General features: G+C 65.2%; 105 protein-coding genes and 2 pseudogenes (1 of these 107 cut by a window edge). 57 read left to right on the forward strand and 50 right to left on the reverse strand.

Annotated features, from left to right (window positions below):
• Positions 1–15: 15 nt before the first annotated feature.
• Both QCE64_RS29465 and QCE64_RS29470 read right to left on the reverse strand, forming a co-directional pair.
• Positions 16–1,296: an aspartate carbamoyltransferase gene (locus QCE64_RS29465; RefSeq protein ID WP_310007706.1), complete on the reverse strand. Its 1,281-nt coding sequence runs from the start codon at positions 1,294–1,296 to the stop codon at positions 16–18.
• Positions 1,297–1,333: 37 nt separating this feature from the next.
• Positions 1,334–1,753 (reverse strand): secondary thiamine-phosphate synthase enzyme YjbQ, encoded by a 420-nt coding sequence (locus tag QCE64_RS29470; protein WP_309837700.1) that lies wholly within the window; start codon positions 1,751–1,753, stop codon positions 1,334–1,336.
• Positions 1,754–1,919: 166 nt separating this feature from the next.
• On the opposite strand from QCE64_RS29470, the gene QCE64_RS29475 reads away from it, so the two are divergent.
• The 3 genes from QCE64_RS29475 to QCE64_RS29485 all read left to right on the forward strand — a co-directional run bounded on the left by QCE64_RS29475 (position 1,920) and on the right by QCE64_RS29485 (position 4,700).
• Positions 1,920–2,369 (forward strand): BON domain-containing protein, encoded by a 450-nt coding sequence (locus QCE64_RS29475; protein ID WP_310007707.1) that lies wholly within the window; start codon positions 1,920–1,922, stop codon positions 2,367–2,369.
• A gap of 95 nt (positions 2,370–2,464) precedes the next feature.
• Entirely contained in the window at positions 2,465–3,901 is a 1,437-nt protein-coding gene (locus QCE64_RS29480) for an NfeD family protein (protein ID WP_404987559.1), read from the forward strand.
• A gap of 25 nt (positions 3,902–3,926) precedes the next feature.
• The gene (locus tag QCE64_RS29485; protein ID WP_309925901.1) at positions 3,927–4,700 is read left to right on the forward strand and encodes a slipin family protein; all 774 of its coding nucleotides are present in this window, start codon (positions 3,927–3,929) and stop codon (positions 4,698–4,700) included.
• 6 nt (positions 4,701–4,706) lie between these two features.
• Here QCE64_RS29485 and QCE64_RS29490 read toward each other — a convergent pair whose 3' ends face one another.
• Positions 4,707–5,243, reverse strand: a complete 537-nt coding sequence (locus QCE64_RS29490; protein WP_310007710.1) for a carboxymuconolactone decarboxylase family protein — start codon at positions 5,241–5,243, stop codon at positions 4,707–4,709.
• A gap of 187 nt (positions 5,244–5,430) precedes the next feature.
• On the opposite strand from QCE64_RS29490, the gene QCE64_RS29495 reads away from it, so the two are divergent.
• The 5 genes from QCE64_RS29495 to QCE64_RS29515 all read left to right on the forward strand — a co-directional run bounded on the left by QCE64_RS29495 (position 5,431) and on the right by QCE64_RS29515 (position 11,151).
• Positions 5,431–6,354 (forward strand): LysR substrate-binding domain-containing protein, encoded by a 924-nt coding sequence (locus QCE64_RS29495; RefSeq protein ID WP_309925906.1) that lies wholly within the window; start codon positions 5,431–5,433, stop codon positions 6,352–6,354.
• A 175-nt stretch (positions 6,355–6,529) separates the two neighbouring features.
• Entirely contained in the window at positions 6,530–7,621 is a 1,092-nt protein-coding gene (locus QCE64_RS29500; protein ID WP_309934533.1) for an HlyD family secretion protein, read from the forward strand.
• An 11-nt stretch (positions 7,622–7,632) separates the two neighbouring features.
• Complete coding sequence (locus QCE64_RS29505) at positions 7,633–9,219, forward strand: DHA2 family efflux MFS transporter permease subunit (protein ID WP_309934534.1); 1,587 nt, start codon at positions 7,633–7,635, stop codon at positions 9,217–9,219.
• A gap of 25 nt (positions 9,220–9,244) precedes the next feature.
• Positions 9,245–10,699, forward strand: coding sequence for an efflux transporter outer membrane subunit (locus tag QCE64_RS29510; protein ID WP_309934536.1), 1,455 nt, complete (start codon positions 9,245–9,247; stop codon positions 10,697–10,699).
• Positions 10,696–11,151: a PaaI family thioesterase gene (locus tag QCE64_RS29515; RefSeq protein WP_309925913.1), complete on the forward strand. Its 456-nt coding sequence runs from the start codon at positions 10,696–10,698 to the stop codon at positions 11,149–11,151. The genes QCE64_RS29510 and QCE64_RS29515 overlap by 4 nt, the downstream gene beginning before the upstream one ends.
• A 6-nt stretch (positions 11,152–11,157) precedes the next feature.
• Here QCE64_RS29515 and QCE64_RS29520 read toward each other — a convergent pair whose 3' ends face one another.
• On the reverse strand, positions 11,158–11,553 hold the full coding sequence (locus QCE64_RS29520) for a helix-turn-helix domain-containing protein (protein WP_309934538.1): 396 nt from the start codon (positions 11,551–11,553) through the stop codon (positions 11,158–11,160).
• 171 nt (positions 11,554–11,724) lie between these two features.
• Between QCE64_RS29520 and QCE64_RS29525 the strand changes: the two are divergent.
• Positions 11,725–11,826, forward strand: a pseudogene (locus QCE64_RS29525) (SDR family oxidoreductase); the annotation flags it as partial.
• A gap of 209 nt (positions 11,827–12,035) precedes the next feature.
• Positions 12,036–13,283, forward strand: coding sequence for a serine hydroxymethyltransferase (glyA, locus tag QCE64_RS29530; protein WP_309934540.1), 1,248 nt, complete (start codon positions 12,036–12,038; stop codon positions 13,281–13,283).
• A gap of 74 nt (positions 13,284–13,357) precedes the next feature.
• Here glyA and QCE64_RS29535 read toward each other — a convergent pair whose 3' ends face one another.
• Positions 13,358–14,017: a flavin reductase family protein gene (locus tag QCE64_RS29535; protein ID WP_309934542.1), complete on the reverse strand. Its 660-nt coding sequence runs from the start codon at positions 14,015–14,017 to the stop codon at positions 13,358–13,360.
• A gap of 94 nt (positions 14,018–14,111) precedes the next feature.
• Here QCE64_RS29535 and QCE64_RS29540 point away from each other — a divergent pair, with 94 nt between their 5' ends.
• Entirely contained in the window at positions 14,112–14,702 is a 591-nt protein-coding gene (locus tag QCE64_RS29540) for a cytosine permease (protein WP_310007712.1), read from the forward strand.
• Between the two features lie 53 nt (positions 14,703–14,755).
• Here the strand turns inward: QCE64_RS29540 and QCE64_RS29545 are convergent, their stop codons facing one another.
• Positions 14,756–16,084: an aspartate aminotransferase family protein gene (locus QCE64_RS29545; protein WP_310007714.1), complete on the reverse strand. Its 1,329-nt coding sequence runs from the start codon at positions 16,082–16,084 to the stop codon at positions 14,756–14,758.
• A 155-nt stretch (positions 16,085–16,239) separates the two neighbouring features.
• On the opposite strand from QCE64_RS29545, the gene QCE64_RS29550 reads away from it, so the two are divergent.
• Positions 16,240–17,655: a PLP-dependent aminotransferase family protein gene (locus QCE64_RS29550; RefSeq protein WP_310008599.1), complete on the forward strand. Its 1,416-nt coding sequence runs from the start codon at positions 16,240–16,242 to the stop codon at positions 17,653–17,655.
• Positions 17,656–17,664: 9 nt separating this feature from the next.
• Here QCE64_RS29550 and QCE64_RS29555 read toward each other — a convergent pair whose 3' ends face one another.
• From QCE64_RS29555 to QCE64_RS29585, 7 genes are all read right to left on the reverse strand, one after another.
• The gene (locus QCE64_RS29555) at positions 17,665–17,943 is read right to left on the reverse strand and encodes a hypothetical protein (RefSeq protein WP_310007716.1); all 279 of its coding nucleotides are present in this window, start codon (positions 17,941–17,943) and stop codon (positions 17,665–17,667) included.
• A 424-nt stretch (positions 17,944–18,367) separates the two neighbouring features.
• Complete coding sequence (locus QCE64_RS29560; protein WP_310007718.1) at positions 18,368–18,883, reverse strand: H-NS histone family protein; 516 nt, start codon at positions 18,881–18,883, stop codon at positions 18,368–18,370.
• 28 nt (positions 18,884–18,911) lie between these two features.
• The gene (gene hpnR / locus QCE64_RS29565) at positions 18,912–20,450 is read right to left on the reverse strand and encodes a hopanoid C-3 methylase HpnR (RefSeq protein ID WP_310007720.1); all 1,539 of its coding nucleotides are present in this window, start codon (positions 20,448–20,450) and stop codon (positions 18,912–18,914) included.
• A gap of 203 nt (positions 20,451–20,653) precedes the next feature.
• Positions 20,654–21,445: a methyltransferase domain-containing protein gene (locus QCE64_RS29570; RefSeq protein WP_310007722.1), complete on the reverse strand. Its 792-nt coding sequence runs from the start codon at positions 21,443–21,445 to the stop codon at positions 20,654–20,656.
• A 5-nt stretch (positions 21,446–21,450) separates the two neighbouring features.
• The gene (locus tag QCE64_RS29575; RefSeq protein WP_310007724.1) at positions 21,451–22,230 is read right to left on the reverse strand and encodes an ABC transporter substrate-binding protein; all 780 of its coding nucleotides are present in this window, start codon (positions 22,228–22,230) and stop codon (positions 21,451–21,453) included.
• Between the two features lie 131 nt (positions 22,231–22,361).
• Positions 22,362–22,787 (reverse strand): Hsp20/alpha crystallin family protein, encoded by a 426-nt coding sequence (locus tag QCE64_RS29580; RefSeq protein WP_404987790.1) that lies wholly within the window; start codon positions 22,785–22,787, stop codon positions 22,362–22,364.
• 16 nt (positions 22,788–22,803) lie between these two features.
• Positions 22,804–23,238, reverse strand: a complete 435-nt coding sequence (locus tag QCE64_RS29585) for an Hsp20/alpha crystallin family protein (protein WP_309925933.1) — start codon at positions 23,236–23,238, stop codon at positions 22,804–22,806.
• A gap of 293 nt (positions 23,239–23,531) precedes the next feature.
• Between QCE64_RS29585 and QCE64_RS29590 the strand changes: the two genes are divergently transcribed.
• The 3 genes from QCE64_RS29590 to QCE64_RS29600 all read left to right on the forward strand — a co-directional run bounded on the left by QCE64_RS29590 (position 23,532) and on the right by QCE64_RS29600 (position 25,195).
• On the forward strand, positions 23,532–23,720 hold the full coding sequence (locus QCE64_RS29590; RefSeq protein ID WP_309839291.1) for a DUF2970 domain-containing protein: 189 nt from the start codon (positions 23,532–23,534) through the stop codon (positions 23,718–23,720).
• 73 nt (positions 23,721–23,793) lie between these two features.
• Complete coding sequence (locus QCE64_RS29595) at positions 23,794–24,777, forward strand: 2-dehydropantoate 2-reductase (protein WP_310007728.1); 984 nt, start codon at positions 23,794–23,796, stop codon at positions 24,775–24,777.
• A gap of 25 nt (positions 24,778–24,802) precedes the next feature.
• Complete coding sequence (locus QCE64_RS29600) at positions 24,803–25,195, forward strand: nucleotide pyrophosphohydrolase (RefSeq protein WP_309925936.1); 393 nt, start codon at positions 24,803–24,805, stop codon at positions 25,193–25,195.
• 18 nt (positions 25,196–25,213) lie between these two features.
• On the opposite strand, the gene QCE64_RS29605 is transcribed toward QCE64_RS29600, so the two are convergent.
• Positions 25,214–25,465 carry a DUF4148 domain-containing protein gene (locus QCE64_RS29605; protein ID WP_310007730.1) on the reverse strand — a complete coding sequence of 84 codons (252 nt, stop codon included), beginning with the start codon at positions 25,463–25,465 and terminating at the stop codon, positions 25,214–25,216.
• 309 nt (positions 25,466–25,774) lie between these two features.
• On the opposite strand from QCE64_RS29605, the gene QCE64_RS29610 reads away from it, so the two are divergent.
• The 9 genes from QCE64_RS29610 (at position 25,775) to QCE64_RS29650 (ending at position 32,532) form a co-directional block, all read left to right on the forward strand.
• Complete coding sequence (locus QCE64_RS29610; protein WP_310007732.1) at positions 25,775–26,809, forward strand: M14 family zinc carboxypeptidase; 1,035 nt, start codon at positions 25,775–25,777, stop codon at positions 26,807–26,809.
• A complete protein-coding gene (locus QCE64_RS29615; protein WP_310007734.1) occupies positions 26,806–27,588 on the forward strand; it encodes an alpha/beta hydrolase in 783 nt (260 codons plus the stop codon). The genes QCE64_RS29610 and QCE64_RS29615 overlap by 4 nt, the downstream gene beginning before the upstream one ends.
• 363 nt (positions 27,589–27,951) lie before the next feature.
• Entirely contained in the window at positions 27,952–28,191 is a 240-nt protein-coding gene (locus QCE64_RS29620) for a hypothetical protein (protein WP_309819688.1), read from the forward strand.
• Positions 28,192–28,324: 133 nt separating this feature from the next.
• Positions 28,325–29,206: a GNAT family N-acetyltransferase gene (locus tag QCE64_RS29625; RefSeq protein WP_309927494.1), complete on the forward strand. Its 882-nt coding sequence runs from the start codon at positions 28,325–28,327 to the stop codon at positions 29,204–29,206.
• Between the two features lie 77 nt (positions 29,207–29,283).
• Positions 29,284–29,928: a nitrile hydratase subunit alpha gene (nthA, locus tag QCE64_RS29630; RefSeq protein ID WP_310007736.1), complete on the forward strand. Its 645-nt coding sequence runs from the start codon at positions 29,284–29,286 to the stop codon at positions 29,926–29,928.
• On the forward strand, positions 29,925–30,602 hold the full coding sequence (nthB, locus tag QCE64_RS29635; protein ID WP_310007738.1) for a nitrile hydratase subunit beta: 678 nt from the start codon (positions 29,925–29,927) through the stop codon (positions 30,600–30,602). Before nthA ends, nthB begins: the two co-directional genes overlap by 4 nt.
• Positions 30,595–31,413, forward strand: a complete 819-nt coding sequence (locus tag QCE64_RS29640) for a nitrile hydratase accessory protein (protein WP_310007740.1) — start codon at positions 30,595–30,597, stop codon at positions 31,411–31,413. Before nthB ends, QCE64_RS29640 begins: the two co-directional genes overlap by 8 nt.
• A gap of 29 nt (positions 31,414–31,442) precedes the next feature.
• Entirely contained in the window at positions 31,443–31,829 is a 387-nt protein-coding gene (locus QCE64_RS29645) for a tautomerase family protein (protein ID WP_310007742.1), read from the forward strand.
• A 4-nt stretch (positions 31,830–31,833) separates the two neighbouring features.
• Complete coding sequence (locus QCE64_RS29650; protein ID WP_309934562.1) at positions 31,834–32,532, forward strand: 4'-phosphopantetheinyl transferase superfamily protein; 699 nt, start codon at positions 31,834–31,836, stop codon at positions 32,530–32,532.
• Positions 32,533–32,548: 16 nt separating this feature from the next.
• On the opposite strand, the gene QCE64_RS29655 is transcribed toward QCE64_RS29650, so the two are convergent.
• Entirely contained in the window at positions 32,549–33,055 is a 507-nt protein-coding gene (locus QCE64_RS29655; protein WP_309925954.1) for a M48 family metallopeptidase, read from the reverse strand.
• Positions 33,056–33,314: 259 nt separating this feature from the next.
• Here QCE64_RS29655 and QCE64_RS29660 point away from each other — a divergent pair, with 259 nt between their 5' ends.
• A complete protein-coding gene (locus tag QCE64_RS29660) occupies positions 33,315–33,842 on the forward strand; it encodes a metal-dependent hydrolase (RefSeq protein WP_310007744.1) in 528 nt (175 codons plus the stop codon).
• A 23-nt stretch (positions 33,843–33,865) separates the two neighbouring features.
• A complete protein-coding gene (locus tag QCE64_RS29665) occupies positions 33,866–34,360 on the forward strand; it encodes an LEA type 2 family protein (protein ID WP_309925955.1) in 495 nt (164 codons plus the stop codon).
• Here QCE64_RS29665 and QCE64_RS29670 read toward each other — a convergent pair.
• Positions 34,354–34,782 (reverse strand): cupin domain-containing protein, encoded by a 429-nt coding sequence (locus QCE64_RS29670; RefSeq protein WP_309925958.1) that lies wholly within the window; start codon positions 34,780–34,782, stop codon positions 34,354–34,356. The two genes, QCE64_RS29665 and QCE64_RS29670, sit on opposite strands and share 7 nt — an antisense overlap.
• A gap of 223 nt (positions 34,783–35,005) precedes the next feature.
• Between QCE64_RS29670 and QCE64_RS29675 the strand changes: the two genes are divergently transcribed.
• Both QCE64_RS29675 and QCE64_RS29680 read left to right on the forward strand, forming a co-directional pair.
• Positions 35,006–39,859: an NAD-glutamate dehydrogenase gene (locus QCE64_RS29675; protein ID WP_309934565.1), complete on the forward strand. Its 4,854-nt coding sequence runs from the start codon at positions 35,006–35,008 to the stop codon at positions 39,857–39,859.
• A 382-nt stretch (positions 39,860–40,241) separates the two neighbouring features.
• On the forward strand, positions 40,242–41,630 hold the full coding sequence (locus QCE64_RS29680; RefSeq protein WP_310007746.1) for an FAD-binding oxidoreductase: 1,389 nt from the start codon (positions 40,242–40,244) through the stop codon (positions 41,628–41,630).
• 19 nt (positions 41,631–41,649) lie between these two features.
• On the opposite strand, the gene QCE64_RS29685 is transcribed toward QCE64_RS29680, so the two are convergent.
• From QCE64_RS29685 to QCE64_RS29735, 11 genes and pseudogenes are all read right to left on the reverse strand, one after another.
• Positions 41,650–41,985 (reverse strand): host attachment protein, encoded by a 336-nt coding sequence (locus QCE64_RS29685; RefSeq protein ID WP_309925961.1) that lies wholly within the window; start codon positions 41,983–41,985, stop codon positions 41,650–41,652.
• A gap of 122 nt (positions 41,986–42,107) precedes the next feature.
• Positions 42,108–42,791 carry a Fe2+-dependent dioxygenase gene (locus QCE64_RS29690; protein ID WP_309925963.1) on the reverse strand — a complete coding sequence of 228 codons (684 nt, stop codon included), beginning with the start codon at positions 42,789–42,791 and terminating at the stop codon, positions 42,108–42,110.
• A gap of 60 nt (positions 42,792–42,851) precedes the next feature.
• A pseudogene (locus tag QCE64_RS29695) lies at positions 42,852–45,065 on the reverse strand (TonB-dependent receptor); the annotation flags it as partial.
• Between the two features lie 498 nt (positions 45,066–45,563).
• Positions 45,564–50,186, reverse strand: coding sequence for a cellulose synthase subunit BcsC-related outer membrane protein (locus QCE64_RS29700; RefSeq protein WP_404987569.1), 4,623 nt, complete (start codon positions 50,184–50,186; stop codon positions 45,564–45,566).
• Positions 50,180–51,358, reverse strand: a complete 1,179-nt coding sequence (bcsZ, locus tag QCE64_RS29705; protein ID WP_310007749.1) for a cellulose synthase complex periplasmic endoglucanase BcsZ — start codon at positions 51,356–51,358, stop codon at positions 50,180–50,182. Before bcsZ ends, QCE64_RS29700 begins: the two co-directional genes overlap by 7 nt.
• A 1-nt stretch (position 51,359) precedes the next feature.
• Entirely contained in the window at positions 51,360–53,873 is a 2,514-nt protein-coding gene (bcsB, locus tag QCE64_RS29710) for a cellulose biosynthesis cyclic di-GMP-binding regulatory protein BcsB (RefSeq protein ID WP_310007752.1), read from the reverse strand.
• The gene (gene bcsA, locus QCE64_RS29715) at positions 53,873–56,089 is read right to left on the reverse strand and encodes a UDP-forming cellulose synthase catalytic subunit (protein ID WP_309925973.1); all 2,217 of its coding nucleotides are present in this window, start codon (positions 56,087–56,089) and stop codon (positions 53,873–53,875) included. The genes bcsB and bcsA overlap by 1 nt, the downstream gene beginning before the upstream one ends.
• Positions 56,086–56,874: a cellulose biosynthesis protein BcsQ gene (bcsQ, locus tag QCE64_RS29720; protein WP_309925975.1), complete on the reverse strand. Its 789-nt coding sequence runs from the start codon at positions 56,872–56,874 to the stop codon at positions 56,086–56,088. The genes bcsA and bcsQ overlap by 4 nt, the downstream gene beginning before the upstream one ends.
• The gene (bcsP, locus tag QCE64_RS29725; RefSeq protein ID WP_310007753.1) at positions 56,871–57,590 is read right to left on the reverse strand and encodes a cellulose biosynthesis protein BcsP; all 720 of its coding nucleotides are present in this window, start codon (positions 57,588–57,590) and stop codon (positions 56,871–56,873) included. The genes bcsQ and bcsP overlap by 4 nt, the downstream gene beginning before the upstream one ends.
• Positions 57,591–57,710: 120 nt before the next feature.
• Positions 57,711–58,166 carry a cellulose biosynthesis protein BcsD gene (bcsD, locus tag QCE64_RS29730; RefSeq protein ID WP_310007755.1) on the reverse strand — a complete coding sequence of 152 codons (456 nt, stop codon included), beginning with the start codon at positions 58,164–58,166 and terminating at the stop codon, positions 57,711–57,713.
• 537 nt (positions 58,167–58,703) lie between these two features.
• Positions 58,704–58,901, reverse strand: a complete 198-nt coding sequence (locus QCE64_RS29735) for a hypothetical protein (RefSeq protein ID WP_309925982.1) — start codon at positions 58,899–58,901, stop codon at positions 58,704–58,706.
• Positions 58,902–59,343: 442 nt separating this feature from the next.
• Between QCE64_RS29735 and QCE64_RS29740 the strand changes: the two genes are divergently transcribed.
• Complete coding sequence (locus tag QCE64_RS29740; protein ID WP_310008601.1) at positions 59,344–59,958, forward strand: NAD(P)-dependent oxidoreductase; 615 nt, start codon at positions 59,344–59,346, stop codon at positions 59,956–59,958.
• A gap of 32 nt (positions 59,959–59,990) precedes the next feature.
• Here QCE64_RS29740 and QCE64_RS29745 read toward each other — a convergent pair whose 3' ends face one another.
• The 5 genes from QCE64_RS29745 to QCE64_RS29765 all read right to left on the reverse strand — a co-directional run bounded on the left by QCE64_RS29745 (position 59,991) and on the right by QCE64_RS29765 (position 65,117).
• On the reverse strand, positions 59,991–60,458 hold the full coding sequence (locus QCE64_RS29745; RefSeq protein WP_309925983.1) for a DUF3331 domain-containing protein: 468 nt from the start codon (positions 60,456–60,458) through the stop codon (positions 59,991–59,993).
• A gap of 254 nt (positions 60,459–60,712) precedes the next feature.
• Complete coding sequence (locus QCE64_RS29750; protein WP_309925985.1) at positions 60,713–61,549, reverse strand: ABC transporter permease; 837 nt, start codon at positions 61,547–61,549, stop codon at positions 60,713–60,715.
• 13 nt (positions 61,550–61,562) lie between these two features.
• Positions 61,563–62,834 carry an ABC transporter permease gene (locus QCE64_RS29755; protein ID WP_309934578.1) on the reverse strand — a complete coding sequence of 424 codons (1,272 nt, stop codon included), beginning with the start codon at positions 62,832–62,834 and terminating at the stop codon, positions 61,563–61,565.
• 66 nt (positions 62,835–62,900) lie between these two features.
• On the reverse strand, positions 62,901–63,935 hold the full coding sequence (locus QCE64_RS29760; RefSeq protein ID WP_309925987.1) for an ABC transporter substrate-binding protein: 1,035 nt from the start codon (positions 63,933–63,935) through the stop codon (positions 62,901–62,903).
• Positions 63,936–64,007: 72 nt separating this feature from the next.
• Positions 64,008–65,117 (reverse strand): ABC transporter ATP-binding protein, encoded by a 1,110-nt coding sequence (locus QCE64_RS29765; RefSeq protein ID WP_309934579.1) that lies wholly within the window; start codon positions 65,115–65,117, stop codon positions 64,008–64,010.
• 198 nt (positions 65,118–65,315) lie between these two features.
• Between QCE64_RS29765 and QCE64_RS29770 the strand changes: the two genes are divergently transcribed.
• The 12 genes from QCE64_RS29770 (at position 65,316) to QCE64_RS29825 (ending at position 80,374) form a co-directional block, all read left to right on the forward strand.
• Entirely contained in the window at positions 65,316–66,812 is a 1,497-nt protein-coding gene (locus QCE64_RS29770; protein ID WP_309925990.1) for a PLP-dependent aminotransferase family protein, read from the forward strand.
• A gap of 419 nt (positions 66,813–67,231) precedes the next feature.
• Positions 67,232–67,783, forward strand: coding sequence for a fimbrial protein (locus tag QCE64_RS29775; RefSeq protein WP_309925992.1), 552 nt, complete (start codon positions 67,232–67,234; stop codon positions 67,781–67,783).
• A gap of 111 nt (positions 67,784–67,894) precedes the next feature.
• A complete protein-coding gene (locus QCE64_RS29780) occupies positions 67,895–68,635 on the forward strand; it encodes a fimbria/pilus periplasmic chaperone (protein WP_309925994.1) in 741 nt (246 codons plus the stop codon).
• Positions 68,636–68,744: 109 nt separating this feature from the next.
• A complete protein-coding gene (locus QCE64_RS29785) occupies positions 68,745–71,402 on the forward strand; it encodes a fimbria/pilus outer membrane usher protein (protein ID WP_310007757.1) in 2,658 nt (885 codons plus the stop codon).
• A 34-nt stretch (positions 71,403–71,436) separates the two neighbouring features.
• Positions 71,437–72,549 carry a fimbrial protein gene (locus QCE64_RS29790; RefSeq protein WP_309925996.1) on the forward strand — a complete coding sequence of 371 codons (1,113 nt, stop codon included), beginning with the start codon at positions 71,437–71,439 and terminating at the stop codon, positions 72,547–72,549.
• A gap of 76 nt (positions 72,550–72,625) precedes the next feature.
• Positions 72,626–73,138, forward strand: a complete 513-nt coding sequence (locus tag QCE64_RS29795) for a fimbrial protein (protein ID WP_309925998.1) — start codon at positions 72,626–72,628, stop codon at positions 73,136–73,138.
• 185 nt (positions 73,139–73,323) lie between these two features.
• On the forward strand, positions 73,324–73,479 hold the full coding sequence (locus tag QCE64_RS29800; RefSeq protein WP_309925999.1) for a hypothetical protein: 156 nt from the start codon (positions 73,324–73,326) through the stop codon (positions 73,477–73,479).
• A gap of 541 nt (positions 73,480–74,020) precedes the next feature.
• On the forward strand, positions 74,021–74,155 hold the full coding sequence (locus tag QCE64_RS29805; protein WP_309926000.1) for a hypothetical protein: 135 nt from the start codon (positions 74,021–74,023) through the stop codon (positions 74,153–74,155).
• Between the two features lie 547 nt (positions 74,156–74,702).
• Positions 74,703–75,638, forward strand: a complete 936-nt coding sequence (locus tag QCE64_RS29810) for a hypothetical protein (RefSeq protein WP_310007759.1) — start codon at positions 74,703–74,705, stop codon at positions 75,636–75,638.
• Positions 75,639–75,715: 77 nt separating this feature from the next.
• Positions 75,716–76,948 carry an HlyD family efflux transporter periplasmic adaptor subunit gene (locus QCE64_RS29815; protein WP_309926002.1) on the forward strand — a complete coding sequence of 411 codons (1,233 nt, stop codon included), beginning with the start codon at positions 75,716–75,718 and terminating at the stop codon, positions 76,946–76,948.
• Between the two features lie 2 nt (positions 76,949–76,950).
• A complete protein-coding gene (locus QCE64_RS29820; RefSeq protein ID WP_309926003.1) occupies positions 76,951–79,059 on the forward strand; it encodes a peptidase domain-containing ABC transporter in 2,109 nt (702 codons plus the stop codon).
• Positions 79,052–80,374 (forward strand): TolC family protein, encoded by a 1,323-nt coding sequence (locus tag QCE64_RS29825; RefSeq protein WP_310007761.1) that lies wholly within the window; start codon positions 79,052–79,054, stop codon positions 80,372–80,374. Before QCE64_RS29820 ends, QCE64_RS29825 begins: the two co-directional genes overlap by 8 nt.
• Before the next feature lie 7 nt (positions 80,375–80,381).
• Here the strand turns inward: QCE64_RS29825 and QCE64_RS29830 are convergent, their stop codons facing one another.
• Positions 80,382–80,963 carry a TetR/AcrR family transcriptional regulator gene (locus tag QCE64_RS29830; RefSeq protein WP_309934591.1) on the reverse strand — a complete coding sequence of 194 codons (582 nt, stop codon included), beginning with the start codon at positions 80,961–80,963 and terminating at the stop codon, positions 80,382–80,384.
• A gap of 120 nt (positions 80,964–81,083) precedes the next feature.
• On the opposite strand from QCE64_RS29830, the gene QCE64_RS29835 reads away from it, so the two are divergent.
• Positions 81,084–81,551: a nuclear transport factor 2 family protein gene (locus tag QCE64_RS29835; protein WP_309819779.1), complete on the forward strand. Its 468-nt coding sequence runs from the start codon at positions 81,084–81,086 to the stop codon at positions 81,549–81,551.
• Between the two features lie 16 nt (positions 81,552–81,567).
• On the opposite strand, the gene QCE64_RS29840 is transcribed toward QCE64_RS29835, so the two are convergent.
• On the reverse strand, positions 81,568–82,590 hold the full coding sequence (locus QCE64_RS29840) for a transporter (protein WP_309926007.1): 1,023 nt from the start codon (positions 82,588–82,590) through the stop codon (positions 81,568–81,570).
• A 271-nt stretch (positions 82,591–82,861) separates the two neighbouring features.
• Here QCE64_RS29840 and QCE64_RS29845 point away from each other — a divergent pair, with 271 nt between their 5' ends.
• The 3 genes from QCE64_RS29845 (at position 82,862) to QCE64_RS29855 (ending at position 84,334) form a co-directional block, all read left to right on the forward strand.
• Complete coding sequence (locus QCE64_RS29845) at positions 82,862–83,233, forward strand: hypothetical protein (RefSeq protein ID WP_310007763.1); 372 nt, start codon at positions 82,862–82,864, stop codon at positions 83,231–83,233.
• 67 nt (positions 83,234–83,300) lie between these two features.
• A complete protein-coding gene (locus QCE64_RS29850; protein WP_309926010.1) occupies positions 83,301–83,735 on the forward strand; it encodes a response regulator in 435 nt (144 codons plus the stop codon).
• Positions 83,736–84,055: 320 nt separating this feature from the next.
• Positions 84,056–84,334, forward strand: coding sequence for a hypothetical protein (locus QCE64_RS29855; RefSeq protein ID WP_309837826.1), 279 nt, complete (start codon positions 84,056–84,058; stop codon positions 84,332–84,334).
• Between the two features lie 130 nt (positions 84,335–84,464).
• Here QCE64_RS29855 and QCE64_RS29860 read toward each other — a convergent pair whose 3' ends face one another.
• Positions 84,465–85,424 carry a chemotaxis protein gene (locus QCE64_RS29860; protein WP_309819785.1) on the reverse strand — a complete coding sequence of 320 codons (960 nt, stop codon included), beginning with the start codon at positions 85,422–85,424 and terminating at the stop codon, positions 84,465–84,467.
• A gap of 343 nt (positions 85,425–85,767) precedes the next feature.
• Between QCE64_RS29860 and QCE64_RS29865 the strand changes: the two genes are divergently transcribed.
• The 3 genes from QCE64_RS29865 to QCE64_RS29875 all read left to right on the forward strand — a co-directional run bounded on the left by QCE64_RS29865 (position 85,768) and on the right by QCE64_RS29875 (position 88,192).
• Positions 85,768–86,208 carry a CBS domain-containing protein gene (locus tag QCE64_RS29865; protein WP_309926012.1) on the forward strand — a complete coding sequence of 147 codons (441 nt, stop codon included), beginning with the start codon at positions 85,768–85,770 and terminating at the stop codon, positions 86,206–86,208.
• Positions 86,209–86,339: 131 nt separating this feature from the next.
• Positions 86,340–87,341 (forward strand): diacylglycerol kinase family protein, encoded by a 1,002-nt coding sequence (locus tag QCE64_RS29870; protein ID WP_310007765.1) that lies wholly within the window; start codon positions 86,340–86,342, stop codon positions 87,339–87,341.
• Entirely contained in the window at positions 87,338–88,192 is an 855-nt protein-coding gene (locus QCE64_RS29875; RefSeq protein ID WP_310007768.1) for a metallophosphoesterase family protein, read from the forward strand. The genes QCE64_RS29870 and QCE64_RS29875 overlap by 4 nt, the downstream gene beginning before the upstream one ends.
• On the opposite strand, the gene QCE64_RS29880 is transcribed toward QCE64_RS29875, so the two are convergent.
• Positions 88,176–88,571: a DNA-binding protein gene (locus tag QCE64_RS29880; protein WP_310007770.1), complete on the reverse strand. Its 396-nt coding sequence runs from the start codon at positions 88,569–88,571 to the stop codon at positions 88,176–88,178. The two genes, QCE64_RS29875 and QCE64_RS29880, sit on opposite strands and share 17 nt — an antisense overlap.
• A 104-nt stretch (positions 88,572–88,675) precedes the next feature.
• On the opposite strand from QCE64_RS29880, the gene QCE64_RS29885 reads away from it, so the two are divergent.
• Together QCE64_RS29885 and QCE64_RS29890 are read left to right on the forward strand one after the other, a co-directional pair.
• Entirely contained in the window at positions 88,676–89,065 is a 390-nt protein-coding gene (locus QCE64_RS29885; protein ID WP_309837833.1) for an MAPEG family protein, read from the forward strand.
• Between the two features lie 66 nt (positions 89,066–89,131).
• The gene (locus QCE64_RS29890; protein ID WP_310007772.1) at positions 89,132–89,806 is read left to right on the forward strand and encodes an alpha/beta hydrolase; all 675 of its coding nucleotides are present in this window, start codon (positions 89,132–89,134) and stop codon (positions 89,804–89,806) included.
• Here the strand turns inward: QCE64_RS29890 and QCE64_RS29895 are convergent.
• From QCE64_RS29895 to cobA, 10 genes are all read right to left on the reverse strand, one after another.
• Positions 89,771–90,751, reverse strand: coding sequence for a nucleoside hydrolase (locus QCE64_RS29895; protein ID WP_310007774.1), 981 nt, complete (start codon positions 90,749–90,751; stop codon positions 89,771–89,773). The genes QCE64_RS29890 and QCE64_RS29895 overlap by 36 nt on opposite strands.
• On the reverse strand, positions 90,748–92,766 hold the full coding sequence (locus QCE64_RS29900) for a hybrid sensor histidine kinase/response regulator (RefSeq protein WP_310007776.1): 2,019 nt from the start codon (positions 92,764–92,766) through the stop codon (positions 90,748–90,750). The genes QCE64_RS29895 and QCE64_RS29900 overlap by 4 nt, the downstream gene beginning before the upstream one ends.
• Positions 92,767–93,017: 251 nt before the next feature.
• Positions 93,018–93,176 carry a hypothetical protein gene (locus QCE64_RS29905; protein ID WP_309819798.1) on the reverse strand — a complete coding sequence of 53 codons (159 nt, stop codon included), beginning with the start codon at positions 93,174–93,176 and terminating at the stop codon, positions 93,018–93,020.
• A gap of 148 nt (positions 93,177–93,324) precedes the next feature.
• Positions 93,325–96,081 (reverse strand): Hsp70 family protein, encoded by a 2,757-nt coding sequence (locus QCE64_RS29910; protein WP_310007778.1) that lies wholly within the window; start codon positions 96,079–96,081, stop codon positions 93,325–93,327.
• Complete coding sequence (locus tag QCE64_RS29915; RefSeq protein WP_309935412.1) at positions 96,082–97,959, reverse strand: Hsp70 family protein; 1,878 nt, start codon at positions 97,957–97,959, stop codon at positions 96,082–96,084.
• Between the two features lie 5 nt (positions 97,960–97,964).
• Complete coding sequence (locus QCE64_RS29920) at positions 97,965–98,549, reverse strand: DUF2760 domain-containing protein (RefSeq protein ID WP_310007779.1); 585 nt, start codon at positions 98,547–98,549, stop codon at positions 97,965–97,967.
• Between the two features lie 370 nt (positions 98,550–98,919).
• On the reverse strand, positions 98,920–99,405 hold the full coding sequence (locus QCE64_RS29925; protein ID WP_309819806.1) for an adenosine-specific kinase: 486 nt from the start codon (positions 99,403–99,405) through the stop codon (positions 98,920–98,922).
• Positions 99,406–99,457: 52 nt separating this feature from the next.
• Entirely contained in the window at positions 99,458–100,588 is a 1,131-nt protein-coding gene (locus QCE64_RS29930; RefSeq protein WP_309934605.1) for a CmpA/NrtA family ABC transporter substrate-binding protein, read from the reverse strand.
• Positions 100,589–100,612: 24 nt separating this feature from the next.
• Complete coding sequence (locus QCE64_RS29935) at positions 100,613–101,188, reverse strand: ANTAR domain-containing protein (RefSeq protein ID WP_309926028.1); 576 nt, start codon at positions 101,186–101,188, stop codon at positions 100,613–100,615.
• Between the two features lie 96 nt (positions 101,189–101,284).
• Positions 101,285–102,043, reverse strand: coding sequence for a uroporphyrinogen-III C-methyltransferase (gene cobA / locus QCE64_RS29940; RefSeq protein WP_310007782.1), 759 nt, complete (start codon positions 102,041–102,043; stop codon positions 101,285–101,287).
• Between the two features lie 625 nt (positions 102,044–102,668).
• Between cobA and QCE64_RS29945 the strand changes: the two genes are divergently transcribed.
• The 7 genes from QCE64_RS29945 to QCE64_RS29975 all read left to right on the forward strand — a co-directional run bounded on the left by QCE64_RS29945 (position 102,669) and on the right by QCE64_RS29975 (position 110,309).
• Positions 102,669–103,994, forward strand: coding sequence for an MFS transporter (locus tag QCE64_RS29945; RefSeq protein WP_310007784.1), 1,326 nt, complete (start codon positions 102,669–102,671; stop codon positions 103,992–103,994).
• A gap of 20 nt (positions 103,995–104,014) precedes the next feature.
• Positions 104,015–106,555 carry a nitrite reductase large subunit NirB gene (nirB, locus tag QCE64_RS29950; protein ID WP_310007786.1) on the forward strand — a complete coding sequence of 847 codons (2,541 nt, stop codon included), beginning with the start codon at positions 104,015–104,017 and terminating at the stop codon, positions 106,553–106,555.
• A gap of 25 nt (positions 106,556–106,580) precedes the next feature.
• The gene (gene nirD / locus QCE64_RS29955) at positions 106,581–106,925 is read left to right on the forward strand and encodes a nitrite reductase small subunit NirD (RefSeq protein WP_309926032.1); all 345 of its coding nucleotides are present in this window, start codon (positions 106,581–106,583) and stop codon (positions 106,923–106,925) included.
• A 630-nt stretch (positions 106,926–107,555) separates the two neighbouring features.
• Positions 107,556–107,903 carry a hypothetical protein gene (locus QCE64_RS29960; protein WP_309926034.1) on the forward strand — a complete coding sequence of 116 codons (348 nt, stop codon included), beginning with the start codon at positions 107,556–107,558 and terminating at the stop codon, positions 107,901–107,903.
• Positions 107,904–108,020: 117 nt separating this feature from the next.
• Entirely contained in the window at positions 108,021–108,368 is a 348-nt protein-coding gene (locus tag QCE64_RS29965) for a hypothetical protein (protein ID WP_309926035.1), read from the forward strand.
• 159 nt (positions 108,369–108,527) lie between these two features.
• Entirely contained in the window at positions 108,528–109,550 is a 1,023-nt protein-coding gene (locus QCE64_RS29970; RefSeq protein WP_309926036.1) for a hypothetical protein, read from the forward strand.
• A 138-nt stretch (positions 109,551–109,688) separates the two neighbouring features.
• The gene (locus tag QCE64_RS29975) at positions 109,689–110,309 is read left to right on the forward strand and encodes a hypothetical protein (protein WP_310007788.1); all 621 of its coding nucleotides are present in this window, start codon (positions 109,689–109,691) and stop codon (positions 110,307–110,309) included.
• A gap of 14 nt (positions 110,310–110,323) precedes the next feature.
• On the opposite strand, the gene QCE64_RS29980 is transcribed toward QCE64_RS29975, so the two are convergent.
• The 4 genes from QCE64_RS29980 to QCE64_RS29995 form a co-directional block, all read right to left on the reverse strand.
• On the reverse strand, positions 110,324–111,799 hold the full coding sequence (locus QCE64_RS29980; protein WP_309926038.1) for a heavy metal sensor histidine kinase: 1,476 nt from the start codon (positions 111,797–111,799) through the stop codon (positions 110,324–110,326).
• The gene (locus QCE64_RS29985) at positions 111,796–112,509 is read right to left on the reverse strand and encodes a heavy metal response regulator transcription factor (RefSeq protein WP_310007790.1); all 714 of its coding nucleotides are present in this window, start codon (positions 112,507–112,509) and stop codon (positions 111,796–111,798) included. Before QCE64_RS29985 ends, QCE64_RS29980 begins: the two co-directional genes overlap by 4 nt.
• A 96-nt stretch (positions 112,510–112,605) precedes the next feature.
• Positions 112,606–114,069, reverse strand: coding sequence for an efflux transporter outer membrane subunit (locus QCE64_RS29990; RefSeq protein ID WP_310007792.1), 1,464 nt, complete (start codon positions 114,067–114,069; stop codon positions 112,606–112,608).
• A protein-coding gene (locus tag QCE64_RS29995) for an efflux RND transporter periplasmic adaptor subunit (RefSeq protein WP_309926040.1) crosses the window boundary here: on the reverse strand, positions 114,066–114,832 show its 3' portion. Its footprint extends 487 nt past the window's final position; only the last 767 of its 1,254 coding nucleotides appear in the window; its start codon lies off the right edge, out of view; the stop codon is at positions 114,066–114,068. The genes QCE64_RS29990 and QCE64_RS29995 overlap by 4 nt, the downstream gene beginning before the upstream one ends.

Genomic DNA, 114,832 nt, shown 5'->3' on the forward strand with positions numbered 1-114,832 from the left:
GCGGCGCGCGACCCATCAATCAAACCCTTGAAACACGGCATCGTCCGGGCCAATAGAAACAGGCGACTTCCACGCGGCATCGCGCATCGAATGACGCACCTGATGTTCGACGCCCAGCAGCACCGCGAAAATCGCCATGCGCACCGCAATGCCGTTATCGGTCTGCCGGAAGATCGCGAGGCGCGAGTCGTGGTTCAGGTCCGTCGCGAGATCATTCGCGCCCGGCCGGCTGTCGCGCGGCAGCGGATGCATGATGAGCGTGTCGCGGCCGCATACCGCATCGACGAGTGCCTGATTGATCTGGAAGTCGGGCGTATAGCCTTCGATGGACTCATCGGCGAATCGCTCTTTTTGAATGCGCGTCGCATACACCACGTCCGCGCCAGCCAGCCCGGCGCGCAAATCGCTGGTCTGTTCGATCACATGATCGTTGCGTGCAAGACGGTCGATGATATGCGCCGGCATCTCCAGCGATCCCGGCGAGACGAGCGTGAATTTGAGCCCCTTGTAGAGCGAGAGCAGCTTGGCGAGGGAATGCACGGTGCGGCCGTACTTGAGATCGCCGACCATCGCGATATGCGCGCCATCGACTATCTTGCCGAGCCGCGAGAACTCGCGCTGAATCGTATAGAGATCAAGCAGCGCCTGGCTCGGATGTTCTCCCGGTCCGTCGCCGGCATTGATGACGGGAATGTTCGTCGCGCGCGCGAACTCGGCGACCGAGCCCTGTTCCGGATGCCGCACGACAATCGCGTCCGCGTAACCGCTGATCACGCGGCTCGTATCGTAGATCGATTCGCCCTTGGCCATCGACGAAAACGTGAAGCCCGTGGTATCGCAGACCGAGCCGCCCAGCCGCGCGAACGCCGCGCCGAAACTCACGCGCGTACGCGTGCTGGCCTCGAAAAACAGATTGGCCAGCACCGCACCTTCGAGAACCCGCGTGATCTTTTTGCGACGCGCGATGGGCTGCATCATGTCGGCCGTGCGGAACAGCGCCTCGGCCGATTCGCGCGAGAACTGGTCGATGGACAGCAATTGCGGCCGTCCCTCGAACTCGATGTTCGAATGTGCGCTTTGCGTATATTCGCCGTTCTGCGGCATGCTGCTGAGAATCTCGGCGACGTAGCGTGCCGCGATTTCCGGCATCGCGCGGGATTCCGGCGACTCGTCCGGCAGGAGCCAGGTGTCCAGCGCGCGCCGCGTCACGCCAATGCGTCCGGCAAAAGCATCGCGGGTCATGTTCAGACGGCGCATGGCGTCGCGAAGAATGGTCTGCTGCTGAAGATGGGACATGGCGCTGCTCCAAAATATACGCGGTGCGTATAGTAGATCACTCGCCAATCAGATGCAACACCAGTTCGCGCTGATGCTCCGCCGTGCGGTGCTCGAAGACGTAGATGCCTTGCCACGTGCCCAGGACCATGCGTCCGGCCTCGACGGGAATCGAAAGCTGCACGGTCGTCAGCGCCGTGCGCAGATGCGCCGGCATGTCGTCGGGGCCCTCGGCGTCATGCACGTAGCGGCCGGGCGCCTCGGGCGCAACGGTTTCGAAGTAGCGCTCCAGATCCACGCGCACGTCCGGATCGGCGTTTTCCTGGATCAGCAGCGAAGCCGACGTATGCCGGCAGAACAGTGTCAGCAAGCCGGTGCGGATGTCCTGAAGGTCGATCCAGCGGTCGATATCGCGGGTGACTTCGTGCAGGCCACGCGAGCCTGTCGCGACCGTCAGATGGTGCAGTGCCTGTTTCATGTCGGTCTCGGTGCGAAAAGTGCGTCGGGATGTTCAGTGTATCGGCTTGAACGCAAGCGGTTCGTGCCGGGGCAATGAACTATGCTGTTCGAATCCCGGCTCGATGAAGGGCGTCACGATGTGCGCAGCGCTCCCCGGCTCAAGAACGCTCCCGCGCGTACGCACGGTGCTGGCCGTCGCGCTGATCGTGTCCACGTTCGCCCACGCCGACGAAGCCCGTGAAAACCGCGGCCACGATCCTTTCATTCAGGTGTCGAGCGCGCTGCCCGGTTGCACCGCACCGCCTGGACCGTTCGAGACCGAGCAGGAGTGGCTGGACGAGGCGCACTACCGCATCGAGCGCGGCAATAGCTGCTGGCTCGCGGGCCGTTGCCGTCTCTCGAACAGCTACGACTACGACCAGGAGATCGCGGCGAGTGTGACGCGGCGCCTCAACGCGCTGAATGCGTCGTTCCAGTGGCGCGAGAAGACCACGCTGTGGCTGACCATCCAGCGTCGCTTCATTTACGTCGATGGCTGCGTCCCACGCGATTTCGACAAAAGCCGTTTTATCTCGGCACTCGGCGAGACGGCCGATGTCGACAAGGTCATCGACCGGATCACGGTTCGGCAGTGAACGCGCGGCGCATCCGTTTGCTCTAAGCTTGAAGCGAAGACAACACGGCAACATGAGGAGGACCGCAGCGGCGTGCGCGCTGGCGGTGTCAGCCCATGACGAAGAAACTCGTTGACTGCATGCGGACCTGCGTCCGGCTGTGGCTGGTCGCGCTGGTTGCGTTGGTCGTGACGGCGTCCGCACACGCGGCGCCGGCGCCGGTCGTCGTGATTCCGCTGAAGGGGGCCATTGGCCCGGCGAGCGCCGATTTCGTCGTGCGCGCGCTGGCTCGTGCCGCCGCCGGGCATGCACAGCTCGCGGTGCTGCAACTGGACACACCCGGCGGCCTCGACCTGTCGATGCGCTCGATCATCCAGGCCATGCTCGCGTCGCCGGTGCCGGTGGCCGTGTTCATCGCACCGAGCGGCGCACGCGCCGCGAGCGCCGGCACCTACATCGCCTATGCCAGCCATATCGCGGCGATGGCGCCCGGCACGACGCTCGGCGCGGCGTCGCCGGTGCAGCTCGGCATCGGCGGCACGGGAGGCGAGCCGTCGCGCGCGGGCAAGGAAGCATCGGCAGCGGATTCCAAAACAGATTCCCAATCGACGGAAACCCGCAAGCAAATGCAGGACGCCGCTGCCTATATTCGCGGCCTCGCCCAGTTGCGCGGGCGCAATGCGCAATGGGCCGAACGCGCCGTGCGCGAGGCCGTGGCGCTCTCGGCGGACGAGGCGCTCGCCCAGCACGTGGTCGACCTGAACGCCGCCGATATCCCCGATCTGCTCACGAAGCTCGACGGCCGCCACGTTCGAACCGTCGCCGGAGAACATGTGCTCGCCACACGCGGCGCGTCCGTCGAGACGCTGGAACCGGACTGGCGCAGCCGCTTTCTCGCGACCATCACGGACCCGAGCGTCGCGCTCATTCTGATGATGATCGGCCTCTACGGCCTGTTCTTCGAGTTCGCCAATCCGGGCATGGTGCTGCCGGGCGTTGCGGGCGCGATCTGTCTGCTCATCGGACTGTTTGCGCTGCAACTCCTGCCGGTCAGCTATGTCGGACTGGGACTCGTCGTGTTCGGCCTCGGCTGCCTGATCGCCGAGATGTTTCTGCCGACCTTCGGCGCGCTCGGGATCGGCGGCATTGTCGCGTTTGCCATCGGCGCGCTGATGCTGATCGATACCGATGTCCCCGGCTTCGGCATTCCGTTGGGTCTCGTGATCGGCCTTGCGCTCTTTACGGCGTTGTTCGTGTTCGGCGTGGGCGGCGTCGCGTTGAAAGCGCGCAGGCGGCCGGTCGTGAGCGGCGCGGAGGCGATGACCGGCAGCATCGGCGTGATGCTGCCGAGCGACGGCGCAGCGCCCGGCAGCGGCTGGGCGCGCGTACACGGCGAGCGCTGGCGCGTGCGCACCGGCGACGCGCAGGCGCTGCCGGCCGAAGGCGCGCGCGTACGCGTGATCTCACGCCAGGGACTGACGCTGACGGTCGAAGCGCTTGAAGCGCTCGAAGCGATCAAAGCGCACGAAGCGATCAAAACCGGTCATCCATGAACACCTTTACAGCGAGGCTCGCGAAATGGGGCTTACCTTCGGTTTCAGCGGCATTCTGATTGCCCTCGTCGTCTTTATCCTGGCGTCGGCGGTGCGCATCTTCCGCGAGTACGAGCGCGGCGTCGTCTTCATGCTCGGGCGCTTCTGGAAGGTCAAGGGGCCGGGCCTCGTGCTGATCATTCCCGTGGTGCAGCAGGTCGTGCGCATGGACTTGCGCACCGTCGTGTTCGACGTGCCGCCGCAGGACGTCATCACGCGCGACAACGTCTCCGTGAAGGTGAATGCGGTGGTGTACTTCCGGGTCGTCGATCCGGAGAAGGCAGTGATCCAGGTTGCGCGCTTCCTTGACGCAACGAGTCAACTCGCGCAAACCACGTTGCGCGCGATTCTCGGCAAGCACGAACTGGATGAACTGCTGTCCGAGCGCGAGCGCCTCAATGCCGACATCCAGCGCGTGCTCGATTCGCAGACCGACGCGTGGGGCATCAAGGTATCGAACGTGGAGATCAAGGACGTCGACATCAACGAGACGATGATCCGCGCGATCGCCCGACAGGCCGAGGCCGAACGCGAGCGCCGCGCGAAGATCATCCATGCGGAAGGCGAACTGCAGGCCTCCGAGAAGCTGTTGCAGGCGGCGCAGATGCTCGCGCAGGCGCCGCAGGCGATGCAGCTGCGTTATCTTCAGACACTGACGACGATCGCCGGCGACAAGAATTCGACGATCGTCTTTCCGGTGCCGGTCGATCTCGTCAGCGCGATCGTCGACCGCTTCACCGGCAAGAACAACGCGCCCTGAGCCGCTTCAGACCAGCTTCGGGAAGTCGAGCGTCGTGTCGTTCACGCGGTTCACGAGGTTCGTGAAGTTGATGACGCTCATCGCGAACAGCGCGTCGATCACTTGCGCTTCCGAGTAACCCGCCGCGCGCACTTCGTCGAGACGCGCCGCATCCACCGTGCCGCTGCTGCTGACGAGGTGCCGCACGAAGCGCACCAGAGCGTCACGCTTCGCGTTGCCGGTGGCTTCGCCCGCGCGGATCTGCTGGGTTTCCTGCTGCGTAAGACCGACCATCTTGCCGACCACCGTATGCGCGGCGGCACAGTAGTCACAGCCGACGAGTTCGCTGACAGCGAGCTTGATCGCTTCCACATCGGCCTTTTCGAGGCTGCTCTTCGCGAGGATCGCGTCGCCGTTGAGCGTGGCGCCGAGCGCGGCCGGGCTGTGCGTGCCGATGGTTGCATAGGCATTCGGCACACGGCCCATGGCCTTCCTGATGCCGGCGAACAGGTCGGCGGTGACGCCCGTGGCTTCGTTGACGTTGACTTGGGAAAGACGTGACATGGTGAGCTCCTGGGTTCGTTGACAAGCCATCTGGATGGCGTGAGTGAACTTTAGGCGCGCGCCGTCGCTGCGTGAATGTCCGATCGACTCGTAAAACCGCGCGATCGTCTCAAGCGTCGGAAGAGCGTCCCGGCTTGCTTCGTGCCATGATCGGGGCTTCGCCTCCGCCTGCATCGACGAAACCGCAATGGATTATCTGACGAGCCTGAAAGTGTTCTGCTCGGTGGTCGAAGCGAAGAGCTTCGCGCGCGCCGCCGACATCCTGGGCTTGTCGCCGCCCGTGGTCTCGCGCGCCATCGCGGGGCTGGAAGAGCGGCTCGGCAGCCGCCTGTTCAACCGCACCACGCGGCAGATCTCGCTGACCGAGACGGCCGAGCGCTTCTATGCCGATTGCTCGCGCCTGCTCGACGAACTCCAGGCCATGGAAGAACGCGCGTCGCACCGCGCCAGCGAGGCGACAGGCCTGTTGCGGCTGGTCGCGCATACCACGGTGATGACGAGCCGCTATACGCCGCTCGTCGCCAGCTTCAGGCGCGCGCATCCGCACGTGCGCCTCGACGTGACGCTGACCGAGCGGCCCGTCGATCTCGTCGGCGAAGGCTACGATCTGGCCATCGTGCTGCCGTTCATGCTCTCCACGGACACGGCGGTCACGCGCCTGCTCGAAACCATCCCGCTGGTGCTGGTCGCGAGTCCCGCGTATCTCGCGCGGCATCCCGCGCCGCGCCATCCGTCCGAACTGACGGATCACGAATTCGTGCCGATGTCCCCGTCGATCCGCAAGCCCGCGCTGACCTTCCGCATCGGCGGCGAGGAACTGCGGGTGCCGCTCGGTCACGGCGTGACGTCGAACAGCGCGGTGTTCAACCGCGAGATGGTGCTGCAGGGCTTCGGCATCGGCGTGCTGCCGACGGCGCTCGTCGACCGCGACGTGGCCGAAGGCCGCCTCGTCACGCTGCTCGACGCCTATGAACGCGTCGATTCGGCCATCGAGATCCGCATTGCCTACAGCACGCGTGCGCTGTTGCCGGCCAAGGTGCGCGCGTTCGTCGAGCATGCGGTGCGTTTCTGCATCGATTCAGCGATGCTGGCCGACACCGCCCAGTCCTGACTACAGCCCCGCCCAGCCTGGCTCGGGGCGATTGTTTCCATCCGTGTCATTCACTCATGCAACCTGTGACGGTTGACGGGGTGCATATGCACATCTAGTCTTCCGGCCTATGACGGACGGCTTGATCGGTCCATTTTTCACTCTCAATCGTGCATATGCACACAAAGCTGACAAAATGACGACTCCAACGACAAACATTCCCTCGGTCGCCGCGCCCGCCCTGGCGCGGCCCGCGCGGCGCATTCCGTGGATGCTGCTGGCGCTAGGTGTGGTCGGACTGGTGGTGATCGCGGCGGCGGCGTGGTGGGCGCTGGTGCTGCGCTTCCAGGAATCGACCGATGATGCCTACGTGGGCGGCGATGTCACCGTGCTGGCGCCGAAGGTGAACGGCTTCGTGACGGACGTGCTGGTGCAGGACAACCAGCCCGTCAAGGCGGGCCAGGTGCTGATCCGTCTCGATTCCCGTGACTATGACGCGCGGCTCGCGCAGGCGGACGCCGATCTGTCGGGCGCGCGCGCCGCCGTGGTCGAACTGCAGGCGAAGGACGCGCTCCAGGCCGCGGTGATCAACCAGCAGCAGGCGGAAGTCCATGCGTCGGCGGCGGAACTGACGCGCAGCGCGCAGGACCGTTCACGCTATCGCGAGCTGGTGAAGGACGACGCGGTATCGAACCAGATCGTCGAGCGCGCCGATGCGGACTACGCGAAGGCACAGGCGTCGGTGGACCGCAGCGGCGCGGCGCTGGTCGCGGCAAAGCGCCAACTGAGCGTGATCGATGCGCAGATCGCCGACGCCGAGGCGCGCGTCGCCACTGCGGAAGCGGCACGACGGGTTGCGGCGCTGAACGTGGAATACACGACGATCCGCGCGCCGGTCGACGGCTATGTGGGCAACCGGACGGCGCGCGTCGGCGTGCTGGCGAATGTCGGCACGTCGTTGCTGACCGTGGTGCCCGCGACGGGCCTGTGGATCGACGCGAACTTCAAGGAAGACCAGTTGAAGAAGATGCGCGCGGGCGATACGGCCGATATCGAACTTGATGCGTCCAACCTGCCGCTCAGCGGCCACGTCGAGAGCCTGGCGCCCGCGACCGGCGCGACCTTCAGCGTGCTGCCAGCCGAGAACGCGACCGGCAACTTCACGAAGATCGTGCAGCGCGTGCCGGTGCGCATCCGTCTCGACGTGCCGAAGGGCATGGAGAACGTGTTGCGTCCGGGCCTTTCCGCGACGGTGAAGGTGCATCTGCGCCAGCAGGCGAACGGCTGAGGAGCGCGCTCATGACCCGATCACCGACCCCGGCGCCGCTCGCCGACCCGTCGACCCAGCCGCTCAAGCTGCGCGCCTTCGCGTTCGCGCTGATGTGCCTCGGCTTTTTCATGGCGACGCTCGACATCCAGATCGTCGCGTCGTCGCTGAAGGACATCGGCGGCGGCCTGTCTGCGAGCCAGGATGAACTCTCGTGGGTGCAGACCTCATATCTGATCGCCGAAATCCTGGTGATCCCGATGTCCGGCTGGCTCTCGAAAGTGTTCTCCACGCGCTGGCTGTTCGCGGCATCGGCGGTGGGTTTCACGATCACCAGCATGCTGTGCGGCATGGCGTGGGACATCAACTCGATGATCCTGTTCCGCTGTCTTCAAGGCGCGCTCGGCGCCGCGATGATCCCGACCGTCTTCACGACCGCCTTCGTGCTGTTTCCGGGCAAGCAGAGACTGATTGCATCGACAACCATCGGCGCGCTGGCCTCGCTCGCTCCGGCGGTCGGTCCGGTGATCGGCGGCTGGATCACGGATCAATGGTCGTGGCACTGGCTGTTCTACCTGAACGTCGTGCCGGGTCTCGTGGTCGCGCTGCTGGTGCCGAAGTACGTGCATATCGACACGCCGGATCTCTCGCTGCTGAAGAAGGGCGATTATCTGGGCATCGCCCTGATGTCGGGCTTTCTGGGCTGCCTCGAATATGTGCTGGAAGAAGGGCCGCGCAAGAACTGGTTCGGCGACAACGTGATCATCGCGTGCACGTGGATCTCGGCGATCTGCGGCTTCCTGTTCCTCGTGCATGCCTTCACCGCCAAAGACCCCATCGTCGATCTGCGTGCGCTCGCGGTGCGCAACTTCGCGATCGGCAGCGTGCTGTCGTTCGTGACCGGCATCGGCATCTTCGTCTCGGTGTTCCTGACGCCGGTGTTCCTCGCGCGCGTGCGCGGCTTCGATTCGCTGCACACGGGTCTCGCGCTGTTGTCGGTCGGCTGTTTCCAGTTGCTGTCGATCGGCGTGTACGGCTTTGCGTCGCGCTTCATCGACATGCGTGTGTTGCTGGCCTTCGGGCTCGTCTGCTTCGGCGCGGGCTGTTACTTCTACACGCCGCTCACGCACGACTGGGGCTGGCAGCAATTCCTGCTGCCGCAGGCGCTGCGCGGCATCGGCCAGCAGTTCGCGGTGCCCCCCATCGTCACGATGGCGCTCGGTTCGCTGCCGCCGTCGCGGCTCAAGTCGGCGAGCGGCCTGTTCAACCTGATGCGCAACCTGGGCGGCGCGATCGGCATTGCGGTGAGTTCCACGATGCTCAACGACCGTCTCAATCTGCACTATCTGCGCCTCAACGAAAACGTGACGACCGGCCGCTCCGCCGTGGAAGACATGCTGTCGCGCAGTTCGTCGCATCTCGCCTCGGTGGCGGGCGACGCGCTGAACGCCTCGCAGGCGGGGCTGGCGTCGCTGCACGCGCTGGTGCTGCGCGAGGCGCTCGTGCTGACCTTCGCCGACTGCTTCTACGTGCTCGCGCTGTGTTTTCTGTTCGGCCTCGCGACCGTGCTGTTCGCCAAGCCGATAGGCGTTGCGCCGGCCTCGCCGGACGCTCATTGAATCCGGTTTCCATCCGACTCCGACCATGAAGAAACTCGTCCTCTCAACCATCGCGCTTCTGACGCTTGCTGCCTGCGCGGTGCAGCCCGCAACGCACGCCGACCTGCCCGCGACCGTCCAGGCCAGCGCGCCCGTCGACTGGAGCGTCGAGACGCCAAAAGCCGCCGCCGATCCGCTCGCCTGGTGGCAGCAGTTCGACGATCCGCTGATGCACGAACTGGTGGCGTCGGTGCTCGATGAGAACCTCGATCTGCAAGCCGCGCTCGAACGCGTGAAGCAGGCGCAGGCCATCACGACGCAGCGCCGCTCGGTGCTGCTGCCGCAACTCGACGTCAACGCCGGCGCATCCGATTCGCGTCAGAACACGCCGCCGCCGCTCGGATACGTGAGGCAGGCGGGCATCGGGCTCGCGCTGAGCTGGACGCCTGACGTGTTCGGCGGCGAGCGGCTGGAACTGCTGGCCTCGCAGGCGCAACTGGTCGGACGGCAACATGCGGCGGATCAGGTGCGGCTCGCGCTGGCGGCGAACACGGCTGCCGCATATATCGACCTGCGCTGGGCCCAGGCCGAACTCAAGATCCTGCAGGACAATCAGGCGATCCGCGAGCGCGCGCTCAGACTCACGCAGCGCCGCCTGCAATACGGCCTTTCCACCCAGCTCGATGTCGCGCGCGCGCAGAATCAACTGAGCGATCTGCTGTCGCGCATTCCACGCACGCAGGCCACGATCCAACATCAGTTGAGCCTGATCGCGGTGTATTCGGGACGGACGCCGGAAGCGCTCGACCGCCTGATGCTCGCCGATGCCGGCACGGCGCCGCGCATTCCGGTGCCGGCGGGCGGCGCGCCGCAGCTGTTGCCGTCGGAGGCGTTGTTGCGCCGTCCCGACGTGCTGGCGGCCTACGCCACGGTTCAGCAACGCGCGGCCGAGGTGGGCGTGGCGCGGGCGGAGCGCTATCCGAAGTTCTCGCTGCGCCTGACCGATGGCCTGCTGGCGTCGTCGTATCTCGGGCTGCCGACGCTTACCGACAACCTCTTCTCAGCCGCGCTCAATGCCACCAGTCCGATCTTCAACGCGGGGCGCATCACGGCGGAGATCGGCCAGAACGAGAGCCGCATGCGCGAATCGGAACTCGATCTGCGGCAGACGATGCTTCAAGCGCTGAAGGACGTCGAGGATACGCGCAGCGATCTCGTCAGCACGACTGAATCGAGCGCGCGCCTGAACGATGCGCTCACGGCGTCCGGTCAGTCGCTGACGCTGTCGACGCAGCTGTACAAGGGCGGCGCGGCGAGCTTCCTCGACGTGCTCGACGCCCAGCAGACCTATCTGCGCGACGCCGATGCGCTCAACCAGTCGCAACGCGACCATGCGCTCGCCGCCGTGGCGTTGTACCGCGCGCTGGGCGGCGGCTGGAGCGTCACCGGCGACGACAGCACGATCCAGACAGCAAGCAGCACGACGGAGAAGGCGAAATGAGTCTGATCGAAGAAACGGCTGCGGGCCTCGATGGCCTCGCGCAAATGCGCAAGCTCATCGCGAGCGGGCGCAGGCCCGGCATCCTGGTGTCGCTGGAATTCGACTTCATCGAAGTGGAAGCGGGCCGGGCGGTATTCGCGGGCGTGCCCGGCGATCATGCGTACAACCCCATCGGCACCGTGCATGGCGGTTATGCAGCCACGCTGCTCGATTCCGCCTGCGGTTGCGCGGTGCATTCGTGCCTGACCGCGACGCAGGCCTACACGACGCTCGAACTCAAGGTGGCGTACCACAAGGCCATCACGCGCGACACCGGCGTGGTGCGCGCGGAAGGGCGCGTGCTCAGCATCGGACGGCGTGCGGCGTTCGCCGAGGCATCGCTGATGGACATGAGCGGGCGGCTGTTCGCATCGGCGACGTCGACGCTGCTGGTGATGGAACGCCAGGCTTAAAAAGCGTCACGCGTGGCGGCGCGCGTAGCGTTTCGCGGCTGCCGAAGGCAGTTCGCCGAACATGACGCGATAGTCGTTCGCGAAGCTGCTGAGATGCCAGAAGCCCCACTTGGTCGCGGCCGAAGTCACGGACGCGCCGAGCCGCAGATCGCGGCGCACGTGATTGAGGCGCACGGCCCGCAGCCAGGCGATCGGATTGAGGTTCAGCGCTTCCTGGAAGGCATATTGCAGCGTGCGTCGGCTGAGCTGCAACTGCACGCACAGCTCGGCGATGGACAGCGGACACGTGCTCGCATCCTGCAGCCGCTCCTGCACTTCGTTGACCAGCGACCAGTAACGCGTGGGACGCGTATCGGCGACAGCGGGAGACGCCGACAGCACATCGGAGACGGCATACAGCACCGTGCGTTCGAGCAGTTCGATGCGCTCGTCGGTGTCCGCCTGTTCGCCCGGCGACGATTGCGCCGCAGCCGCCAGCGTCTGCTTGAGCGGACCGCGCAGGTTGTCGGCGACACCATGGGCGTCGATGTCACCGAGGAAGCCATCGCCGCGCAGCAGGGGCGTCTGTGCGAACCGGCCGAGGTGGCGGCCGCAGCCCTGTTTCTCGCGTCCGATGAATCCAGCTTCGTCAACGGCACGCATCTGTTCGTGGACAACTGCTTCTCGGCTATCTGATTCTTCCGCTGCCGAAGGTTCAACGCACGATCATGCGAATCGAAGGTCATGCAGCAATGCGGCCTTCGATTTTTTTTGTGCTGTTGTGGCGTCCCGTCCCATCGGAATGTCGGAATTCTTCTATCAGGCCGCGCGCGACTTCGGTGAAATGCAGCGTGTGGATCAGGCACCCGAAGCAGTTCGACTTCAACTTTCATCGATACTTCACCATGTTCAATCGCGCTAGCAGCACCGTCGAAAACGTCGACCCCGAACTCTGGACGGCCATCAGCCATGAAAATCGCCGTCAGGAAGAGCACATCGAACTGATTGCGTCGGAGAATTACACGAGCCCCGCCGTCATGGAAGCGCAAGGCTCGCAGCTCACCAACAAGTATGCGGAAGGCTATCCGGGCAAGCGCTACTACGGCGGTTGCGAGTATGTGGACGTGGTGGAACAGCTGGCCATCGACCGCGTGAAGCAACTGTTCGGCGCGGAAGCCGCCAACGTGCAGCCGAACTCGGGTTCGCAAGCCAATCAGGGCGTGTTCTTCGCGATGCTCAAGCCGGGCGACACGATCATGGGCCTGAGCCTCGCACACGGCGGCCACCTGACGCACGGCTCGCCGGTGAACATGTCGGGCAAGTGGTTCAACGTCGTGAGCTATGGCCTCAACGAAGCTGAAGACATCGACTACGACGCGGCCGAGCAGCAGGCGCGCGAGCACAAGCCGAAGCTGATCGTGGCGGGCGCTTCGGCGTTTGCGCTGAAGATCGACTTCGAGCGGCTGGCGAAGATCGCGAAGAGCGTCGATGCTTATCTGATGGTGGACATGGCGCACTATGCCGGGCTGATCGCGGCGGGCGTGTATCCGAATCCGGTGCCGCATGCGGACTTCGTCACCACGACCACGCACAAGAGCCTGCGCGGCCCGCGCGGCGGCGTGATCCTGATGAAGGCCGAGTATGAGAAGCAGATCAACTCGGCGATTTTCCCGGGCATCCAGGGCGGTCCGCTGATGCACGTGATTGCCGCCAAGGCCGTTGCGTTCAAGGAAGCGCTCTCGCCGGAGTTCAAGGAGTATCAGCAGAAGGTGGTCGACAACGCCCGCGTGCTGGCGGAAACGCTGGTGAAGCGTGGCCTGCGCATCGTGTCGGGCCGTACGGAAAGCCATGTGATGCTGGTCGATCTGCGCGCCAAGAAGATCACCGGCAAGGCTGCCGAAGCGGCGCTCGGCGCGGCGCACATCACGGTCAACAAGAACGCGATCCCGAACGATCCGGAGAAGCCCTTCGTCACGAGCGGCATCCGGCTCGGTTCGCCCGCGATGACCACGCGGGGCTTCGGCGTGAAGGAGGCGGAGATCGTCGGCAACCTGATCGCCGATGTGCTCGAAAGTCCGGAGGACGCGGCCAGCCTCGAACGCGTGCGCGCTCAGGTCGCGGAGTTGACGAAGCGGTTCCCGGTTTACGGTTGAGGCCGGTTGCATCTTCCGTTGGACTGCACGACGCCGCGCTCACGCGCGGCGTCGTGCGTTCGGACGTGCTGGCTTCACACCTGCGCAAGCGCCTCGTATGCATTCTCCGGAATCTCGGCGAGTCTGGAGGGATGGACTTGTCCGCTGAGCCCATAGAACTTCTGGAAGCTCATGATGAGCGGCGACCACTTGTCCGGATCGATGCGATTGGCGTGACCTTCCATGAGCAGATCGGGATGAACGTGAACGCGCTGGATCCGCACTTCGAAGAGACTCAACGCGCCGCGCAATTCGTCACTGTCCTCGCCGATGCCATGAGCCGCCGCCAGCACGGCTTCGAGCTGGATCGGGCATTCGAGCGCGCGTGCAGCGGCGACGGTATCGGACTTCACTCGCGTCATGCCCGCGCGGCCGAACTTGTCGGGTTCATACACATAGCCCAACGCCTGCCGGAACGGTGAAACGGGATTCATGCCCGTGGTTCGCGCGATCCGGTCGACGGCGCTCACTTCTCCGCTCGACGGCAGGTTCAGCACGCATTGGCCGGTGCGCAGCAGATTTTGCGCGGTCTGCGAACTCGTCGCGATGCCGAGCGCGCCGCGCCAGCCCAGCCAGAAGGCCGACGATATCGGTGCGAGGTTATGCGTGCCGTCTTCGTTGACGGTGCTGACGAGCACGACGGGCGTGCCGAGATACAGGATGTGCGGTTCGGCGACGACGTGAGGCGCATTCATGGTTTCTTCCTCGTTGAGTGAATGTGTCCATGATGCGGATGCCGCGCGCTTCCTTCACCCCGGTTCTTGCGCCGTCATCAGTGAAGACCCGTCTTTGCCGAACACCGGCATTGCGTCGATATTCGGCCATTGGCCGCGTCCGGCGCTCGTCATCATCGTGCTCGGCGTGCTCGAATTCAACGTGCTCAGCCTGTACAGCGCGTATATGTCGACGGTCACGATCTTCAGCGGCTTTCGCAAGATGACGCGCGTCGGCAAGCTCGTGAAGTTTTCGGTGCTCGCGGTGACGGCGGCCGTGGCGACCGTGATTGCCATCGGCACGCAGTATCACTTCAACGACTACTTCGCCGACATCCTCAACGCCCAGATCTACGTGCTGGTGCCGTGGAGTTCGATCAATCAGGTGGATTACTACCTCGTGCGCCGCGGCGACTATTCGGTCACGGAGATGTACGACAGCCGGGGACGCTACGGGAAGTTCAATCTCTCGACGCTGGCGATCTACTGCCTGGGCATTGCCAGCACGCTGCCGTTCATGGACCTGTCGTTCTATCACAGCTACTTCGCGAAGATCATCGGCGCGGATGTGAGCTGGATTCCGAGCCTGCTCGTGCCCGGCATTCTCTACTACGTGGTGAATCGGGGACTGCTGATCGAGTCCCGCGCGGTGGCGAATCAGCCGTGATGCCTTGCGGACTTGCCTCATGCATGTGGCAAGTCCGCTTCAGCTGAAGACGCTTACTTGACGCTTTCCAGCACCTTCTTCACCGTGCCGAAGATCTGCTCGATCTGCGCATCCTCGATGATGAGCGGCGGCGAGAACGCGAGAATGTCGCCCGTGTAGCGGACCAGCACGCCGGCCTCGAAGCACTTGACGAACACTTCATACGCACGCGCGCCCGGCGCGCCTTCGCGCGATTCGAGTTCGATGCCCGCCACCAGACCCAGATTGCGGATGTCCTTGACGAACGGCGCGTCGCGCAGCGCGTGGACGGCGCTCTCGAACTTCTCCGCCTTCGACGCGGCGCGCTCGAAGAGCTTGTCGCGCTGATAGAGATCGATCGTGGCGATCGCCGCCGCCGTCGCGACCGGGTGCGCCGAGTACGTATAGCCGTGGAACAGTTCGATGGCGTTGGCGGCGCCGGCATCGACGATCGCATCGTGAACCTTGCGATGCGCGGCCACTGCGCCCATCGGGATGGCCGCGTTGTTGATCGCCTTGGCCATCGTGATGAGGTCCGGCGTCACGCCGAAATATTCGGCGGCGGTGGCCTTGCCGAGACGGCCGAATCCGGTGATGACCTCGTCGAAGATCAGCAGGATGCCGTGCTTCGTGCAGATGTCGCGCAGCTTTTGCAGATAGCCCTTCGGCGGCACCAGCACGCCGGTCGAGCCCGCGAGCGGTTCGACGATCACCGCGGCGATCGTCGAGGCGTCGTGCAGCGCGACGATGCGCTCCAGTTCTTCCGCGAGATGCTCGCCCCACGCCGGCTGGCCTTTGGTGAACGCGTTGTGGGCGAGATCGTGGGTATGCGGCAGATGATCGACGGACGGCAGCAGGCCGCCCGAAAAGGTCTTGCGATTCGGCGCGATGCCGCCCACCGAAATGCCGCCGAAGCCGACGCCGTGATACCCGCGCTCCCGGCCGATCAGACGGGTGCGCTGGCCTTCGCCACGCGCGCGATGATAGGCGAGGGCCATCTTGAGCGCGGTATCGACTGACTCGGAGCCCGAGTTCGTGAAGAAGATCCGGTCGAGCCCTTCGGGCATCAGGCCGGCGACGCGGCTGGCGGCTTCGAACGCCAGCGGATGGCCCATCTGGAAGGTCGGCGCGAAGTCGAGCGTGGAGACGGCCTTCTGCACCGCCTCGACGATCTCGTCCCGGCAATGTCCCGCGTTCACGCACCACAGGCCGGCGGTGCCGTCGAGCACGTCGCGGCCGTCGGTCGAACGGTAGTACATGCCTTTCGCGCTTTCCAGCAGGCGCGGCGCGGCCTTGAACTGGCGATTGGCGGTGAAGGGCATCCAGAACGACGAAAGGTCTTCGATGACGGGGCGGGCATTCATGGCAGGTCTTCTCCGGGAAAAGGGCGGTTACGGCACTGTATTCCGCAGCCATTTTGCGCGGCATAGACAGTTGTCTCACTGCGTTGCTAACTGTGCTGGCAAAATGCTGCAAACTGTATTGGTCAGCGCGCATGGCTCGCGCTATTCTCGCCGTCATGATCGAACTCAAGCTGGAGCGTGGCTCGCGTCAGACGCCGACGCTCGTCGAACAACTGGTGCGCGCGTTCTCGCAGGCCATCGAGGAGCAGACGCTGCGCGCGGGCGCGCTGCTGCCGTCGGTGCGGCGGCTGGCGGAAGCCGAACAGCTCAGCACCTTCACGGTGACGGAGGCGTATGGCCGGCTCGTGTCGATGGGCCTCGTCACCGCGCGGCGCGGTTCGGGTTATCGGGTGGCCGTGCGTGGCCGCAGCGAGCCTGTGCGCGAACGGGCTTGGCAGCCGCCGAGCCTCACGGCGACCTGGCTGCTGTCGGATGTTTTCGCGGATCATTCGGTGCCGATCAAATCCGGCTGCGGCTGGCTGCCCAATGAATGGGTCAACGAAAGCGGCCTGCAGCACGCGCTGCGCGCGGTGAGCCGCGTGCCGGCGGCGCGCATCGCCGACTACGGGCATCCGTACGGGTTCGCGCCGCTGCGCGAGCGCATCGCGGAGCAGCTCGATCGCCACGGCCTGCCGGTCGATGCCGCCACGAACGTCCTCCTGACCGCCGGCGCCACGCAGGCCCTCGACCTGATCGTGCGCACGCTGCTGCGCCCGGGCGATGCCGTGGTCGTCGAGGATCCCGGTTACTGCAACCTGCTGCAGATCCTGCAACTCGCGGGCTTGCAGGTGCATGGCGTGCCGCGCACGGTCGCGGGCATCGATACCGATGTGTTCGAGCGCGTCGTCATCGAACACCGGCCGAAAGCGGTGTTCCTCAACACCACGCTGCAGAATCCCACGGGCGCGACTTTCAGCATGGCGTCGGCCTTCCGCTTGATGCAGATTGCGGAGCGCCATGGCGTGTGGGTCGTCGAAGACGATGTGAACCGCGAACTCGCGCCGCCCGGCGCGCCGCTGCTCGCATCGATGGAAGGGCTCAACCGCGTGCTGTACGTCGGCGGGTTCGCGAAGACGATCACGCCGTCGCTGCGCTGCGGCTACGTCGTCGCGGAGCGCGAGGTGCTGCGCGAACTGGCGCGCACGAAGATGGCGGTGGGGCTGACGACCTCGGAGGCGACCGAACGGATCGTGGAAAAGGTGCTGACGGAAGGACGCTACACGCGGCACGTCGAGTTCGTCGTCGAAAAGCTGAAGGATGCGCACGTGCTGATCGAAGAGCGCATGGACGCGCTCGGCGTGGAACTGTTCCGCCGGCCGCGTGCGGGACTGTTCGTGTGGGGCGCGCTGCCGATCGATCCCGCGCGCGGCAACGCCGTCGCGACGCAGGCCTTGCAGCATGGCATCTGGCTGGCGCCGGGTTCCTACTTCCGTCCCGGCGACGCGGCAAGTCCTTGCTTCCGCTTCAACGTGCCTTATTCCGCCGATGACGCGCTGTGGACGTTCCTGGAGAAAGCGATCAGGGGCGGCTGACGAGCGGTCTCAAGCAGCCGCGTGTCGTTGCTGCATGCGGTGCGGACGGTTCTGCTTGATGCGCGCAGCCCCGAGATGCGTCCGCAGATGCTCACAGACATCCTTGCGGCGCACCGGATTGAGCGGATCGCACAGACGAATGGTGAGCGTGGCCGGGCCTGTTGGAACGGGCGTGAGTTCGGGCGCTTCCCACAGGACCACGGTGAAGGTGCCATCGGAAACCTGCACCACCTGAAACCGCGAGAGATCGATGTGGGTCAGCTCATGAGGTTCGATCGAATGATGCATGAGGTCCTCGGCGTTATCGACAGGGTCAGGCTGCGTCATGCAAACAGTGTGCCGATTTTTCGAAGGCGCATGCGTCCGTGGTTCGTGGCGCTGGGATGTGTGTAAAAGCTTCTGCAAGAGCACTGAATTGTTGACATTGGTGCTCCGGCGCAGTCAGTGACTTGCTCACGAGTTTAGTCTCGCGGCGGGCGACGCTCGCATGAAATTCGGAGGACTTGCCGGACGCGAAACGCGAATTATTGGGATCGCATTGACGTTGTGATCGGCATAAATACTCCGGTTGTGTGGGCTGTATCCGGCCACTATCGGCCGTTCCTCACCTCTTTCAGTCCGCCATTCAGACTTTCCCTCGCTTGCCTGTGCAGAATCGCTGAATCCGTGCGTATGAACCCATCTCGATGCGTTTCCTCACACGCAAGCATCCTCACTTCGCCGATGCTGCCGTCTTCCTGCCGGACTTCTTCGCGGCGGGCTTCGGCGTCTGCTTCTTCGCGGGCGGCTTCGGCGTGGGCTTCGGCTTAGGCTTCGATTTCGCTGCGGGCTTCGCCTTCGCCTTCGACTTCACTGCGATCTCCACCCCCTCCGCATCAATCAAAAACCGGCTGCGGTCCTTCACATTGGCGATCCACGCAGGCGGCCGCGCCCAGCCGCTCCAGGTCTCGCCGGTCTCCGGATTGCGATACTTCGCCGGCAGCTTGCCCTTTTTCGCGGCCCGGTTCACCGCTTCGTGCCGCTTCGAGGGCGCGGGAATCGCGACATTCGGCTTGGCCGCGCGCTTCGCCTTCCTGCGATGCCGTTCGATGTCGCCCGTCGTCAGTCCATGGCGCTCCATCATCGCGCGGATGTCGTCGAGCACGGCCTGCGCGCGGTCCGCAATCAGGCTTTCCGCGCGTTCCTGCAATTTCCTGAGCCGCGCCTGAATCTGCTTGAGCGTTGCCATCGACCTCTCCTTGTTATTGAAGAAAGCGCTAGTCCGCGCCGCTTCGCGTTTCGTCGACGAACTTCTCGGTCGCGTCATCGATGCGCCGCGACTTGCGCCCCATCGGTCCGTGCACGTAGACGGCCTTGACGTTCGCGGCCGCGTCGGACGGGGGCGGCGGCGTCATTGGGTAACGCACCGTGCGCGCGTGATCGCCCAGTTGAAGGCGCGGATCGAACACCGAGTTGAAGCGCCACAGCATGCGGATGAAATTCGTCTGACCCTGCATCAGCAAGTGCACGGCCTGGCCCGCCGCGCCGCGCAAGGCCGCCCAGCCCATGTGCTTGCGATTGAGCACCTGCTGCGTGCGCACGAGTTCCGCGTAGAACTCGGGCAAGGGCAGGCGCGTGGGCAGCACGGCGTGCTGGATGTCGTAGAGGCGATAGTCGAGACTCGTCAGCCGGCGCTGTTCGCGCAGCCAGATCTCCGTGCCGGGATAAGGCGTATTGACGCTGATGTTCACGATCTCCGGAATCTCCAGGCACCATTGACGCACGGCCTCGAAGCGTTCGCGCGTCCAGTCGGGATCGGCGATGAGATTGATCGCGACCGTGATCCCGAGCGACCGCGCGAACTCCAGCGCCTCGAAATTCTTGTCGAGCGTGATGCGCTTGCGAAACGCTTTCAGCCCTTCGGCGTCGATCGCCTCCATGCCGATGAACATGTACTGCAAGCCGAGCGTGCGCCAGAAACTAAAGACTTCCTGGTTGCGCAAAAGCACGTCGCCACGGGTTTCGAGGTAATACTGCTTGCGGATGCCGCGTTGCTGGATCGCGCGGCCGATCTCCATGCCGTGCTCGGCGTGCACGAAGGCGACGTCGTCGACGATGAACACGCCCGGCTCGCGGATCGACGCCAGTTCATCGGCGATCACCTGCGGACTGCGCGCGCGATAGCTGCGCCCATAGAAGGTCCACGCGCTGCAAAACGTGCAGTCCCACGGGCAGCCGCGCGCGAATTCGATCGACGCACACGGATCCAGCGTGCCGATGAAATACTTGCGCCGATGCCGCAGCAGGTCGCGCGCGGGCAGCAGATCATCGAGACTGTCGACGAAGCGCGGCGGCGGCCCCGCGCCTTCGCTCGTCACCGCGCCGGGCACGTCGAGCAGGGAAGCGCCGCTCGCGAACGCGTGCAGCAAGGCATTCACCGAGGCCTCGCCTTCGCCTTTCAGCACGCAGTCGATCGCGCCTTGCGCGTGGCGCAGCAGATCCGCCGCCGTGAACGATGCACTATGGCCGCCGACGAACACGAAGCACCCCGGCAAAACGTCGCGGACGGCGCGGGCGAGATCGATGATTTCCGGAATATTGGCGAGATAGTTGCCCGAGAAACACAGCGCATCAGGACGCCAGTCGCGGATCAGACGGTCGAGGTCGCGATGCGTTTCGACCTGCAGGTCGATCAGGCGCACATCGTGTCCGGCGCGGCGCACGGCGGCCGCGACGGTTTCGAGCCCGAGCGGTTCGAGGCGGAGGAATACGCGGGTGTACATCAGCCCGCTGGGATGAACGGCAAGCACCTTCATGGACTCTCCTTGCGAGAGTGAGCGGCGCTGGCCCGCCGGCCGCTCCGGTCATGTCAGATCATGCGGATCGGATCTCCATTCGTGCGAGGCCTCGTTCAGTGCGGCATTTCAGTGCGCTATTTCAGTGCCGATGCGAGGTCGTGTTCATTCTACTGGCGGCGTACGCGGGATGCCGGCAGGGTGCGCGGCGGATGCGTCGAAGGCTACTGACGCACGGCGAGGAAGGCGGCGGTTTCGTAAGGCACGGTGACTTCGCTTTTACCGCGCAAGTCCGGTTCATCGTCGATCAACTGCCGCACCGCGCGCTCGATATCCTCGCGCTCCGCCTCAGGCAGCGCCGCGATGAAACTCGTGGAGCGCACGCGATTCAGGATCACGTCTTCCGGCGCGCCCGTGTGGCCGATGCCGAAGTGCGTTTCGACGAGCGGCCCGAAACCCGCATGCGGAAATGCGCTGCGCCAGGCGCCGGTGTAGTAGCGCGGGGTGTCGCCTTCGTAGCGGTTGACGATGGCGTCCAGCTTCGCGACCCACGGCACGCGGGCATCGCGCATGTTCCAGACGAGGCCGAGCCTGCCACCCGGCTTGAGCACGCGACGGATTTCGTCGAGCGCCGCGCGGCCGGCGAACCAGTGGAACGACTGGGCGCACACGACGGCATCCACCGAGGCGTCGGCAAGCGGAATGGACTGCGCGGTGCCCGCCAGCGCCTTCACCTCGGGCAACGCGGCGGACAGCTTCGCGCGCATCGAATCGACCGGCTCGACCGCGAAAACCTGCGCGCCGGTTTGCACGAGCCGCAGCGTGAACTTGCCGGTGCCCGCGCCCAGATCGACGACGCTCGCGCCCGGCCCGAGCCCAAGCTGTTCAGTAAGCCAGCCCGCGAGCGCGGGCGGATAGTCGGGCCGTCCGCGCACATAGCTGTCCGCGTGGGCCGTATAGCCGACCGCCGCCGCGCGGTGGACGTTCGAGGAAGCGGATGCGGGCGGCTGCGTCATGATGATTACTCGCCGTAGATGTCGAAGTCGAAATACTTCTGCTCGATGCGCCTGTACGTGCCGTCCTTGATCATCGCGGCGATGGCGCCGTCGAGTTTTTCCTTCAGATCGGTGTCTTCCTTGCGCAGGCCGATGGCCGTGCCGGGCCCGAAGATCGCGCTGTCTTCCAGCGCGCCGCCCGCGAAGCCATAGGGCTTGCCGCGCGGCGTATCGAGGAAGCCGCGCTCGGCCTGCACGGCGTTCTGCAGCGAGGCGTCGATACGGCCGGCCAGCAGATCCTGGTAGACCTGGTCCTGATCGGCATACGACACCACCTTCACGCCCTGCGCGCCCCAGTGGACCTTCGCATAGGTTTCCTGCATCGAACCCTGCTCGACGCCGACGGTCTTGCCCGCGAGCGCTTCGGCGGTCGGCTGAATGGACGAGGCGCGCTTCGCCACGAGGCGCGTGGGCACGTGGAAGAGCTTGCTCGAGAAGGCGATCTGCTTGACGCGCGCGGGCGTCATCGACATGGTGGACAGGACGCCGTCGAACTTGCGGGCCTTGAGGCCGGGGATCATGCCGTCGAAGGCGTTTTCCACCCACACGCACTTCGCGTTGAGGCGGCGGCACAGTTCATTGCCGACATCGATATCGAAGCCGACCAGCGAGCCGTCCGGCGCTTTCGATTCGAAAGGCGGATAGCTTGCGTCGACGCCAAAGCGGATCGTCGACCATTCCTTCGCATGCGCGCCGATCGATACCGTCAGCATCGAACCCAACAACACCGTCAACAGCCTCTTCACGATAGTCCCTTGTTTTCTTGAGTGATTGAACTTGGGCGGCGGGCGCCCCCAGGGACGATTATAGAGAGTCGCTTCCAGACGCGAAAACGGCCGCGAAGATTGCGGCCGTTCTTGCCCGGCTTGCCGGTGTTTCAGCTTGCGCGCACTTCGATGCGACGCGGACGCGCCTGTTCACGGCGCGGAATGGTGAGCTTCAGCACGCCATGGCTGAGATTGGCGTCGATCTTCGTGGTGTCGAAGTCGTCGCTCACCGTGAACGCGCGGACGAAACGCGGCGCGCGCAGTTCGGTGTGATGCGCACGGACCGCGCCTTGCACCGGCAAGTCCGCTTCGGCTTCGATGGTGAGGCGCGCGTCATGAACCTTCACATCGAGCTTGTCGCGCGGCACGCCGGGCAGGTCGGCATAGACGGTGATGCCCTGGCTGTCCTCGATGATGTCGACGGCGGGCGTCACGGTGGCGCGGCGCACGGCGTCCACGGTCTGCGGTGCGACGCGGGCGGCGGTTTGCGGCGTGGCTTGCGGCGTTGCTTGCGTTGCGCTTTGCGGGGTATCGATCATGATGGGCTCCCTCTTACTGAATGGTGATGGCGCGCGGCTTCGAGGCCTCGCGCTTGCCGATGGTGATGAACAGCGTGCCGTTCTCATAGCGCGCTTCGACCTTGTCGCTGTCCGCGTTCTGCGGCAGTTCGATCACGCGGCGGAAGCTGCCCTTGAAGCGCTCTTTCGCATAAGTGCGCGAGCCTTCCGTGGCTGCCGGCGCGCGCCGTTCGCCGCTGATGGTGAGCGTGCCCTTGTCGACGGTGACATCGAGCGATGCAGGCTCGACGCCCGGCGCGAACGCGACGATCTGGATGGCCTCGTCGGTGCTGCCGATGTTCAGTTGCGGAAAGCTGTCGGCGCGGCTCGAACGAATGCTCGAAGGCACGTTGCCGAACAGCGAGGACACCTGCCGTTGCACGCGATCCAGTTCCGAGAACAGGTCGCCGCCAAAATAAAAGTCACTCATGGTCCAGTCTCCAGGGTTGCGGCCATGCGGCCGGCAGCAGGAAGTTGAAACGGCAGCGTGTCGGTTCGCCGCCTCTGGATCCAAGGTAGGTGCGCAGGCTATCGTTTCAATACCCTCCAACAGGGCTTCAAGCAGACTATATTTTTGCCGCGCGTCTCTTGAAACAGCGGCGCGAGCCCCTAGAGCGCAGCCTTCTGCTACCGCTCGAAACGCCGCAACTGCTGCTGTTTTTTGCGGGCGGCAACGCTCATCATCGGGACATGAACAACGCATGTCCCCTGAAGGAGCCGCTCGTGAACCTCTTGAAGATGATCCGCATCGTGCTGTGGAGCTTTTTCGGCGTGCGCAGGCGCGCGTCGCACAACGCCGATTTCGCGCAGGTCAAGGTGTCGCTGCTGCCGTTCATCGCCGTCGCGCTGGCGGGCGCGTTCGGCGCGACGCTGCTGATCGTGGCCCGGCTCGCGACGGGCATCGCGCATTGAATGTGCAGCGGCGCCGGATTCCGCTCTTACAATGGCGAACGATCGATAGCCAGCGAAGAGAGGAATCAGGACCATGAAAACAGGCATCTACGGCGCGGGCGCCATCGGCGGCTGGCTCGGCGTCAAGCTCGCGCAGGCGGGCTGCGACGTCAGCGTGGTCGCGCGCGGCGCGACGCTCGAGGCGCTGCGGCAGGACGGGCTGCGGCTCGTCGAACAGGACGCGACCCATACCGTGAAGGTCGCGGCGAGCGCCGACCCGGCGGACCTCGGCGTGCAGGACCTGGTCATCGTGGCCGTCAAGGCCCCGGCGATGGAATCGGTCGCCGCGCACATCGCGCCGCTCATCGGACCCGACACGATCGTCCTGACCGCGATGAACGGCGTGCCCTGGTGGTTCTGCGACGGCCTGCCCGCGCCCTTCACCGGCAAGCAACTGTCGTCGGTGGATCCGCACGGCAGCATCGGCGCCGCGATCCCGGCTGCGCAAACGGTCGGCTGCGTGGTCCATGCGAGCTGTTACGTCGAGACGCCGGGCGTCATCCGCCATCATCACGGGCGTGGACTGATCATCGGCGAAGTGGCGGGCGGACCGGCCGCGCGCACCGAGGCGCTCGTCTCGCTGTTCGCCAAGGCGGGCTTCGACGCCACGCTCTCGCCGCTGATCCAGCGCGATGTCTGGTTCAAGCTGTGGGGCAACATGACGATGAATCCCATCAGCGCGATCACCGGCGCCACCACGGACCGCATCCTCGCCGACGATCTGGTGCGCGGCTTCGTCACCGGAGTCATGCTGGAGGCGAAGGAGATCGGCGCGCGCTTCGGCATTCCGATCGAGCAGGCGCCCGAAGACCGTCACGCCGTCACGCGCAGGCTCGGTGCGATGCGCACCTCGATGCTGCAGGACGTGCAGGCGGGCAAGGCAGTGGAACTCGACGCGCTGGTGGCCTCCGTGCATGAACTCGGCGCCATGACGGGCGTGCCGACGCCCTTCACCGATGCGCTGCTCGGACTGGCGCGGCTGCATGCGCGCACGCTGGGGCTGTATCCGGATGCGTGAGATCGGAACAGCGTCGGAGGGCGGCATGGAGCCCGGTAACCGGCAGGACGAAAAGCGCGGCGAACTCGCGGAGATGCGCGACCTGCTGCGCGAGTTCGTCCGCGAGCGCGACTGGAGCCGCTTTCATTCGCCGAAGAATCTGGCGGCGGCGCTCTCGGTGGAGGCGAGCGAACTCCTCGAACCGTTCACATGGTTGGCGAGCGGCGACAGGAGCGAACTCGACGAAGCGAAGCTGCGCGCGATCCGCCACGAGATGGCCGACGTGCTCGCCTATCTCGTGATGCTTGCCGATGCGCTCGATGTCGATCTGTATCGCGCGCTGGTCGAGAAGATGGCGCTCAACCGCGAGAAGTATCCGGCGGAGCGCGTCAAAGGCGACGCGCGCAAATACACCGATTACTCCGACCAGGAAGACTGAGCGCCTGCTTCGCTTCGTTCAATGTTGCGTGGTGTTCCCCCTCGCCTGCTGCTGCGCAACGATGCGGCTTGCCGCGATGGCGTTGTCGGGATAGTTGAGCCAGTCGTCCGGGTCATAGCCGGCGGCGCGCCACATCAGGAACTCCTGGCGGACCTGCGCGCGGGTCTTGGGCGCGTTGGGATCGCCGGGCTGCGCGGCGGTCTGGGCGAATACGGATGTCGCGCAGCACAGCGCGAGCGCGGACAGGATCAGGCGGGATGGATGTGTCATGACGATGACCTCGCGCGCCGGGACGGCGGACATAAGGCAGTGATTCGATTCTAGGTGACGCAGCGCCTTCGTGCAGTGACGGTCCTGATGTCACGCACCAGAAGCAAGTCGTCGCACAGACATATTGTCTGCCGGTCATCCGCCTATACTCGGGGCTTCCGGGTGGAGCGCAGTGGCCTTGCCAGTGCAACGTCAGCGCACGGTCAATGCATGGTCAGCATCGTGCCAGCGCAAGGTACCGAAGCACGGAACCACAGTCTGATTCAAAAAACGCAACACAGAACAGATACAGGACCGCGGGCCGTCGTCATGAACGCAAGCAGTGTCGTCACGAGCAGTTTTCCCGAGATGGACGAACTCGAGGCGCTTCGCGTCGCAGGCGGCGCGCACTTCGAATGGCGCACGCGCTGCGAAGTGCACTCGCGCGGACGGGTGTTTCCGCTGTTGACCGCATCCATCGGTTCCAGCAATCCAGAAGCGCCCGCCATCGGCTTCTTCGGCGGCGTGCATGGGCTCGAATGCATCGGCACGCAGCTCGTGCTCGAATACATGCGCGCCTTGCTGACGCGCCTCGAATGGGACGACACGCTGCAACAGCAATTGCGCGCGATCCGTCTGATCTTCATGCCGATCGTCAATCCCGGCGGCATGTTCGCGCGCACGCGGGCGAACCCGAACGGCGTCGATCTGATGCGCAACGCACCGCAAAGCGCCGAGGGACGGGTGCCGTTTCTCGCGGGCGGGCAGCGCATCGGGCCGTGGCTGCCGTGGTATCGCGGTCCCGTCGACGGTCACATGGAGGCCGAAAGCGCCGCGCTGCTCGGCGTGGTAGAGGAAGAGCTGATGTCGCGGCCGCTGAGCTTCGCGCTCGACTGCCATTCGGGCTTCGGCTGGGACGACAGCATCTGGTTTCCGTATGCGCGCACCGAGCGGCAGATGGCGCATCTGCCCGAAATGTTCCTGCTCAAGCGGATGTTCGAGGAGTCGTACCCGCATCACGGCTATGCGTTCGAACCGCAGAGCCATCAGTACCTGCTGCATGGCGACCTGTGGGACTTCGCCTACGATCGCTCCCGCCCGCCCAACATTTTCCTGCCGATGACGCTCGAACTCGGCTCCTGGCGCTGGATCCGCAAGAATCCGATGCAGCTGTTCTCGCGGCTCGGCATTTTCAATCCGATCAAGGCGCATCGCACGCGGCGGGTGCTGCGGCGTCATCCGAACTTCTTCGATTTCCTGACGCGCGCCGCGTATTCGTCGCAACGCTGGCTGCCGGGCGGCGCGCCGCGCGACGAACTGCTGCGGCGCGCGCAGGAGCACTGGCAACGCTCGGGCCTCCGATGAGCCAATGGATCCTGCTGCGCGGCCTCACGCGTGAAACGCGCCACTGGGGCGGCTTCGAGGCGGCGCTGGTGGCGCACGGGCTGGCGGAGGGCGTTCAAGACATCGTTTGTATCGATTTGCCGGGCAATGGCGTGGAGCAGGGACGCCCGGCGCCGCTCTCGGTCGAGGCGATGATGGAATTCGTCCGCGCCCGTGCCACGGCGCTCGGCGTGCGCATGCCGTGCCGGGTGATCGGGATGTCGCTCGGCGCGATGGTGGCGACCGCATGGGCGCAACGGCATCCGGGCGATATCGAACGGCTGGTGCTGATCAATACGAGCATGCGGCCGTTCGCCCAAATGCACGAACGGCTCCGGCCGTCGGCATGGCCGGTGCTGCTGCGCATCGCGGCGAACTGGCGGCGGCCTGCACGCTGCGAAGGGTCGATTCATCGGCTGACTTGTCAACGGCAGGCCGGCGCGGACGCGGATATCGCGCACTGGGCGGCGTTGCGGCGCACGCACGGCGCCAGCGCGGGCAATGCGTTGCGGCAGCTGCTCGCGGCGGCACGGTTTCGCGCGGAGAAACAGATGCCGGCGGGGAAGGTGTTGATGTTGTCGTCGGCGCGGGACCGGCTGGTCAATCCCGTCTGTTCAGTACGCGCTGCCATGCACTGGGGCGCGGCGCATGCCGTGCATCCGTGGGCAGGCCACGACCTGCCGCACGATGACGCCAATTGGACCTGTCGGGCCATCGTGGCGTGGCTCGCCGCGCCGGAAGCCCGGGCGAAGGGCGGCTAGGCGCGTCAGAAGCGGGTCGTAACGACCTCATCAGCCCATCACGCCGGGCGATTTCAAAAAAGCGCCATCGGACCGTCAATGCGGAGACACAGGCAATGCGCTACCGTGCAATCGCCAGCAGGCTCTCCGTCAGGCGGCGTCTGCGCGACGTCCACCCGACCTAGGGAAACTTCGTGTTGCGCCGCAGCATCGCATTGCGTATGCTGTTTAACAAGGCGGCAGGGGCCGTCCGTACGGCCGTCTGTAAGGCTGTGTTCACTTTCGGCAGCGGATTGAACGTTGACAAGCCGGCCGCCGGCAAGCAAGGGCGAGCGTCGAAGGCAGCAGGCGGGCCTTGCGGACATCGCGGGGAAGGAGCCGCACATGGAACTGACCACAACGTCGAACCCGACGCTGCACGTCTTCCATCAGGAAGGCGGGTGGCACTGGGGCATTACCATCGAACGCACGGCGGGCGGTGGCATGAAGGTCGTCGCTTACAGCGACGAAGGCTTCGATTCGGAAGAGCAGGCGCGCGAGGACGGCGAACATGTCCTTCGTTCCGAAGACTGGCGTTCGCGCCAGAGTTTTAGCCGCAGCGAGCGGCGACACGGGTATTCCTGAACGGGACGGCGCGCCATCGTCCCGTTCTTTCGACACATCCTCCGCAGTCCGCCGTCTTTCCCGCATCTTTTCTCCACATCAGAATCGCGCGACACTGAAGTTCCTTCAGCTCTATGAGGTTCGCATGTCCTTCATGGAAGCTCCGTCGCACGCCAGTCCCGAAGACGCACGCTTCACCGTGCGCCGCATGACGCCGCCCGAGGTGCAGATCGCGCTCGACTGGGCCGCCGCGGAAGGCTGGAACCCCGGTCTCGACGATGCCCGCGCCTTCCTTGCCGCCGACCCGCACGGGTTTTTCATCGGCACATGGGATGGCGGACCGATCGGCTGCATCGCGGCTGTCGCGTATGACGAGAGGTTCGGCTTCATCGGGCTGTACATCGTCCGTCCCGGATGGCGCGGCAGGGGCTTCGGATTGCGCCTGTGGAACGAGGGCATGGCGTATCTCGGCGCGCGCAATATCGGGCTCGACGGCGTGCTCGCACAGCAAGCGAACTATCGCGCATCGGGTTTCGTGCTTGCCGGGCGTAACGTGCGCTATGAAGGCGTGGCGCGGGCCAGCGTCGAGCCGGTTCCTGCGACGCTCACTCTCGTCGACGCGGCAGCCGTTCCCTTCTCCACCTTGCTCGACTACGACGCCACCCTGTTCGCCTGCCGGCGCGCAGCGTTTCTGCGTGACTGGCTGACGCTGCCGCATGCATCCGCACGCGTGGCGCTGACCGGCGATACGATGCGCGGTTTCGGCGTGATCCGCCGCTGCATGCGCGGCTACAAGATCGGTCCGCTCTTCGCCGACGATTCACCCACCGCGCAGGCGCTGTATCGCGCGCTCGTCGCGGAAGTCGCGGGTGAAACCGTGTTCCTCGACGTCCCTGAGAGCAATCCCGCGGCGGTTGCGCTTGCCGTCGGACATGGTATGACGAGCGTGTTCGAAACGGCGCGCATGTACACGCGCGGCGTGCCGGATGTGCCTCTTGCGCGAGTATTCGGCGTGACCACCTTCGAACTGGGCTGATACGCGCGTGCCCGATGTTTGCACGCCTTCGCGCACTCCGGTAACGTGATGCGTCTGTGTCACTCGCGAGACCGCTCATGAGCCACGATCACCCTCATCACGACCACGACCACACCGGCAGTCCGCTGCCCGAAATGGACCTGCGCGTGAAGGCGCTCGAATCGCTGCTGGTCGAGAAAGGCTATATCGATCCGCAAGCCCTCGACATTTTCATCCAGACCTACGAGCACAAGGTCGGACCACGCAATGGCGCGCGCGTCGTGGCCCGGGCATGGAGCGATCCGCAGTTTCGCGCGTGGCTGCTCGATGACGCCACCGCGGCCATCGCTTCGCTCGGCTTCACCGGACGCCAGGGCGAACACATGGTTGCACTCGAAAACACCGCGCAGGTTCACAACATGGTCGTCTGCACGTTGTGTTCGTGCTATCCGTGGTCGGTGCTCGGCTTGCCGCCGGTGTGGTACAAGTCGGCGCCGTATCGGTCGCGGGCTGTCATCGATCCGCGCGGCGTGTTGCAGGACTTCGGTGTCCGCTTGCCGGATGAAGTCGAAGTGCGCGTATGGGATTCGACGGCCGAGGTCCGCTATCTCGTCCTGCCGATGCGCCCGCCCGGCACCGATCATCTCGACGAAGACGCGCTCGCCGCACTCGTCACACGCGATTCGATGATCGGCACGGGTCTCGCGTTGAGCCCATCGGCAGCGAGCGAGGTGGCGGCATGAACGCGGCGCATGACATGGGCGGCATGCAGGGCTTCGGGCCCGTCGAGATCGATCCTTGCGATGCACCGGGCGCGTCGCCCTTCCATGCGGAATGGGAGCGGCGCGTACTGGCCGTGACGCTTGCGATGGGCGCGACGGGCCAGTGGAACATCGACACCTCGCGGGCCGCGCGCGAAAGCCTGCCGCCCGCGCAATACCTCGGCAGCAGCTACTACGAAATCTGGTTCGAGGGCTTGAAGAAGCTGCTGCTCGCGAAGGGCCTCGCGAGTGCCGCGGAAATCGAGGCCGGCTATTCGCAGGCCGCGCCCGCGTCCAACGTGCGCATGCTGCGGGCTGCCGACGTCAGCGCAGCCTTGCTGCGAGGTGCGCCCGTGGATCGGCCGGCGGTCGGACCGGCGCGCTTCGCCGTCGGCGATACCGTGCGCACGAAGCTGATGAATCCACCCACGCACACGCGTCTGCCGCGCTATTGCCGCGGCAAGTCCGGACAGGTCGTCGCAGTGCGTGGCACGCACGTCTTTCCCGATGAAAACGCGCTCGGCCACGGCGAGCATCCGCAATGGCTCTACACGGTGCGTTTCGACGCCGCCGAGCTGTGGGGCGCGGACACGAGCGCGTCGTCGGTGTGCGTGGATTGCTGGGAGTCTTATCTACTCGATGCCGCGCATGAATGACCCGCAACAGTTCCACGAACTCCGCACCGCTTTACCCGCGTTGCCCTGCAACGACGACTGCCCGGTATTCCGCGCGCCCTGGGAAGCGCAGGCTTTTGCGATGACGCTCGCGTTGCACGAGCGCGGGGTGTTCACGTGGCAGGAATGGGCGCACGCATTGAGCGAGGCGATCCGCGCGGCGCAGGCTGCCGGCGATCCCGATCACGGCGACACCTACTATGCGCACTGGCTGAGCGCGCTGGAAGGCTTGAGCACCGCGAAGGGCTGCGTCAGCCAGGAGACGCTCGCGCAGCGCTGCCACGAGTGGGACGAAGCCGCGCGCGCCACGCCGCATGGACAGCCCATCGTGCTGGACGTCGCGAATGCGTCGAAGCAGCATGTGCTGCGCGCGCTGCCCGCCGCCACGCTCGATGCCTATCGCGCGGCAATCTACCGGATCGACGGAACGCCGGCGATCGAGATGAAGATCGGCGTGAGCAATCCAGCGCTGATCGCGTTGCTCGAAGCACATGAAGCCGACACCGCGGTGTTCGTGACGGCATGCAATCCATTCGGCCATAAGCTGCCGCCGGAAGCCAACGCGACGCGGCAACGCGCGCTGGCTGCACGGATCGCGCAATGGGGACTGCGTGCATTGTCTGGCGCGGGTATCGACCCGTTGCAGGTCTGGATCGCCGAAGACAGTCTGCTGGTGCTCGGCGCGACCCAATCCACCGCCGATGCCTTGCTGACCGAATTCGAGCAGCACGCCGTCGTCATGGTGGATCGCGGGAACCCGCCGCACTTGCTGTTGCATCCGGGGCATCGCTGAGCCCCCATCATCCAACCGGAGAATTCGACATGCCGCTCGTCCGCATCGATTTGCTGAAGGGAAAAGACAGCGCCTACCGCACGGCCATCGGCGACGTGGTGTATGACGCGATGCGCGCCACCCTCGACGTGCCCGAGAACGATCGCTTCCAGATCATCGCAGAGCGCGACGCGCCGGACTTCATCGTGGATCGCACTTATCTGGGTATTACCCGCAGCGACGATTGCGTGGTGATCCAGGTCACGCTGAACGAAGGCCGCGATGCGCCGAAGAAGCGCGCGTTCTACAAGGCCGTCGCCGATGGCTTGCATGAGCGCCTGAAGCTGCGTCGCGAGGATGTGTTCATCAGTCTCGTCGAGGTGAAAAAGGAGAACTGGTCTTTCGGCAACGGCGAGGCGCAATACGCGCCCACGTGACCGCGTGACCATCACCACCGCATCTTTCGATCTGGAACCGCTCGCGTTGCCGGCCGACGTGCCTGCCGACATCCGCGTCTGGCGCGTTCCGATCCCGTTGACCATCGCGCCCGACGATCCCGCATGCGCCGCGCTGGATGCAAGCGAACGCGCGCGCGCGGCGCGCTATCTGCGTCCCGAGGATGCGGCGCGCTTCAGCGTCATGCGTGCGGCGCTGCGTCAGGTGCTGGCGACGCTGACCGGCGGCGATCCGGCGCGTCTGAAACTCGACGCCGGCGAGAACGGCCGCCCGCTGCTCGACGAACCGGATGCGCCGGACTTCAACGTCTCGCATTCGGGATCGTACGGGCTGATTGGCGTGTCGCGGGCAAGACGCGTCGGGGTGGATATCGAGGCGGCGCGCGCCGGCTTCGGCTGGCGTGAACTGGCGCCTGCCGTGCTGGCGGAGCGCGACCGGCAGGCCATCGAGGCGCTGCCCGAAGCCGCGCGCCAGAGCGCGTTCTTCGACTGCTGGACCGCGAAGGAAGCCGTGCTGAAGGCGCACGGTGTCGGTATCGGCGGCGGTTGGATCGGGCTGAAAGGCTTCTCGGTCTTGCCGCGCGAGGGCTTGCGCCATGCGGTGTCGCCGGAAGCGGAGGGGTTCGCGGCCATCGCGCTGGACGCGCCTTCCGGCTATGCCGCCGCCCTCGCGTGGCAGGTTTGATGCGGCGCAGCGAGGCTCACGCGACTTTCGCGCGCAGCAGGTCTCTGTGCGTGAGATACAGGCGCAGGTCGAATTCGATCTGATGGTAGCCCGGCTGCATCAGCTCACACAGCCGATAGAACGCCTTGTTGTGATCGCTTTCCTTCAGATGTGCGAGCTCATGCACGACGATCATGCGCAGGAACTCAGGCGCCGTGTCGCGGAACAGCGAGGCGATGCGAATCTCCTTCTTCGCCTTGAGCCGCGCGCCCTGTACACGGGAAATGGCCGTGTGCAGTCCAAGCGCGTGACGCAGGACGTCGAGCTTGCTGTCGTAGATGACCTTGTCGATGGCGGGCGCCACGCGCAGGAATTCCTGCTTCAGGTCCGAGCAATACGCATACAGCGCGCGATCGGACTGCACGGCGTGCCGGTTCGGATAGCGTGCGTCGAGATAGGTGCCCAGTTGCTGCTGGGCGATCAGTCGGCGCACCTTGTCCTGAAGCGTGTTCGGATAAGCGCTCAGGTATTTCAGGTGTTGCATGACGGCGGTGTTCTGAAGAATCTCTCAAAGCCTGCTTGCGCAGGCGGGCGTGGGACGCGCCAGGGGCGTCCGCAGCGGGAAGGGCGCAGCATTCTGACAACCATTCTAGTCAACGCCGCGCGGACTCGCCCATTGCAGCGGCGGCGCGGCGTGTTTCCGCGTACGCATTTGCGTAAGTTTATGTTTCAGCCCGGCGCCGGGTGCAATGCGCATGCGAACATGCGCGCTCCCCAGGCAAGCGATCAAGGCAGGTTTTTCCATGGCGTCGAACAAGGCTCATCATGCAACCGGATGGGCTGCGGGCATCATCGCGGCGGCGCTCGTGTCGGCTGCGCACGGACCTGCCTCCGAGGGCGCGGGCATGATTCCCGCGGTGCTCGCGCTGCTCGCCGGGGTGGCCGGCGCTACCGCGCCGGACTGGCTCGAAGTCGCGTGGTGGACACGCGCCCGCAGGCTCTGGATCACGCATCGCACGCTGACGCATTGGGGCCTGGGCTGGGCGGCGCTGCTCGCGCTGTCCTGGCACGAACTCGGGCGGCATCCGGCGGCGCCCGTGGCGTTCGGCTTCGCCTGCGGCGGCCTCATGCATCTGCTGGCGGACTGGCCCAATCCGCTCGGCGTGCCGTGGGTCGGCCCGCGCCACTCGCTCAATCTGTGGACGAGCGGGCACTGCGATCTGATCGTCGTGGGCGCGGCGTGGGTTGCCGCGCTGTTCGTCGTCGACGATGTCTGGTTTCATCATGCCTGTAGCCGCATGCTGCTGAACGTGCTGCGGCCCGCAGCATGACCCAAGCGAGGAGCCCCGATCCCATGCAAGCGAATCACCCGCGCAGCCGCTTCCTTCTCTTCCTCGCCGGCCTGGCCGCGCTGTTCGCGCTGCATGGCTGCGCGGGCTTCTTCAATCGCGACGCCATGCGCGTGACGGTGGCGGGCATCGAGCCGCTCGAAGGACAGGGCCTCGAGATGCGCTTTACCGTGAAACTGCGCGTGCAGAATCCGAACAACGAGCCGCTCGACTTCGACGGCGTCGCGCTCGATCTCGACCTCAACGGCCGTCCGTTCGCCACGGGCGTCAGCGACCAGCGCGGCGTGGTGCCGCGTTTTGGCGAGACGGTGGTGGCCGTGCCGGTGACGGTGTCGGCGTTCTCGGTGGCGCGGCAGGCGCTCGGCTTCGCCACCGGCGACGTCCCGAACAAGGTCTCGTATGCGGTACGCGGCAAGCTCGCGGGCGGCCTGCTCGGCGGCGCGCGCTTTGCGGATACCGGTTACGTCGACCTGCCGATGAACGGCGCGTCCGGCTACTGAGACGCTCGAGCTTCGTCGGGATCGTAAGGCACGACGCGATCCGCTTCATTCGCGTCGTTGCGGGCGATCACCGCGCGCGCAGGCTCGGTGTCGCTCAGATTGACCGGCTGATGCGGCACGCCGGGCGGAATGAAGACGAAGTCGCCCGGCTCGTTGATCATCGATTGCGCCAGCCCCGCTCCGTAGCGTGTCTCGATGCGTCCTTCCAGGATATAGATGCCGGTTTCGTAGCCGATGTGAACGTGCGGCTCGCCGCGCCCGCCCGGCGGCACGACGACGAGATGCATCGCGAGTCCGCGCGTGCCGGCCGTCGCCGCCGAGAGGCCGATGAAATACGGCAGGTGTTGCACTGTCGCGAGCTTTTCCTGAGGCCGCACGGTGACGACCGTCTGCTGCGCGGCAACTTCCGTGGTGTCCTGCATGGCGATTCCTCCGTGTCCGGACTGCGCTGCGAATCTTCTCATCGACGATAGGTCGAAAGCGCGTGTCGCGCAAAGGTCATGCGCGGCGTCTACCGTAGAAGGGCACGGACTTTGTGCAGGCGCACATGCCCGGCGGCAGGCAAACACGCGGCGCGGCGCATAATCTCGATGACGTGAGAGCAGACCATAGCGGCATCGCAACCGACACCCTCGGGAGGACACCATGCTGGTCAGGAACGAAGCGCGGGTCGAACAACTCATCAACGATCTCCTCGAATTCGCACGAGGACGGTTGCCGGAGCAGACCTGGCGGATCATCGAGCCGTTGCTTCGCCACTACTACGAGCAGGTCGATGTCGAGGACATCGCGAGCCGCGATGTCGCCGATCTCTACGGCGCCGCCATGGCGCACGTCCAGACGGCGCAGAAGTTCGTCCACGGGCGCGAAGTGCTGCGGGTCTATAACCCGAACCTGGAGCAGCACGGCTGGCACTCGGATCATACGGTGGTCGAGATCGTCAACGACGACATGCCGTTCCTCGTCGATTCCGTGAGCATGGAACTCAACCGGCTGGGGCTTGCGCTGCATTCCGTGATCCACCCGGTGTTCCGCGTCTGGCGCGGCGCGAAGGGCGAGATCGAGCGCGTTGCGCAGGGCCACAGCGAGGCCGGCGACGGCCAGTCCGAGCTCGAATCGTTCATTCATTTCGAAGTGGACCGCTGCGGCGATGGCGCCCGCCTCGACGAAGTGCGCGACAACATCGCGCGCGTGCTGGGCGACGTGCGCGCGTCGGTGGAAGACTGGCCGAAGCTGCTCGACACCGCCCGCGCCGCGATTACCGAACTCAAGACCCGCGACACGAGTCCGGACGGCATCGAGTCCCGTGCGTTCCTCGAATGGATGGCGGGCGATCACTTCACGTTCCTCGGCTGCCGTGACTATGATCTGGTGGAGCACGAAGGCGGCTTCGCGTTGCGCGGCGTGTCCGGCTCCGGGCTGGGCCTCTTGCGCGAAACCTTGCGCGCGCCGGCGGCAGGCGACCTGACGCCGCTGCCGCCGGGCGCAGCCGCGATCATCGAAGGCGCGGCGCCCATCTTTCTGACCAAGGCCAATTCGCGCGCGACGGTGCATCGGCCGGGCTATCTGGACTATGTCGGCGTGAAGCGCGTATCGCCGGAGGGCAAGGTGATCGGCGAGCGGCGCTTTCTCGGCCTGTACACGTCCACTGCGTATCTGGTGCCCACCTACGAGATTCCGATCGTGCGGCGCAAGTGCGCGAACATCGTGCGGCGCGCGGGCTTCCTCGAGAAAGGGCATCTGGCGAAGTCGCTCATCACGGTCCTGGAACAGTACCCGCGCGACGAACTGTTCCAGGCCGACGAAGACGTGCTCTTCGACATCGCGCTCGGCGTGCTGCGCTTGCAGGAACATCAGCGCACGCGGCTGTTCGTGCGGCGCGACCGCTTCGACCGCTTCGTGTCGTGCCTCGTGTTCGTGCCGCGCGACAAATTCAATACCGACCTGCGCCGCCGCATCAGCCGCGTGCTGATGGAGGCCTTCAACGGCCGCAGCATCGAGTTCACGCCGCTGTTGTCGGAGTCGCCGCTGGCGCGCATTCATATCGTGGTGCGGGCGGATCGCGGCACCATGCCCGAAGTCGATACGCGCGAACTCGAAACGCGTGTGGTGCAGGTGGCGCGGCGCTGGCAGGACGATCTCGCCGATGCGCTCATCGACAGTCATGGCGAGGAAGCCGGCAACCGCCTGTTGCAGCGTTACGCGGATTCATTCCCGGCGGGTTATCGCGAGGACTATCCGGCGCGTACGGCGGTGCGCGACATCGAAATGATCGAGGCGACGCATACGAGCGCCGGCGGTCTCTCCATGAGCCTGTACCGGCCGATCGAGGCCGGCAAGCGCGCGTTCCGCTTCAAGGTGTATCGCGTGGGCGAGCCGATTGCGCTGTCGCACAGCCTGCCGATGCTCGAACATCTCGGCGTGCGCGTGGATGAAGAGCGCCCGTACCTGATCGAGCCGACCGGCGCGCCGAACGCATGGATTCACGACTTCGGCCTGGAGTTGCAGGACGACGTGGAATTCGACATCGATCGCGTGAAGCCGCTGTTCGAGAACGCGTTCGCGAGCGTGTGGTCGGGCGAGATCGAGAACGACGATTACAACCGCCTCGTGCTGCGCGCGGAGTTCGGCTCGCGCGACGTGACCATCATGCGCGCCTATGCGAAGTATCTGCGCCAGGTGGGCTCGACGTTCAGCGATGCCTATATCGAGCGCGCGCTGATCGGCAATCCGCTGATCGCGAAGAAGCTGCTGCAACTGTTCATGGTGCGTTTCGATCCGGCGCATGGCGGCGGCGGCGAGGCGCGCGACGCCGCCGCCGAGCGCGTGCTCGCCGACATCGAAGCGGCGCTCGACAAGGTGCCCAATCTCGATGAAGACCGCATCCTGCGGCAGTTCCTCGGCGTGATCTGCGCGACGGTGCGCACCAATCACTTTCATCGCGATGCACACGGCCAGCCGCGGCCTTATGTGTCGTTCAAGCTGGATCCGTCGAAAGTGCCGGGGTTGCCCGAACCGAAACCGATGTTTGAAATCTGGGTCTACGCGCCGCGTGTCGAGGGCGTGCATCTGCGCGGCGGACGCGTGGCGCGCGGCGGCCTGCGCTGGTCGGACCGGCGCGAGGATTTTCGCACCGAAGTGCTCGGCCTCATGAAGGCGCAGATGGTGAAGAACACGGTGATCGTGCCGGTGGGATCGAAGGGCGGCTTCGTCGTGAAGAATCCGCCGCCGGTGACGGATCGCGAGGCGTATCTCAGCGAAGGCGTCGCGTGCTATCAGATGTTCCTGCGCGGCCTGCTCGACGTCACCGACAACCGCACGCCGGACGGCATCGTGCCGCCGCCGGACGTGGTGCGCCACGATCCGGACGATCCCTATCTCGTGGTCGCGGCCGACAAGGGCACGGCCACCTTCTCCGATTACGCGAACGCGATCGCACACGAATACGGTTTCTGGCTCGACGATGCGTTTGCCTCCGGCGGCTCGGTCGGCTATGACCACAAGAAGATGGGCATCACGGCGCGCGGCGCGTGGGAATCCGTGAAGCGCCATTTCCGCGAGATGAACTTCGATACCCAGACCACGGATTTCACGGTGGTCGGCATTGGCGACATGTCCGGCGACGTGTTCGGCAACGGCATGCTGCTGTCGCGTCACATCCGGCTGATCGCGGCGTTCGATCATCGCCACATCTTTCTCGATCCGACGCCCGACACCGCAAAGAGCTTCGAAGAACGCGCGCGTCTCTTTGCATTGCCGCGTTCCAGCTGGGCCGACTACGACGCCTCGCTGATCTCGACGGGCGGCGGCGTGTATCCGCGCACGGCGAAGTCGATACCGGTGTCGCCGCAGGTGCAGGCGGCGCTCGGTATCAGCGCGTCGGTGCTCGCGCCGAACGAGCTGATCCGCGCGATCCTGCTGGCCGAAGCCGATCTGCTCTACAACGGAGGTGTGGGCACCTATGTGAAGGCGACGGCGGAAACGCATCTGCAAGTCGGCGACCGCACCAATGACGCCGTGCGCGTGAACGGCGCGGAGCTGCGCGTGAAGGTGGTCGCGGAGGGCGGCAATCTCGGTCTCACGCAACTGGGGCGCATCGAGTTCGCGCAGCGCGGCGGCCGCATCAATACGGATGCCATCGACAATTCCGCGGGCGTCGATTGCTCGGATCACGAGGTCAACATCAAGATCCTGCTGGGCCTCGTGGTCGCGGATGGCGAGATGACCGAGAAGCAGCGCAACGCGCTGCTCGCCGAGATGACCGACGAAGTCGGCCTGCTCGTGCTGAAGGACAACTACGCGCAGACGCAGGCGCTGTCGATCGCGAAGCGCTATGAAGCCGAGACGCTCGATGCCGAGGCGCGCATGATGCGCTTCCTGGAGCGCGCCGGGCGCCTGAAGCGCCGCATCGAGTTCCTGCCCTCCGACGACGAGATCGCCGAGCGCGCGGCGGCGAAGTCCGGGCTGACGTCGCCCGAGCGTGCGGTGCTGCTTGCATACGGCAAGATGTGGCTGTACGACGAACTGCTCGAATCGGACGTACCGGAGGATGCGCTCGTCGCGGACATGGTGCCGGAGTATTTCCCGAAGCCGCTGCAGCAGCGCTACAGCGACACGATGCAGCGCCACCCGCTCAAGCGCGAGATTCTTGCGACGCACCTGACCAATGCGCTCGTCAATCGCGTGGGCTGCACCTTTGTGCATCGCCTGATGGAAGAGACCGATGCGCAGCCGAGCGACATCGTGCGGGCGGCGCTCATGTCGCGCGATGTCTTCGATCTCGACGACCTGTGGCGCAGCATCGACGGGCTGGACAACATCGTCGCCGATGAAGTGCAGGCGCGCATGTTCGTCGAGGTCGTGCGGCTGCTCGACGATACGTCGCTGTGGTTCCTGCGTCATCTGAAGCACAGCGGTGCGGATGCGCATGAAGCGCGCGGCGTGCTGGCGCGCTGCCGTGAAGCGGCGCAGCGGCTGGCGCCGCAACTGCCGGCGCTGCTGCCTGCGACGCAGCTCGACGCGTGGTATGCGCGCCGGCGCGACCTGGAGGATGCGGGCGTCGAGAGCACGCTGGCGGCGCGGGTCGCGAGCGGCGAGATTGCCACGGCCGTGCTCGACAGCGCCGAAGTGGCGGCCTGCACGCAGCGCAGTCTCGAACTGGTGGCGAGCGTGTATTTCGGCATCGGCACGCTGCTCGATTATCGCGGCATCGCGGAGCGTGCGATGGCCTTGCCCGTCGCGACGCACTGGGACTTGCTCGCGCGTGCAGCCGCGCTGGAGGAACTGGCGCGCCTGAAGCGCGCGCTGACGGTGAGCGCGCTCGAACAGTCGCGCGGTATCGATGCGGCGGATGTGATCGTCGAGACCTGGCGAGCGAAGCGCGAGCAGGCGCTCGACCGCTACACGCGCCTGCTGACCGAACTGCGCGCGAGCGGCGGCGCGAGTCTTTCGATGCTGCTGGTCGTGGTGCGCGAGATGGCGGTGCTCGAACGCGCGTAGACCTTCTTCGCCGTGTGATGAAAAAGCGGGCGCCTCGCAAGCGCCCGTTTTTTTCATGTGTACTTCATGACATCAGTGATCCGAAGCAATTCATGAAGCATTGAATTCGATTCATGCCTGATGCGTCCACTTTGTCGGATCCATGCTAGGTCGCATGCGCGAATACACTCGCCGCACGCTTTACATTCGGTAAGTCACGGCATTTAATCAATGAGCGGACGAAGCCGTCCGGCATGTCTTTCTCTATCCGTCCTCGCGGTCATCCCGGTGTGAATTCAATCGTTACGCCACACGCGAACCGATCGCAGGATCATTGCGCTTTCGCCGTTCCAGCGGGCAGGGTCGGGCACGTCGCAGCGCGTCATTTGCAGCGAGGTCTTACATGATCAAGTTATCGGGCGAAGTGATCGACGCTCTCAAGGCATCGGTGCGCGGCAGGGTGATCGCACCCGCCGATGCCGATTACGACGAAGCACGCAAGGTCTGGAATGCCACCATCGACAGGCGGCCCGCGCTCATCGTGCGCTGCGCGGGCGTGGCCGACGTGAAGGCGGCGCTGGCGTTCGCGCGCGGCAACGGCATGCTCGTGTCGATCCGCGGCGGCTCGCACAACATCGCGGGCAGCGCCGTCAGCGACGATGCCGTGATGATCGATCTCTCCGCGCTCAGGTCGGTGCGCATCGATCCGCAGGCGCGGCGCGCGTACGTGGAGCCCGGCGCGTTGCTCTCCGATTTCGATCACGAAGCGCAGGCGTTCGGACTGGCGACGCCGCTCGGCATCAACTCGACCACCGGCATCGCCGGTCTCACGCTCGGCGGCGGCTTTGGCTGGATCAGCCGCAAGTTCGGCGTCACGGTGGACAATCTGGTGGCGGCGGAGATCGTCACGGCGGACGGCGAATGGCGTCGCGTGGACGAGCATGCCGATCCCGAACTCTTCTGGGCCTTGCGCGGCGGCGGCGGCAATTTCGGCGTGGTCACGCTGTTCGAATTTCGGCTGCATGAAGTCGGGCCGGAGATCTATGGCGGGCTGGTGGTGTATCCGCTCGAACAAGCCGCCGACGTCCTGCCGAAGTATCGCGAGTTCGTCGCGCAAAGTCCCGACGAACTGAGCGTCTGGGCCGTCATGCGTCTCGCGCCGCCGCTGCCGTTCCTGCCCGCGGAAGCGCACGGCAAGCCGGTGATCGTATTGGCGAGTTGCTATGTCGGCCCGGTTGAAAACGGCGAGCGTGTGCTGGCGCCCGCGCGCGGCTTCGCCACGCCCTATGGCGAGCATCTCGGACCGATGCCCTTTGCAGCATGGCAGAAAGCCTTCGATCCGCTGCTGACGCCGGGCTCGCGCAACTACTGGAAGTCGCATAACTTTGCCGGTCTGACGGACGCGACCTTCGACATCCTCACCAACGCGGTGAAATCGCTGCCTTCGACGCAATGCGAGATCTTCGTCGGCGCGATGGGCGGCGAGACGAACCGCGTGCCCGTCGATGCCACTGCGTACGCGAATCGCGATTCGATCTATACGATCAACATTCACGGCCGCTGGGAAGACGCCGCCGATGATGCCAGATGCACGGCTTGGGCGCGCGACATGTTCGCCGCGCTGACGCCGCACGCGTTGGGCAGCGTGTATGTCAACTTTCTGACGGGCGATGAAGGCGATCGGGTGAAGGCGGCGTATGGACCGAACTACGAGAAGCTCGCGCGAGTGAAGCAGCGTTACGATCCGGAGAACGTGTTCCGCAGCAATCAGAACATCGTGCCGGCGGCGTGAGGAGGTGACGGGCCGGCATTCAACGCCGGCCCAGGCCGTGGCGCAGGTCGTGTGAGGCGTCGTCAGTGGTGTCTTCGTAGACGAGTGTGCGTGTGTCGGCGCTCAGGTGCGCGCGCAGCACGTTCAGAAATCGCGGTTCCACGGCAAGTCGCAGCCGGTCGAACCGGTGCTGCCGGCGGCTGTCTTCAAGAAAGGCGGCGACCTTGCGCGCGAACGCTGCGCCGTCGTCGTCCGTCACGCTTGCCGACGGATTCCTGAGGTCCTCGACCTGCCTCAGATCCAGCGTCAATCCGTGCGTCTCGAAGACTCTCGCACGCTTGCCGTCGGCCGCGAGAACCCACGTGATGGCGGTCATGGCGCTCCTCCTGTTCGCCCGTCCACGCGGGCTCTCGCCATTGTGCGCCCGATCTTTCCGCGATGGCTTCCTTCGTGCGGAGATTCGCTTTTGCGGCGCAGCACGCGGCATGCATCTTGTGCCTAGGTGTCGCTCCACATGCGCAGCAGGTTGTGATAGCAGCCGACCAGCGTGCGCTTCGCGGCTTCGTCGCCGTCGGTGGCGTTGAGGCGCTGGATGGCGTTGTCGAGATCGAACAGCAATGCGCGTTGTCCGTCGTCTCGCACGAGGCTCTGCGCCCAGAAGAAACTCGACACGCGCGCGCCGCGCGTCACCGGACGCACCTGATGCAGGCTCGTCGCCGGATAGACGAGCGCGTGGCCGGCGGGCAGCTTCACTTCCTGCACGCCAAAGGTATCTTCGATGATCAGTTCGCCGCCGTCATATTCGTCGGGCGGCGTGAGGAACAGCGTGACCGAGACATCCGTGCGCACGCGCGCGCCGTGGCCCGGCACGATGCGGATCGCGCCATCGACGTGACTGCCGAAGTGCATGCCGCCTTCATAACGGTTGAACAGCGGCGGATACACGCGGTTCGGCAGCACGGCGCTGATGAAGAGCGGATGCCGCTCCAGCGCGCCGACGATCGCATCGCCGAGTTCCAGTGCGATCGGCGAACCTTCGGCGATCTGCATGTTGCGCTTGACCGGCGCGCCCTGATAACCCGCGGTGGCGCGGCCGTCGACCCAGGCGTCGCTGGCTTCGAGGCGGGCGCGCATGGCGGCGGCATCGGCGGGACTGAGGACGTTCGGTATCGAGAGGATCATGGTTCCATGGGACGTGGCGCGCGCCGCGGGCGTGCGGCGCGCGCCGGCACGGCCACAGCCGAAACGGGAGTTCAAGGGGGCGAGGAACCGGCGGCCCCCGCCCCGCCCCGCGCGACCGCCATCGGACGGAATCAGGGCGTCGTAGTACTTCTTGTCCGTCAGGTTCAGCACGTTGAACTGGATATCGTAGCGTTTCTGATGATACGCGGCCATCACGTCCCAGCGCACGTAGCCGCCCACTTCGACGAGATTGTTGTTCGCCGCGTAACGCGACGACACATACGAAGGCCCGCCGCCGATCTGCCACACCGGCGTGAAGTCATAGGTCGTCCACAGCGTGAACATGTGATGCGGCGTGTTGGCCGGCGTCTTGCCCTGCGTGCCGTCGAAGGCCTTCAGGATCGTGCCGTCCATATAGGTATAGCCGCCGAACATCTGCCATTGCTTCGTGATGTGGCCCGCCACGCCCAGCTGATAGCCGCGTACGCGGATGTCGCCGTCGAGCGAATAGGTGCCGTCCGAGGCCAGCGTGCGCGCGTTGGTCTTCTCGATGTTGAACAGCGACTGCGTGACCGACAGGCCACCGTTCAGCAGATCCCACTTCGAACCGACTTCATACGACTTGTTGTGCTCGGGCGGCAGGTTCTGCTGGCCGTTGGTGAGCGTGAGCGCTTCGAGCGACGGATCGAACGAGGTGCCGTACGACACGTAGTACGACTGCGTCTCCGTCGGCTGGAACACGAGGCCCGTGCGCACGCTCGTGAAGTAATTGGTCTGGGTGGCGTAGGAGGGCGCGTTGATCGAGTTGTGGATCGCCGCTTCATAGCGGTCCCAGCGCACGCCGCCAATCCACTTCCAGTGCTCGCCGAGCGAGATGGTGTCGTTCAGGTACAGGCCGAGACCGTTCGCGCTCGACTCCGCCAGGTTGGTCGCCACCTCGCGATAGTTGGCGGGACGCGGCACATACGCCGGATCGACCAGCGGCACGATGGCGAGCGTGTTCGAGGGCAGGCCCGGCGTCGTTGCGGTGAAGCTCTGGTTGCTATAGGTCTCGTGGCTCAGATCGACGCCCACCAGCATGTCGTGCTTCAGGAAGCCCGTGGCGAACTTGCCTTCGAGGTCGGTCGTGTTGTAGACCGAGTGATCGTTGATGTTGCGGTCCTTGCCTTGCAGGCGCACGAACAGCGAACTCAGCGGCAGGGAGGTGTAGTTGCCGTTGGTGAGCGCTGTAGAGTTGCCGAGCGGTCCGGTCAGCACGGCCGCCGCATTGGTCGCGCGCGCTTCGGTGCTGTAGTGGCTGAACTGCGTCTGGTTGCGCAGCGTGAACATGTCGTCGAAGCGATGCTGGACGCGCGCGCTGACCGTCTGGACGTCCTGGATCGTGCGGTCGTCGGTGAAGCCGTAGAAGGTCTTCGTATCGACCGGCGCGGGATGGCCGTTGAGCGGCGGAATGCCGTAGTCGGGCTGGTCGCGGTTGTGCTGGATCAGCGCGCTCAGCGTCACCTGCGTCGGCGTGCCGATGCCGAACTTCACTTCCGGCGCGATGCCGTAGTCCTTGTTGATCATCTCGTCGCGGCTCGAACCCAGCGACTGGCCGAACGCGTTGACACGGAACGCCGAGGTGTCCGTCAGCGGCTGGTTGATGTCGACCGTCGAGCGGAAGCGGTCGTGCGTGCCCGCCTGCAGCGAGACATCGGCGCGCGGCTTCAGGTCCGGCTGCTTGCTGACCTGGTTGATGACGCCGCCGGTGGAGCCGCGTCCGAAGTACAGCGACGACGGCCCGTACAGCACGTCGATCGACTCGAGGTTGAAGGTGTCGCGATAGTACTGGCCACGGTCGCGGAAGCCGTCGAGGTAAATGTCGGTGCGCGCGGAGAAGCCGCGCAGGTTGATGTTGTTGCCGATCTGGCCGCCTTCCGCCGCGCCGAGCGTGACGCCGGGCACGTTGCGGAGGGCATCGGAGAACGAGCTGATGGCCTGCGATTGCAGCACGGCCTTCGGCACCACGACGACGGCCTGCGGAATGTCGCGCAGCGCGGTGGGCACCTTGGCGCCGACGCTGGACACGTCGGCCTGGAAGTCGGGCGCGTCGGCCTGGCTGGTCACGCGAACGGCGGGCAGCGAAGCGGATTCGGGCGCGTCCGGCGCGGCTTGTGCGACGTTCGGTGCTGCAATGAGCGTGGTTTGCGATGCAGTCTGGGCGTACAGCGGTGCCGCCACGGGCACGGCGGCAATCGTTACCCATGCCGCTGCCAGCGGCGTTTTCCTCAACATGTCGTGGTCCAGGTCGTTGTTGTTCAGGTCCGATGGCGGCGGATCGGGCGTCCTGCCGCCACGGCTTTTCGAGGTGTGCGATGTCGTCGATCGAAAGCTGTGGCGCCGTGCTGTTCAGTACGACTCATTGCACCGGGCTATCGTGTCGATGGGTAAATGCGAATCGCTATCATTACATGGTCGGAAATATTTCGAAAATATCCGTAATGACTGGCGGGATTTATTGCCGGGAAATGTGACGTTCACGCAACAAAAAGCGCTTGTGCGATGTGGCTTCAGCAACCTCAGTGAAGGCGCTCACGCCCGCTGGGCATGGCTTGGAGGCCGGCGCAGCGTCTGGCGCCGCGCGGTATCAGGCGAATATGAGGGAATTGCGGACAAAAAGTGGCGGATGAGATTTTCCGCCAGGCGGTAGCTCAATAATGCGGTGAAAAATTTGTAAGAAATCGTGCCGGCCGCAGAAGGCGTCTTTCGAGCTCTCTGCAAGCCGGACCGGTGTCAATTCGACAACGACAGATACGGCGAGCTGAACGCCTGCGGCGGGAACACGGGCTGTACGCCGCCGCGATTCGAGAAGGTATAGCGCACGTACACGGCCGCGAGCCACTCGCGATACTGATACGCGTTGCCGAACGAGGCCGTCGCGCCAACCGCCAGTTGCGGCGCGAGCTGATATTCACCGGTCGCGCTGAGCGAATAGGACACGCCCGTCTTGCTCTGGCCGGGATAGACGGCGTTCGCATCGGGTGTGGCGCCGGAGCCGGCGGCGCGTGCCTGGAACGTGCCGTTCGTCGGGAAATAATCCGACTCGTCCTGCCGGTAATGCTGCACGCCGATCGAGCCCTTCAGGTCGTAGGTGAAGAGCCCCGAACGCCCGGCATACTCGACCGGGAAGTTGAGAATCACGTACTGCTGCGGGCTGAAATAGCCGCCCTGACCATAGGTGAAGTACGACAGGTTCTTGTCGTAGTGCATCAGCGTGGTATTCGCGCCGATGGTCAGCGTCTGGTCCGCATCCTTGATGAGGCGCGTGTAGATGCCGCCGCCGCCCTTCACCGCGGTGTTGGTCGCGACCTGCTTGCCGTCGAGGAACTGGTACGCCGCGTTGGCATAGACGCCGTTGGTGCCGTCGTCCCAGCCGAAATCGGCGCGGCCGCCGGTCGAGGTTACGCCGCCCCATTCGAGTCCCGCGCCCTGGTCGCGGGCCCCGGCGTAGGACAGCAGGCTGTCCGTGACCGCACGGCGCGCGACGGCCAGCGAGTAGGAGACCTTGTCGGTGATGGCGTTCTGATACTGCACGCCGCCCACCACGTTGGTTTCGCGGAAGCCGAGCGGCGTGGTGCCGACATCGCCCTTCCAGTTGCGGTTCTCATAACCGATCGACAAGCCGACGCCCGTCGCCGTCTGCGAGCCGTAGTTGTTGGTCGGCGGCGTGGCGACCGCGCCCAGTCCGGACCCGAAGCGCGCGAGCGTGTTCGCCTGGCTGCTTGCGGTGCCGGCGTCGAGCGTGACGGGCGTCGCGCGCACGATGACGTGGCCGTTGCCCGCCTTGATGCGGCCTTCGATGGGCGCTTCGATGTCGGTCAGGTTGGACAGTCCGTCCTCGCCATCGCGATTGCGGAAGATGATCCCGCCCGACACCGTGCTGGCCTGCTCGCGGTTGATCTGCGCGAGTTCATCGGCGACGCCCGTCGTCTGCGAATTGGCGACGGGCCCGGGCATGCCGCCGGTGGACATCGTCGCGGCCGCGGCGGCGCGCTGCTGCTGCGTCTGGGCCGGATAGTACGGCTGTGCATAGCCCGCCGGCGGCTGCGGAATGTACGGCTGCTGCGCGTATTGCTGCGGCGGATAGTAGGGCTGCGGGGCGTACGGCTGCTGCTGCTGGGGATAGGGCTGCTGCGGCGGCGCGCCGTAGGCGTACGGATCCGCGGGACGCGCCGCCGCGGTTTTGCGGGTGGAGGTCGTCGCCGGGCGTTTCGTGCGCGTCGTGCTCGCGTGGCTGCTCGCGACAGGCGGCGGCGCGTAGGCATTCGACTGCGCTTCGCGCGCGCCGGGCGACATCGGCCACGGCGATGCATACGGATCCTGTTGCTGCGGATACGGCTGCTGCTGCGCGTACGGTTGCTGTTGCGGATACGCCTGCTGTTGCGGGTAAGGCTGATACGCCGGCTGCTGCTGATACGGCTGCGCCTGATAAGCCGGCTGCGCATAACCGCCCGACGCGCCCCCGTCCTGCCCCGGATAAGGCTGAAGCGGACCGCCCGACTGCCCGGAACCGGACGTGTCGGGACCATAGCCGCCGCTCGTCACCTGACGCGGCGCGCCTTGCTGCATCGGCGCGGGCGCGGCGGAGGGCGCCAGATACGGCGTGGAATACGTGGCGGGCTGGGGAGGCGGCAGATAGGTCGGCACGGGCTGCGAGTAACTCTGAGGGATGACCTGGCGATACGACGCGCCGGACGCCAGCGCCGGACTCGACGCCGTATCGACCGCGGTCTTGCCTTCGAACGGATTGGTGCCGGGCAGCGGATTCGAGCCGATGCGGCTCAGCGCGCTTTCCCAGCCCGGCGGAACATTGCTGCGCGCCTGCGTAGGCGCGGCGGCCTGCATCGGCGGCGTGTTGGCCGCGACGAGCGAGCGTTGCAGGAACTGCGCGGCCAGATCGAGCTTGCCCTGCGCGCGATACATCCGGCCGATCGACGCCAGCACGCCCGGGTCGTTCGGCGCGGCCTGATAGGCCTGGTTCGCGTAGGTCTCGGCCAGCCGGAAGTCGCGCACGTTGCTCGCGGCGGCCATCGCGGCGGTCTGCAGCGCGAGGTCGTCGGGACGGCGCGTCAGTGCCTTCTGAAAGCATGCCAGCGCACTGCGGTCGTCGCCCGCCGACGTGTACATGCGGCCCAGCGCGGCCTGCAGATCGGCGTTGTCGGGCATCGCGGCGAGCCACGGCGAAATGACGTCGTAGGCGCTCGCGAGATTGCCCTGCCGACGCACTTCGTCCGCACGCGCGACGACGATGCCCACATTCAGATTGTTGAAGTCGGTGCGTTGCTGCGTCGTGAGCGACATCGACTGGAGGCGGCGCATCACGGAACCCAGTTCGGCGGTCTGTTGCGTCGCCGAGAGAATGCCCGCGTATTGCAGGAGCAGTCCGGTGTCGTTCGGCGCCTGCGCGATCGCGCCGCGCACCAGCGCCAGCGCGCGAGCCGGATCGCCCGCCTTCACATAGGCCGTGGCGATCGCGCCCGTCAGCTCGGCGTTGCCGCTCGCGACCGGCGCGGCACGGCTCAGGATCGCGAAGGCCTGCTGACGCTGTCCTGCGGCGGCCGCCTGCGTCGCGAGTTCCGCCTGCTGCTGCACCCACAGACGATGCTGGAGCGCGGTCATCGCGGGCGTGCGCTGGGCCGCCGGAATGCGTTCGAGTTGTCCGAGGCCAGTTGCCCAGTCCTGGGTTTCGGCGGACAGCAGCGCGCTCGCATAGAGCGCGTCGGTCATGTCCGGATGGGTCGCGAGCAGCCCGTCCATCATGCTGCGCGCGTTGCCCACCGCGCCCTGACGCACGTAGATGCGCGCCAGGTCGAGGCGCAGCCACGGATCGTCGGGATTGTTGAGCAGCGCGTCTTCAAAAAGGCTGCGCGCCGCGCCGAGATCGCCGCGCGCTTCGGCCGCGCGCGCCTGCGCCGCTTGCGCCTCGCCGCGCAGCTTGTTGATGCCGCCGGCCTTGGCTTGCTGTTCGGTGTTGAGACGATTGGCGAATTCGAGCGCCTCGTCGCCGCGTCCCTGCGCGGCCAGCGCGCCGACGAGTCCGCGGATCGCATCGGGATTGTCGGCCTGACGGCGCAGCGCCATCCGATACGCCTGCTCCGCGCCGCGCGGATCGCTGTTCGCAAGCAGCATCTCGCCGAGCAGGACCTGGGCGGTGACATCGGACGGATTGACGGCGATCGCGCGTTCGAACAACGCCTTCGCCTGCGCGATCTGCCCGTTGCTGCGCGCGCCGATGGCGTCGCTCGTGTAGGACCAGTACGTGGCGCTGGTGAGCGCGTCCTTCCAGCGCGCCGGATTGCCGGCCCGCGACGCGCGTTCGAGATCGTTGCGCGCTTCGGTGAAGTGTTCCTGCTTGAGCGCCGCGATGCCCATGCCGCCGAGCGCGTCGGCGTCGTTCGGGTTGCTCGCGAGCACTGACGCGAAGCGTGCGCGCGCCGTCGCGAGATCGCCGCGATCCAGCGCCGCGAAACCTTCGCCGACCGTGCGTCCGCGCGTATCGACGGCCACGCCCGCCTGCGCGCGATCCTGCGCCGCGCGGTCCTGCTGCACCATCGAATCGAAGCGCGCCTTCACGGCGGCGTCGTCGGGCGAGGATTGGAGATAGGCCTGGTACAGCGGCGCATCCGATGCGCGCGCGCCGAGCCACAACAACGCCTGGCGCCAGCTCTTCTTCGCGTCCGCACCGACGGCGCTGTCGCTGGCAAGCTTCGCGAGCCGCGCGATGCCGTCGCGCCGCGTCGAGTCGCGATAGGTCAGATGCTGCGCGTAGGCGAGCTGGTAACGCGGCTCGTCGGGATTGTCGCGCGCGAGCTGTTCGAGTCCGCGGCGCGCCTCGTCCCAGCCTTGCGGCGTGGCGGCGAGCGCCTGGTAGTACTCGAGCTGCAACTGCGGCGTGGCGGGCTTGCCGTCGATCGCGCGGCGGTATTCCTGCACCGCCGACGCGCTTTGTCCGCTCTGTGCGAGACGGCGCGCGTCGTTGACGGTCTGGTCGCGCGAACTGGTCTCGCCGAGCCGGCGGCCGAGTTCGTCGATGTTCGGATAGTTCGGCGCGACCTGACGCAGTTGCGCGAGATACTGCTGCGCGCCGCTGCCGTCCTTGCGATCGGCGAGCACCATGCCCATGCCGAACAGCGCATCGGGCTGCTTCGGGTTGATGCGCAGCACCTTCTGCCACGCCTGCTCGGCGAGATCGCCGCGCCTGTGCGCCTGCCAGTACTTGCCCTGGTCGACCAGCACGGTCAGCGGATCGGCGCTGGCCTGGGCGAGGGCGAACATCGGCGCGCCGGCCGCGATGGCCGCCGCGATGTGCATTGCGAGAGTCCGCTTCATTGCGTGTTTCCTGACCCGGATCAGCATGCGCTTCTCCAGTTCGGCACCAGACGGCCGGTTTCATCGAAGCGATAGCGCCCGTCGACGAAACCGCCGCCGAACAGGCCCAGCACGCGGTCGTAGTACGCAGGTTCGCGTCCTGCGACAGCCGGCGCCGTCAGCGCTTCGAGATGGGCGCGGGCGAGGCCCAGGCCGTGCTCGTCGTTCAGTGCCTTGAAGTAGGGCGCCAGCGCGCCCCAGTAAGAGAGCGGGCCTTCGCCGCTCGCCGCGCCGTTCAGGGTGGAGACCTTCTCCGGCGGAAAGCCGTTTTGCGCGACGCTCTGGCGCATGCCGCCGAGCGCATCGAGCCACGGGCGCGCGAGCGGATCGCGGCTCGCCGTCATGCCGGCCCACAGATAGACGCGTATGGCGTCATAGCTGCCGACATCGCCGTTCTTCGGATCGACGGCGAACTGGCCGTTCTGATACGCCGCCCAGTCCGGCGCATAGCCGCGCGGCGCGGTCACGCGGATCATCGTCGCGGCGTTCTGCGCGAGCTTGCTCCACGGGCCGTCGGGCATCTCGTGCGCCAGCGCGCGCAGCAGCGGCAGCGGCAGATAACTCGGGTTCAGACGCGTCACGTCGCCGTTCCGGAAACCGTGCGGGCCGGGCAGGAGCATCGGTCCGAGGCCCGGCAGATCGGCGATTTCCTGCTTCGCGATCTGCGTCGCCAGGGCGTAGCCGAGTTTCGTATAGGCCGGCTCCTTCCACAGCCGGCCGGCCTGGAACAGGTCGTAGGCGATCCACAGGTCCGAATCGGAGGCCGAGTTCGGGTCCAGCACGCCAAATGAGCCGTCCGGCTTCCTGCCCCATTGCCACGCGGGCAGGCGCAGGTTGGCGGTATCGAACTGATTGCCCGAGAGGTTCGTGCGGGTCCAGCCGAGCAGGCGCTCGAAGGTGGCGCGGTCGTTGGCCACGAGCGCGAAGAACATGCCGTACGACTGGCCTTCGGAGGTGGTCTGCTGCACCTCGGTCGAACGGTCGATCACGCGGCCGTCGGCCTGCACCGCGCGCTCGACGAATTGCCGGTACGCCGGCCAGTCGCATTGCTGGGCGGCTTGCGGGGCTTGCGCGGGCTGCGCGCGGGCGGCGCCGGCCGACCCCGCGCTGGCGGCGGCGACGAATGCGCCGGCCACGACGCTTGCGGTGAATGGCCGCATGTCAGTCCCTCAGGCGCCGCGCGGCGAGCGAACGCAGCGCGCGATAGAACAGGGCGGCGATGATCAGCGCGGCGAGCACGCCGCCGAGCACCAGCAACACCGGATGCGACGAGAGCGCCCAGCGCATGTAATGCATCGGCGACAGATGACCGACGTAATACGCCTCGCCATTCGAGGTCACGGTCACGGTGCGTCCGTGGATGACGGCCATCGCGCCCTGGATGGACGGCAGCAGGTCGTTGTCGAGCAGGGCGGCGGAGAGGTCGGCATCCGACTGTCCCGCCGCGCTGATCAGCGCCACCGCGCTGCGTCCGCTCTTCAGCGGTGATTCGAAACCGGTGAGCAGGGCGTCGCCGTTCGAGCTGACGAGCGAGAGATCCGCGCGCGCCGGTGAGCGTTCCGGACCATGCTCGCCATGCCACCAGTCGACCAGCTTGAACGCGACATCGGTGAGCTGGAACGTGTGCGAGTCGCCGTCGCTGGAGAACGGCATCTGCTTGGCCCAGCGCTGCAACAGCGGCTGGCGGCCCGGCGAGCCGAGGATCAGCAGATCCTTGTCGGCGAAGCGGTCGACGTCGTTCGCGCTGGTCACGGTGACGCCGGTCACCGGATAGCCCGTCGACGTGCCCATGCGGCCCATTTCGAGCAGATACAGGCTGTAGTCGGCCGAGTTCGGGTCGTTCGGCAGCACCACCGCCGTCTGCGACAGGTCGGCCATGCGCGTGAACGGGAAGCCGCCGTTGGCGAACGCGGCCAGGTCGGGCAGCGCCATGTAGTGCGGGAAGCCCGACAGGTCGATGGTCGAGTTCGGGTCCACCGCGCCGACCACGTTGTCCAGCACGCGGCCCTGGCATTCGCCGGTCTTCGGGATGTCGTAGTAGAAGTGCAGGCGCAACTGCGCGCGCGGCGTGAGCAGCAGCGGCGGAATGTAGACCTCGCGGCGCGCGGACACGGTCTTGTCCGGCAGCACGCGGCTGAAGTAATGCCCGAGGTCGAAGGTCGAGGCGGAGACGGCCGGGATGCGCAGCGACTGCACGAAGCCGTCGTTCACGCTGATGTTCAGCGAGGAACGGTCCGGCGCGGGCCGCACGGTGTAGCGGTAGGCCAGATCGATCGGCACGCCCTTGGTCTGCCACATGAAGAGATCGGGCGGCACGCGCAGGTTGACGCGCACGGCGTCGGCGTCGTAGCCGCGGGCGGTCAGGTCGCGCGCTTCCGCGAGCTCGCCGAAGCGCACCGGGCGATCCGTCGACAGCCAGTTCGGCGCGTCATAGGGACGGCGCGGTTGCAGGTCGCTGAATTGCGTGATTGTCGCGCTCGTGCCGGACAGCGTGTTCTGACCGATGCCCAGCGCCTTCGCGGCGGTCTTCAGCTCGTTCTCGTCGCGGCCCTGGATCAGCAGGATGCGGCCGCGCGCGTTGGCATCGCGTTCGACGACGGAAATCGTCGGGCCCGACACCGCCGGAATGTCGACGCCCGCCACCTTGGCGTCGCCGACGGCGAACACCACGGCATTGCCCGAGAGCGGCACGTTGTCGGTCTGGGCCGGGAACATCGCGCCGCGATAGCCCGCGAGCGAACCGAAATACGACGCCACCATGCCGGCCGCTTCGAGCGTCGGCAGGCTCGGCTTGCCGGCGAACACGAACGGCAGTTCGAGACGGCGCACGTCGCGACGATCGAAGAACGGATTCGGCAGCGCGGCGAGGTCGGGCTTGTTCGCGATCGACGCGTAGGTGAGGTCCAGCGAGCTCGAATTGCTGACGGTGGCCCACAGCGTCGAGTTCGACGGGTCCTCGCACTGCTGCGTGTAATGGCCGATCAGCTGGACGTTCAGATGGTTGAACTCGGTGATGAAGCGCGGATCGATGGCCACGTCGCGCGCCACCAGCACGCCCGCCTGGTCGCGCGGCACGGGCAGCGTTGCGGCTACTTCGCCGTTGATCAGCACCTTCAGTTGCGAGATGGACGGCAGCAGCGACGGCGAATAGCTGTAGATCAGATGCAGGATCGCGCCCGTCACGACTTCGTCGCCGCGCACCGAGAAGGCAATGCCGTTCTGGCCATCGGTGCCGCGTAATTGCAGTGGATCGAGCGCGCCGTAGTCGGCGAAGGTCAGCGTCTGGCGGCGGCCGCCGGGCACCAGCGTGCCGGGATTGGCGGTGGTCGGAAGGCGCGAAGTCAGCGGCTTCTCGGGCTTGCCGGAGAACGCGGGCACGGGCATCGCGAGCGCGGGCTGCTGGATCGACGCCGGGTTGTAGACGGCCGCCGGGCTCGGCGCGGGCACGGCGCCGGCGCCAGTGGCCTGCGGTGCGGCGGTTGCCGGCGCGACGGCAGCCGAGGCCGGCGCAGCAACAGCGGTCGCGGCCGCCGCGATGGACGCGAGCGGCCCGGCGAACGCAGTCTGCAAGGCAGCGAAGACGGCCAGCGCACGCACCAGAGGTCTTTCGCAAAAACGCGGCGTGCGCCCGCCCGTTCCGAATTCAACGTGCAACTTCGACATACCCATGCCCATTATTGGTCTTTGGTTTTCAGCTTCTTCACGTCGACCGGGCGCTTGTTCATCCAGGTACGAAGGTCGCTGTACAAGTGCTCGAACAGTCCGGCGATGCCGCGCGTGCCCACCAGCAACACATGCGACAGGCCGCGCAGCGGCGTATCCGGGCGGCGGCCCTCGGACCAGCCGGTCCAGGCGTCCGCGCGCGCGAAAGTGGTCTTCACGAAGTCGTATTCCTGCTCGCGCGTGAGCTGCCCGAAACGCAGGCCGACGCGCCCCGGCTCGGTATAGCCGACGCTCGCCGGGAACGCGTATTCCTCGTCGCCGCGGAACAGCGAGACGGTCACGCGCTCGTGCATCGGCACTTCGATCTTGCTCGGCAGCGCGACGCCGACGCCGCCTTCCGAATAGTCGATCGTCTCGCAGGCGAGCGTGCGGCCGGTGGAGAACTTGAGCATCACGGGCATCTTCATGGTCACGCGATGGGTCGCGCGCACTTGCCGCCGCTCGCTCGCCGCCGCCACCGATGCGCCCAGGATCAGCATGTTGTAGACGGTCCAGCAGAGGTTGAGGATGGTCGTGTTGACCTCGCTGCGGATCTGCCAGTACATGACGATATGCACGATGCCCGCGATGAAGCCGAGCAGGTTCAGCAACAGCAAAAACAGATAGGGCCGCGAGATGGACCAGTCGAAGTAATCCTTGGCGATCTGGCCGCCCTTGGCCGTCACGTTGAACTTGCCGAGCTTCGGGTTGATGACGGCGAGCAACGTGGGAGCGGTGATGTACGACGCCAGCACCGACTCGTACACTTCGGCCCAGAACGAATGGCGGAAGCTGCGCTGCATGCGCGAATTGGTGATGCTCGCGTGCATCATGTGCGGCAGCGCGAAGATCGCGATGGTGCTCGCCGCGGCTTCGATCACGTGCGCGCCGAAGAACAGGTACGACAGCGGCGCGGTGAGGAACACGAGACGCGGCACGCCGTAGAAAAAGTGCAGCATGCCGTTCAGATAGCAGAGCCGCTGGCCGAGTTTCAGACCCTTGCCGGTCAGCGGATTGTCGATCCGGAAGATTTGTGTCATGCCGCGCGCCCAGCGGATGCGCTGCCCGATATGGCCGGAGAGGCTTTCCGTCGCGAGACCCGCGGCCTGCGGAATCGCGAGATAGGCGGTGGTGTAGCCGAGACGGTGCAGCTTCAGCGCCGTGTGCGCGTCCTCGGTGACGGTCTCGACCGCGATGCCGCCGATTTCCTCGACCATCGAGCGGCGCAGCACCGCGCACGAGCCGCAGAAGAACGTGGCGTTCCACAGGTCGTTGCCGTCCTGCACGAGGCCGTAGAACAGTTCGCCTTCGTTCGGCACCTTGCGGAACGTGCCGAGATTGCGTTCGAACGGATCGGGCGAGAAGAAGTGGTGCGGCGTCTGCAGCATCGACAGCAGCTTGTCGCGCAGGAACCAGCCCAGGCAGATCTGCAGGAAGGAGCGCGTGGGGATGTGGTCGCAGTCGAAGATCGCGAGGAACTCGCCCTTCGTGATCTTCAGCGCCTCGTTGATGTTGCCCGCCTTCGCATGCCGGTTGTGCGTGCGGATCGTCCAGTTGACGCCCACTTCCTCGCAGAAGGCCTTGAACTCGGGACGGCGGCCGTCGTCGAGCACGTGGATCGCGAGCTTGTCGCCCGGATAGTCGAGCGCGAGCGCCGCGTAGATGGTCGGCTTGACCACCGAGAGCGGCTCGTTGTACGTGGGGATGAAGACGTCGACCGTCGGCCAGTCGGCGCGGTCGGCGGGCAGCGGCAAGGGCTTGCGCTTGAGCGGCCATGCCGTCTGGAAGTAGCCGAGCAGGAGCACCAGCGTCGCGTAGACTTCGGCGGCCACCAGCAGCAGGCCCCAGGCTGCGTCGAGCGGGCGCTCCCAGTAGGTGGTCTCAGTCAGGCGCCAGAACATGTAGCGGCCCGACGCGATGATCGACAGCATGATCATCACGAGCGTCGCGTACTGGCCTTGCAGACGGCGGAAGCCGAGCGCGAAAACGAAACAGACGCTCGCAAAGGCGAGTTGCTGACCGAACACGAGCGGCACCGTGACCACGAAGTACAGCGCGCACAACGCAAACGCCGTCAGCAGGACCACGAGGATGCGGCTGCCCCAGATGCGCGCATCGACGAAGCGTTCGAGCCGCGACGTCGCCACGCTCACTTCCGTTTCCGGCGACGGGATCTTGGCGGAGCTCATGCGAGTTTCCTCGACGAAGCGGGCAGCGCATCGATTGCGGCGAGCAGCCATTCGCCGCACGCGCGGAGATCGGCGGCGGCCTGCGACAGCGGATCGTAGTGGATCAGCGTCGTGTCGCACGCGAGCGACTCGGAGACGCCTTCGTCCAGATGGATGACGCCCGGGAACAGCTTCGTGCCGAGCATGTTGCGCAGCACCTTCAGCACGTCCTTGCTCAACTGGCGCGACTGATCGACCTGGTTCACGACGTAGCCCTGGCCCGCGAAGTTCTGGCGTGGCGCGGCATAGGCATCGACCATGCGCTCCATGCCGGGAATCGCGGCGTAGGAGGCGGCATCGGCCAGCACGACGTTCAGCGCGAAATGCGCCGCGGTCAGCGCCGTGCGCGTGTAGACGGACGAGCCCGGCGGGGTATCGACGATCACGATGTCGTTGGCATCGAGCGCCAGCGCCTCGAGCGCGTGCGCGAGCCAGGCGGGATCGGCGTCGACGAGCGCCTCGAAGCGCCGGCGGTCGTCCTCGAGCAGCGCGCCGTAGGGCAGCACCGTGACGCCGTCGATGCCGTCGAACATCACGGTCTGCCAGGGTTCGCCGGCGAGTGTCGCGCGCGAGATGCCGTCGATGCTGTCGAGCGGAATGCCGAAGTGCAGGCGCAGTGCGTTTTGCGGATCGAGATCGAGCACGATCACGCGGCGGTTGCGCGCAGCGAGTACCGAAGCGAGATTGGCGGCGAGCGTCGTCTTGCCGACTCCGCCTTTCGCGGAAACTACCGTGATGACTTTCATGACCGTGAGAGGCGGCTCGTGCGATGGGCGGCGGGTTCAGTGTTCGCGGATTCGCCGGTGTGGCGCAGGCGTTCGAACATCGACTGAAGCGAGTTGGCGGGCGCGCTCGGAGCGGGCGGCGTCTGCGGCTTGAACAGCTTGCCGAGAATGGAGTGCGGTTCGGCTTCGTGGGCCGGCTGGACGCGCGGGGGTTCTGCTGGCGTCGCTGCCGGAGCGGGGGCGGCGGCAGGGGCGCGGCGCGCGAGGACGCTCGAACCGAACGTGGCTGCGGCGGGGCGCGGTTCTGCCGGCGTCGGTGCCGGTGTCGGCGCTGCAGCCGACGCCATGTCCGGGGCGGTTTCGGTTTCGATCGCAGCGGGATCGGCGAGCGCCGAGAAACGCAGCGCACTCAGCGATTGAGCGGCGGGCGCATCGACCGGCGGAATCGTGCGGCGATGCGGCCGCGTGAACAACTGCGGCCGGCCGCGATGGATCGGCGTCGGGCGGGCGGCGGATTCCGCGGCCGGTTCGCTGCCGGGCGCGCCGGACGTGCTGGCTTGAGTGTCGCGGCGCGGCGCGATTTCAGGAATGGCCGGCTGCGCGAAGTCCAGCGTCGCGAGCAGCGGCCAGCGGGTACGGGCCGACTTGGCCTCGTTCTCCCGACCGATCTCCTGATAGTCGCCTGCATTGCCGCCGAAATGATCGAACAGCTTCTCGATGTCGCGCGATGTATTCATGGTGCCGCTTCCTCGTCCGTGCCTGCCCTGCCTGGCCGTTTCAACTTGTTTGTGCCACCTGATCGACAGGGGGCTTGAGCCGTCGCTTCGAAGCGGCGGTCGGTGATTCCGGGGTTCTCGTCAAAGCACGGTGCGTGCGAGCCTGAACTCGATGGCGGTGTCGTCGCCGAATTCGCCTGCCTGCCGTACGGCAAGGCCCTGCGCGCCAAGCGCGGCGAGCCACTGCTGATACGCGCCTTCCAGGAACGCCGGCGTCCACGCGAGCGCGCTTTCACCGAAAGCCGGCAGCGGCGCGCAGTAATGGACGATGCTCAGGTGATCGCGCTCGTCGGTGAGTTCGACGAAGCCCCAGTCGGCATCGCGCCACTGCGCGTTGAGCGCTTCTGCCAGTTCGGCTGTGGAATTGCAGGACGGCAGCGGCCGTGCGTCCGCGAAGCGGCTGCCGACGCGATGCATCAGCTGGCGCAGTTCGGTGCGCCCGATTTGCGCTTCGAATTCATCGGCGAGCGCGGACAGAAGCCCGCGCCATTGGCGAGAGGTGTGGCTGTCCAGCAGGTGTTCAAAGATAGCGGCCATGTGTAGTCGGCTGGGCGCACGCGCGCCACGTGATTAGTCATTGTTTACGTCCTTGGCGGACAACTCTTGACCGAGAGCATTGATCCGGACGGTTGTCCAGGCGCGAGTACACGTCTGAACTTATCTCACTGCTGATTTTTTCGCCAGTAGAAACACTAGCAGGAGATTTTTTTGGCGAATTGACCAATTAAGACGCAACAGGCCGTCCAGTTTGGACATTTGACCCGCGCTGACCTGAACGAAAATTCGACAACCATCACGCACTTTTTGACGTGCACCCGCAAAGGCGGCGGCAGTGTACCACTCCGTTAATTCAGCGCTGAAGGGCTTCACGGTGATTCGCACGGATTGACTTTTGGCTGTACCGCATGGCGCGGAGCCCGACTGGCTAGCGACGGAAATTTCGCCCGACTTTTCCCGTGCCGATCTGCAACAGAATGATTTGTATGAGAAAAATGGAAGGCGCTCGGAATTAGCGCTTGAAGGGGCAAAAAAAAAGCGCCCCGACCGGGACGCTTCAGATGGGTTTCGTGACGCTTACAGGTTTGCGCGGACGGCGTCCCTGACAGCGTCCATCACAATGCCGTAATTGAGCGGGATGTCCAGGGAATCGGAGTAGCCGGAATCTGCGGCGGACTCCTTGGGGACGGCGCGGGCCGGGATCGGCTCGTAGCCGGATTCGCCTGCCGGATTTTCGCGTCCTTCGATGGCACCCTGCAATTGCGGATTCTTCACGATTAACTCCTTCCGGTAATGGAGCGGCGAGGAACTGCAATATAAACCAACGCGATGACAATTTGGCGACTGCCGTATTGGAAACTCGATCTGAAATCGCTCCGTGAAGCGCGCCGGTATCGCCACGAGGCCCATTTCAGATGGAGCACGGGGCTTTCCAGTTTAACGGCGTAGCGGGCGGGGGACGGCGCTCGAGCCTTATGAAGAGCGCGCGGCACTATCTCTTGAACAGGTGAAATTCGGCCCGGAATTTGCGTTAAAACTGCTCGCCATGTAAATGCTGAAAACGTGGTATGAATGCGTTGATTCTGCTATTTCAGCAGCAGGCACAACAAACGCTCACCCGAATGGTTTGAGCGTCTCAGTTTATGTCGTCTTATCACAAAGCGAACACTTGTACGTGTTTCGGGGCGAATGCCCTCGAAAAAAGGAGTCGATGGCAATGAGCACAATCGCGATTATCGGAGCAACGGGGAAGGTGGGCAGCCGTCTGCTTGACGAAACGTTGCGGCGTGGGCACACGGTCACCGCGCTCGCCCGCGATACCTCGGGCGTCGAGACACGCTCCGGCGTCACCGCCCGTAACGTCGACGCGCTCGATGCCGATGCACTTTCCAGCGTAATCTCCGGGCACGACGCGGTATTCAGCGCGATGCCGTTCAGCGGGGTTCCGGCGGAGGCGATCGTGGAACCGGTGAAGCGCGCGGACGTGCGCCGCCTGCTCGTGGTGGGCGGCGCGGGAAGCCTCTATGCCGCGCCCGGTCAACGCGTGCTCGACGCGCCGGATTTTCCCGCTGACTGGAAGCCGGAAGCGACAGCCGGCGCCATGTTCCTCGACGCCCTGCGCGGCCAGCGCGACATCGACTGGACCTTTATCTCGCCGTCGGCGAAATTCGTTCCGGGCGCGCGCACGCAACGCTACCGGCTCGGCGTCGACGAGCTGCTGGTCGACAGCAACGGCCGCAGCTGGATCACGTTCGACGACTACGCCATCGCCTTTCTCGACGAGTTCGAATCGCACGCGCACATCAAGCAGCGCATCACAGTCGGATACTGACGCGCGCGTTCGGTCACGACGGCAGGCTGCGCCTAGCCGTGCATGTCGACTTCGACTTCCTCGCTGTTCTTCGGCATCGCTGCCGCGAGAATCATCGCGGCGGCGTTCTGCGGCTTCGGATCGCGTTGCGACGGCCGATACACCTGATCCCCGCGATGAATCGGCATTCCCGACAGCGAGCACACGCCTTCACTCGTCGCGGTCGTCGCGCGCCAGCCCTGATAGCCGTAATGGCAGGTGCCGGGATCAGACCAGTAGACGAGCGCCGTCGCGCTGCTCGGACGTTCGATCACCCGAACGATGGCTTGCGGATACGGCAGACCGCGATCCACCTGCTGCGGATGCGTACGGTTCCAGTCGCGCGTGAGGCGCTCGAGAAACGAACTCTCGATGCGTGCGGATTTCTGAGATGGCGCGGTGCGGGCGACGTCTTGGGGCGCCGCCTCGAGCAGGTGAACCGTCTGTGACCACGGGTCCGCTCTCTTCGAAAAAGCTGTCATGGCAATGTTCCAGGCTTTGACTCGACCTAGAACGTACGTCATTAAGCATATTCCGATAAAGGCTGCATCAGTGAATACACTATCCCGTCGATGCGAATAATCGAACGGTAGTGTGAAAAAGCCTTGCGCGACAGGACTTTACGCGATTTCCAGGCGTCTGTCCTCCGCATCAACGATGCCAGGAAAAAGCCTTCTGTAAGCTTAAAAGTTCGAATGTCGGACGAGACAGCCTGCCGACAGCGAGTCTCGCTGTGTCAGGCAACGGCCCGCGCCGCAGCGCGGCCGCGCAACCATTCCAGCGCCAGCAGCAGGCTCGTCGAAAAGACGATCAGGATCGTGGCAAGCGCCGCGATGGTCGGGCTGATGTTCTCGCGGATGCCGGTGAACATCTGCCGCGGCAAGGTGGTCTGGTCAGCGCCGGCGAGAAAGAGCGTGACGACGACTTCATCGAACGAGGTCGCGAAGGCGAACAGCGCGCCGGAGATCACGCCCGGCGCAATCACCGGCAGCGTCACCTTGAAGAACGTGCGCAGCGGGCCGGCGCCCAGCGACTGACTCGCGCGCACGAGGTTATGGTTGAAGTTCTGCAGCGTCGCGCCGACCGTCGTCACGACGAACGGCACGCCCAGGGCCGCATGCGCGAGGATCAGCCCGAAGTACGTGTTCGCGATGCCGAGCGGCGCGAAGAACAGATACATGCCGACGCCCACGACGATCACCGGCACGATCATCGGCGAAATCAGGACGGCCATCAGCAGGCTCTTGCCGATGAAGTTCGCCTTGGTCAGCCCGACCGCGGCGAGCGTGCCGAGAATGGTCGCCACCAGCGTCGCCGAAGGCGCCACGATGAAGCTGTTCTTCGCCGCCATGCGCCACTCGTCGGACATGACGAGGTTGTGATACCAGCGCATCGACCAGCCGGGAATCGGATAGACGAGGAAGGTGCTCGACGAGAACGACAGCGGCACGATGGCGAGCACCGGCAGGATCAGATACAGCAGCGTCAGCACACAGAGGATCCGCAATGCGAAGTACCAGACGCGTTCGATGGCGGACGTGTGCGGCGCGAACATCGGTTTGGCGAGTTTCATGTGGCGTTCCCAGTCAGCCCAGGCTCACGTTCGAGCGCGTGAAGCGGCCGTAGACGACATAGAGGAGCAGCGTCGCGGCGAGCAGCAGTGCGCCGAGCGCGCACGCCATGCCCCAGTTGATCGTCACGTTGGTGAAGTAGGCGATGTAGTAGCTGACCATCTGGTCGTTCGGTCCGCCGAGCAGGGCCGGCGTGATGTAGTAGCCGATCGCCAGAATGAACGTGAGCAGCACGCCCGCGCCGATGCCCGGATACGTCTGCGGCACGTATACGCGCCAGAAGGCCGCAAACGGATGACTGCCCAGCGACACCGCCGCGCGCTGGTAGCTCGGCGGCACCGACTTCATCACGCTGTAGAGCGGCAGGATCATGAACGGCAGCAGGATGTGCGTCATCGAGATATAAACGCCGACACGGTTGAACAGCAGCGCGAGCGGCGAGCCGATCAGCCCGCTGCCGATCAGCGCCTTGTTCACCAGTCCCTCGCTCTGCAACAGCACGATCCACGCGGCTACGCGCACCAGCACGGAAGTCCAGAACGGGATCAGCACGAGCACCATGACGAGGTTCGCGCGGCGCGCGGGCAGTGTCGAGATCCAGTAGGCGAGCGGATAGCCGAGCAGCAGCGCGAACAGTGTCACGCCCACGCCGATCACGAAGGTCCGCGCGAAGACGTTCAGATAGATGGACTGGTCGGGATCGGCATGGACGAGGTTGCCGAAGCCGTCCTGCTTGTGATCGAGCGACGCGAGCACGTAGAACGGCGAATAGCGCCCGGCGTTCTTCGCGATGGCCTGCCAGTACGCGGGATCGTTCCAGCGCTCGTCGAGCTCGACGATCTTCGCCTTGATCTGCGGCGCGGCGAGCGGCCTGCCGTCGTCGCCGGGGAGCGGCATCGCCCGCGCGGTCTTGGCGACCAGCGAGCGATAGCCGGGAATCTCTGTGTTGAGGCGGCGCGCGAGCGCGCCCATCGAATCGCCTTCCTGGATGGCCGTCAGATCCTGCGCGAGCGCGGCATAGGCTTCGTCCGGCGGCGCCGTCTTGCGGTCCCACTTCTTGAGCACGGCGCCCGTGTGCGGCAGCGCATTCGCGACTTCCGGATTCTCGATCGCGCGCGTGAGCAGCGCGGCGATCGGCACCACGAAAATCAGGAACAGGAAGAGTGCGAGCGGCGCGATGAGCGCAAGGGCCATCGCGCGCTTCTTCGCGTCGGCGATCTTCAGTTCGCGTTTCAGACGCGCGCTCGATTCAAGCGCGTCTTCCGCGGGGATCGTCATGGTATGCACGGGGATGTCTCCTTCCCGGCCGCGCTTCGTCCTGCCAGCGCGGCCGTCGGTTTCACGGTTGCGCGCTTACTTCGTCGCCCACGCGGTGAACCGCTGCTCGAGTTCGTCGCCATGGTCGGTCCAGAACGCCATGTCCTGCAGCACCGCGTTCTTCGCGTTCTCCGGCGAGTTCGGCATGTCCGCCTTGGTCTTCGCGTCGAGCGCGGAGATCGCCGCCTTGTTCACCGGACCGTAGGCAATGTTCTTCGCATACGTTTCCTGCGGCTTCTGCGAGACCGAATACGCGATGAACTGCGTCGCCACGTCCTTGTTCGGCGAGCCCTTCGGAATGGCCCAGTAGTCGAGGTCGTAGATGCTGCCGTTCCACACGACCTTGAGGTTCTTGCCTTCCTTGCGCGCGGCGTCGATGCGGCCGTTATAGGCGGTGGACATCACCACGTCCCCGGCGACCAGGAATTGCGGCGGCTGCGCGCCGGCCTCCCACCACTGGATGCTCGGCTTCAATTCGTCGAGCTTCTTGAACGCGCGATCCGCGCCGGCCTTCGTGCCGAGCACCTTGTACACGTCCTTCGGCGCGACGCCGTCGGCCATCAGCGCGAACTCGAGGTTGTAGCGCGCGCCCTTGCGCATGGCCCGCTTGCCGGGGAATTTCTTCGTGTCCCAGAAATCGGCCCAGCCGGTCGGCGCGGTCTTGAGCTTGTCGGCGTTATAGGCGAGCGCCGTCGACCACACGAAGAAGCCGACGCCGCAAGTCGCCGGCGACTCGGGCACGAGATCCGATTTCTTCGCGATCTTCGACCAGTCGAGCTTTTCATACAGGCCTTCGTCGCAGCCGCGTCCGAGGTCGCCCGATTCGACTTCGACCACGTCCCAGTTCACGTGCTTGGCTTCGACCATCGCCTTGACCTTGGCCTGTTCGCCGTTGTACTCGACCGCCGTGACCTTGTTCTTGCTCGACTGCTCGAAGGGCTGGTTGAATGCGACCTTCTGGGCGTCGCCATTGGCGCCGCCGAAGTTGACGACGGTGATTTCCGCCGCGCCCGACGCTGCCGACGCGCACGCGAGCGCGGCCGTGATGGAACACAGTGCGAACTTCTTCATGATGGTTTCCTCTGTCTGCCTGGTTTTATCGATGGACTTGCGGTTGGACGGCACAACGTGTGGCTGGAAAGTTCAGGCGAACACGCGCAGATGCTCGGGCGCGAATTCGAGCGCGACGGGCGCGCCGGGCGTGAATGCGTCGAGCGCGGCGGTGCCGAGCGGCACCTTGACGAAGCATTCGTCCTGCTCGCGCACGCCGCAGCGCATGCGCACGTGGTCGCCGAAATAGATCAGGCTGCGCGCCTCGCCGGACAGCGCGTTGCTGTAGCCGTTCGCGTGGCTATTGCCATTGCCTTTGCCGTGCGTGAGGGTCATGCGCTCGGGCCGGATGCACGCGACGGCTGGCGCGCCCGGCTTGGCGTTCGCGATGTTCAGGCCGGAGAGGCGGGTGCCGTCGGCGAGGCGGATGGCGCAGTAGTCGCCTTGAGCCTGTTCGATGGTGCCGCGCAGCCGGTTGCTGTCGCCGATGAAGTTGGCGACGAACTCGTTGCACGGCGCTTCATAAAGATGATCGACGGTGTCGAGCTGCTGGACGATGCCCTTGTCGAACACCGCGACGCGGTCCGACATCGTGAGCGCCTCGCCCTGGTCGTGCGTGACATAGACGAAGGTGACGCCGAGTTTCTCGTGCAGCGCCTTCAGTTCGATCTGCATGTGCTCGCGCAATTGCTTGTCGAGCGCGCCGAGCGGCTCGTCCATCAATACGAGCTTGGGTTCGAACACGAGCGCGCGCGCCAGTGCGATGCGCTGCTGCTGACCGCCGGAGAGCTGCGCCGGATAGCGCTTCGCGAAACTCTCCATGCGCACCATCCTGAGTGCGTTGTCGACGCGATGCGCGCGTTCTTCGGCGGACATCCTGCGCACCGACAGCGGATAGTCGACGTTCTGCTGGACCGAGAGATGAGGAAACAGCGCGTAGTTCTGAAACACCATGCCGATGTCGCGCTTGTGCGGCGGCACTTTGTTGAGCAGCTTGCCGTCGAGCCAGATCTCGCCGCCGGTCGGAAACTCGAAGCCCGCGAGCATCATCAGACAGGTGGTCTTGCCGGAGCCGGACGGACCGAGCAGCGTGAGGAATTCGCCCTGGTAGATGTCGAGATCGAGCGACTTGACGACGAGCGTCTCGCCGTCGTAAGTCTTCCTCACCCCGCGAAAGCTGACGATCACCTGATCGGATTTCATCGTCGTGTCTCCCTTCGGAAATTCTGGTGGCTTCCTTATCCGCCGGGCATACGGAGATACCCGGAAATTTTTTCTCTTGCTTCGGATAACTATAGCCCGGCACGGTTCTACAATGGGGAGCCATTTCAATATTCAGAATGGAACCACTTGAGGCGGCTTGCGCGTCGGCGGTGAGGCAAAAAAAGAGGAGAGAGGCGCATGGACACCATCATCCTGGCCGACTGGCTGAGCGCGCGGCTCGACCGCTCGGCTGCCGAGCCGATGTATCGCCAGATGCTCGAGCTGATGCAGCAGGCCATCCTGACGAGCCAGCTCGCGCCCGGCACCAAGCTGCCGAGTTCGCGCACGCTGGCGATCGATCTCGGCATCGCGCGCAATACCGTGCTGCACGTCTACGACCAGCTGACGGCCGAAGGCTACGTGAGCTCGGCGACCGGCAGCGGCACCTATGTCGCCGACACCGCGCCGCGCGACGGCGCGGCCAGCCCGCCGCGTCCGGACGAGGCCAAGCCGCCCAGCGCCATCTCGCGCCGTGGCGAGCGGCTGATCGCACAGGCAGGCGTGTCGCCGAAGCAGTGGGGCGCGTTCATGCCGGGCGTGCCGGACGTCGCGGAGTTTCCGGCGCGCACCTGGAGCCGCCTGCAGGCAAAGCTCTGGAAGCGTCCAAGTCCCGATCTGCTCACCTATGCGCCTGGCGGCGGCTACCGGCCGCTGCGCCGCGCGTTGTCGGACTACCTGCGGGTCGCGCGCTCGGTGAAGTGCCAGCCCGACCAGATCATCATCACGACGGGGATTCATCAGTCGATCGACCTCGCCGTGCGCCTGCTCACCGATTTCGGCGATCGCGCATGGGTCGAGGAACCGTGCTACTGGGGCGTGCGCAGCGTGCTGCAGTCATCGGGGCTGACGCTCGCACCGGTCCCTGTCGACGCGGAAGGGCTCAATCCTGGCGCGCGCGACATGGCCGATCCGCCGAGGGTCGCGCTGGTGACGCCTTCGCATCAATATCCGCTCGGCATGGTGATGACGCTGGCGCGGCGTCGCGCGCTGCTGGAGTTCGCGCGTCAGCACAAGGTGTGGATCATCGAGGACGACTACGACAGCGAGTTCCGCTACGGCAGCCGGCCGTTGTCCTCGCTGCAGGGACTCGACGAGTCCGGCCAGGTCATCTACGTCGGCAGCCTGGGGAAGATGCTGTATCCCGGCTTGCGGATGGGCTATATGGTCGTGCCGGACGATCTCGTCGATTCCTTCCGCACCGGCGTGGCCGAGTTGTATCGCGAAGGGCAGCTGATGCAGCAGGCGGTGCTGACCGAATTCATCCTGGACGGCCATCTCACTTCACACGTGCGGCGCATGCGCGGGCTATACGGCGAACGGCGCGAGTTGCTGATCAATGCGATTCGCGCCCGCTTCGGCGATGCACTGCCGGTGCGCGGCGACGAAGCCGGACTGCACTTCGTGCTCGAGCTACCGCGCCATGCCGATGACCGGGTCATCGCCGCCGAGGCGCTCGCCGCGGGCGTGGTGACGCGTCCGCTCGTCAACTACTACCTGAAGCAGGACGAGGCGCTGCGCGGCCTGATGCTGGGCTATGCCTGCGTGCCCAACGCAGAGATCGCGCCCAACTTTGCGCGTCTCGCGGATGTGATCGAGCGCGCACTGGCGCCGGCGGCGATGGCTTTCGGTCGCTGAGTGAGTCGGAACAAACGCATGCTTTCTCGCATGCAATAAGAATAGACCGATGCAGCCTATCAAGCGATACAGACGAATCGGCAGCGGGTTAAGAGAGTTATCGGACAACTGGCTGTTGATTTTCACTCGTCTTGCATAAGACTTATCCTGTAATGGCGATCTCTCTTGCTGCGGAATCAAATAGTAGGAAAGATCGGGTAACAAAAATCGATCGGATATTGCATCATTCGTTCCGCGTTTCATGCTTTTGTACTCGTTACTTGGTCATCCGAATCAACTTAGGAGAAATCTGGGACGAGTGGCATTGAAATCGCGACCCCGGGGTTAAGGTGTGGGTAATGATAGATCACCACCTGGTCTATTAGAAAACGACGACACTGGAAACACCAGATGTTAATAATCGATTGGAGTAATAGGAAATGAAGAAGATTGCTGTCTCTGCGCTTGTCGCTGGTATTTTGGGTACGGCCGCCGCGGGCGCATTTGCCGATGCAGGCACGATCCAGTTCAACGGTGAACTGATTGCCGGAACGTGCGACACCGATGTCAACGGCGGCGGTTCGGCCGACGGCACGGTTGCGCTGCCGAAGGTTCAGACGCGCGACCTGACGGGCGCTTCCGGCAAGATCACCGCTGGCGACACCAGCTACAAGATCGCGCTGAAGAACTGCACGCCGGTGTCGGGTCACTCGAAGGCGGCGGTGTTCTATCAGGCAGGCGCAACGGTTGATCCGGTCGACGGTCGCCTGATCGTGCAGCCGGGTGGTGCAGAGAACGTCAAGCTCGAACTGTTGAACCAGGACGGCACGCAGATCAAGGTGGGTTACGCAAGCGACCTGCAGAACTCGAAGCCGGTGGACATTTCCTCGGGCCAGGCCACGCTGTATTACATCGCACGCTACTACGCCACCGGCCAGACCACGGCAGGCGCGGCCAACTCGTCCGTCGTGTACAGCATCGACTACCAGTAAATCGGTTTTCCTGAAGACGGACCGGCTTATCTGACGGTTCGCCGAAAGGCGGGCGGGCTTGGTTGCCCGCCTGTTTGTAATCAGCTTGAGGTTAGGTGTTGCATCGTCACCATGAAACTGGCAAAGAAACTGGCAAGAATCGCGACTTCATTTGTTGTGGTGTGGGGATTTTCTGTCTGCGCGCATGCTTCGGTGGTCATCGCGGGTACGCGGGTCGTTTATAACCAGAGCGAACCCGAAGTCACGGTCAAGCTCACGAATAATGGCAAGGTTCCGGGCCTCGTGAAGGTCTGGCTCGACAAGGGCGACCCGGATGCCCAGCCGGATACCATCGAGGTGCCGTTCACCATTACGCCTCCGCTGATGCGGATCGACCCCACCAAGTCGCAGACCCTGCGCATCATGTTTGCCGGTGAGCCATTGCCTGCAAACAAAGAGTCAATCTTTTATTTGAATGTTCTGGAAGTTCCGCCCAAAGCCACGGGCGAGGCAGCCTCCGCGAATCAATTGCAGCTGGCTTTCCGCACGCGCATCAAGTTCTTCTATCGCCCTTCCGCACTCCAGAAGCAGCCTGTCGATGCTGCGGGACAGGTCGTGTGGCATCTGAAGCAGGACCACGGGAAGACGATGATCGAGGCGTCGAATCCCACGGAGTATCACGTTTCGTTCGACAGCGTCTCGTACTCGGACGGCACGCGTACTGCGTCTTTCATTGATGGCGGCATGGTTGCGCCCGGCGAGACAAAGGACTTTCCGCTTAAAGGTGATGTGCCGAGTTCCGGCAAGGTCGCCTGGACTGTCATCAATGATTACGGCGGACCGCAGCATGGCGAATCGCGGCTGGCGCCCTGAGCGTTTTATTCAACGAATTTCTCCAATGACTTCCCGGCAAGAGGTTGGGCGCCGGGGTGGTCCTTCACGTCTGAATCCGTAGCAAAGCGTAGCGTGCTGGAACGAAGGCATGCGCGGATTTCCGTCCAGCCTTTTGTTCGAAGTACCTATCCCTATGCAATTCGGAAGAACTCAAATGTTCGGTCTGTCGAAAAGACCGATCAGCGTGGTGACGCTACAGGCAATTGCCGCGATGGGTGTCAGTGCCCAGGCGCTGGCGGATGAATCGATGAAACTCTCGCAGGTCGAATTCAATGACCAGTTTCTCGATTCGGGCAGCGGCGAGAAAGTCGATATTTCCCGATTCAACAAGGGCCAGCAAGTCCTTCCCGGTACCTACCGGGCCGAGACGTTCGTCAACGACATGTGGCGCGGAAAGTTCGACGTCGATATCCGCGAAATCGGACCGGCTTCGGGCGAAGTCCGGCCGTGCTTCAACAGCGATTTGCTGGAGCGGATCGGCGTGGATCTCAGGAAGCTCTCGCCCGAGTCGGCTGCAAAGCTCGCCGCGGCGGAGGGCGGCGCCGAGGGTGCCGCCGGAAAGGGCGCGTGTTTCGCGCTGTCGGACCTGATTCCGAGCGCGTTCGCGTCGTTCGACGGCGGCGAGCAGCGGCTGGATGTCAGCATTCCGCAAATCGTGATGTTCAGCCGTGCACGCGGTTACGTGGACCCGAAGTATTGGGACAACGGCATTCCCGCTGCCACGCTCCAGTACAACGCGAACGCCTACCACAGCACGGCCGGCGGCTTCACGAACGATTCACAGTATCTCGGCGTGACGGGAGGCCTGAACGCAGGGGCGTGGCGGTTCCGCTACCAGGGCAACCTGAACAGCTCCAGCTCGGCGGGCACGCATTATCAGACGGTGCAGACCTACGCGCAGCGCGGGTTCAGCGACATCAAGAGCCAGCTCACGCTCGGCGACACCTTCACGGATGGCGCCCTGTTCGACAGCTATGGCGTGCGCGGTGTCACGCTGGGAACCGACGACCGCATGTACCCCGAGTCGCAGCGCGGCTATGCGCCGATCGTGCGCGGCATCGCGAACAGCAATGCGCGCGTGCAGGTGCGGCAGGGCGGCAACATCATTTACGAAACCACGGTCGCGCCTGGCGCATTCGAACTGACCGATCTGTATCCCACGGGCTACGGCGGCAATCTCGATGTGATCGTGACCGAGGCCGACGGGACGCAGCACACGTCTACCGTGCCCTATGCAGCGGCGGTCAACGCACTGCGGCCGGGGATCACGCGTTATAGCGCCACCATCGGCCAGTATCGCGATGCATCGCTCGACATTCATCCGTTCGTTTCGCAAATGACGGTGCAGCATGGCATCAGCAACCTGCTGACGCTTTATGGCGGCTTCACGGGCGCCGATCAATACTTTGCCGGCATGATGGGCGCCGCGATCAATACGCGGATCGGCGCCTTCGGTTTCGACGCGACTCACGCGACCGCGAGTTTCAAGCGGGTCGGCACGCACAACGGCATGAGCTTCCGGCTGAGCTACAGCCAGCTGCTTCAGCCGACCAATACGAATATTGCGATCGCGGCTTATCGCTATTCGACGAACGGCTTCTATAGCCTGTCGGACGCGATGGTCATGCGGCAGCTATACGAGACCGGCAATCCCGACCAGATGACGGCGCGGCAGAAGTCGCGCATGCAGTTCACGGTCAATCAGGCGCTGGGATCCAATGGCCGGTATGGCTCGGCCTATGCCATCGGCTCCATTGCCAACTACTGGAATCGTTCGGGGCAGGATACGCAGCTTCAGATCGGCTATTCGAACAGCTGGAAGCGGATCACGTATGGCGCGTCGTTCGTGCGGCAATTCGTCGTCAACACGAACAAGTGGGATAACCGCGTGATGTTCAACGTGATGATTCCGCTGGGCCTGGGCGCACGCGCGCCGGTCTCGTCGACCAACTTCCAGTATGACTCGGCGAATCGCGCCTACAGCATGCAGGAGTCGGTCAACGGAACCCTGGGCACCGACGGCGCTTTGTCATACGGCGTCAATGCCAATTACAGCGATGGCGGCAATGCCGGCTCGAGCGCCACCACCGTCGGCGGCAACCTGGGCTACGTGGCGCCGTTCGCGCAAATGACCTTGAACGGCAGCACGGGGCGCAACTATTCGCAAGTCGGCGCGGGGGTGTCGGGTGGCGTGGTGGCCTGGAAGGGCGGCGTCGCGTTCACGCCGAACATGGCGGAAACCATCGGCATTGTCGAAGCGAAGGACGCAGCCGGCGCGCGTGTCGCGAGCGGCGCGGGGCTGCGCGTCGATCCGTGGGGGCATGCGGTCGTCTCGGGCATGCAGCCGTACTCGAACAACGATGTCGAAATCGACCCGAAGGGCCTGCCGATCAACGTCATGCTGAAATCGACGGTGCAGCGTTCGGCGCCCACTGCGGGCGCGGTGGTGGCATTGAAGTTCGACACGGAAGATACCGGCCGCGCGGCAGTGATGCACGTCACCCAGCCGGATGGCAAGCCGCTTCCGTTCGGCTCGCAAGTGTTCGACGACAAGGGCGACAACGTTGGTGTGGTGGCGCAGGGAAGTCGAATTATTGCGACTGGTCTGAAGATAGACGAGGGCAGGATGCATGTCAAATGGGGTGACTCGCCGAATCAGACGTGCGCGGTGCGTTATCAATTGCCGCCGATGCAAAAGAACAAGCAGCCAGCTTCACTGGCCATTTCCGATGGCGTCTGCGGATAAGTCTGGCGCGCTCCAATTCAACGAAGGACAGAACATGAGAGTGATGGGAAGAGCGGTGCGGGCGTGGATCCGTTGTGTGTTGTATTGCGTTGGCGTGTTGGCTATTTCGCCCGGGCATGTGTGGGCAACCGCGTCGTGCCATTCGAATCCGCCTTGGCTCTATACGCTGAATTTTCCGGCCAGAGTGGCGGTGGCGCGGGATCTGCCGAACGGATCACCGTTGACGGGGTGGGTGTCCACTCCATTAACTACGAATTACTGGACGTGCAATCAGTCGGAAAGCTGGTTCACGGGAACCGACTTCGAAGCGGCGGGAATTATCCCCACTACGCCGACGTCGTACACCCGCTCTTATAACGGCGTCTCTTTTCCCGTCTATGCGACAAATGTACCAGGCGTGGGGATGGCCTTGGGCGGCGTGATCTATACCAACGGCCGAACACGTGGGCCGTTTGGCTTTCCGCAACTGGGTTATCAATGGAATCAGAACGGCACCGCCGTAAACAATGGTGGGCAATTGATCGGGTCGCTGGTCAAGATCGGAAGTGTCACGCCCGGAACAGTGAGCGGCCAACTCGCGCAGGCATTCTCGTGGGAGTCCGCACTGAAGACGCAACCCCCTGGAAACCTGGATTTTTCCGCGGGGGTCATCAATTTCGACATGACGCCGGTCATCATCACCGTTCTGACCTGCCAGACGCCTGATGTCAATGTGGATATGGGTACGCAAACACCGGCCGACTTCCCGGGACTTGGCGCTCCATCAAGCAAGTCGAGATCATTCAACCTGGCCTTCAACAATTGTCCCGCGGGCGTGGCGGACAGCACCGATCCAGCCAGCCTTTCCGGATTGATCCATAGCGTTCAATACAGGATTGATCCCATCTCGCCCGACCGCCTGGTGTCCGGGTACAGCAATGTCGTGGCGCTGGACAGCGGAACGTCGCAGGCAGGCGGTGTAGGCATTCAGTTGTACGACAGCACGGGCGCGGTTCTTCCACTGGCGACCTACATGCCGCTGAATGGTTTCGACGGAACCAAGGCGAACAGTTATAGCCTTTCAATGAAGGCTAGTTATTTCCGTATTGGCGCAATCAGTCCGGGTACGGCAAACGCGACACTGTTGATGACCGTGCAGTATCAGTAACCTGGTCACGCAGTGAACATGGGATGTTCGTCGCGAGGGCGGCGGGCGAGGCTTTTATCGAGGAGGTTTTATCAAGATGCACAAGACAAGATCCATCATCGCAGGTGCGATGATGCTATGTTCGGCATCCACATGGGCGGCCGACGCTACACTTAACTTCACCGGGAAGATCATTCTTCCCACCTGTACGGTGAATGCGGCGTACGTCAATCAGACGATCGATCTGGGAACAGTGAAGATCACTGACTTTACTGGCACCACTCAGAATCCCACGGCGTTTCAGATCAATCTTGAGAGTTGTGTAGCAGGCACCAACGTCGCCATGACGGTCAACGGAACGTCGGATACGGTTACCAGCGTTCTCAAGAACACGGGCGACGCCGGAAAGGTGGGCGTGCAGCTGCTCAAGGCGAGTACGGTTGGGGACACCACGGGAACCGCTATCACACTGGGCAGTGCAATGACGCTCGGCCTTGTGGACGCAACCAATAAGATGACCATCCCGATGGTTGCACAATTCTACAAACTGGGGGCACTGACAGCCGGAACCGTGGCTGCAACTGCAACGGTGAACTTCACTTACAACTGATCGTTCAGCAGATTTAAGAAAACGGAGGATTGATCAGCCTCCTGAGATGTCGTTAGACTCAATTGTCGGTGAGAAACAAGTACTGACTTTGAGTCATTGATCGGGATCGAGCACGACGCGGCCATCCTTGATGCATGGACCGAGCGCTCGAACAACTACGGGTTTTTTTAAAAAAGAGTTCAAAAATGGAAAAGATTAACCGTGAAGATCTGGCTAATGTGAATTTTGCCGGAGGTGCAAGCAGTTCGAGCATCAGTTCATCATTGACTAATATTACGATCAACGCGAGTATCTCGAAGGGAAATGGTAAAACTGGCGCATTCTCTATTTCGGTAACCTGAGAGATAGTGAGTGCGCGCGTCGGGGCCGTTAATCAGGGGGTAGAAAACCCACCTCGATAGTACCCTGGACAAGTAACCAGGTAATTGTTTTTTCAAGGCTGATTTCATGTCTGCATGAAATCAGCCTTTTTAATTTGGCGCCATGATACCGCGCTCCACAATCATGACGCGGCGTCTTCAAGCTTTGGCGGAACGACCCGGAATCTGGAGGGCGCCAGCCATGAACGACTATGGCCGCAAGCGTCAAACAGCTAAAGGCCGCGTAGAGGGATAGAAAAGCTAGTCAAAGCATCATGAGGGGCCGTAAATAAGAGCCGGATTAATCAATAAATCCGTGCGATGGATTATAGGAGTTGGATTAATATTTGCGTCCTGATTTAATTTTAAGGCGACATTTTTGTAACTTTATATCGATGCATAACCGTTATCCGGTTGGAAACCTATAATTCAATCACCGGCGATAAGGTTGGTTTGAAGCAGTCGTACCGACAAACGCATGCCTTTATCTCCGGTGCTTACTTTTTTTATTAGAGGTTTTTAAATGCAGAAGATTGACCGCAACGCACTCATCAAGTCGCAAATCGCAGGTGGTACGGCGAAGGGCGGCGGCGGGGGCTCGAGCTCCAGCTCGGCATCGTATTCGACCACGAACGTGAATATCACGCTGTCGATGTAAGTCAGCAAGGCGCGTCGCAATCCGTTCACCGGACCAAGGCGCGTTCAATTTCAGTCTGTCCATGTCATTCGAAGGAGAAACAAAATGCAAAAAATCGCACGCAAAGAGCTCGACCTGTCGAACGTCGCCGGCGGCTGCAAGGCTAGCCAGTCACGCGCTGCCGCAACCAACGTCACGTACGTCACCGTTCGCGTGGGTTAAGTCACGCCCGACACCGCTCGCCGGTGTCAGCTGACGCTGTATCAAGCGCGCACTGCGGGGTTTGCCGGCGAGCAGGGCGCGCTCTACGAGAAATCGCATCACTGTTCAATAGAGGAAACCAAAATGCAAAAAATCGCACGCAACGAGCTGAACCTGTCGGACGTGGCTGGCGGCTGCAAGGCCAGCCGGTCGCAAGCCGCGGCAACCAACGTCACGTATGTCACGGTCTATCTGAAGAAGTGAGCCGCTAACCGGCCTACGCCGGTCGGTACAGGAAGAAGCTCGATAAGAAAGCGGACCTTCCGGGGTCCGTTTTCTTGTGAATCGTGTTACGGGGCAAATTCACATGGCTACGGTTAACTTTTTGGTTCGACACTCTCTGGCGCGCGCAAGGCATTCGTTGCGTCGTGCGGTGGTCGGTCGGATTCCCGCGGCCTGGCTTGAACCTGTGGCCAAAACGGCCTGGACGCTGCACAGCCTGTTCAATTCCGAGGTCCACGCCAGCGGCAGGATTCGCGCGGAGATCGGAAGGGACGTACTCGGCTTGCCTGAGTCCCAGGCGCAGCGCGCAGTCTCTGGCGCCAAGCTGGAAAACTTCGTCGATCAACGTCTTCATTTCGGTCGCCAGCTCAAACGGCAGGAAGTCTGGCCAGATCTGGACGCCATCGCTTGCGAACTGGCGCAACGCGTCGAAACCTTGCGACGCGAAGCGCCCGAGAAGCCCGTGTTCCTCTCGCCTTTCCACTATGTCTCCCAATACGCCAACATCGCGGTGGTCGAGCGCGTGGGGCAACTGCTCGGGCTCGAGTCCATGGCGGTGGTATCGGGCGTCATCCAAAATCAATACGGCGACGATCACGCCCTCATCCCGGGCATCAAGGTGCTGTACACCTACGGAGACGCGCATCGCAACAACCTCGGCGTGCGCGTGGCGCGCTCACTGAAGCGCGATGGCGTCGCGGTCCTGTTCGCCGACGTGCCGCCTTTCACCATGCATCGTTATCCCATGCAGACCGCGCGCGTCACGATGTTCGGCAAGGATGCGCGGGTTCATAACGGCATCTTCCGGCTGGGGGAAACTTTCGGCGCGCGCATGGTGCCCTTCTACCTGCGTTTCGCGCGCGGACGTTTCAGTCTCCGTGCATTCGAGCCGCTGGACCTCACCGTGTCCACCGCGCCTCAGACGCTCGCGGACTACATCGAAACCGCATTACTCGAAAACTACGAGCAGTGGCTGCCGGCGGGCTATCCGGCCATGTACGCGTTCGCGCCTGCCCACTGACGCAGCCGGCCACTCCAACAATACGTGCGCAGGCCAACGCCGCGCACTCAACACGCGCACCGCAGGCTCAATCCTCCATGCAACCAACTGATCTTCCTCACTTCAGGGACGTGCCCTGGCGCTGGATTGCGTATGCCACTTCGGCTTTCACGATCGTCGCGGTGACCTTTTCGTTCCTGCATCAGATTGAACTCAAGCAGGACGTATCGGGCGAAATCATGTCGCCTTCCGAAGTCAAGATTCAAGGCTTGTCGGGGCTCGTCTCTTCCATCTATGTGCGTCCGTCGCAAGAGGTGGTGCCGGGCACGCCGCTGTTCCGCCTGCAACGCGACTTCTCGCTGAGCACCGACGGCCTGCGCCGCCAGGTCTTCGATCAGCAGATGCGCGAGGCGCAGATCGCCGCCATCGACGCCCAGTACAGCGAACGCCGCGCGCAACTGAATGCGCAGCGCGCGGCATCGCGGACCACGGAAGCGAGCCGCCGTGCAGAACTGGCCGCGCTCGATGCCCAGATCTCTCAGACCAGCCAGCTGGTCGGCGAGTATCAGCAGCGTCTGACGCGGCTCAATTCGGTGGCGGAGTACGTGACCGCCGACAAGGTCGAGCAAGCCCGCGCCGACGTGCATCAGGGCAAGGCGAGCGTGTCGCAGATCGTGGCGCGGCGTCAGCAGCTCAATGGCGAGATCGGCGCCGCGCGCAGCGCGCAGGCCGATCTCGCCGCGCAACTGGGCGAGCTCGACGCGCGCCGCGCACGCGACATCCAGGACGTACAGGCCCGCTACGAGCAGCAGCGCCAGGACGCGACGGTGTCCGCGCCGAAGGGCGGCGTGGTGACGTTCTCGGGACTGGTGGCGGGACGCATGTTGTCGACGAGCGATGTCGCGCTGGTCATCGCGACCAAGGAGGGCGGGCCGCTGCGTGTCGCGCTGAGCATTCCGTCGCGGCGTCGCGGCTTCGTGCGCGAAGGTCAGCTCGTGCGGCTCAAGTTCGACGCCTTTCCCTACGCCAAGTTCGGCACCTACGAGGCGCGCATCGATTCCATTTCGGGAACCACCGTGCTGCCCGCGAGCCCGCCCAGCAACCAGGGCACGCCGGGCACGCCCGACCCGGAGCAGACCGCCGGCTCGAAAGGCTCGGACAGCGAAGGCGACTATCTCGCGTGGGCCACGCTGCGCGGCAATACCTTCGACTTCGAAGGTCAGCATTTCGCGATTCTTCCCGGCATGCGCGCGACCGCGAGCATCGTCGTGGAGCGCAGAAGCATTGCCGAATGGGTGTTGGCGCCACTGTTTCGAATGTTGAGGGGATGAACGTGCGAGTGATCTATCAGAATGAAGTAGCCGAATGCGGCTACGCGTGCCTGGCGATGGTGCTGTCGCATCTCGGCCGCGCGACGGAAGTGCGCGAGCTGTCCGCCTACAAGCCCATCTCCGCGAACGGCCTGAGCTTGATGGACCTGTACGACGTGGCCGTGGACTTTGGCCTGGCGGTGCAGGCGTATCGCTTCGACCCGTCGCATCTTTCCGAAGTCAAGAAAGGCTCGATCCTGCACTTCGGCGGCGCGCACTTCGTCGTGTTCGAGAAGGTGAGCCGCGGCTATATCAGCATCCTCGATCCGGCCACCGGCCGCCGGCGCGTGTCGATGGATACCTTCCGCTCAGCCATTTCCGGCTTCCTGCTCGAGTTCTCGCCCACACCCGAGATGCCGCGCATCCGCGCGAAGTCGCGCGTGCCGGCAGCGTTGAAGCGCGTGCGCGCCTTCAGTCCGCAACTGAAGCGGCAGACGGCCAAGGTGCTGTTCGTCGCGCTCGGCAGCCAGTTCGCCATTCTCTCGATGCCGTACTTCGGCAATCTCACGCTGGACCATGTCGTTGCGGCGGACAATCGCAACCTGCTGAACGTGCTCATCATGAGCTTCGCCAGCATCTTCCTGCTGGGCGCGCTGAGCGAGTACGTGCAGAAGTATCTGACCGAACTGCTCTATACCCTCACGCAGATCAACTCGACGGAAGGTGTCGTGCGTCATCTGCTGCGCAATCCGATGTCGTGGTTCGAGAAGCGTCACGTCGGCGATGTCTTCGCCCGCGTGAAGGCGCAGGATGAAATCAGCGCGTATGCCACGCGTTCGGCCATTACGCTGCACATCGATCTGGCGGTCGGCGTGCTGGCGCTCGTACTGATGCTGATCCAGAGCGCGCAGCTCACGTTCATTGCGCTGGCGGTGTTCGCGCTGTATGTGCTCATCGCGCTGAGCATGTACCCGGCAATGCGCGACACTCACGCGCTCGTGCTCGAAACCTCCGCGCGTTGCGACGATTCGCTGATCGAGACCATCCGCGCCGCGTCGCTGCTCAAGCTGGCTCAGGGGGAGACGCGCCGCACGGCCATTCACATGACGCTGTTCAAGGCCTATGCCTCGGCCCTGTTGCAGAGCAGCCGCCTGGCCTGCCGGCGCGACGGCTTTCTCAAGCTGGTCAATTATGCGGACACGCTCGTCATCACCTGGATGGCGGCGCGCCTCATGCTGGGCGGCAAGATTTCGGTCGGCGTGTTCTATTCGTTCCTGATCTACAAGTCGCTGATGTCGGAGCGGCTCGCGAGCGCCATCGGCGCAATGTTCCAGTACTTCATGCTGAGTGTGCCGACGGCGCGTGTCGACGACATCGTCGAATGCGAGAACGAGCGCTATACGCCGCTGCCCGATACGCAACGCGCAACGGAAGTGCGTCAGTTCGACTGCATCGACGTGCGCAACGTGACCTTCAAGTACGGCATTTCGGATCAGCCGGTATTGCGCGATGCGAGTTTCCGGATCAGCAAGGGCGACAAGATCGTCATCACCGGACCGTCCGGCAGCGGCAAGTCGACGCTGTTCAAGCTGTTGTCGGCGGCCGAGCCGCTGCAGGACGGGCAGATCGTGTTGAACGGCATCGCGTGGCCGAATCTCGCCGTCGATGAAATCCGCCGGCATCAGGCGCACATGCGGCAGGGCGACATCATCCTGCATGGTTCCATTGCCGACAACATCACACTGTTCGCAGGCCAGACGGACGAGGATCGCGTCCACGCGATACTCGACGACGTCGGTCTGCTGCCGGACGTCATGCGGCTGCCGATGCGCACACGCACGGTCATCAGCGACACCATCGCGAACATCTCGGCGGGGCAGCGTCAGCGTCTGCTGCTGGCGCGGGCGCTGTATCAGCAGCGCGAGGTGCTGCTGCTTGACGAACCCACCTCGAATCTCGATCCGGTGTCCGTACAGCATATCGCCACACTGCTGCGCAATCTCAATCGCACGGTGGTGGTGATCACGCATGACATGTCGCTCGCATCGTGGTTCGACATCCGCTATCGCTTCGAAGACGGCGCGCTGGTGCGCGAAGACGCCGGCGCTGAGCAGGAGGCCGCCTATGCTTAAGCGAGGCTTGGGCGCAACGGCGCTGCTCGTGCTGCTCGGAACCACCCATCTGGCGCAAGCCGACGATCTTTCCACGGTCGTGCAGCAAGCACTCGATTACGACGCGGAGCTGGGCCAGGCCCGCGCTGCCTACGAGGCCGCGAAGCTGTCGGTACCGATCGCACGCGCGGGCTTGTTGCCACAAATCACCGGCGGCTGGGGCCGCGCGTACAACCGTATCGACATGGATCCCTATCCGCGGCAGACCTACTGGCAGAGCGGCTGGATGGTCAACATCACGCAGCCGCTGTTCGACTGGAGCAAGTGGACGGCCTATCGGCAGGCGGATTACATCGTTGCGCAAGGGGCCGTCGATCTGGCCGCGGCGCAGCAGAAGTCCATCCTGCGCGCAGTGCGTGCCTACTTCGACGAACTCGCCGCGGAAGACGAAGTGAAGCGCTCGGGCGAGTATCTGAAGGCCATCGAGGCGCAGCGCGATCAGGTGCGCCGCAAGCGCGCGGCGGGCGAGGCGACGCTGATCGACGAACGCGAAATCGACGCCGCGCGTGAACAGGCGCAATTGCAGGCAATGGACGCGCAAGAGGAACTGGGCGTCAAGCGTCGCGCGGTGCAGCAGGCGACGGGACAGCCGTTCGTGGCGCTGACGCCGTTGCCCGCCGGCATGACTCCGCCGGGTCTCACGGAGGGGCAGGAAGCCTGGGCCGAGCAGGCGAAGACGAGCGCGTATGAAGTGCAGTCGAAAGAATTGGGCTGGAAGATCGCGCAATTCGATTCCGCGAAGGCGCGCGCGGCCGGCTATCCGGTGGTCAGCGTGACGGGCAGCTATACGCCGGCGGGCGCGGCGGGCGGCTATTCGCGTCCGACCACGACCACCGTCGGCATGTTGCAGGTGCAGGTTCCGCTGTTCTCGGGAGGCGAGATCCAGGCGCGGGTGAAGCAGTCGCTCGCGCAGCAGGACAAGGCGGAGCAGACCTTCAACGCGGCCTCGGTGCAGGCCGAAGCCGCCGCGCGCGATGACCACGCGCGCTATGTGCGTGAACGCATTCGCAGTGAATCGCTGACGCATCTCGTCTCGACGGCAGACGAGTCGCTGCAGGCGACGACGGTCGGCTTCAAGGTGGGCAGCCGCGCGAGCACGGACGTCCTGCGCGCCATCGACACGCTCTATACCGCGAAGCGCGACCTGTTGCGTTCACGTTATGAGGCGCTGGTTGCGTTCCTGCGGCTCAAGGCGGACGTGGCGACGCTGAGCATGGAAGACATCGATTCGATGAACGCGCTGTTGGGCGGCTCGCCCGAAGTGTCTTCCCGCTAAGACTGCTTCATTCCGCGCTGGTGCCGCGCTTCACCGCGCGCACCAGGCGCGCGAGCGCCTTCAACGCATCCGCGGGCGAGTCGGCGAACTGCGCGGCGACAATGGCGCCGTCCACTGCGAGGGCGAGCGCCTGCGCGTCGGCTTTGGCGGTGCGCGCGGCCGGCATGAGTGCGCGAATGGCGGACGTCATGTCGCGCTTGTGCCGTCGCGCGATCTCTACCGCCTGCGGCAACGTGCCGCCGATTTCCACCACCGAGTTGATGAACGCGCAGCCGCGATAGCTTTCAGCGCCGAACCATTCCGCCAGCGCCGGCACCAGAGCCGCCAGCGTGCCGCCGTGCCGTTGCAGCGCGTCCTTGAACCAGTTCATCCAGTTGTCGTGCCTGAACTCGAGGAACGCGACAATCAGATCGTCCTTGCTCGGAAAATAACGATAGAACGTCTTCTTCGCGACGCCTGATTCGGCGATCACGCGGTCGATGCCCGTGGCGCGAATGCCGTCGCGATAAAACAGATCATGCGCGGTCTGGAGAATGCGCGCATCGGGCGTGAGTTCCGGAAACTCGATCAGGGAGGCTGCCGTATTCATGCCGGCGATTGTAGACAGGTTCGTCTACCTGCGCTAGAGTGCGTCGGAGTAGACAGACTTGTCTACCAGGCGCGAATCTGTCAATTGTCTGCCGCTGTTCTGTTTACAGGAGGAATCGTCATGGAAAGCAAGCCGCCGTTCCCGCCGTTCGATGAAGAATCGGCCCGTCTGAAAGTGCGTCTCGCGGAAGATGCATGGAACACGCGTGAACCGGAGCGTGTGTCGCTCGCCTACAGCACGGATACACGCTGGCGCAATCGCGCCGAATTCGCGAACGGACGTGAGGAAGTGGTGGCGTTCCTGCGCCGCAAATGGGCGCGCGAGCTGGACTATCGCCTGATCAAGGAACTGTGGGCCTTCACGGGCAACCGCATCGCGGTGCGCTTTGCGTATGAATGGCACGACGATGCCAACAACTGGTATCGCAGCTACGGCAACGAGAACTGGGAATTCAACGAGCAGGGGCTGATGACGCATCGTCATGCGTCGATCAACGACCTGCCCATCAAGGAAGCGGACCGGAAATATCACTGGCCGCTGGGCCGTCGTCCCGACGAGCATCCGGGCCTGAGCGACCTGGGCTTCTGACGCGCCCTTGAGACGCTCAGCCGTTGCGGCGGCGCCGGAAGGCCCACCATCCCGCCAACGCGGTGAAACTCGCGACGATCACCACGAGCAGCCAGAAGCCGTGGTGATTCTCGGCGAGCGGAATGCCGCCGACATTCATGCCGAAGAAGCCCGCGACGATATTGATCGGCAGCGCCAGCACGGTCACGAGCGTCAGCGTGAACAGTGTGCGGTTGCTCTGTTCGTCCATGCGCGTGCCCACTTCCTCCTGCAGCAGCTTGATGCGCTCGACCAGACCCGCGAGATCGTTGAGCACGAGCGAAAACTCTTCGGTGGCGTCACGCAGGTCCTGAATGTCCTGGGCATGCAGCCAGCGCGGCGGCCGGGCAAGCAGCCGGAACACGGAGCCGGGTTCCGGCGCGAGCAGGCGTTGCAGCCGGACCAGCACGCGGCGCAGTCCACCGAGGTCGGTGCGCATCTCGGTGCCGCGCATCGACAGAAAGCGGTCTTCCAGTCCATCGACCTCGACGCTCGTGCGCCGCACGATCTGCACCAGCAGGTCGGCCTGATCGCGCAGCAGATGCGCCAGCAATTCGGCCGGCGAGCGGAAGACCTCGCCGCGCCTGACCGATTCGCGCAACGAGTCGACCGATCGCAACGGCTTGAGACGCGCGGTCACGATCAGCTTCTGGTGCGTATAAACCCACAATGTGGCGATCTCGGAAGGCGTCAGTTCGAAGTTGAACATCACGTCGTTGATGAGCGCGAACAGCGCGCCCTCGTGATGCTCGAGGCGCGTCGAGTGCGAGCCTTCGTGCAGCGTGTCGAAGAACGCGTCCGGCAAGTCGAGCCGGCCGCGCATCCAGCGTTCGCACGCACTGTTCGCCAGATCGAAATGCAGCCAGACGAACTCCTTGGTCGTGTCGTCGCGGGCGAGCCATGCGCTCGCGGCCTCTGCATCGATCGGTTCGCCGGGCTGATCGACGTGGAATCGAAAGCCGCAGACGAGGCCGGAGAAATCGGAGCCGTAAGGCGGTCTTTGCAGGGTAGCGGGATTCATGCGGGATTCGGTTGCGGTTCTGGGGCGATCTGCGTGTCTGCGACAGGCGCCGCGGCGGACGCCACGCAGTAGTGTGCCATCGGTCGCGCCCCGAATCGGGATCGTAACGCGTGACGACCGTGAAACGATCATGGTGAGTGCATCGGTACATGCAAATAATGACTGTCATATTGGCGGCGTATCATCGCCGGACCGGAGACGGGCGCTCATGCGGCGTCCGCATCGGGCCGGCCGCGCACCGGGCGCCGCGCGCCAACTTGGGGAGAAGGTTTTGGAAGACCACGACGATCTGGACGGCGCGACTCAGACCACCGCCGGAGGACTCATCCGGCTGGCATCGGTCATTGGGACGCTGGCGCGCGAGAGCGCCATCGATACGCGCTTCGGCGCGAAACTCCTGAAGCGTCTCGACAAGGAGGCGCGGCGCGTGACACAGAGCGGTGCGCTGCTGGACGATGCCGAGCAGGCGGCGCTGCTGGGCGCGCTCGGCGAGCTGGATCTCGTGTTGCGCCAGCGCGACGCCGCATCGCTGGTCGAGGCCAACGCTCGCCTGCGCGACACCGAAGCGGCAGCGTCCAGCAAGAAACGCAAGGGCAAGAAGGACGACAAGGCCGCACCGTCCGCCAACGACGACACCGCCTGAATGCTTTCCGCCTGGGCCGGGCTCGATTCGTGCTGCACTGCGGGCATACGAATCCGTCGACTGGCTCATGTCCGTTTCCCTGCATTCCCCCCATTGCGCGCTGTGGTCGCGCCGTAATGTCGACGTGGATCGCGACCAGTGGCGCATCCTGGTCGTCGACGACAACGCCTTCAGCGCCGAAGCGCTTTCTGCCGCGCTGATCTCGGACGGTTTCGACACGCGCTTCGCGCTCTCCGGCGTGGACGCGCTGCACGCCGTCGATCACTGGGTGCCGCATGTCGTCATTCTCGACATCACCATGCCCGAACACGATGGCTACGCAACCGCGCGCGTGCTTCGGCGTATCGCTCATACGCGGGATGCGGTGATCATTGCGTTCACGGCGCTCGGCGAGGAAAGCGTGCGGCCGCAAGGGCTGCCCGCAGGTTTCGACGGCTATTGCCAGAAGGGCAACCCGCCCGGCGCGCTGGTGCATCTGATCGAGCGGCTGGTCGTTCACTGATAACGCCGGAAATCACGTGCGCCAACGTTTTTAACGCACGCTCGTGCGCTAAATATTGTTCCGTCCCCGCCGAATGAAGCGTGCGGTGATAGAACATCTATTCCGGCTTCAATCCCTTACGCTGCGAGCCGCTGCGCGGTTTCAGCACGATTGTGCGGCCAGCGATTGTTGGCATTCCACGAAAACTGTATTGAAACCAATGGGGATAAAAAAGCGATAGTAGGGGTATACACTGCATTTCATCGACGTAGCAGACAGTTTCTCGCAAGACCGCTGCGGCGCTTTCTGATTGAACGTCAACCGTCTTTGGAGCACACACCATGAAACGCAATCTTCTCGCTACCCTGCTTATCGCTGTTTCCGCCGCTGTCGCCGCCCCCGCGTTTGCAAGCGGCTACGGTCCGGCTCCGTTCTACCGTCCGGCTGTCGGCGCGCCCGCTTCGCAGCAAGGCCCGAGCGCACAAGCCATTGCCGCTCAGGAAAACGCCAACGGCGTGAACACGACCGCTTTCGGCGGCTCGCGTGAATCGCTGGCTCAATCGGGCAATCGCGCCCAATCGAGCAACAACAACGCGCAATCGGTTTTCTTCGGTCACTGATCGAACCGGTCAAGCCTGGCGTACCGGCCAGGCTGACGGTCTGAATGAATTTCGGCGCCCGGCGGCGCAGACTCACGAGGTCTGCACCACCGGGCGCCGATCGTTTTGGGAAACGCTTTTCAGGCCGGCGTCACGCGGCCCGGGCGAGGGCGCCGCGCATCACGCTGGCCAGCTCGGACGCCTCGAATTTCGACACATAGGCATTCGCGCCGACCTTGCGCACATGCTGTTCGTTCGCTGAACCGGACAGCGACGAATGGATCACCACCGGAATGTGCATCAGGCCGCTCTCGGCCTTGATGCGGCGCGTGAGCGTGAAGCCGTCCATCTCCGGCATTTCGAGATCGGTGAGTACAAGCGCGATCTGATCGGCGACTTCGGTGCCTTCCTTCTGCGCTTTCTTCAGCGCGGCTTCCAGCACGTTCCACGCTTCCTGGCCGGTCTTCGTCATGACGAACGGCACGCCCATCGCGGTCAGGCTTTGCTCGATCAGCGCGCGCGCCACGCCGGAATCGTCGGCGGCGAGCACGCGTGCGCCCGGCCTCAGTTGCAGGCGGCCGGTGCTGGCCTCGGTGATGTCGGAGGTCTGTCCCGGCAGCACGTCGCGCACGATGCGCTCGACATCGAGCACCTGCGCGAGGCGCGAGCCGTCGACGTTGCCGTCCAGCCGCGCGAAACTCGTCACGGCGGTGCCCCCTGAGTGCGATTCCGCCGACAGCACCTGATTCCATTCGAGCCGCACGATATCGTCGACTTCCTCGACGGCGAAGCCTTGCGTCGTGCGCGCGAATTCGGTGACCAGCAGGATTTTCGGACCGTTTTTCGGACGGCAACCGGTGATGCGCGCAAGATCGATGACCGGAATGATCTGGCCGCGGATATCTGCGACGCCGAGAATCTCTTCGCTCGATCCGGCGACGGCCGTGATCGACGGCATCGCGAGAATCTCGCGGACCTTGAAGACGTTGATGCCGTACAGTTCGCGCTGCTCCGAGCCCGGCGCCTCGCCAAGCCTGAAAAGGAGCAATTCGAACATGTTGCTGCCTGCGAGCCGCACGCGCTGCTCGATATCCTGTTGTGAAGTGCTCACCTGTTCTCCCTGAGTGGCGCGTCGCGCCGCGTTGCCGTCCTGTATGCCGCATCCGGCGATGATTTCCGCCGGGTGTCTGAATAGCGGCACGCGTCGCGGAAACTGAAGGAAGACGGTGCGCGGCCTTTGCACGATGCAGGCGGCGCGTCACATCGTTGATCTATACTTTTTTCCGAATGGTCGGGTTAATGCCGATGAGGGCGTCGCGCGCGAGGCTTTAGGCTCTTGAAAGGCGCACAACAAGACCGTCGCCCAGAGACAGCATCGTTTTCCGCGTACAACAATGCGCACCACGCCGGCACGATGCGCCGGCAGACCGCGCGAAGCCAGTCGGAGGCGCTCGATGGCAACAGTCGCACAGGTACTGAGTTCGAAACCCGACCAGACGGTCTTTACGGTGGCCGCCACGGCATCGGTCTTCGATGCCATCAAGATGATGGCCGACCGGCATATCGGCGCGGTGATCGTCACCGAGGGCGACGAGATCGTCGGCATCATGACCGAGCGCGACTATGCGCGCAAAGTCGTCCTGATGGACCGCGTGTCGAAGCAGACGCCGGTGCGCGACATCATGACGTCGCAGGTGCGCTACGTGCGCCCCGACCAGACCACCGACGACTGCATGGCGCTCATGACCGAAAAGCGCATGCGCCATCTGCCGGTGATCGACGGCGGCAAGCTGGTCGGCATGATTTCGATCGGCGATCTGGTGAAAAACATCATGGCCGAGCAGCAGTACACCATCCAGCAGCTCGAGTACTACATTCGCGGCGAACACACCTAAGCTGCCGCATCCGGACTGTAAGCCATTCGTTATAATCGGCAAGCCGCCGCGCACCTGCGCATCAGGCGCGCGGCGGTTCTCCGTGTCCATCGCGCACGGGAATCGCAACGAAACCGCGAGGAGCGCTGCCGATGACCCCTACCGTTGCATCCCCATCCGTCACGTCGGCCGAAACGGCCATCACCCTCGCTCCTGACGCGCCGTTCTTCATCGTGATGAACGCGGGTTCCGGCCGCAAGCTCGTCGACGAAACGCGCGCCGTACTGGAACGCGAACTCGGCGCGGCGGGGCGCCGCTTCGAACTGCGCGTCGTCGAGGATCCGCGCCGGCTGCAAGCCGTCGCGCGTGAAATGGCAGACACGGCGCGCGCGCAGGACGGCGTGCTCGTCGGCGCGGGCGGCGACGGCACGCTCTGCACCGTCGCGCACGCGGCGCTGGACGCCGGCTGCCCGTTCGCGGTGCTGCCGCGCGGCACCTTCAACTATTTCAGCCGCGATCACGGCATTCCCGCCGACCTCGAATCCTCCACGAAACTGCTGCTCGCCGCGCGCGCGTATCCGACGCAGACCGGCTTCGCCAACGGACGGATGTTTCTCGTCAACGCGAGCCTCGGGCTCTATCCGCGCCTGCTCGAAGACCGCGAAACCTACAAGCAGCAGTTCGGCCGCAGCCGGCTGGTGGCGCTGTGGTCGGCGCTGTATACGATGCTCAAGCCGCACCGCCATCTGCGCCTGCATCTCGAACACGAAGGCCGCACGACCGAGTTGCGCTCATCGACGCTCTTCGTCGCCAACAACCGGCTGCAAATGGAGCAGATCGGCATGCCCGATGCCGCGCGCGCACTGGAACAGGGTTTGCTCGCAGCGCTTGCGCCGCGGCCGGTCGGACGGCTGATGCATCTGTGGCTGTCGCTGCATGGCGCGGCGGGGCGTCTCGCCGATTCGGATCACGTGACGAGCCTGACCTTCGAGCGGATCGTGGTGACGCATCCGTCAAAGAAGCGCAAGCTCGTCAAGATCGCCACCGATGGCGAGATCACGCGGCTGCAACTGCCGCTGGAATTCCGCGTGTCCGACCGGCCGCTGCTCCTGCTCAAACCCGAGCCCGAGGTGGCGGAAGCGAATCGTTCATGACCTTGCTGTTGCAGATATCGGATCCTCATTTCGGCACCGAACGGCCTGCGGTGGTCGCCGCGCTGCTGCATCTGATCGAAACGTTGCCGCCCGATCTTGTGGTCCTGTCGGGCGACATCACGCAGCGCGCGCGCCGCAGCCAGTTCGCGGCCGCGCGGGCGTTCGTCGACAGGCTCGGGGCCACGCCCACGCTCGTCGTGCCGGGCAATCACGACATTCCGCTGTTCAATCTGCTCGCGCGTCTCTGCACTCCCTACGCCAACCATCAGCGCGCGTTCGGCGCGGACCTCGAGCCGAGCTTCGAATCGGCGGCGCTGCTGGTGCTCGGCGTCAACACGACGCGCCCCTGGCGGCACAAGGACGGCGAAGTGTCGATGGCGCAGATCCGGCGCGTCTCGGCACGGCTGGAAGCGGCGCAGGCCGAACAGCCGGCGCAGTTGCGCGTGGTGGTCACCCATCAGCCGGTGGCCGTGACGCGCGCGCAGGACGAGACGAACCTGCTGCACGGACGCGAGCGCGCTGTGACGCGCTGGGCGCGCGCGGGCGCGGACCTGATTCTCGGCGGGCATATCCATCTGCCTTATGTCCTGCCGCTGCACGATACCTTCGCCGGTTTGCCCCGGCGCATGTGGGCGGTGCAGGCGGGCACGGCGCTGTCGAGCCGCACGCGCGGCACCATCGACAATTCGGTGAACCTGATCCGTCATGACGCCGCCGCAAGCGGTGAGCGCCGGACCACGGTGGAACGCTGGGACTATTCTGAGACGCATGGCGCGTTCGAGATGATCGCGCGGCACGATCTGGCGCTCGACGGCGTGCTGCCGCCGGCCGTGGTCACCCAGCCTGGATGACCAGTTCCGCGAAGCCGGTGATGGCATCGGGTTCGCGGGTGTAGCGCTCTTCGGGCAGATGCGCGACGACGAGCTCGACCGTCGTCCGCACGATGCAGCCCGGCGCGACGTGCCCGCCGATGACCCGGCCGTCGGCATCGGAGATGCTCATGTGCAGGTGCGGACCTTGCGCGGAAAGCGAACCGGCCAGCGTCAGGATTTCCAGATCGCCCTGCAACGCGGCGATGTCGTCGCGGCCCGCATAACGGATCCGCGCGACACTCAGGCTGCCGATGCCCTGCAGCACGAACGCAGCCGAAAGCCCGCGCGACTGGAAGGCGTCATCGAGCGCGGCGCGCAGGTCGCAGCCGGGCGAGAGGCGGAGGGTCAATGCATGCATGACGACGGGACGAGTAGAGCCGGACCGTATTCAAGGTAACACGCTCGCGGATCGCGATGGCATGATGGCGCGACCCGTTTTGGGCATTCATCGATGGAGGCGCCGTGAGTTTCGAACTGACGATGCTGGCATGGACACTCGTGCTCGCGCTGGTGCAAGTCTTGCTGCCAGCCTTCGTACGCAGCCGCGAAGTGGGGCTGCGCTACAACGCCGGCCCGCGCGACGCTCCCGCACGGCCGCCCGGCAGGCTCTCCGGGCGGCTGCTGCGGGCCCAGACGAACCTTTTCGAAACCCTGCCGATCTTCGCCATCGCGGTGCTGATCGTGCACGTGACCGGGCGCGAGAACGTCCTGACGCATTACGGCGCGCTGGCCTACTTCGTCGCGCGCCTGGTGTACGTGCCGCTATACGTGGCGGGTGTGCCGTTCGTGCGCTCGCTCGTGTGGCTGGTGTCCATCGTGGGGATCGTGCAGATTCTCGTGCCGATCGTCTAGCCGCTGTCCCGCTGCCCAGCAGCGCATCCAGGCAGCCCGCGTATTCAAGCCATGGAGTGCCGATCAATGACCGACCAACCCGCCACTATCGAAATCGAAACCGCGCCGGATCCGCGCTTTGCCGTGATCCTGATGCACGGCCTCGGCGCCGATGCCAACGACTTCATCCCGCTCGTGCCTGAGCTGCGCCTCGCCGATGCCCCCGCCATCCGCTTCTTGTTTCCGAACGCGCCGGAGATCGCCGTCACCGCGAACAACGGCTATGTGATGCGCGCGTGGTACGACATCCTGTCCTTCGAAGGCGTGAACCGGCGTGTGGACGAGTCGGGGATCGAGGCATCGGTGGCGCGGGTGCGCGAGCTGATCGCCGAACAGAACGCGCGCGGCATTCCCACTGAACGCATCTTCCTGGCGGGCTTCTCGCAGGGCGGCGCGATGACGTATCACGCCGGCCTCACGCATCCGGAGCGGCTCGCGGGGCTGATCGTGCTGTCGGGCTACATTCCGTCGGAAGGGCTGATCGGCGAAGCCTTGAGCGAGGCGAACCGCACCATACCGATCTTTGCCGCGCACGGCACCTTCGATGACGTCCTGAAGCCGAGCCTCGGCGAACAGGCCTGCGAGTTCGCGCGCGAGCAGGGCTGCGACGTCGAATGGCATGCCTACCCGATGCCGCACTCGGTCTGCATGGAGGAAGTCGAGGCGCTACGCCAGTGGCTCGGCGCGCGCCTGGTTGCTTAAGGTCGCGGCGAAGAGTTCCAGCACGGCGTCCGCGTCCACGCCGATGCATGCGTCGCAGGCCGGACGCGTGTCCCACTCGGGCGCGGGCGCGTGCATCGAAGCGGGCTTCTGCACGGTGAGGCCGGCGGCGATGCCTTCCGTCAGCACACGCACCGGGCCGCGCCGCGTCACGTAGCATTCGCGCGCCACGACGAAGGCCGCCGCCGAATAATCGTGCGCGTAGATGCCGCCCGTGACGCCTTCCTCCGCATGAAAGCGCTCGTAGAAGCGGGACACGTCCCACACGAACCGGCCCGCGTCGCCGGCGTTGTCGCGCAGCGCGGCCAGGAAAGCGGTGGTCATCACGGTTTCGTGCGTCACATCGAGTCCGGCAATCGACACCTTCCAGGGCGCGCCGAACACGATGTCGGCGGCATCGGGATCGCCGTGCATGTTTGCCTCGGCGGCCGGCGTGACGTTGCCGAGCGCGCCATGGATGCCGAACGCGCCGCCCATCACGACGACCTCGCGCACCAGCGTCGCGATGCCGGGATCCAGTAGCAGCGCGAGCGCGAGATTGGTCAGCGGCCCGACCGCGAGCAGCGTGATCTCGCCAGGATGCGCCCGCACTGTCTCGACCATGAAGCGATGCGCTTCCCGCCCGTCTTCTTTCCCGGAACCGCCATCCCGCTCGATCTCCCCAAGCCCGTCCTTGCCATGAATATGCGGAATCGGCAGGGGCGCGGGCCGCCGCAGCGGCGCCGCCGCGCCGCGCACGACCGGCACGCCCGGCGCGAAGCGCTGCGCGAGATAGAGCGCGTTGGCGGTGGTCGTGTCGATATCCGCGTTGCCGAACACGCTCGTGATGCCCACCAGTTCGATATCCGGATGCAGCGCCTGGAACACGAGCGCGATGGCGTCGTCGATGCCGGGATCGGTGTCGTAGATGATCTTGTGCAGCGTCATGCGGCGTCCGCCGTCTCGTGAAGCGGCAGCAGCGCGAGCATGCCGCGCCGCAGTTCGGCCGGGCTGACCGGCTTGCTCAGCACGTCCTGGTCACAGGCGAGCGGCACGATGCAGGCCGCCGGCTCGCCGGTCACCACGAGCACGGGACACGGCCGGCCGAGCTTCGCGGCGCCGAGCATCGCCACCTGGCGGGCAGTGCGGGTGTCGCGCAGACGGAAATCGGTAATGATGAGATCGGGAAAACGCTCGATGTCGCTCAGGATGTCCTCGTATTCCTCGAAGGTCGCCGCCGAATCGAACAGCACGCCCCACTGGGACAACAGCGCTTCCGTGGAGGCGCGCACGAGCCCGTCGTCTTCCACGAGCAGCACGTAACGCCCCTTCAGCTGCGCGGCTTCGGCCGCTTCCGAGCGCGCCGGCGCGCGCGCCGACGGCTTGTCCTGCGACGGCCCGCACAGCGGCATTTCCAGCGAGAAGCGCGAGCCGCGTCCCTCGGTGGACTTGAGTTCGATCCGATGCTGGTCGAGCATCGACATGACCGCGTTGACGATCGACAGTCCGAGGCCCAGCCCCTTGTCGCGATCCTGCTCGGGATTGTCGACCTGGAAGAACGGCTGGAAGATGGCGTCGAAATAATCGGCGGGAATGCCGATGCCGTTGTCCAGCACGTCGATGCGCGCGCGCGTGGCCGAGCGCACCACGCCGACGATCACGGTCGGCCGGGTCGACTTGCTGGCGTCCGCGTACTTGATGCCGTTCGAGACCAGATTGGCGACCGCGCGCCCGAGCCAGTGCGCATCGCTGCGCACGCAGACCACTTCTTCCTTCGGCAGCCGCAGGCGCAGCTCGACGCCCCGGCTCGTCGCGAACGGCCGCAACTGCTCGGCGGCTTCCTCGACGATCTGCCGCACGTCGAACACGTGATAGCGCGGCACGACCCGTCCCGATTCCAGCCGCGACAGATCCAGCACCGCGTTCAGCAGCCGCGCGAGGATCACGGAGGAACGGCCGCAATCGTTGATGAGCCGCTCGGCCTGGTCGAACTCGCCGTTGCGAATGGCTTCGGCGGCGGCCTGCAGGAACAGGTTGAGGGCATGCATCGGCTGCCGCAGGTCGTGGGTCGCGGCGGCGAGGAAGTTGGACTTGTCGCGGCTCGCGGTCTGCGCCGCGATCATCTGCTGTTCGCGCAGCGCGAGCAGCGCGTTGGTCTTGTTTTCCTGATCCTTCTTGGAAATTTCCAGCTCGCGGTTCTTGCGCCCGAGCGAGCCGTTGGCGGCACGCAGTTCGTCGTTCAGCGAGGCCAGCGCGCGCTCGGAGCTGTAGCGTTCGCGCGAGACGCGCTCGGCGTGCGTGCAGACGCCGTGTCCGACGATCAGCACGTTGAACATATAGAACAGGCCGGCGAAGAAGTCCTCGGTGTTGAGCAGGTGGATCGTGATCTGGCACAGCACGACCGAGGCCATCGTGATGGCGCCGGCCGTCAGCGCGACGCGCGAGCGCAGGTAGAAGAAGCTGAACTGGAAGAACAGCGCCAGATAGAGGCCGATGAAATACTGCGTGTAGTTATAGGGCGCGGGGGTGATCGCGACCATCGTCAGGATCAGGCACAGCAGGCCGTAGATGCCGGTGAGGATGACGCGCTGCGCGTTCGCATGCGAGCGGAACGACGGCCGGAGCACCAGCGCGCCGACGAAAATCAGCAGCGCGACGCCCGCGAAACGCAGCGCGAGGATGTCGGCGAGGCGCACGTTGAGCGCCTTGTTGCCGCGCACGAAGCTGAAGTCCCACCAGAGGAAGCACGTCCAGATGACGAGCGCGAGCAGCGCGGACGCGCGCCGGAACGCGCAGAAGCGCTGACTGTGATCCTCGAGGAACTGGGCCTCGAGAGCGGGATCGGAGAACGGCGCCGGGATCGCGAGATTGCGCACCAGGCTCGCGACGGCTTCGCGGGCGGCCGCGGACAGCACTCCTGGGGTACGCACGCCGGCGGCGCGTTGCGGTACGGCCATCTTCATGCTCGCTCTGGGATGGGGGACTCTACTTTAGGACAATGCAGTCATACCAATACGCCTTTTTTTAGCCAACAACCGTTATATCCGGCAAATATTGCGGTTTTATGGGTCTTTTCAGGCGGGGTATCGGGGGATCAGGCAGGAACCGGCGGGGTCGAACAGCGAGCGCCGCGAAGGCCGCGCCCGCCGTGTCGAAGGATAGCCACAGGAAATGCCCCCCGCGCGATGAAGAGGGCGGATCGTGCGATGACCGCTCAGGACTTCGGTTTTGCCTTGGTGGTGCGCTTGGTGACCTGCATCTCTTTTGCGCCTGCGGCCTTGGCGGGCGATGCCTTGGTGCCGGCCGTTTTCTTGCGGCTCGACATTTCAGTTTCGGCGGGTTGCTGAGCTGAAGCCTTGCGTGGGGATGGCATGATGACCTCCTTCAGGACGTGTCCGGATCGACACACTGATAACCATAGGCGGCGCTCCGCCGCTATTCAAGACCTGGCGCGGCTGAAAACGCTTCTGATGACGAAGCATTTCGGTCTTGCTCCCACCGAAGCGGTTCAACGAAGCAGTTCAACGAAGCAGCTTGAGCCCTGCCGGCAGCGTCTCGCCGAACACACGGCCTTCGTCCGCGCGATCCAGTTCCACCGTCTCGCGGACCATCGCGATCCACGACTGCGCCGCGTTCATCGCTTCGAGGCGCTGGATGACGGCGGCGCGCGTCTCGTCGGGGAGATCGCGCGAGCGGTCGCCAGTCATGCGGGCGATCTGCACGGCGGCGAACGCGGCGGGATCGACCTTCTTCCAGTCGAGCGCGAGCAGGGCGTCCAGCCAGTGTGCAGCGACATCGGGCGGCACCACGCCGTGCGCGCTGCCGTAGAACGGCTGGCGCGCGCCGATCCGCCCCAGCGCCCACCAGCTCTGGATGTTCTCGGAAGGCTTCTTCAGCCGCGTGAGCAGCCATTCGCCGACCTCGATCTTGCGTTCCACCGGCACGCGTTCCAGCGACGCCGCGAGCCGCACCATGTCCTCGTAGCCCGCGCGCGCCGCGCCGGCCGCACGGCGGTAACGGCTCGTGCCGGGCGGCTGGAGCACGAAGGCCATGTCGTCCAGCAACCGCAGCTGGGCCGCTTCGGACAGCCCGCCGGCCGCGCGCCGCCACAGCGTCCACCACTCCGACCAGATCTGGCTTTCGTTGCTGTACTGGATGCCCTGGTCGAACAGCGTCCATAGCTGCTCGACGCGCCAGTCGTCGAGCGGATGGCCGAAGCCCGGCCGCATGCAGAAGCCCGTCAGGTTGAGCCACAGGCGTTCGTGATCGGCGCTGCGCCGGCGCTTCTTCGCGCGCTCGAACAACGCGCCGAAGAGCTCGCGCAGCAGGGCGATGTCCCAGGTATCGCGCGTGCCGAGCGCGTGTTCGAGCTGCGCGCGCAGGCGCCTCACTTCCTTCGGGCCGACGTCCTGCGAACGCGCGCCAAAGGTGCGGTCGATCAGTTCGACAGCCTTCGGCAGCGCCGGATGCGTGACCGCGCCCGCCGGCTCGGCCGGCGACGTCTCATGGCGCAGCTGGAATTCGAGCAGCCAGCGTTTCGACGGGTCATCGACGGCGATGCAGTGCATCTCCAGCGTGCCCACTTCGGTCAGCGAGGTCGTCAGCTGCACGGCGGTGTCGCGGGGGCGGGCCGGGTCGCCGGCGTGCGCATCGATGACGGTGGCGATCGGCGGCAGCCGCACGAAGTCGGCCGATGCGCCGAGGTCCGCAAGTTCGCCCGCCTGCCAGGCCGTCTCCGCCACCGACGACGCCAGGTGGAACCGCACCGGCGCGCCGAGCGTCAGCGCGAAGGTGCGATCGGCGAGATGCACCGGCTGGTCTTCCTCGGTGCCGCGCGGCAGCACGCAGACGCCGCGCGTGCTGTCGGGCGCGTTGTCGAGCAACAGGAAGAAGCTGCGCGCCGAGCCGCCGCCGATCTTCGGCGCATGCCCCGAGCGCGCCAGCGCATAGGCGACGGCGCCGCGCGCAACGGCCACATCGGGATCGGCGTTTTCAAGCACGTTGACCGACGCGCCGCGCCAGTCCGACAGCGTCCGGGCGATGCGCCGCGACAGCGGCCCGGCGCGGAACACGCCGCCGTTCAGCAGCAGCGTGTCGGGAATGGCGAGGGCGTCGGCGGGCAGGTCGAGCGCCTTGCGCGCCTCGCCCGCATGCTGGCCGAGAAAGGCCGCGACGTGCCGCGTGATGGCCGGATCGCTTGCATAGGGCAAGCCGAATTCCACCAGACCGCCGCGTGCACGCCCCGGCCGGTCGCTCGCGGTGACTTGTGGGAAGAAGCCATCGACGATGATCTGCCCGATCTCGTCGCGTGTGATCTCGACGGAACGCGCCCCGCCGATCAGCTTCGAGCCCGCGCCCAGCAGCGTCACCGCGACGGACGCGGGCGCGTCCTTGCCGAGCAGTTGTTCCTTGGCGGCCCGGCAGCGTTCGACCAGTTCCGCCATGCGCGCCGCCGAAAGCCGCGCGGTATCGCCCGTCAGCCGCCTTTCGACGAGATGGGCGAGCGCCAGGTCCATGTTGTCGCCGCCGAGCATCAGATGGTTGCCCACGCCGACGCGCGTCAACACCGGCTCGCCGTCCTGCATCGCGACCTGGATCAGCGTGAGGTCGGTCGTGCCGCCGCCCACGTCGACGATCAGCACGAGGCGTGTCTGTGCAAGTTCATCACCAAGCGTCGCGCGATGATGGAACAGCCAGTCATAGAACGCGGCCTGCGGTTCCTCCAGCAGGCGCAGCGAGGTCAGCCCCGCCATGCGCGCCGCTTCGAGCGTGAGGGCACGCGCGCCTTCGTCGAACGAGGCGGGCACGGTCAGCACCACGTCCTGGGCGTCGAGCGGCGCGTCCGGAAAGCGCTCGTTCCACGCGGCGTGCACGTGCGCCAGATAGCTCGCGCTGGCGATCACCGGCGAGATCTTCTCGACATCGTCGCCCGCGCCCCACGGCAGAATGGGCGCGAGGCGATCCACGGCGCCGTGCGACAACCAGCTCTTCGCGCTCGACACGAGCCGTCCCGGCGCCTGCGCGCCGAGCTTGCGGGCAAACTGGCCGATGACCGCGGCCGCTTCCATCTCGCCCCACGGCAGGTGCAGGTCTTCGCTGCGAAGCTCGCCCGGCGCGTAGTGATAGCGCAGCGACGGCAGCAGCGGCAGCGCCGCGACCTCGCCCGGAGCGACGAGCTGGTCGATGCCGAACACGCGCACCTCGTCCGAGCCGGCCGCCGCATACGCGACGACCGTATTGCTCGTGCCGAGATCGATGCCGACGCTGAAACGGGACACTTACAGGCCCATGCCCTGATCGACGCTGGCGTTCGGACCGCCGCGCACGTCGAACTCCACCTTCCAGCGTTCCGACGAACCGCGCGGAATCGCTTCGAGTTCGAGCGTGCCCGCCTCGGTCACGCGGGCGTGCAGCTTGACCGGCACGACTTCGCCGGGCGTGCGGCCTTCCGACGGCAGCGAGGCCTCGATCTCTTCGAGTTCCTGGAGCTCGTCGGGCTGCCAGAAATCGAGCAGCGTGCCGACCTGGTCCTGGCGCCGCACCGATGAGCCGAAGAAGCGGAAATGCACCGGCTCGCCGACGACGAGACCGAATTCCTGCGCGGGCAACGCGGCGTCGGTGCCTTCCTCCATGCCGAACGGCGCGACGCACAGCGCCTGCACCGGCGGTTCGAGGCCGGGCACGGCGGGCATCGCCGATTCGATCGCCACGTAGTACGCGCGCGCCGTGCCGCCGCGAATCCGCACGCCGCGGCCATGCCGGACGTAGCCGTAATAGGCCGCGCCGCGCGCGACCGCGAGGTCGAGGTCCGCGCCTTCGAGCAGGCGTGCGGCGGGCGCGTTTTCGGCGGCGAGCCACTGATTGAGCGTGGCCATCACGCGGTCCACCAGCAGCGGCGACTTGAACACGCCGCCATTGAACAGGACGACGGTCGGATGGAGCATCGTCGCGCCCTGCGGCGCCTCGCGCCGGAGCCCTTCGACTTCGGCAAGCGCATTCACCTGACGGCCGAGGAAAGCCGCCAGATGACGCGTGACGGCGGCGTCCTGCGCATAGGGCAGGCCGAGTTGCGTCAGGCCGACACGTGCGCGCGACACGGGACGCGCCGCGGCGTCGACTTGCGGGAAGAAGCCTTCGAGCAGGATCTGGGTCAGCTCGGCGCGCGTGAGTTCGGTGCGCAGCGAACCGCCGATCAGCTTCGAGCCGCGGCTCGGCACGACGAGCGGCACGGCGTCGGCGGCGGGATCGGAGAGCAGGGTTTCCTTGGCCGAACGGCAGGCGTAGGTGAGCGCGCGCAACTGCCACGGATCGGGCTGCGTGCCCTGCGCCGCCAGCTTCCGGGCGACGGTATGCGCGAGCGCGAGGTCCATGTTGTCGCCGCCGAGCAGGATGTGCTCGCCGACCGCGACGCGATGCAGTTCAAGATTGCCTTCACGCTCGACCACGGCGATCAGCGAGAGATCGGTCGTGCCGCCGCCGACATCGACCACGAGGATCACGTCGCCGACCTTCACCTGCTTGCGCCAGCCGCCCGCCGACTTCTGGATCCAGCTGTAGAGCGCGGCCTGCGGCTCTTCGAGCAGCGTCATGCGCGTATAGCCGGCGGCCGCCGCGGCTTCGGCGGTGAGTTCGCGCGCGGCGGGATCGAAGGACGCGGGGATCGTCACGGTGACGTCCTGCTGGCCGAACGGCGCGTCCGGATGCTGATGGTTCCACGCTTCCCGCAGGTGCGTCAGATAGCGCACCGAGCTTTCCAGCGGCGACACGCGCTCGACTTCCTCGGGGGCATCGGCGGGCAGGATGGCCGCGCGGCGATCGACGCCCGGATGGCACAGCCAGCTTTTTGCGCTGGAGACGAGGCGGATGGGCGTGCCCGCGCCCCGGCTGCGCGCCAGTTCGCCGACGATGAAGCGGCGTTCCTGCGTCCACGGCAGCGTCATGTCGCCGGGCGCGAGTTCGTTTTCGTGCGGGAGGTAAAGAAAGGAGGGCAGCAGCTCGCGTTCTTCGGCGGCGCCGGGCGCGGTCAGCTGCGCGACCGGCAGCACGCCTTGCGCGGTCTTTTCGCCGTCGCTTGCGCTCATGTCGACGTAGGAGAGCGCGCAGTGCGTCGTGCCGAGATCGACGCCGATCGAATAGCGGGCGCGCGTTTCGTTCATATCGCTCACAGTTCCACCTCCGCCGGCGCGACGATGCTCGCATCATGGGACGGCGCCAGCTTCGGCAGGCGCGTGTCCTCGACCTTCCAGCCGCGATGGCTGATGCTGCCGCTGAACGGCGCGCGGCCGACGACATTGCCGGTCAGGCGCACGGCTGCCGCGTCGAAGCCTTCCTGCAGCGTGATGCGGCTGCCTTCGGCTTCACTGCGCACGGGGTTGATCGTGAAGTGCTCGCGCAACACGGCGCGGCAGCCGTCGTGCACGAGGCGGGCGGCAGCGCCGATATCGGCGTCGCTGTATTTGGCGATGTCTTCCTCGACGAAATCGACGAAGCGCGCGTCGCGTTGCAGCAGCGCGAGCAACTGGAGCGCGGCGACCGGGCTGGCTTCCTTCAGCGCGGACGGCGCGGGCTGCACCGGCGCGGCGGCGGGCTGCGGCGGCTGCGGGGCGGCGGGTGCCGCTTCGGGCGCATGGGGTGCGTCGCGCAGGCGCTGCACGCGGCCGGCGAACGCGGCGTTGCCCAAGACGCCGAAGAAGGCGCCGAAGGCAATGCCGATCCTGCCGAAAAAGCCTGGGTTCATGTCGGTCATGTGATGCTCCTGTAGGCCGCGCGAGGACGACTCCGATCCTCGGGCGGCGCGGGTGGCCGGTGTTGGGTGCCGTTGGGCGAAAGGTGCCGGAATGCCCGCAGGTTCGTGCTCCGTGCGCCTGCGCGAGCAGTCGGCATGCCTTCGCTGCGAAGACGACGGGACGAAACAGGGGACAACGCGGGAAACCTGGCAAACGCGCGCGTGGTGCGTTCACCGAATTCCGCTATTTTCCATGATGTCGCGCCCCGGCTGGAAAAACGCGCCTGAACGCGCAGGCGCGCGAGACGCCCCGGGCTGCAGCGGCGGGCCTCATTCTCGCGATTTGCGCGGCCAAGTCAAGGCGCGGCGGGGCTTTTCGAACGTCGGCAGGTCAGAGCTTGTAGCCGATCTGGCGCAGCAGGTCCTTGCGCCATTGCACGTCCTGCTCCGCTTCCACGCCGAGCGGCGGCAGGCCGTCCACCACGCCGACGATGCCGCGCCCCTGATCCGTCTGCGCGACCAGCACCTGGGTGGGATTGGCGCTCGCGCAGACGATCCGGCAAACCTCGGGCACCGCCTTGACGGCGTTGAGCACGTTCACCGGAAAGAAACCATCGCCGAGCATGATGATGAAGCTGTGTCCCGCGCCGATGGTCAGCGCATTGCGCGCAGCCAGATCGACGAGATTTTCGTCGGTCCCCGACGTGCGCACGAGCCGCTTGCCCGATGCCTCGCAGAACGCGAGTCCGAAGCGGATGCCGGGCACCGCGCCGACCAGTGCCTCGTGCAGGTCCTCGACCGTCTTGATGAAATGCGACTGGCCGAGGATGAAATTCGTGTTCTCGGGCTTGTCGATGCCGATCGCGAGCAGTTCCATGGCGTGTCTCCCGTGCGCGCAGGAACTTCCATGGTAGGCGCTCCGGCGCCGCTCACGCGCGGATTTCGAAGCCCGCGAGATACGCCGCGCTGTCGCCGCCGTCCCACACGCGGCCGTCGCAGAAGGTGGCGGCGCGCCGCTCGCCCGGTATCGCGATGCCGGCCGCCTGCGCCGCCTCGCGATACAGCGCGGTCTGGTTGACGGCCGCGGCGAGGGCGGCGTCGTCGGGGGCGCTGTCCAGCATGCCCCAGCGCCGGTACTGCGTGATGAACCACTGGCCGTCCGAGAGGCGCGGATAGTTGACCGCGCCGCCATCGAAGAAACGCACGGGCAGCGCGTGCGCATCGCCGCCATGGGCCACCGAGAGACGCGCCTCGATCAACCCGCGCGGCACATCCAGCAGTGACGCCGAGGCCAGCGCCTCCGCGATCTCCGTGCGGTGCGCGGGCGCATCGAGCCAGGCGCAGGCGTCGAGCATCGTGCGCACCAGCGCGCGCGCCGTGTTCGGATAGAGCGCGGCGAAATCGCGCCGGCACGCCAGCACCTTTTCCGGATGGTCCGGCCAGATCTCGCTCGTATAGGCCACCGTGCGGCCCGCGCCGTGCGCCTCGGCCACCGCGTGCCACGGCTCGCCCGCGCAGAAGCCGTCGAGTTCGCCGGCCGCGAGCGCGTCGGCCATGCGCGGCGGCGGAATCACCACGCTGCGCACGTCGCGCAGCGGATGCAGGCCGTGCGCCGCGAGCCAGTAGTAGAGCCACATCGCGTGGGTGCCGGTCGGAAAGGTCTGCGCGATGACGGGCGGACGGCCAAGTGCCTGTAACGCTTGCTTGATGCTTGCGCCGTCTTCGATTGCATCGGCGAGCGCGCGCGACAGCGTGATGGCCTGGCCGTTGCGGTTGAGCACCATCAGCACGGCCATGTCCGCCTGCGGTCCGCCGATGCCCAGCTGCACGCCATACACGAGGCCATAGAGCGCGTGGGCGGCATCGAGTTCGCCGGAGAGCAGCTTGTCGCGCACGGCGGCCCACGACGGCTGGCGGCACAGTTCGAGCGTGATGCCATGACGCGCGCCGAGTTCGCGCAACGCGGCGACGGCGAGCGGGGCGGCATCGGAGAGCGCAACGAAACCGAGCCGCAGATGCGTGCGTTCGGGCGTGGAGAGAGGGGTGTCGGGCGGGTTCATGATGGTTCTTGAATGCTGTATCGGTCAGCGCAGCAGGTCGGCCATGGCGAGCAGCTGGCGCGCGATTTCCGCGACCTTCACGCCCTGATCCATGGCGCGCTTGCGCAGCGCGGCGTAGGCGTCGTTCTCGGACATGCCGCGCTTGTCCATCAGCAGGCGCTTGGCGCGGTCGATGACCTTGCGCTGCTCCAGTTCGTTTTCCACTTGCGCGAGCCGCAGGCGCAATTGTTCTTCATGGGCGAAACGCGCGAGCGCGACCTCGATGATCGGCGCAAGACGCGCGCTCGCGAGTCCTTCGACCGAATAGGCCGTGACGCCCGCGCCCACGGCCGCGCGGATGAATTGCTGGTCGGCGTCGTTGCTGAACATCAGCACGGGGCGGGGCGCCGCCTTGTTCATCACGGCAAGCTGTTCGAGCGTGTCGCGCGACGGCGAGTCGGTATCGATGATGACGACATCGGGTTTCTGACTCTCGACAGCCGCATGCAGCGCCGAGGGCGCGGCGACTTCGGCGAGCATGTCATAGCCCATGCGCGCGAGCTGCTCGCGCAGGTCGCCGATGGGCTTGTCGGTGTCGGTGACGAGGAGAACGCGCAGCATGCGGGAAGCGGGAGACGGGGTCATGCGAGGAACGGCGATGGCGGCCGCGGAGACTTCAACGACTTTAACGCGCCGCCCGCCGTTTGAGAACCCGCATCAGGCAGCATGCGCGAAGCCTTGGGCGTGAACGGCGAATTCGACCGCCTCGCCGATCGCGCCGCCGATCAGGATCACGGCCGGGCTGCCGAGGCCTGCTGCGGCGGCGTCATCGGCGAGACGGTCGAGCGTGGTGACGAGACGCCGTTCCTGCGCCGAGCCCGCGTGCTGCACGACGGCGGCGGGGGTGCTCGCGGGCAGCGCCTCGCGCAGCGCCGCCGCGATGCTCGCCATGCGGCTCATGCCCATGTAGATGGCGAGCGTGGTGCCGGTGGCGGCAAGCATCTGCCAGTCCGGCTCGCGATGATCCTGCAAATGCGCGGTGACGAAGGTGACGCCCTGGCAATGATCGCGATGCGTAAGCGAGATGCCGAGTCCGGCCGCCGCCGCGAAGCCCGACGACACGCCGTTGACGATCTCCACCGCGATGCCCGCTTCGCGCAGCGCCGCGATCTCTTCGCCGGCGCGGCCGAAGAGCAAGGCATCGCCGCCCTTGACGCGCACAACGTGCAGGCCTCTGCGTGCATGGCGCTGCATCAGCCGCTCGATGAAGGCCTGCGGCGTGGAGCGGCAGCCGCCGCGCTTGCCCACGCGGATCACGCGCGCTTGCGGCGCGAGCGAGACGATGTCCGGATTGGCGAGGTCGTCGAGCAGCAGGACGTCGGCGGCGGCGAGCGCGCGGGCGGCGCGCAGCGTCAGCAGGTCGAGATCGCCGGGACCTGCGCTCAGCAAGGTGACTTTCCCTTTCGCGGTGTTCATCTTGATGTCCTCTTTCGACTGAAGCGCAAAAACAAATGGCGTCCGCTCGTGCCGGTGCACGAAGGGACGCCATTGCCCTTGCTCTCATGGATTCGTGTGCCGCGCACGTCGTTGCGCGCGGCGCTGCATGAGTCAATGCAAGTAGCAGGCCATGCCACATTCAACCGGATTTCGGCACCCGCCTTGTGCGCGGCGCACTGGACGAGCACCGTTTCGGCGCATGCATGCCTGCTCTGTGTGAACGGTGCGTGTTCACCGGGTGGTTAAAAAAGATAACCAGACGGTACACATAAGCAAGCAGCGCTGCATGTCGATGCAGCGGCCCGCACGGCATCAGTGCTGCGCCGCACCAGCGCTGTGCCCGCCTGCATCGAAAGCGCGCTGCGCCGGGTCTTCGCGAAGGCTCCGGTCATGCCGCGCACAGCCATGCCCAGCAAGCCTTTGCAGCCGATTCCGCCGCCGATGGCATAGCCCTTGCCTTATGGCTTGCCATCGGATCAACGGCGATCCGTCTCGATTACAGCGCCCGCAGGTGAACACCGTGCGGGCATCGGACAACGGCGTCCCCCGCATCGGCTTACCGGCTGAATGCGCGGGACGCCTTTCTTTTTTTGGCGGTTAGACGATGGACAAAGCCACCCGGATCGATCTCTTCAGCATGCGCAGCGTGCCGATGCGCGCCTTCCATCTCACCTGGATGGCGTTTTTCGTGTGCTTCTTCGCGTGGTTCGCGTGCGCGCCGCTGATGCCGCTCATCAAGCGCGAGTACGGTCTCAGCGCCGATCAGGTCGCCAACATAAACATCGCGGCCGTCGCCGTGACGATTCTCGTGCGGCTCGTGATCGGCCCAATGTGCGACCGCTTCGGTCCGCGCCGGGTCTATAGCGTGTTGCTCGTCGCAGGCGCGGCGCCGGTGATCGGCGCGGCGCTCTCCACCGGTTACGACAGCTTCCTGTGGTGCCGTCTCGCCATCGGCGCGGTGGGCGCGAGCTTCGTCATCACGCAGTACCACACGTCGGTGATGTTCGCGCCGAACGTGGTCGGCACCGCGAACGCGACGACCGCGGGCTGGGGCAACGCCGGCGCAGGCGCAGCGCAGGCCATCGTGCCGCTGCTGGTGGCGGCGGCCATCGCGCTCGGTGCGGGTGCTGCGTCGTCGTGGCGCATCGCGCTGCTGGTGCCCGGTCTCGCGATGCCGGTCATGGCGTTCTTCTACTGGCGCTATACGCAGGACTGCCCGCAAGGCGATTTCGTCGAACTGCGCCGCGCGGGCATCGCCATCGACGGCGGCAAGAAGGGCGGCTGGCAAAGCTTCCTCGCCGCGTGCTCGAACTATCGCGTGTGGATGCTGTTCGTCACGTATGGCGCGTGCTTCGGCGTCGAAGTGTTCATTCACAACATGGCCGCGGTGTATTACGTCGACCGCTTTCATCTCACCCTCGGCGAAGCGGGTCTGGCGGCGGGCAGCTTCGGCCTGCTCGCGCTGTTCGCCCGCGCGCTCGGCGGCTGGCTGTCGGACAAGGTGGCCGCGCGGCGCGGTCTCGACGTGCGCCCCACGCTGCTGTTCGTGCTGATCGCGGGCGAAGGGATCGGGCTGTTTGCCTTCGCGCATGCGCCGGGCGTCGCGCTCGCCGTGATCTCGATGCTCGCCTTCGGCCTCTTCACGCACATGGCCTGCGGCGCGACCTACGCGCTGGTGCCGTTCATCGACCGCAAGGCGCTCGGCGGCGTGGCCGGCGTGATCGGCGCGGGCGGCAATGTCGGCGCGGTCGCGGCGGGCTTCCTGATGAAGGGTCTCGGCAGCGCCCAGGCCACGCTTTCGATGCTCGGCGTGATCGTCGCCGGCACGGCGCTGTGCGCGCTGGCCGTGCGCTTCTCGCCCGAACACAAGGCGCGCGAAGCCGCGCTGCGCGAACACGCGCTTGCAGCCAACAACGTCGTCGCGAACTGAGAACAACAAGGTCCCCCGTCATGAGAATCGTCGTCATCGGCCACGGCATGGTCGGCCATAAATTTCTTGAAGCGCTTGCCGAAAGCGGCAACGATGCCGTGCAGGTCACCGTGCTGTGCGAAGAGCCGCGCGCCGCGTATGACCGCGTGCATCTCACGGAATTCTTCACGGGCAAGAGCGCGGATGATCTCTCGCTGGTCGAGGAAGGCTTCTTCGAGCGTTCGGGTTACGCGCTCAAGTTGAATGCGCGCGCTGTAGCAATCGATCGCGCGGCGCGCACCGTGACTGCCTCGACCGGTGAAGTCCTCGCCTACGACAAGCTCGTGCTCGCGACGGGTTCGTACCCGTTCGTGCCGCCGGTCGAAGGACGCGATCGCGCGGGCTGCTTCGTGTACCGCACCATCGAGGACCTCGAAGCGATGCAGGCCTTCGGCGCGCATTCGAAGACCGGCACGGTAGTCGGCGGCGGCCTGCTCGGACTGGAAGCGGCCAAGGCGCTGCGCGACATGGGCTTGCAGACCCACGTCGTGGAATTCGCGCCGCGCCTGATGGCAGTGCAGGTCGACGAAGGCGGCGGCCGCATGCTGCGCGGCAAGATCGAGGAACTCGGCGTCACCGTGCATACGGGCAAGAACACGCTGGCGATCGTCGAGGGCGAAGGCGCGGCGAACCGCATGAACTTCGCCGACGACACGCATCTCGACACCGACATGATCGTGTTCTCGGCGGGCATTCGTCCGCGTGACGACATCGCGCGCGCGGCGGGGCTGGAGATTGGCGCGCGCGGCGGCATCGCGATCGACGACGCCTGCCGCACCAGCGATGCGGACATCTACGCGATCGGCGAATGCGCGCTGTGGAAAGGGCAGTTGTTCGGGCTCGTGGCGCCGGGTTACGACATGGCGCGCATCGTCGCGAAGCAGATCCTGGGCATCGAGGCCGCCTTCGCCGGTGCGGACATGAGCACGAAGCTCAAGCTGATGGGCGTGGACGTGGCGAGCATCGGCGATGCGCACGGCAAGACGCCGGGCAGCCGCACCTACCAGTACAGCGACGAGCGCAAACAGGTCTACAAGAAGATCGTCGTGTCCGATTGCGGCAAGTTCCTGCACGGCGCGGTCATGGTGGGCGATGCCGCGGAATATGGCACGCTGTTGCAGATGATGCTCAACCGGATCGAGCTGCCCGAGGCGCCCGAATTCCTGATCCTGCCTTCGAGCGACGGCCGCGCGAAACCCGCGCTTGGCGTGGAAGCGCTGCCGGACGGCGCGCAGATCTGCTCGTGCAACAACGTGAGCAAGGCCGAGATCTGCGCGGCGGTATGCGCGGGCGCGACCAGCATCGGCGCGGTCAAGTCGTCGTGCAAGGCAGGCGCGACTTGCGGCGGCTGCGTGCCGCTCGTCACGCAGGTGATGAAGTCGGAGATGAAGCGGCAAGGTCTTGCAGTCAACAATCACCTCTGCGAACACTTCCCGTATTCGCGCCAGGAGCTGTATCACATCGCGCGCGTGGAAGGACATCGCACTTTCGCCGCGCTGCTCGCGAAGCACGGCAAGGGACGCGGCTGCGATATCTGCAAACCGGTGGTCGCCAACATTCTCGCGTCCTGCTGGAACGAGTTCGTGCTGAAGAAGGAACACGCGAGCCTGCAGGATTCCAACGATTACTACCTCGCCAACATCCAGCGCGACGGCACGTATAGCGTCGTGCCTCGCATGCCGGGCGGCGAGGTCACGCCCGATGGACTGATCGCGGTGGGGCAGATCGCGAAGCAATATGGCCTCTATACGAAGATCACCGGCGGCCAGCGGGTCGACATGTTCGGCGCGCGCGTCGAGCAGTTGCCGTTCATCTGGGAAGCATTGATCGCGGCCGGCTTCGAGTCGGGACATGCTTACGGCAAGGCGCTGCGCACGGTCAAGTCGTGTGTCGGCTCGACGTGGTGCCGCTATGGCGTCGGCGATTCGGTCGGGCTCGCGATCGAACTGGAAAATCGCTACAAGGGCCTGCGCACGCCGCACAAGATCAAGTTCGGCGTGTCGGGCTGCACGCGTGAATGCGCTGAAGCGCAAGGCAAGGACGTCGGCGTGATCGCGACGGAGAAGGGCTGGAACCTCTACGTGTGCGGCAACGGCGGCATGAAGCCGCGCCATGCCGAACTGCTTGCGTCGGACCTGGACCACGCAACGCTCGTGCGTTACATCGACCGCTTCCTGATGTTCTACGTGCGCACCGCCGACCGCCTGCAACGCACCAGCGTCTGGCGCGACAACCTCGAAGGCGGCCTCGACTATCTCATCGATGTGGTCGTCAACGACAAGCTCGACATTGCAGCGGAGCTGGAAGCGGAGATGCAGCTCGTCGTGGATACCTACGAGGACGAATGGAAGAAGGCCGTGACGGATCCGCAGACGCGCAAGCGCTTCCGTCACTTCGTCAACAGCGACGCCGCCGATGTCAACGTGACCTTCGTCGAGGAACGCGGCCAGATCCGGCCCGCCACGCCGGATGAACGCAAGTCGAGGCTCGCTGACATCCCCGTGGTTGTCGAGACCGTCTGACCCATCGAAACGCAAGGAGATCAACATGAACGACCGCATCGAACAGGACTGGACCGCCGTGTGCGAACTCGACGACATCGTGCCGGACACGGGCGTCTGCGCGCTCGTAAAGGGCGCGCAGGTCGCGGTTTTCCATCTCGCGGGCGAAGAGGCGCATGTCTACGCAATCGACAACTACGATCCGCATTCGCAGGCGGCGGTGTTGTCGCGCGGCATCGTGGGCAGCGTCGGCGAGCGCATCGTCGTGGCCTCGCCGATCTACAAGCAGCATTTCGACCTCCAGACAGGCGAATGCCTCGAGACGCCCGAGCTTTCGGTCAGCGCGTATCGCGTGAAGGTGGCGGGCGGCAAGGTGTGGGTCGCCGCCTGACCCATCTGCAGTTCGCTTTCATTGCATGACACAGCGCCGCCCGGCGCTGTGAAGCTGCTCTACGCTACTGCGCGCAACGCGCACGCCTCCGTGGAAACCCCTGAAAACAGGGCGTTTCTGTCTGCATACCTCCTACAAATGAGCGCTGGGCCACTCAATTTCTCACGATCTGGAAGGACGTGAGGTCGAGTGTTGGCTTTCCCACGCTTATTGCCGTTCATTTTCCTTACAGTCACTCAAAACACAGGCACTCAGTTCAAGACCAAACGCCTGGAAACATCACCAAAAAGGTGATACGGGGATTGCGATGAAGAACGACCAACAACAAGCACAAGAAGCGGAAGGCCTGCGCGCCGCGCTCCGCTTCACGGACGGCCACCGTCCGCCACGCCTCCAAGAGCGCCGCTTTCGCTTGCCGGAAGCGCGCGCCGTGACCAGCCCGTACCCACGCTGAACACGCGCTCCGGCGCTTCCTGATTCACCCGCTTGCGACATCGCCCGGATCGACCGGGCAGATTCGAAGCAAGCCTGTGAAACAGGATGCCTAACTAAATGGATTTGCTGTGCCCGCTACATATCGGCGTCGATGTAGCTGGATAAAAACGTGCGCCAAAACCAGGAGACATCACCATGCAACGCAAACTGATCGCAGCCGCCATCCTGTCGCTCGTGTCCGCTGCCGCCTTCGCCACGGGCACGAATTCCAGCTCCAGCTCGACGTCGGGCGGCAGCACGGCAGCCGCCGTGCACGGCTTCGGCGCCTTCACGGCCACCAACTCGGGCATCGCCAACGGCAACGCCTCGGCGCTGGCCGGCACGGGCTTCGGCGTCACGGGCAACGCAACCAACGCGACGACCGGCCACATCAACAATTCGTCGGTGGGCGGCGCGGGCTTCGGCGGTTCGTCGGCGAAGGGCGTGTCGGGCGCGGATGCCGCAGCGAATGCCTGGAGCAAGCTCGGCGGCGGCTGGCATTGAGCCACGGCGACGGACGGCGGATGCCGCCTGAAGGCTCCGTTTTCCCGTCACCGCATGAAGCAAACAGATGTAACGACAACTGATTCCAATTTCACTTCGTCAACAAGGAAGGTCCATATGAAACGCACTCTGATCGCTGCCGCACTGCTCTCTTTTGTCTCCGTCGCCGCCATGGCCACGACCACGAATTCCACCTCGAGCTCGACCTCGGGCGGTTCGACCTCGGCTTCCGTCTCGGGCTTCGGCCGCTTCACCGCCACCGACTACGGCACGGCCAACGGCAACGCCCAGTCGGTCGCGGGCGGCATGTATGGCGTCACCGGCAACATGACCAACGCGACGACCAGCCACAGCAACACGTCGACGGTCGGCGGCTTCGGCCACGGCTCGTCGCAGGCAGGCGGCCTGTCCGGCGCGGATGCAGCCGCGAACGCCTGGAGCAAGCTGGGCGGCGGCTGGCGCTAAGCGGGTCACGAGCCACGGCTCACCCGCCAGGCAAAGGCCGCGTCGTGACGCGCCACGAGAGCGCAAGACGCGTCCTTTGCCCCAGCCGATAACAATAAAACCAGATCGTGTCACGGGACCGCCACGCTCACGGCGCCCCCTTCCTTCCGGAGAACCATAATGAACAAGACCACTGTGCAACTGGCCTGTGCGGTTCTGTTTTGCGCCGCGCAACTCGCTCATGCCGATACCACGGCCAACTCGTCGTCGGGCTCGGTGTCGGGGTCCACGTCCACCGGCATCGGCCAGGGCGGCGGATCGAGCCTGAACAACATCGGCACGTCGGCCAATTCGACCGCCAGCACCACCTCGAATTCCTCTTCCGTCGGCGGCCTCGGCGTGGCGACGGCGAACGGCGGCCGTTCGTCGGCCACGGGCGGTTCGTCGAACGTGAACATCTCGCTGACCATGCCCTCGCTGACCAACTCCAGCTCGTCATCGACGGGTGCGGCCGGCAGCGGCACGAGCGGCACCAGTGGTTCTGCGAACGGCATCGACGCGACCGGCAAGGCCTCGACGCCGGGTTCCAGCGCCTATGACACACGCGCCACGGTGGACTACAACCAGAGCTCGTACTCGGTGCGCACGACGCCGTCCATCGCCGCGCCCGCGCTCACCACGACGCTCTCCGATACCTGCATGGGCTCGGCAAGCTTCGGCCTCTCGATCACCGGCTTCGGCGCCACCGGCGGCACGACGATGGTCGACCAGGCGTGCGTACGCCGCCTCGACGCCCGCGAGTTCCGCGCGATGGGCCTGACCGATGTCGCGCTCGCGCTGCTGTGCCAGAGCGATTCGAACCGCCGCGCTGTCGAAGCCACCGGCCATCTGTGCCCGGGCACGACGAAGCCGCTGGCGAAGTCGGGCGAAGACGCCGTGCTGTCGGACGACGAGAAATACCGCGACCCGCTGGTTCGCGCACGCCTCGGCCTGCCGGTCACCGCCGCGAATCATCCTGAAGTCAGCATGAAGACGCAGGACGCGCCCGAGGTGAAGCAGCCCGCGCCGGCATCGGCGAAGCAGGCTGTGCAGCCGTCGCCGGTGGCGGAGCGCGGTCACGACAAGGCCGATGTCGCCGGCAATGGCGTCGAAGTGGCGAGCTCGCCCATCGGTGAGAAGATCGAAGTCGCGCTGATGCAGTGACGCAGCGCCGGTTCGCCGGCAAGGTGGTGCAGTGGAGCAGGAGACGCTTCGCGTTGCATGAGCGTCTCATCCTTTCAAGGGTTGGCTCGTTGTACGGTTCCCGGAGAGCCAACCCTCGTTTTCCCGCTGAGGCATGCGATGAAGAGTCAGAAGATAGCGGCGGCCATCGCGCTCACGGCAGGCGCGATGCTCGCGACGATGCCGCCCGCGCACGCCCAGACGAGCGCGGGCGTGGTGTGGGCCGCGAACCCGGCCGGCGTGCAGGCGATGCCCAATGCGCAGGCGCTTGCGTTGTTGCCGTCGAGTGGTTATGTGCCGTTGCAGACGTCGGGTGGCACGTGTCTGCTGGTTGCGCGGCGCGGCACGCAGATCGTCGCGCTGGAGTTGTCGCCGCTCGCAATCGGCGCGAAGGTGATCGGCTGGAAGCCGCAGGTAATCGACATGAGCACGCTCACGTCGAAGTGGGGCTACAAGACGCCGGATGCTTCGATGGAGATGCAGTCATTCGGCAATCCGGTGACCGCGCAGATCTCGGCGCAGAGCAGCATGGACATGTCGAACCAGGCAAGCTCGTGGAGCAACGGCAAGGTGGAAGCGCACAGCAGCGCGATTGCAGCGGCATCCGGCGCGAGCGCGGGAGAGATGGAGTCGGCGGAATCCGTGACGGTGAACGGCAAGACTTATCGGCGCTACAGCCACTTCAAGCCGGCGACGGCAGATGCGCCGGTCGCGGCATCGGACGAATATTTCTGCCAGTGAAATGCCGATGAGACTCAGGTCGCGGTCGATTTGCTCTCGGCCACCGGCGGCACCGGCAACGCCATGTCGTGCGTGGTGCGCGGCTCGCTGCCGAAGCGCGCGACCGAGAACGAGAAGGTATTGATGCCGCTCGCGCTTGTGGCCGCCACAGTGCCGCGATGCATCTCGGCCACCGCCTTCACGATGGCGAGCCCCAGGCCGTGGTTCTCACGGCTGTTGGTGCGCGAACTCTCCGCGCGATAAAAGCGGTCGAACAGATGTTCCATCACGTGCGGCGCAATTGGGTCGCCCGGATTGGCCACCGCGATGCGAATCCGTCCGTGTTCGCGCACGACGGATACGGCAATCGTCGCGCCCGGCGCGCAATGCTGGATTGCGTTCATCACGAGATTCGACAACGCGCGTCCGAACAGCGATGTATTGACGAATGCGCGCGCGTCGCCGCTTGCCACTGCGCTGACGTGCGCTTCTTCGAGCGGAATCTCCAGGAATTCGAGCGTGCGATTGATCTCCGCCGCCAGCGATACCTCCACGAGCCCGGTGGCGCGTTCGCCCTGGTCCGCGCGGGCGAGGAACAGCATGTCGTTGATGATGGCGCGCACGCGCTCGAATTCTTCGAGATTGGATTGCAGCGTGTGGCGCAGTTCATCGATTGAACGGTCGCGCGTCAGCGCCACTTCCGTCTGTCCGATCAGAATGGTCACTGGCGTGCGCAGTTCATGCGCGACATCGGCATTGAAGGATTCGAGCCGGCCGTAGGCGTGATCCAGACGTTCGAGCGCGCCGTTGAAGGACTTCGCGAGATCGTCGAGTTCCATGGGCAGTGCGCGCGTATTGAGGCGCTGCGAGCGGTTGTTCGGGCTCAGCGTCTGCGCATCGCGCGACAGGCGTGTGAGCGGCGCAAGCCCGAGGCGCGCCACCGAATAGCTCAGCAGCAGGACCGCGACCGTGGCGAGCGCCATCAGCGCGGCGAGCGCCAGACCGAAGGCGCGCATGGTGTGGACGTTCGGAGAACAGTCGATGGCGACGAACAGCTGCAGCGGCGGCCGGTCCACATTGGGCGGAATGGTCAGCGTGGTCATCAGCATGTCGTAGGCGCGGTCGGCCGGACGGAAGTGTACGTAGCCGCCCATCACCTGCTTGATGACGCGGCCCGCGGGCGGCGCGCCGTATTCGAAACGCGGGTCGTTGCTGGTGACGGCGAACAGCGTGGAGCCGTCGCGCGGCGTGATGTCCGCGAGCTTCTCTCGGGCGATCTTCCACTTGTCCGGATTCGACACGTGCGCGACGATGAGCCGGGCCACTTCCGCACGATTGTCGAGCGAGTCGCGCAGATGCTGCTCCAGCTGCATGCGCAGCACGAGAAACAGCCCCGACCCCACGAGCGCGAACACGAACAGCGCGACGAGCGCGAACATCACGGCGAGCCGCCGCGAGATGGAGCGGTGCGCGCGTGGTTCAGACGGCGACGACGCCCACGGCATGTTCATGATGGTCTCGCATCTTCCCGGGTTTCACGCAGGTCGCGGGCTTCGCGCACTTCGAGCATATAGCCCATGCCGCGCACGGTGTGCAGGAGTTTGGTGCGGAACGGGCCGTCGAGTTTGGCGCGCAGGCGCTTGATGGCCGTTTCCACGACGTTCGTATGACTTTCGAAATCGACTTCCCAGACGAGTTCGGTGATCGCGGTCTTCGACAGGATGTCGCCGTGGCGGCGCGCCAGCACCGACAGCAGCTGGAACTCCTTGGCGGTGAGATCGAGGCGCACGCCGTCGCGGGTGGCGCGGCGGCCGATCAGGTCCACGTACAGATCGCCGACGGAAATGAGCGTGGATTCCTGCGCGCGGGTGCGGCGCGCCAGCGCATGCAGCCGCTCGACGAGTTCCAGGAACGAAAACGGCTTGGTCAGGTAATCGTCCGCGCCTTCGCGCAGGCCGCGCACGCGGTCGTTGATGTGATCCCGCGCGGTCAGCATGATGACCGGCGTCGACTTCTGCAAGCGCAGCGCCTTCAGCACGGCGAAGCCGTCGCGGCGCGGCAGCATGACGTCGAGCACGACCACGTCGTAGTCGTATTCGATGGCGAGATGGGTGCCTTCCTCGCCATCCATGGCGACGTCGACGACCCAGCCCTGCTCGGTCAGGCCCGAGCGCAGGTAATCCACCACCTTGTGTTCGTCTTCGACTATCAGGACTTTCATGCCGGGCACCTGTGAGGGTTCTGTTCAGTGTTCATGTCTTGTTGTAGCGGTAACTATACGAGCCTCGCGATCATCCTGCTTACGTCTTCTTTCAAGTCACTGCGCGGGCGTGTTGCCGTGCGTTGCAGCCATTGCTTCGTCGTCTGGTGCAGCGCGTGTGTCCCAGCCGCCGCCCAGTGCCTTGACCAGCGCCACTGAAGTCGTGCGTTGCTGGCCCTGGATCTGCACGTCCTGGCGCTCGCTCGTGAGCAATTGTTGCTGTGCGGTGATGACGTCGAGATACGCGACCAGGCCGCCTGAATAGCGGTCGTTCGCCAGCGAGAGCAGACGCTGCGCATCGTTGACCGCCGCGTGCGACTGCTTCGCCGCGCCATCCAGCACCGACAGTCCGACGATGCCGTCCTGCACCTGCTGGAACGCGCCCAATACCGTCTGCCGGTAATTCGCGACCGCCGCAACATAGCCTTCATTGGCGAAGTCGACGGCAGCGGAGCGGCGCCCGCCATCGAACACGACCTGGCTCGCCATCGTGCCGATGGTCCATAGCAGGCTCGGCGCGGAGACGAGGCTGGCGAGCGCGGTGCTTTCCCAGCCGACCGTGCCGTTCAGCGTCAGGCTCGGGAAGAACGCCGCGCGCGCGACGCCGATCTGCGCGTTGGCCGCAGCCATCGCGCGTTCAGCGGAGGCGACGTCAGGCCTGCGCTGCAGGATGTCGCTCGGCAGACCGAGCGGAATGGCCGGCAGCGGATGCATGGCGAGATCGGGCGCGATCGAGAACTGCGGCGCGGGCGTGCCGACGAGCGCCGCAATGGCGTGCTCGTACTGCGCCCGCTGGGTCAACAGCAATTGAGCCTGCACGCGCGTCTGGTCGAGCAGCGCCTGTTGCTGGAGCACGTCGAGACCCGACACCGCGCCCAGATCGTGTTGCGCCTGCACATAATCGAGCGCCTTCTTTTGCAGCGCGACCGAGCGATTCAGCACGTCGAGCTCGGCATCGAGTTCGCGCAGCGAGAAGTAGCTGCTGGCGAGGTCGGTGGTGAGCACGAGACGCGCGTTCGCCAGGTCGTCGCCCGATTGATTCGCCGAGGCCCGCGCGCTTTCCACTTCACGGCGGATGCGCCCGAACAGATCGATGTCGTAATTGACCGTCGGCGCGAGCTTCAGGTCGTTCTGCACGGTGGTGGCGTTCGGCGTGTTGTAGTTGTTGACCGGACGATTCTTCGAGATGCGCAGGCGCGATGCGTTCGCGCCGAGATCGACCTCGGGCAGCGCGAGCGCGCCCGTTTGCGCGAGTGTCGCGCGTGCCTGCGCGTAGTGCGCGCTGGCGGCGGCGAGCGTCTGGTTCTGCGCGAGCGCCTGGGTTTCGAGCGCGTTCAGCGTGGCATCGTCGAAGCCTTGCCACCAGTCGGGCGCGAGCGGCGCATGCGACGGTTCGCCCACGCGCCAGTAGGAATCGGTCTTCCAGGTGGGCGGCGTGTCGGCGTCGGCGCGCCGGTAGTCGGGACCGACCGTGCAGGCCGCGAGCAGGGAAACAAGCGTGAGGCCGAGCAGCGCTTTCATGATGCAGCCTTCGTTCCCGACGCGGCCTGCTGACCCGGCTGTCCTTGCTTCTGCTGCGGCGCGATGACCACGTGATCGCCGTCCGCAATGGAGTCACTCGGGTTGATGATGATCTTGTCGCTCGGCTCGATCCCGCTCTCGATTTCCAGCGATTGCCCGAGATCCTGCGCGATCACGATCTTGCGCAATTGCACGTGCCCGTTTGCATCGACCACAGCGACGCGCGGCCCTTCGGAACGGAACAGCAGCGCATTGCCCGGCACCAGCAGACGGGCATGCGCGGCCGCCGGCAGCGCGACCTGCACATAGGCGCCGGGCCGCAGGCGGCCGTCGGGATTGGGCAGCGTCACTTCGATTTGCAGCGAACGGGTAGGCACATCGATGGCGCCCGACACATGCGTGATCTTGCCGTGGAATTTCTCGCCCGGCAGTTCCGCCTGCGTGACGGTGGCGTCCTGTCCGACGGAGACGTTCTGCGCATAGGCCTGCGGCAACTGCACGAACACGCGCAGCGGATCGGACTGCGCCAGCGCGAAGAGCGCGCGGCTCGTGCCGCTGCCGGCATCGATGAGATCGCCGACATCGACGTTGCGCTGCGTGACCACGCCCGCGAACGGCGCGACGATGCGCTTGAACGATTCGAGCTGGCGCAGGCGCTTCACGTTGGCGTCGGCGGCGGCGAGATTCGCGACGTCCTGGTTGTAGGTGCTTTGACGTTCATCGAGTTCCTGTTGCGAGACCGCATCGCGCTGACGCAACTGCT

It is taken from the genome of Caballeronia sp. LZ043 (genome assembly GCF_031451075.1).
In the GTDB taxonomy this organism is placed as follows: domain Bacteria; phylum Pseudomonadota; class Gammaproteobacteria; order Burkholderiales; family Burkholderiaceae; genus Caballeronia.

Coding starts and splice junctions, on each gene's coding strand:
- QCE64_RS29465 (WP_310007706.1), bottom strand. CDS start 1,296: ATGTCCCATCTTCAGCAGCAGACCATTCTTCGCGACGCCATGCGCCGT.
- QCE64_RS29470 (WP_309837700.1), bottom strand. CDS start 1,753: ATGAAACAGGCACTGCACCATCTGACGGTCGCGACAGGCTCGCGTGGC.
- QCE64_RS29480 (WP_404987559.1), top strand. CDS start 2,465: ATGACGAAGAAACTCGTTGACTGCATGCGGACCTGCGTCCGGCTGTGG.
- QCE64_RS29485 (WP_309925901.1), top strand. CDS start 3,927: ATGGGGCTTACCTTCGGTTTCAGCGGCATTCTGATTGCCCTCGTCGTC.
- QCE64_RS29490 (WP_310007710.1), bottom strand. CDS start 5,243: ATGTCACGTCTTTCCCAAGTCAACGTCAACGAAGCCACGGGCGTCACC.
- QCE64_RS29495 (WP_309925906.1), top strand. CDS start 5,431: ATGGATTATCTGACGAGCCTGAAAGTGTTCTGCTCGGTGGTCGAAGCG.
- QCE64_RS29500 (WP_309934533.1), top strand. CDS start 6,530: ATGACGACTCCAACGACAAACATTCCCTCGGTCGCCGCGCCCGCCCTG.
- QCE64_RS29505 (WP_309934534.1), top strand. CDS start 7,633: ATGACCCGATCACCGACCCCGGCGCCGCTCGCCGACCCGTCGACCCAG.
- QCE64_RS29510 (WP_309934536.1), top strand. CDS start 9,245: ATGAAGAAACTCGTCCTCTCAACCATCGCGCTTCTGACGCTTGCTGCC.
- QCE64_RS29515 (WP_309925913.1), top strand. CDS start 10,696: ATGAGTCTGATCGAAGAAACGGCTGCGGGCCTCGATGGCCTCGCGCAA.
- glyA (WP_309934540.1), top strand. CDS start 12,036: ATGTTCAATCGCGCTAGCAGCACCGTCGAAAACGTCGACCCCGAACTC.
- QCE64_RS29535 (WP_309934542.1), bottom strand. CDS start 14,017: ATGAATGCGCCTCACGTCGTCGCCGAACCGCACATCCTGTATCTCGGC.
- QCE64_RS29545 (WP_310007714.1), bottom strand. CDS start 16,084: ATGAATGCCCGCCCCGTCATCGAAGACCTTTCGTCGTTCTGGATGCCC.
- QCE64_RS29550 (WP_310008599.1), top strand. CDS start 16,240: ATGATCGAACTCAAGCTGGAGCGTGGCTCGCGTCAGACGCCGACGCTC.
- QCE64_RS29555 (WP_310007716.1), bottom strand. CDS start 17,943: ATGCATCATTCGATCGAACCTCATGAGCTGACCCACATCGATCTCTCG.
- QCE64_RS29560 (WP_310007718.1), bottom strand. CDS start 18,883: ATGGCAACGCTCAAGCAGATTCAGGCGCGGCTCAGGAAATTGCAGGAA.
- hpnR (WP_310007720.1), bottom strand. CDS start 20,450: ATGAAGGTGCTTGCCGTTCATCCCAGCGGGCTGATGTACACCCGCGTA.
- QCE64_RS29570 (WP_310007722.1), bottom strand. CDS start 21,445: ATGACGCAGCCGCCCGCATCCGCTTCCTCGAACGTCCACCGCGCGGCG.
- QCE64_RS29585 (WP_309925933.1), bottom strand. CDS start 23,238: ATGAGTGACTTTTATTTTGGCGGCGACCTGTTCTCGGAACTGGATCGC.
- QCE64_RS29595 (WP_310007728.1), top strand. CDS start 23,794: ATGAAAACAGGCATCTACGGCGCGGGCGCCATCGGCGGCTGGCTCGGC.
- QCE64_RS29600 (WP_309925936.1), top strand. CDS start 24,803: ATGGAGCCCGGTAACCGGCAGGACGAAAAGCGCGGCGAACTCGCGGAG.
- QCE64_RS29605 (WP_310007730.1), bottom strand. CDS start 25,465: ATGACACATCCATCCCGCCTGATCCTGTCCGCGCTCGCGCTGTGCTGC.
- QCE64_RS29610 (WP_310007732.1), top strand. CDS start 25,775: ATGAACGCAAGCAGTGTCGTCACGAGCAGTTTTCCCGAGATGGACGAA.
- QCE64_RS29615 (WP_310007734.1), top strand. CDS start 26,806: ATGAGCCAATGGATCCTGCTGCGCGGCCTCACGCGTGAAACGCGCCAC.
- QCE64_RS29620 (WP_309819688.1), top strand. CDS start 27,952: ATGGAACTGACCACAACGTCGAACCCGACGCTGCACGTCTTCCATCAG.
- QCE64_RS29625 (WP_309927494.1), top strand. CDS start 28,325: ATGGAAGCTCCGTCGCACGCCAGTCCCGAAGACGCACGCTTCACCGTG.
- nthA (WP_310007736.1), top strand. CDS start 29,284: ATGAGCCACGATCACCCTCATCACGACCACGACCACACCGGCAGTCCG.
- nthB (WP_310007738.1), top strand. CDS start 29,925: ATGAACGCGGCGCATGACATGGGCGGCATGCAGGGCTTCGGGCCCGTC.
- QCE64_RS29640 (WP_310007740.1), top strand. CDS start 30,595: ATGAATGACCCGCAACAGTTCCACGAACTCCGCACCGCTTTACCCGCG.
- QCE64_RS29645 (WP_310007742.1), top strand. CDS start 31,443: ATGCCGCTCGTCCGCATCGATTTGCTGAAGGGAAAAGACAGCGCCTAC.
- QCE64_RS29655 (WP_309925954.1), bottom strand. CDS start 33,055: ATGCAACACCTGAAATACCTGAGCGCTTATCCGAACACGCTTCAGGAC.
- QCE64_RS29660 (WP_310007744.1), top strand. CDS start 33,315: ATGGCGTCGAACAAGGCTCATCATGCAACCGGATGGGCTGCGGGCATC.
- QCE64_RS29665 (WP_309925955.1), top strand. CDS start 33,866: ATGCAAGCGAATCACCCGCGCAGCCGCTTCCTTCTCTTCCTCGCCGGC.
- QCE64_RS29670 (WP_309925958.1), bottom strand. CDS start 34,782: ATGCAGGACACCACGGAAGTTGCCGCGCAGCAGACGGTCGTCACCGTG.
- QCE64_RS29675 (WP_309934565.1), top strand. CDS start 35,006: ATGCTGGTCAGGAACGAAGCGCGGGTCGAACAACTCATCAACGATCTC.
- QCE64_RS29680 (WP_310007746.1), top strand. CDS start 40,242: ATGATCAAGTTATCGGGCGAAGTGATCGACGCTCTCAAGGCATCGGTG.
- QCE64_RS29685 (WP_309925961.1), bottom strand. CDS start 41,985: ATGACCGCCATCACGTGGGTTCTCGCGGCCGACGGCAAGCGTGCGAGA.
- QCE64_RS29690 (WP_309925963.1), bottom strand. CDS start 42,791: ATGATCCTCTCGATACCGAACGTCCTCAGTCCCGCCGATGCCGCCGCC.
- QCE64_RS29700 (WP_404987569.1), bottom strand. CDS start 50,186: ATGCTGATCCGGGTCAGGAAACACGCAATGAAGCGGACTCTCGCAATG.
- bcsZ (WP_310007749.1), bottom strand. CDS start 51,358: ATGCGGCCATTCACCGCAAGCGTCGTGGCCGGCGCATTCGTCGCCGCC.
- bcsB (WP_310007752.1), bottom strand. CDS start 53,873: ATGGGCATGGGTATGTCGAAGTTGCACGTTGAATTCGGAACGGGCGGG.
- bcsA (WP_309925973.1), bottom strand. CDS start 56,089: ATGAGCTCCGCCAAGATCCCGTCGCCGGAAACGGAAGTGAGCGTGGCG.
- bcsQ (WP_309925975.1), bottom strand. CDS start 56,874: ATGAAAGTCATCACGGTAGTTTCCGCGAAAGGCGGAGTCGGCAAGACG.
- bcsP (WP_310007753.1), bottom strand. CDS start 57,590: ATGAATACATCGCGCGACATCGAGAAGCTGTTCGATCATTTCGGCGGC.
- bcsD (WP_310007755.1), bottom strand. CDS start 58,166: ATGGCCGCTATCTTTGAACACCTGCTGGACAGCCACACCTCTCGCCAA.
- QCE64_RS29740 (WP_310008601.1), top strand. CDS start 59,344: ATGAGCACAATCGCGATTATCGGAGCAACGGGGAAGGTGGGCAGCCGT.
- QCE64_RS29745 (WP_309925983.1), bottom strand. CDS start 60,458: ATGACAGCTTTTTCGAAGAGAGCGGACCCGTGGTCACAGACGGTTCAC.
- QCE64_RS29750 (WP_309925985.1), bottom strand. CDS start 61,549: ATGAAACTCGCCAAACCGATGTTCGCGCCGCACACGTCCGCCATCGAA.
- QCE64_RS29760 (WP_309925987.1), bottom strand. CDS start 63,935: ATGAAGAAGTTCGCACTGTGTTCCATCACGGCCGCGCTCGCGTGCGCG.
- QCE64_RS29765 (WP_309934579.1), bottom strand. CDS start 65,117: ATGAAATCCGATCAGGTGATCGTCAGCTTTCGCGGGGTGAGGAAGACT.
- QCE64_RS29770 (WP_309925990.1), top strand. CDS start 65,316: ATGGACACCATCATCCTGGCCGACTGGCTGAGCGCGCGGCTCGACCGC.
- QCE64_RS29775 (WP_309925992.1), top strand. CDS start 67,232: ATGAAGAAGATTGCTGTCTCTGCGCTTGTCGCTGGTATTTTGGGTACG.
- QCE64_RS29780 (WP_309925994.1), top strand. CDS start 67,895: ATGAAACTGGCAAAGAAACTGGCAAGAATCGCGACTTCATTTGTTGTG.
- QCE64_RS29785 (WP_310007757.1), top strand. CDS start 68,745: ATGCGCGGATTTCCGTCCAGCCTTTTGTTCGAAGTACCTATCCCTATG.
- QCE64_RS29790 (WP_309925996.1), top strand. CDS start 71,437: ATGAGAGTGATGGGAAGAGCGGTGCGGGCGTGGATCCGTTGTGTGTTG.
- QCE64_RS29795 (WP_309925998.1), top strand. CDS start 72,626: ATGCACAAGACAAGATCCATCATCGCAGGTGCGATGATGCTATGTTCG.
- QCE64_RS29800 (WP_309925999.1), top strand. CDS start 73,324: ATGGAAAAGATTAACCGTGAAGATCTGGCTAATGTGAATTTTGCCGGA.
- QCE64_RS29805 (WP_309926000.1), top strand. CDS start 74,021: ATGCAGAAGATTGACCGCAACGCACTCATCAAGTCGCAAATCGCAGGT.
- QCE64_RS29810 (WP_310007759.1), top strand. CDS start 74,703: ATGGCTACGGTTAACTTTTTGGTTCGACACTCTCTGGCGCGCGCAAGG.
- QCE64_RS29815 (WP_309926002.1), top strand. CDS start 75,716: ATGCAACCAACTGATCTTCCTCACTTCAGGGACGTGCCCTGGCGCTGG.
- QCE64_RS29825 (WP_310007761.1), top strand. CDS start 79,052: ATGCTTAAGCGAGGCTTGGGCGCAACGGCGCTGCTCGTGCTGCTCGGA.
- QCE64_RS29830 (WP_309934591.1), bottom strand. CDS start 80,963: ATGAATACGGCAGCCTCCCTGATCGAGTTTCCGGAACTCACGCCCGAT.
- QCE64_RS29835 (WP_309819779.1), top strand. CDS start 81,084: ATGGAAAGCAAGCCGCCGTTCCCGCCGTTCGATGAAGAATCGGCCCGT.
- QCE64_RS29840 (WP_309926007.1), bottom strand. CDS start 82,590: ATGAATCCCGCTACCCTGCAAAGACCGCCTTACGGCTCCGATTTCTCC.
- QCE64_RS29850 (WP_309926010.1), top strand. CDS start 83,301: ATGTCCGTTTCCCTGCATTCCCCCCATTGCGCGCTGTGGTCGCGCCGT.
- QCE64_RS29855 (WP_309837826.1), top strand. CDS start 84,056: ATGAAACGCAATCTTCTCGCTACCCTGCTTATCGCTGTTTCCGCCGCT.
- QCE64_RS29865 (WP_309926012.1), top strand. CDS start 85,768: ATGGCAACAGTCGCACAGGTACTGAGTTCGAAACCCGACCAGACGGTC.
- QCE64_RS29870 (WP_310007765.1), top strand. CDS start 86,340: ATGACCCCTACCGTTGCATCCCCATCCGTCACGTCGGCCGAAACGGCC.
- QCE64_RS29875 (WP_310007768.1), top strand. CDS start 87,338: ATGACCTTGCTGTTGCAGATATCGGATCCTCATTTCGGCACCGAACGG.
- QCE64_RS29880 (WP_310007770.1), bottom strand. CDS start 88,571: ATGCATGCATTGACCCTCCGCCTCTCGCCCGGCTGCGACCTGCGCGCC.
- QCE64_RS29890 (WP_310007772.1), top strand. CDS start 89,132: ATGACCGACCAACCCGCCACTATCGAAATCGAAACCGCGCCGGATCCG.
- QCE64_RS29895 (WP_310007774.1), bottom strand. CDS start 90,751: ATGACGCTGCACAAGATCATCTACGACACCGATCCCGGCATCGACGAC.
- QCE64_RS29900 (WP_310007776.1), bottom strand. CDS start 92,766: ATGAAGATGGCCGTACCGCAACGCGCCGCCGGCGTGCGTACCCCAGGA.
- QCE64_RS29905 (WP_309819798.1), bottom strand. CDS start 93,176: ATGCCATCCCCACGCAAGGCTTCAGCTCAGCAACCCGCCGAAACTGAA.
- QCE64_RS29915 (WP_309935412.1), bottom strand. CDS start 97,959: ATGAACGAAACGCGCGCCCGCTATTCGATCGGCGTCGATCTCGGCACG.
- QCE64_RS29920 (WP_310007779.1), bottom strand. CDS start 98,549: ATGACCGACATGAACCCAGGCTTTTTCGGCAGGATCGGCATTGCCTTC.
- QCE64_RS29925 (WP_309819806.1), bottom strand. CDS start 99,405: ATGGAACTGCTCGCGATCGGCATCGACAAGCCCGAGAACACGAATTTC.
- QCE64_RS29930 (WP_309934605.1), bottom strand. CDS start 100,588: ATGAACCCGCCCGACACCCCTCTCTCCACGCCCGAACGCACGCATCTG.
- QCE64_RS29935 (WP_309926028.1), bottom strand. CDS start 101,188: ATGCTGCGCGTTCTCCTCGTCACCGACACCGACAAGCCCATCGGCGAC.
- cobA (WP_310007782.1), bottom strand. CDS start 102,043: ATGAACACCGCGAAAGGGAAAGTCACCTTGCTGAGCGCAGGTCCCGGC.
- QCE64_RS29945 (WP_310007784.1), top strand. CDS start 102,669: ATGGACAAAGCCACCCGGATCGATCTCTTCAGCATGCGCAGCGTGCCG.
- nirB (WP_310007786.1), top strand. CDS start 104,015: ATGAGAATCGTCGTCATCGGCCACGGCATGGTCGGCCATAAATTTCTT.
- nirD (WP_309926032.1), top strand. CDS start 106,581: ATGAACGACCGCATCGAACAGGACTGGACCGCCGTGTGCGAACTCGAC.
- QCE64_RS29960 (WP_309926034.1), top strand. CDS start 107,556: ATGCAACGCAAACTGATCGCAGCCGCCATCCTGTCGCTCGTGTCCGCT.
- QCE64_RS29965 (WP_309926035.1), top strand. CDS start 108,021: ATGAAACGCACTCTGATCGCTGCCGCACTGCTCTCTTTTGTCTCCGTC.
- QCE64_RS29970 (WP_309926036.1), top strand. CDS start 108,528: ATGAACAAGACCACTGTGCAACTGGCCTGTGCGGTTCTGTTTTGCGCC.
- QCE64_RS29975 (WP_310007788.1), top strand. CDS start 109,689: ATGAAGAGTCAGAAGATAGCGGCGGCCATCGCGCTCACGGCAGGCGCG.
- QCE64_RS29980 (WP_309926038.1), bottom strand. CDS start 111,799: ATGAACATGCCGTGGGCGTCGTCGCCGTCTGAACCACGCGCGCACCGC.
- QCE64_RS29985 (WP_310007790.1), bottom strand. CDS start 112,509: ATGAAAGTCCTGATAGTCGAAGACGAACACAAGGTGGTGGATTACCTG.
- QCE64_RS29990 (WP_310007792.1), bottom strand. CDS start 114,069: ATGAAAGCGCTGCTCGGCCTCACGCTTGTTTCCCTGCTCGCGGCCTGC.